This window comes from Caballeronia sp. SEWSISQ10-4 2 (assembly GCF_030464885.1).
In the GTDB taxonomy this organism is placed as follows: Bacteria; Pseudomonadota; Gammaproteobacteria; order Burkholderiales; family Burkholderiaceae; genus Caballeronia.
This window is the reverse complement of sequence record NZ_JALPRJ010000002.1, coordinates 1-115,343: the sequence shown is the minus strand read 5'-3', so window position 1 is coordinate 115,343 and position 115,343 is coordinate 1. Positions and strand designations below refer to the sequence as shown.

Sequence of the window (115,343 nt, the reverse complement as noted above, 5' to 3'; positions counted from 1 at the left end):
GCCAGCACCGGCAAGATCAGGTACAGCAATGTCAGGACGGCGAGACCGCGCAGCACAAAATACCACACGCGATCGACCATCGACATGTGTGGCGCAAACAGGGGTTTGGAAAGTTTCATCGTTTAGGCTCCGCCCAGGTTCAGCCGAGACTCAGTTGCGAGCGCGTGAAGCGCCCATACACGGCATACAGCACGAGCGTCGCGGCGAGCAGCAACGCGCCGAGTGCACACGCCATGCCCCAGTTGATCGTCACGTTGGTGAAATACGCGACGTAGTAGCTGACCATCTGGTCGTTCGGTCCTCCGAGCAGCGCCGGCGTGATGTAGTAGCCGATCGCGAGAATGAACACCAGCAATGCACCCGCCCCAATACCCGGATAGGTCTGCGGCACATAGACACGCCAGAAGGCGGCGAACGGGTGGCTGCCCAAGGAAATCGCCGCGCGCTGATAGGTCGGCGGGATCGACTTCATCACGCTGTAGAGCGGCAGGATCATGAACGGCAGCAGAATGTGCGTCATCGAGATGTACACGCCGACCCGGTTGAACAACAACGCAAGCGGATCATGGATCAGCCCGCTCGCAATCAGCGCCTTGTTGACCAGCCCTTCGCCCTGCAGAATCACGATCCAGGCGGCCACGCGCACGAGGATCGAGGTCCAGAACGGAATCAGCACGAGAATCATCACCAGGTTCGCGCGCCGGGCTGACAGCGTAGAGATCCAGTAAGCCAGCGGATAGCCGAGCAGCAGTGCGAAGATAGTCACGGCCGCGCCGATCACGAAAGTCCGGTTGAAAACGGTGAGATAGATCTGTTGATCCGGATCGGTCGCGATGACGTGGCCGAGCCCATCTTGTTTGTGATCGAGAGACGCCAGCAGGTAGAACGGCGAGTACGCGCTGCCGTTCTTCGCGATGGCTTGCCAGTACGCGATGTCATCCCAGCGCGGGTCCAGTTCGACCATTTTCCCGTGAACCTGGGCGGGCGTCAGCACGAGCGGATGGTTATCGGCATCAGCGAAAGGCATCGCGCGCGCCGTCTTCGCAACCAGCGAGCGATAACCCGGAATTTCGGTGTTTAACCGTCGCGCCAGTGCACCCATCGCGTCACCGTCCGAGATCGCGAGCAGATCGGTGGCGAGTGCGACATAAGCGGCGTCGGCGGGCGGGGCCTTGCGATCCCAGCCGTTGAGCGCTTTCAATGTGTGCGGCAAGCCCGCAACCACCTCGGGGTTCTGCACGGCACGCGCGAGCAAGGCGGCTATCGGCACGACAAAAATCAGCAGCAGGAAAATTGCCAGGGGCGCGATCAGCAGCAGCGCCATCGCGCGCTTTTTCGCCTCGGCGGCCTTCAGTTCGCGTTTAAGTCTACCCGTCGATTCGGGCGATGAATCGGCGGCGATCGTCATCGTGGTCACACCTGTCCCCTGCCTTGCATCCCGCCGCGCGCCGCAGTGGCGCGCGGATCCTGCATCGATGCGGCGCGGTTTCGTGTGTCGCGAAACCGCGCCCCCGTGTTGCCTGCTTATGCTATTTAGCTATCTCTGAGGGCTTACTTTGCAGCCCACGAAGCGAACCGCTGTTCCAGCTCGTCGCCATGGTCGGTCCAGAACGCCAGGTCTTGCAGCACTGCGTTCTTGCCGTTGGCCGGCGAGTTCGGCAGGTTGGCGAGCGTCTTCGGATCGAGCGACTTGATGGCCGCGACGTTCACCGGACCGTACGCGATGTGCTTCGCGTAGTCCTGTTGCGGCTTCGACGTGAGCGTGTACGCAATGTACTGCTCGGCCAGCGCCTTGTTCGGCGTGCCCTTCGGCATGGCCCAGTAGTCGAGGTCGTAAATGCTGCCGTTCCACACCACCTTCAGGTTCTTGCCTTCCTTCTGCGCGGCGTCAATGCGGCCGTTGTACGCGGTGGACATCACCACGTCACCGGCCACAAGGAACTGCGGCGGTTGTGCGCCCGCTTCCCACCACTGGATGTTCGGCTTCAGTTCGGCAAGCTTCTTGAACGCGCGATCCTGACCGTCCTTGGTCGCGAGCACCTTGTAGACATCCTTTGGCGCCACACCGTCGGCCATCAGTGCGAATTCGAGGTTATAGCGCGCGCCCTTGCGCATGCCGCGCTTGCCGGGGAATTTCTTCACGTCCCAGAAATCAGCCCAGCCGGCCGGCGCGGTCTTCAGCTTGTCCGCGTTGTACGCGAGTGCCGTCGACCATACGAAAATGCCCGCTCCGCACGTTTGCGGCGCTTCCGGAATCAGATCGGATTTCTTGCCGATCTTCGACCAGTCCAACTTCTCGTACAGGCCCTCGTCGCAGCCGCGGCCAAGGTCGCCCGATTCGACTTCGACGACGTCCCAGTTCACGTGCTTCGCTTCGACCATCGCCTTCACTTTGGCCTGCTCGCCGTCGTATTCGACGGCGGTGACCGCGTTGCCGGTCTGCGTTGCAAATGCCTGGTTGAATGCAACCTTCTGCGCATCGCCGTTCGCGCCGCCGAAGTTGACGACCGTCAGTTCGGCCGCGCTGACCTGTGCGGCGCCCAGCGCAAGTGCGACAGCACCGATAGCGCAACGCGTTTTGCCAATCTTCATCATGGTGTGTTCCTCCTCTTTGTGATGGTGTGCTAACCAGTGACTACTGTGTGATGTTGTTATCTTGCGCCTGAACCTCAGGCTCCGGCGAACACGCGCAGATGCTCAGGCGCAAACTCGAGCGCGACCGGAACGCCTGGCGCAAAGGTATTAAGCGCTTGAGTGCCGAGCGGCACCTTGACAAAGCACTCGTCCTGTTCCGGCAAGCCACATCGCATGCGCACGTGGTCACCGAAATAGATCAGCCCGAGCGCCTCGCCCGCCAGCGTGTTGGTACCGGCCCGCGATGCGCCGGCCGCAAGCTTCATGCGTTCGGGCCGGATGCACGCCACCGCCGGCGTACCCGCGCGCGCGCCGCCGATGTTGCGGCCCGTGAGGCGCGTGCCATCGATCAGATGAAACTCACAATAGTCTCCGTCGACGTCCGCCACCGTACCGCGCAACTTGTTGCTGTCGCCGATGAAGTTCGCGACGAACTCATTGCAGGGCGATTCGTACAGCCGGTCAACAGTGTCGAGCTGCTGCACGATGCCCTTGTCGAACACGGCAACGCGGTCCGACATGGTCAGCGCCTCGCCCTGATCGTGCGTCACGTAGACAAACGTCACGCCGAGTTTTTCGTGCAGTGATTTAAGTTCATACTGCATATGCTCGCGCAACTGCTTGTCGAGCGCGCCGAGCGGCTCATCCATCAAGACCAGCTTGGGTTCGAACACAAGCGCACGCGCCAGCGCGATCCGCTGTTGCTGGCCGCCCGACAACTGCGCCGGATAGCGCTTTGCGAAGCTCTCCATGCGCACCATCTTGAGCGCGTTATCGACGCGGTACGCACGCTCTTCAGCCGACAGCTTTCGCACGGTCAACGGATACGCAACGTTCTGCTCGACAGTCAGATGCGGAAACAGCGCGTAGTTCTGGAACACCATGCCGATGTTCCGCTTGTGCGGCGGCACCGTATTGAGCAGCGTCCCGTCGAGCCAGATCTCGCCGCCTGTCGGGAACTCGAAGCCCGCCAGCATCATCAGGCAGGTGGTCTTGCCGGAACCGGATGGCCCGAGCAGGGTAAGGAATTCCCCTTGGTAGATGTCCAGATCGAGTTGCTTGACGACGAGGGTCTCACCGTCATAGGTCTTGCGCACACCTCGAAAGCTGACGATCACGTCTTCGGTCTTCATGGTCCAAGTCTCCTTCGCCATCCCGGCTGGCTCCCTCCGAACAGGGGAAGCGCATCAAATGTGTGAACCACTATAGCCGCTTACGGTTCTACAATAGGGAACCATTTCATTATTCTGGATAGAACCACTTGGACACAGTCATCTTGTCGGACTGGCTCTCCGCGCGGCTTGACCGGGCTGCAGCCGAACCCTCCTACCGGCAGGTGCTGCGGCTGATGCAGCAGGCGATCCTGACCGGCCAGTTGCCTCCCGGCACCAAGTTGCCCAGTTCACGAACGCTCGCAGGCGACCTGCTCATTGCCCGCAACACGGTACTGCGCGTGTACGACCAGTTGACGGCCGAAGGCTACGTGATCTCGACCATGGGCAGCGGCACTTATGTCGCCGATACGCGGCCCGACAGCGTGGCGGTCAACGCACGCCGGGCATCGCCGGCTAGTGGTTCTATCGACAAAGGCGCGCCCACTCCCATCCGGCGCGAACACGGCGACCTGTCGTCGCGCGGCCGCCGCCTGATCGGTCAGGCAGGCGTGTCGCCCAAGCAGTGGGGCGCGTTCATGCCGGGCGTGCCCGATGTCGCCGAGTTTCCGGCGCGCACATGGAGCCGCCTGCAGGCAAAGCTGTGGAAAGAAGCCAATCCCGATCTGCTGACCTATGCGCCAGGCGGCGGCTATCGGCCCCTGCGGCGCGCCTTGTCGGATTACCTGCGCGTCGCGCGCTCAGTGAACTGTACGCCCGATCAGATCATCATTACCACCGGAATCCATCAGTCGATCGATCTCGCGGTGCGTCTCCTGACCGATGTCGGCGACCGCGCATGGGTCGAGGAACCGTGCTACTGGGGCGCGCGCAGCGTGCTGCAGTCCTCAGGGATCAAACTCGTGCCGGTGCCGGTCGACGACGAAGGGCTCAACCCGCGCGAACAGGATCTGCAAAACCCGCCGCGGCTCGCGCTAGTCACACCGTCCCATCAATACCCGCTCGGCATGGTGATGAGCCTCGCGCGCCGCCGCACGTTGCTCGAGTACGCGCGCCAGCACAAGGTGTGGATCATCGAGGATGACTACGACAGCGAGTTCCGCTACGGCAGTCATCCGCTTGCGTCGCTGCAGGGTCTCGACGAAGCGGGTCAGGTGATCTACGTCGGCAGTCTGGGAAAGATGCTGTTTCCGGGCCTGCGTATCGGCTACATGATCGCGCCGGAACATCTGGTCGATACGTTCCGGACCGGTGTCGCGGAGCTGTACCGTGAAGGTCAGTTGATGCAGCAGGCAGTGATGACGGATTTCATCATGGACGGCCACCTCACCTCGCATGTGCGCCGCATGCGTGCGCTGTACGGCGAGCGCCGGCAAATCCTGATCGATGCGATCACGGCACGCTTTGGCAATGAACTGCCGGTGATGGGCGACGAGGCGGGACTGCACCTCGTGCTTGGCCTGCCCGATCATGCGAACGACCGCGAGGTGGCGGCGGCCGCTTACGATGCCGGCGTGATCGTGCGGGCACTGGCGGCGTACTACAGCGGCGAGACTCCGGCCCGTCGCGGCCTGCTGCTCGGGTATGCGTGCGTTCCCAATGCCCAGATCGGCCCGGCTTTTGACACGCTGGCAAGGGTGATCGAGCAAACAGCGCTAGGAGCGTCGACGCGCACGACCGGTCAACGAAGACACGCTACATGATCATCCGGACGGGCTGCCGGCTGCTACGCAAATCAAAGCCCGCCGCACAAACAGATATCATGTGCGCTCGTTAATACTGCCGTGCACACCCGGCATTCCTGCTGGAGTTTCTATGGCCTCATCCCCTGATAGCGTCAGCATGGCGTTGTTTTGCGACTTCGAAAACGTCGCCCTCGGCGTGCGCGACGCGAAATACGACAAGTTCGACATCATGCCGGTGCTCGAACGGCTGCTGCTCAAAGGCAGCATCGTGGTGAAAAAGGCTTATTGCGACTGGGATCGCTACAAAGGTTTTAAAGCGGCCATGCACGAAGCCAGTTTCGAGCTGATCGAAATTCCGCACGTGCGTCAGTCGGGCAAGAATTCGGCGGACATCCGGCTCGTCGTCGATGCCCTCGATCTCTGCTACACGAAATCGCACGTCGATACCTTCGTGATCATCAGCGGCGATTCGGACTTCTCGCCGCTCGTGTCGAAGCTGCGCGAGAACGCGAAGAAGGTGATCGGCGTGGGCGTGAAAAACTCGACCTCCGATCTGCTCGTCGCGAACTGCGATGAATTCATTTTCTACGACGACCTCGTGCGCGAGCAGCAACGCGCGATCGCCAAACGGGAAGCACGCGAGGCACGGGATTCCCGGGATGCGAACGCGGCGGCGGCGTCGGCTTCTTCGCCCAGGCGTACGTCCGATGACGACCGGCAGCCGAAGCAGGAACTCGAAAACCGCAAGGCCAAAGCCATCGCCATCGCGGTGGAAACCTTCGACGATCTCGCCTCGGAGCGAGGCGAAAGTGGCAAGATCTGGGCATCGGTGCTCAAGAGCGCAATCAAGCGACGCAAGCCTGATTTCAACGAGTCGTACTACGGCTTCCGCGCGTTCGGCAATCTGCTCGAGGAAGCGCAATTGCGTGGTCTGCTCGAAGTGGGGCGCGACGAAAAATCGGGTGCGTTTGTGTATCGGACGCAATCGACTAGCAGTACGGAAACGGTCCGGGAAATTGAACCGCCCGTGGTGCAACGGGAAGCGCGGCCGCAGCCGAAATCGGGCGGCGAGAAGAATCGAAGGAAAGGCCGCAATGTACGGCAACCCGCGCCCGAACCGGTGCTCTTCGAAGAGACTCATGAAAGTCACGAAGTGCGTTCTGAAGTTCTGCCCGACGAACCGTATTTTGAACGAGCGCCGGTATTTGTTGAAGAACCGGCCGCAGTTGAAGAACCGGTGATCGCTGCGATGCCAGTGATTCAGGAGCTCGAGGACGAAGCGCTCGCGCGGCTGAGTGAAGTGCGCGAAGCGCCACAACCGAAGCGCGGGGCGGCGCGGCGAGGACGTCAGGTCGCCGCGAAGAAAGTTGCCGCGAAGGCGCCGCAAGAGCGGCATGAGGAGCAAGCTGCGGTTGCAGTTTCAGCCGAACCTGCTGATAGCACGGAGCAGGAAACAGCGGCGCCCGCTGCAAAGAAGGCCTCTGCAAGGGCACCGCGTAAAACGGCTCCGCGTAGCCGCCGACCGCGGAAAACTGCGGCAGCGAGCGAAGAGTAAGGTTTTAAAAACATCGCCGCCGCATAGCCGCGACGGCGATGTTCGGATCGTTCGCGCCGATGAGCTACGACGATCCCAAGCCTCAGCATCGGGCGATCCTCAAGGCTCCGGAATCTCCAGATCCATCAACGCTGAACTCAGCGATTTCCCATGTGCGTCTAGCGCGAGCGATCGCGTCACGCCACCACCCAGTGCACGCCCGAGCACAAAATTCATCGCCGATATTCCCGGTAGTTCGAAGCGTGTCACCTCACCCTTCACGACATCGCTTAGATGCGCTTTCACGCGCTCCGGCGTGACGTGCGCGAGCAGATGATCGTAGTGCCGCGCGTGGTAACAGATCACCGATACATTCAGCGTATTGCCCTTGTCGCCGGTTCGGGAATGGGCCAGTTGACGTAGTTTCATCTCAAGCCTCCACCATGTCGAACGATGGCCGCGCGAGTTCCCGCGGCAACAAAACCGACTGCACCGCGATCACTTCGCGCGCCGTCTTCGTCACCCCGCCGCCGCCTGCCGGACCATTTGTATAGAGCGTCTCGACTTCGTTGCCGATACGAACCGCCTCTGCCATTGAATTCGTTCGCCCCGCTATGCGAACGCGGACTTCGTACGGTTCCGCGTGACGCCCGCCGGGCGTCGCGCCGTGCAGTGAATCGATGCCAATCAGATCGAAGCGCAGTTCGCTCGCCGAAACGCCCGTTATCGCCAGCCGCTCACGCACGATCTCGAGCGCCAGCTTCGCCCGCGCGACCGCACCCGGACCGCCATAAGAAATCTGCCCCTCGCCGATGAACCCATCCACGTAGGCGACCGTTACCTTCAACGTCCCGGTGCGCAATGTCCCGCGCCCGCCGCTCACACGTACCCGATCCGCAGCTTCTTCCACCACGCGGACTTGCGTGAAGTCGGCAACGACATCGGGCTGGAGATATCTGCGAGGATCGTGGATCTCGTACAGGAGTTGCTCTTTGCACGTGGCCTCTGTCACGCGGCCGCCCGCATGTGCGACCTTGGTAATCGTGACGGAACCATCGGCTTCAACTTCGCCGATCGGAAAGCCGAGGCGCGCGAGCATCGGCACGTCCTTGAAGCCGGGATCGGCGAAATAACCACCCGTGATCTGTCCGGCGCATTCGAGTAGATGTCCCACCACCGTCGCTTGACCAAGCGTGTTCCAATCGTCCATCGCCCAGCCGAACGCATGGATCAGCGGTGCGGTGAAAAGCGATGGATCGGCCGCGCGGCCGGTGAGCACGACATCGGCGCCAGTCTGCAGTGCATCGACAATCGGCGCTGCGCCCAGATACGCATTCGCGGACACGAGCTTGCTGTCGTAGTCCGCCACGCTATCGCCGGATTCCTCGAATCGATACGTTCCTTGCCTGACGACATCGAGTACATCGTCGCCACTGACGGCCGCAATTTTCAGGCCGTTCAAACCCAGATCTTTAGCTATCGATGCCGTCTTGCGCGCCGCCGCCAGCGGGTTTGCCGCGCCCATGTTCGAGATGATCCGCACGCCGTTACGTACGGCCGCAGGCAGCACCGCGCGCATTCTGGCGTCGAGCAGCGGGTCATAACCCAGTTCCGGATTCCCCCGCCGCGCCTGTTGCGCAAGCGCGATGGTGCGCTCGGCCAGGCACTCGAACACGAGATAGTCGAGCGCGCCATGTTCGGCCAGTTCGACCGCGGGTTCAATGCGATCGCCCGAGTAACCCGCACCCGCGCCGATCCGGACGCGGCCTTCTTTAGTTGCAGCAATCATGCTCATTCCTTGCGTTCAAGAACGCGTACAAAACCGCGCTCAAAGAGGAAATATCCCCATCACCACAGACGCGATCGTCATCACGATCGATGCGCCGAACAACAGCGGAAACGTGAATTTCTGATGATCGGCGAGATCGATGCCGGTCAATCCGACAACGAGAAACGTCGCGGGTGTGAGCGGGCTCACCGGAAACCCCGTCGTCATCTGGCCGAGCAATGCGGCCTGCCCGACATGCACGGCGGGCACGCCAAGCTGCCCCGCCACTTCCGCAATCACGGGCAGCACGCCGAAGTAAAACGAGTCGGGATCGAAGAGCATGCTGAGCGGCATCGACAGGAAACCGAGCACGACGGGAATATGCGTAGCCATCGATGGCGGCACGAAACCGACCGCCGCCTGCGCCATCGCCTTGAGCATGCCGCTGCCTTGCATCACGCCGGTGAACACGCCCGCTGCGAGCAGAATGCCGGCCATCATCAACGCGGCGCGCGCGTGGGCATCGACACGCTGGCGCTGCATATCCACGTTCGGATAGTTGACGAGCAACGCGATGCACAACCCGACCATGAACATGATCGCCGGCGGAATCTTCTCGCCCATCACCACCATCGTGCCGAGCACCACCAGCGTCAGCACGATGTTGAACCAGAAATTCTTCGGGCGGCGCAGCGCCTTTTGTTCATCGGTGAGTTCGCGTTGCGGCATCGGGACGTCACCATCGGCGACCGAATAACCTAGCCGTTTTTCTTCGCGCCGCCCAAGCCACCAGGACACGCCGAACACGAATACGAGGCCCACGATCTGCACCGGAATCAGCGGATTAAACAGCGCGGATATCGGCAGATGCAGCGACGCCGATGCGCGGATCATCGGCCCGGTCCATGGCAAGAAGTTGATGCCCGCTGCCATCGATGCCGCCGCGGCCAGCACGCGCCGGTCCATCTTGAGGCGATCGTAAAGCGGCAGCATCGCGGGGATGGTCACGAGAAAACAGACCGCGCCCGAACCGTCGAGGTGAATCAGCAACGCGAGCAGCGTCGTGCCCATCACGATGCGCGTCGGCCGCGTGCCGACCGTACGCAGGATGCGATCGATGATCGGATCGAGCGTACCGGCATCGGTGATCGTGCCGAAGTACAGGATCGCGAACACGAACATGCCGACGACAGGCGCAAGGCTCTTCAGCCCGTCGATGACAAACTTGCTGGTCTGCAGCCCGAAGCCGCCGATCAGCGACGCCGCTATCGGCACGATGATCAGCGCGACCAGCGGCGACATTCGTTTGGAAAGGATCGCCGCAAGCAGGACGACGATAGTGGCAAGGCCGAGCAATGGCAGCACGATGTTTGTCTCCGATCTTGTTTTTTATTAGATCCAAGCGTAATTTCGAGACGTCAATAAAACAATTGAAATGATTTGATGGCAGCAATCACGTTTCGTAATAGTCGAAAACCATGGATCTGAATCTCCGCGACATCCGTGCGTTCATCGCCGTGGCGCAGGCGGGCAGTTTCACGCGCGCGGCTGTGCGCCTGCATCTGTCGCAACCTGCGTTGACGGTGCAGATCCGGCGTCTTGAAGAAACCCTCGGCGCGCGGTTATTCGACCGCAATAGCCGCAGCGTCGCGTTGACGCCTGTTGGGCGCGACCTGCTGCCGGTCCTGCAAAAGTCGCTCGGCGACATGGAGCAGGTTCTCCACGACGCCCGCGCGCTCAGCGACGGTTCCACTGGCACGGTGCGGCTCGCGTGCCTGCCGTCGTTCGCCGCGAGTTTGCTGCCCGATCTGATCCAGGAATTCAGGCGCGAGTTGCCGCACGTATCGTTTCAGATCCGCGATGTGGTCGCGAGCGTGGTCAATGCGCTGGTGCGTAACGAGGACGTGGACGTGGGCCTGACCGGCGGGGAGCTCACCGATGCATCGCTGGAAGTGCTGCACGCCGGCGAGGACCGGTTGTGCGTCGTGTGCCCGCAAGGGCATCCGCTGACGGCGGAGCGGCGGATCGGCTTGGCGGAGATCGTGCGCTATCCGCTGGTGCTGACCGCAGCGGGGACCAGCGTGCGAGCTGTCGTGGACGCCGCTCTCGAGGACGCAGGTTGCGCGCCCGTGCCCACCTGCGAGCCGACCTACATGATGACCGCGGTCGCGATGGTGCGAGCCGGGCTCGGCGTGACCATCCTGCCGCGCTCGGCGCGCGAAGTGCGAGCGGAGCCAAGTCTGGTGACGCGGGTTATCGATGAACCGGGGTTCGTGCGGTCCATCGCGCTCGTGAAAAAGCGCGGACGGACGTTGCCGCCCGTGACGGAGGCGTTTGTTGGCGTGATCGTAAAGGGACTGAGCCAGCGCGGAGAATGAAGGCGCGTGCGTTACCGCAGCTAAGCGTTCAGCGCATATAAGCGAACACCGCCAGCGCGGCCATCACCGTGATCGCCCCGCCGATACGCGTCGCGATCTGCGCAAACGGCATCAGCTCCATGCGATTGCCCGCCGTCAGGATTGCGACATCGCCCGTGCCGCCAAGGCCGCTGTGGGTTGCGTTGACCATCGCCGCTTCCACCGGATGCATGCCCATCAGCCGGCCCACGCCGAAGCCCGTCACCACCAGCGTCTGCACCGTCACCACGGCCGTCACGATATTGGCCCAGTGAAACGCCGTGACGATCTCACCCCAAGGCGTCATGGCGACGCTGATCGCGAACATCAGCGGGTAAGTGACGGCGGTGGAAAAGAACGAATACATGAACCGCGCGCCGCCGCGCACGCGGGGCGACACCGCTTGCAGCAACTGCGCGGCGACGACCAGCAGCAGCATGACCACCGGCGCGGGCCAGCCGAACCATTGATGACTCAACTGCCCGACCAGATACAGAGCGATCGCGGTGGCGCCTGCTGCGGCGACTGAGCTGACATCGAATTCAAACGATACCGGTGCCGCCGGCGATGCCTCTGCTTGCGAACGATCGCCACTGCGCGTCAGTTGGCCGTTGCCGGTCCAGGCCGGCTTCCTCGTACCGACATAGTTCAGGAAACCCGCGCAGCAAATAGCCGCAATGTTGCCGAGCATGACCGCGGACAACACCTGCGCGAATAGCGGTCCCTGCTCCACGCCGAGCGTTTGCGCGTAACCCATCGACAGCGGCAATGCGCCTTCACCCACGCCACCCGCCATGATCGGCACGACCACAAAAAACAACGTGTGTTTCGCACCTAAACCGAGCACCGCGCCCACCCCCGTGCCTACGAGCGCTGCCGCCAGCGAACCGGCGCACACCGGCACGAAGATCTTCACGAAGCCTTTGATCAGCGTCTGCCGATCCATGCTGAGCACGCTGCCCACAATGATCGCGGCGATAAAGAGGTAGAGAAAATTGGTGCTCTTCGTGAACGATGTCACCGCCTTGACAACACTTGCCGGCATCAGGTGGTAGTAGATCAGCGCCGAGGGCAGGAAGGCGGCGAAGATCGACGTCGCGCCAATGTGGCGGATCCACGGAATGCGCCGCGCAAGTTCGGCGCACGTAAAACCGCCGACGGCGACCAGCGCGATGCCAGTCGGCAGATCGGCGTCGAGTTTGCCGCGGGCGGCCATCGCGGCGAGCACCAGCAGCAGCACGATATAAACCGGCAAGGGCAACACGCCAATACGGACATCGAATATGACCCACCAGCGCTCTCTCCAGACCGCAGCGCTTGCCCGCGCCGTGGCGGGGGCATTGCGTGTTTCAGACGTCTCCATTCAAGCCTCCATGGCTTCGTTTTTATGTCGTGCGAACGCTTAGATCAGCAACAGCAAGGCCGCGCCGTACACCACGGCGCCGAGCAGGAAGGTCATGACCGTGAAGCCGAGCACACGCTGCACGCCGACGCCCGCCATCGCCACGACCGGTGCGGCCCAGAACGGCTGCAGCATGTTGGACACTTGTTCGCCCATTGCGACTGCCATCGTCGTGCCGGGCACCGATGCATGCAACGCAACCGCCGCCGGCACCACGAACGGGCCCTGCACCGCCCAGTGCCCGCCGCCCGACGGCACAAGGAAGGTCACCAGCAACGAACACACGTAGCTCCAGAACGGCAGCGTGTGCGCGTTCGAAATTGCGATGAAGAAATGCGACAGCACGTCGGGCAAACCGGTCGCATCCATGATCCCCATGATGCCGCCGTAAAGCGGGTACTGAAGCATCATCGACCCGGTCTGGCGCGCGGCGTTCTTGATGGCATCGGCGTAAGCAAGCGGGTAACCGTGCAGTATCACGCCCGCTATGAACATCACGAAGATCACCGCATTCACGCCGCTGAAGCTCGTCTTGTGGATCCACGCGATCGCGAGGAACGACACGCCCGCCGCGCCGATAAACACGCTGCCCACCCACGAATACTCAAGCCACTTTGCCGGCGTAAGTTTGCCCGCAGGACGGGTCTTGGCGGGCGGATCGGGATTCTTGTCGAGATCGAGTACGACGATGTCTTCATCGGCGGGCTTGAGGAAAGCGAGCACGATCGGCGTGGCGACCAGCATCACGATCGTCGGCACCAGATTGAACGCGGTGAACACAGTGCTGCTGAACGGCAGCACCTGCCCAGTCAGCTTTTCGACGACGTTCATCGCGCTGCCGTGCGTCGCCTGGGCCAGCGCGATCGAGCTCGAGATGCCGCTCGCCCACACCACCCAGCCGGAGAACCCGGCCGCCACGATCCAGGCGAAGTCGACGCGCATGCGCTTCGCGACTTCGCGTGCGAGCAGCGCCGCGACCACGAGCCCGAAACCCCAGTTGAAAAACGACGCAGCCGCCACCGACACAAAAGTGAGCGTCGCTGCCTGAACCGGCGTGCGAGCGATGGAAACGACCGCGCGAAAAAGCCGCTGCACAGGCGGCGCGTGCGCAAACGCGTGGCCGGTAACGAGTATCAGCGTGATCTGGAATGCAAAAGTAAGGATGTCGAAGAAACCCTTGTACCAGCCGCCGACAATCCCCATGAACGATGCGTGCGGCGCAAACAATGCGGACACCACCGCAACAAACGCAGTGATCAGGATCGCGAGGACGAACGGGTCGGGAATGACGCGCTCGAAGAGATCGATGGTCGCGTTGGTGAAACGCGTTTTACCGCCACCACCCGTTGGTGAAGCGCTCGCCGGTTTCATGTCAGTCTCCTTGTGGTTGTTGTTGGTTGTTTTAACGTGCGGCGGAGTCAGAAATCATAGAGCGTCGCGGGGTTATCGACGAGAATGGCTTGGCGTTGCGCGGGGTTTTCCACCCAGTGCGCAAGCAACTCGAACAGCGCGGCATCGTCGGGTTTGGCTGTTTCCGTCGTGTGCGGCCAGTCGCTTCCCCATACCAGCCGCTCAGGCGCTGCATTGACCCAGGCGCGCGCAGTGCGGTCCATATCGCTATAGCGTTGCGCTTCGCCCACGCGCGAATCGAGATACGGACCCGACAACTTCAGCCACGCGCGGCCACTGTCCAGCAGCGCGCGCACAATGCTGAACGCCGGATGGTCGATACCCTCCGGGACAGGCAAACGCGCGAGGTGATCGAAGACAATCCTGGACGGCAGGCGTTTCAGCAATGCCTCATGGTCGACAATCTGCGCGGCGGTCCAGTGCAACTGAACATGCCAGCCGAGTTCGTTCACCCGCTGCGAGAGCGACTCCACCATCTCGAAGCCAACCACCGCCTGCGCCGGCGTGTACAGTGTGAAACGAATCCCACGGATACCGCCCGCATGCAGCGTGACCAGTTCTGCGTCGATGACGTCGGGCCGCAACACAGCCACACCACGCGTGCGCTCGGCGCCGAGTTGCTGGATCGCGTCGAGTGTCACGCGGTTGTCGACGCCATAGATGCGCGGCGTCACGACCACCGTACGCGTCGTGCCAATGCGCGCCTGGAACTCGCGGCGATAAACCTCTGCGGTAGCATCGTTCACCATCGTGCCGCTGTGCGGAAAGCGGGCATCGAAAACGTGCATGTGGGCATCGCAGGCAAGCGGCGGCGGGGTGATCGTGGGCATGAGTTGTCTCCGCTTTTTTATTCAATCACGCGCTTCGCCCGGCGCGCTTCGATGTCCTCACGCGACACTCCTTGTTCGCTCAGCACCTGCTCCGAATCCTGGCCGAACGTGGGCGCGGCAAAAGGCTCGGGACCGGGCGTGCGGCCGAACCGGATCGCGCGCTTGAGGCCCCGATATCGCCCCACCACCGGATGCTCGTACGTCGCGATCATGTCTTCAGCCAGCACCTGCGGGTCGTCGAACATGTCTTCGATCGTACGCGCCGCCGCGCACGGCACCTCTTCGCCGAACAGTGCTTCCCATTCCCGCGCGCTCTTCGCCTGCAACGCGGCGTGGAGCTGCGGCACGATCTCATCGACGTGAAGCGCGCGTTTCCTCACGGTATCGAAACGCGGGTCGGCGGCTAGCGCATCGAGGCCCGTCTTGCGGCACAGCGCCTGCCAGAAATGCGGTGTATTGGCCGAGATGTAGAGATGACCCTCGCGGGTCGGATGAATACCGGTGATGCCGCCCGAGCGCATGTCGCGGCCGACTTCGCGGGGTTCGCTGTCGGCCCAGACGAGACGCGCCGACTGCATGGCGAGCGCGCTGCGCAACAGCGACACGCCGACGTATTGCCCTTCGCCGCTGCGCTCGCGCTCGAACAGCGCGGAAGCCACGCCGCCGGCCACCAGCGCCGCCGCATAGTAATCCACCACCGATCCATACAGCACTTCGGGCGGGCCGCCGCTCTTGCCTTGCATCGCGCACATGCCCGTCATGGTTTGCAGCACCTGGTCGTAACCGGCCTTGTCCTTGAGCGGCCCGGTTTCTCCATACCCTGTCACGGCGCAGTAAATGAGCCGGGGGTTGAGCAGCTTCAGTTGCTCATAATCGATACCCAGCCGCACCGGCACGCTCGGCCGGAAGTTGTGCACGAGCACGTCGGCGGATGCGACCAGCGCCTTCAGCGCGGCAAGTCCCTCGGGTTGTTTCAGGTCGAGCGCGAGGCCGAGCTTGCTGCGGTTCACGCCGAGAAACGCGCGGCTTTCGCTCTCGAGCGTCGATGGATATTTGCGGAGGTTGTCGCCAGCGGGCGGCTCGATCTTGATGACTTCGGCACCCTGGTCGGCGAGCAGACTACAACCATAAGGCCCGGCAATATACGCGCTCAAGTCGAGCACGCGGATGCCGCTCAACGGACCACGCGCGCCATCGGGTCTGCGGGATGATGCACTCATGGCTGCGCCCCCCGGTCTCGCTTCAAAGCCGCCTGCGCCACGATCGCCCGCGCCCGCGCGACAAACGGGCCATCGATCATCTTGCCATCGACCACATATGCGCCCCGGCCTGTTGTGTCGGCTTCGGCCGCCGCTTCGACCACCCGTTGCGCGTGAGCGATTTCATCGGGCGTCGGCTGGAATATTTCATTGGCGAGCGCGATCTGGCTCGGATGAATGCAACTCTTGCCTATAAACCCAAGACTGCGAGCCAGCCGCGCCTCAGCCTGGAACCCAGCCTGGTCGCGGATATCGGCGAACGCCGAGTCGTAGGCGAACACGCACGCCTCGCCTGCCGCCATGCTGAGCGCGAACATCGCCTGCTGGATCGCGGCGTTCTCCCGCCGCGCAATGCCAAGCGGCTCGAACAAGTCGCCCAGCCCAAGCTGCAAGCCTTTCACGCGAGGATGCGCGCTGGCCAGTTCAAACGCGCGCCGCAACGCGCCCGGCGATTCGATATTCAGCAGCAAGCCGATCGGCTCCGACACGCCATTAGCACGTTCGGCGGCATCGAGCGCAATCGCAGCTGCCCGTACATCGTCGGCATTGCGCGGTTTCGGCAAATTGATCAGGTTGACGCCCGTCTGCACGACAGCGGCAAGATCGGCTTCGAAATGAGGTGAATCGATGGCATTCACTCGCACGATCAGCGTCTTGCCACCGAACCGGTCCGAAGCATTCAGGGCGTCTGAGGACTGCAGCAGGAAGTCGCGAAGATGCGCTCGCGCTTCAGGCTTGCGCGCCTCGGATACAGCATCTTCGAGATCGAAAGAAAGGGCGTCTGCCTCGCTCGCCAAGGCTTTGGCGAACAGTTCGGGCCGCGAGGCCGGAACGAATAGTTTGCTTTTCATGCCGCCAGTCTAGTCATCGGCACAATGAAGATAAAGCGATAGAATGTGCCTTCAAAATCAACTAAAAGTATCTTCATGGAGACGTCGTTCCTGACCAGCTTCCTGCTGGTCGTCGATACCGGTTCAATGGCGGAAGCCGCCCGCCGCCTAGACCTGACGCCCGCCGCGGTGGCGCAGCAGATCCGTGCGCTCGAACGCGAGTTCGGCGCGCCGCTGCTGGCACGTGCGGGACGGACGGTGTCGGTCACGCCGGCAGGCAGTCGCATAGTGGCCCAATCGCGAGGTTTGCTGCGCGAGCTCGCCGACCTGAAAATCCTCGCCAACAACGAATACGCGACCGGTGAACTCAGGCTCGGCACGATCAATACGGCGTTGCATAGCTTGCTGCCGGACATCCTCGCGCGTTTCGTCACCGCTCATCCGCAGGTGAAGGTGTTCATCCAGTCGGGGACATCGACGGAATTGTATGAAGCATTGCAACAAGGCGACGTCGATGCCGCCGTCTGCACGCATCCCGCCTTCGCCATGCCGAAAACCTTCGTGTGGGAATTGTTGCGCGAGGAACCGCTGGTGGTGATCGCGCCGCAGCGGCTCGCGAAGCATGATGCGCATGACCTGCTCGCGCGCGAGCCATTGATCCGCTACGACCGGTCGCTGGCCGGCGGCAAGGAGGCTGAGCGGTATCTGAGGCGCGTCGGCATCGTGCCGAACGAGCGTTTCGAGCTGAGTTCGCTCGCAGCCATCGCGATGATGGTGGATTGCGGGCTGGGAGTGTCTCTTGCCCCCGATGTCGCCTCGCCGATGACGAGCGCATTGCGCATCGCCCGGCTCAGCTTGCCGATGGAATCGGAGCCGCGCCGCTTCGGCGTGCTCTGGAAACGGGCGTCGGTGCGTGACCGGCTGATCCGCGGCCTGGTGGATTGCGCGCTGCAGTGCGTGCGCGGCGAGATGTAATGTGATGTGATGAATACGCGCGGGACGAGGCGCACTTAACGTTCTGCCGCCCAAAAACAATTCGGCGGCACGCTTGCACGTGCCGCCGCATCCCGCGCACGAAGCTTGTCGCCCCGCGCGCCTTGCTGCCAGGCTGAGCCGCTTACTGCGGTGCGCCCTTATCGTTCGTGCCCATGGCCGACGCGGCTGCTGCAGCCGAGGCGCCCTTCAGGTGCGATGCCTTGTCTTGCTGATGCAACGTCGTGCCGCCCGTTTCCGATGCTGCTTTCTTATGATGTTTGAAGTGCGGCAGGTGCGGCTTCGGTTGCGTGGGGCTTACAGCAGGCTTGCTGGTGTCCGTCTTCGAACCGCCGCCACCCGACTGAGCCATTGCTGCGCCCGCGAACGCGAAAGCGAGCGCGCCAACCATTGCAATTTGCGAGAACTTCTTCATTTGCCAAATCTCCCTGGAGTGATGAATCGATTGCAGCATCGCATTGTTGTTCGAAATGCTGAGAATTTCAACGAATTCAGCACATTCCTATCGACAGCGGATTCCTATCGAAAATTGGTTTTCGCCAATTCAACGATTTCGTCGCCGCGACCGTTCAGGATCGCGCGCAGCATGTAAAGGCTGAATCCCTTCGCCTGCGCCAGTTCCACTTTTGGCGGCATGGCCAGCTCGTGCCTGGATGTCACCACGTCCACGAGCGCCGGCCCGGGGTAAGCCAAGGCCTTTTGCAGCGCCTCGGCAATATCCTCGGATTCCTCCACCCGGATGCTGAAAATGCCCGCGCCATGGGCAATGGCCGCGAAGTCGGTTTTCGCGAGATCGACGTTGGTATCCAGATAACCGGCGGCCTTCAGCTCCATCGAAACGAAGCCGAGCAGACTGTTGTTATAAACCACCACTTTGATCGGCAAATCGAGCTGGCGGGCGCTGAGCAAGTCGCCAAGCAGCATCGATAGCCCGCCGTCGCCCGACAGCGAGATCACCTGACGCCCCGGATTCGCGCCCTGCGCGCCTAGCGCTTGCGGCATCGCGTTCGCCATGGAACCGTGGTTGAACGAGCCGTGAAGCTGGCGCTTGCCGTTCATCGTGAGGTAACGGGCGGCCCAGACCGTCGGCGTGCCGACATCGGCGGTAAAAATGGCGTCTTCGGCGGCGGCTTCGTCGATCAGCCGGGTCAGATACTGCGGATGAATCGGCCTGCCCGGACCCGACGGCGTGGCGAGTTCGTCGAGCCCTTTTCTCGCCGATGCATAGTGCTTGCGGGCGGTATCGATGAAGTTGCGGCCCGCCTTGCGCGTGAGCTTCGGCAGGACCGCTGAGACCGTCTCCTTGACCGTGCCGACTAGCCCCAGCGCGAGCGGCGCGCGCGAGCCCAGCTTCGAGCCGCGCCAGTCGATCTGGATGATCCTGGCATCGGTGGGATAGAACGGCCGGTAGGGGAAATCGCAGCCGAGCAGGAGCAGCGTGTCGCACGACATCATCGCGTGATAGCCGGAACTGAAGCCGATCAGACCCGTCATGCCGACGTCATACGGATTGTCCCATTCGATGAACTGCTTGCCGCGCATCGCGTGGACGACCGGTGCGCCGAGCACGTCGGCGAGCGCCACCACTTCGTCGTGCGCGCCCGCGGTGCCGCTGCCGCACATCAGCGTCACCGCTTCCGACTCGTTCAGCATGGCCGCGAGCCGGTCGATATCGATGTCCGAGGGCAGGATGGTCGACGGCCCCGTTGCGGACCAGCTCGGCAATTCGGCAGGCGCTTCGCTCAACGCAACGTCACCGGGCAGCACGATGACCGCGACGCCGCGCTCTTCGATCGCCGTGCGCATCGCGCGGGCGAGCACGCGGGGAAACTGAGCGGCGCTCGACACCAGTTCGACGTAATGGCTGCATTCCTTGAAGAGCGCGGTCGGATGGGTCTCCTGAAAGTAGCCCAAGCCGATCTCCGACGACGGGATATGCGCCGCGATCGCCAACACCGGTTGCTGGTTCCGGTGACAGTCGTACAAACCGTTGATGAGGTGCAGGTTGCCCGGGCCGCAACTGCCGGCGCACACCGCAAGCTTTCCGGTCGATGCCGCGTCGGCGCCTGCCGCGAACGCGGCGACTTCCTCGTGGCGGGTATGCATCCACCGGATCGAGCCGACCTCGTCAAGGCTGTAGGCGAGTCCGTTCAGGCTGTCGCCGGTGACGCCCCAGATACGTTCGACGCCTGCTGCCGCCAGGGTTTTTGCCAAAAATTCCGCAACCGTGTTTCGTGCCATGTCCTGCTCCTTGGGTGAAAAGAGGAATCGGAGTGGTCGATCGGATGCCGGGTTATCGGCGCCCTTTCGTCATACGTGTGCAATGGCTTAAAGCGAAAAGCATAAACGCGATGCCGAGGGTCAATGATGAAAAAACCTTAATCGACCTGCTTTACGAATGGCCGACATCGGGGCTCCGGACCGGCAAGTACACGATGCCAAAGCGGCCGCACGAGACGGAAGCGGAGGCTCAAGCGCACCGGTTGCTAGAATGTGCGCCCGTCCTCCTCTCTGCCTGAGCCAAGAACCGCCCGATGGATCTCGAACGCATTCTCTTCACGCAGGGCTTCGGCTCACGCCGCCAATGCCGCGCGCTGGTAGCGGATGAGCGCGTGTCCATCGCCGGCTCGCCCTGCACTGATCCAGCGACGGAAATTACGCCCGATGCGCTCCCCTCGTTCGAGTTTCAAGTCGATGGCGCCACGTGGCGCTATCGGGAAAAAGCCTATCTGGTACTCAACAAGCCTCCGGGCTACGAGTGCTCACGCGATCCGCAGCATCATCTGAGCGTCTTTCACCTCTTGCCGCCGCAGTTGACCGAGCGCGGCGTGCAATGTGTAGGCCGTCTCGATCAGGACACGACCGGCCTTCTGCTCCTCTCCGATGACGGCGCGTTCGTGCATGCGTTCACGTCGCCGAAACGCAAGGTGCCGAAGGTTTATCTCGCGACCACGCGCCATCCTCTCGACGACGCCCAGCTCTCGGCACTGCGCGAGGGCGTCTTGCTGCACGGCGAAGCGCAGCCCATTACGGCCGTCGGCGCCAAGCAGCGCGATGAACATGTGCTCGAGCTTTCGGTGCTCGAAGGCAAGTATCACCAAGTGAAACGGATGGTCGCGGCGGCGGGAAACCGGGTGGAGAAGTTGCATCGGGAGCGCATCGGCGGTTTTGGTCTGCCTGAGGATCTGGACGAAGGTCAGTGGCGATGGCTCGACGATGCAGACCTGGCCATGTTGCGGCAAAGCTGACTGGCTTGCGTGGCCACACGAGCGCGCTTCCGATGTCATTCGTGCGACAGCGAGCGGAGCCACAACCGCGCAGGGTTTAACGTCGTACCAAAGCGCGCTGCATCCATCCGGGCGCTTCAAGCGTAGAACGTGGCATCCATTGCTTTTCGACACCTATGCCCGCACAACAAAAACGCCGCATCGTGACATTCGGTCTTGCCAGTCTGGGCGCAGCGGCACTCGCCGCCTGCAGCCCCGTCAAACTTTTGAACGCCACGATTCCGTCGGCCGGCTACCGAAAGACGCTGGGTATCGCGTACGGAAGCGATCCGCGTCAGGCACTCGATGTCTACGTTCCCACCGCGCCCGTTGTACGTGGTGAGACGCGGCCGGTTGTCGTGTTCTTTTACGGCGGAAGCTGGCAGAACGGGGATCGTGGCAATTATCTGTTTGTTGCGCAGGCGTTGACCTCACGTGGGTACGTGGCGGTGATGCCGGACTACCGCACCTATCCGGAAACGGCGTTCCCGGGTTTTGTCGATGACGCCGCGGCCGCCGTTCGCTGGACTCGCGATCACGCGCATGAATTCGGCGGTGATCCGGCGCGGCTCTTTGTAATGGGGCATTCGGCGGGTGCGCATCTCGCTGCGCTAATCGCCACCGATCCGCGTTATCTCGCTTCGCAATCGATGTCGAAAGCCGACTTGCGCGGCGTGATCGGTTTAGCTGGACCCTATGATTTCCTGCCGATCAAGGACCGCACGCTGCTCGATGTATTTCCGGCGAGTACGCGCGCCGAGAGCCAGCCGATCAATTTCGTCACCGGCCACGAGCCGCCTATGTTCCTTGCCGCCGGCACCGACGATCACGTAGTCGATCCAGGCAACACCGACCGGTTAGCGGCGGTTTTGCGGCAACACGGCGACCGGGTGGAAGTGAAACACTACGACGGCGTGGGCCATATCCGAATAGTGTCGGCACTCGCCGTTACGCTGCGCGGGCACTCGACGGTGCTCGCCGATGTATCGGAATTTATCGATTCGTTCGCACTGTAGAACAATTTCGCCACCGCCCGGGAAAACCCCTGTGCGATGCAGCATGTCTTTCTTACGACGTAAAACTATACTCATTACACGACTATTAAAAGAAGCAGGAGGGCCATCATGGCCACTCACATGACCATTGCAATGATTGCGTTCGTGGCGATCAGCGTGTTGTTTATCGCTGGATTGCTCGTGACAATGCATCTGCGTCACCGCTATCAACCCAACCTGATCGGTGCGCTAATCGGGGCTTTGCTGTGCTTCATCCTGCTGGAGACGCTGCCGGTATTGATGTGACGGCTGGATCAATCTGCGCCTCGCGCAAGAAGTCGTCGATGCTCGGATAGCGCAGCGTATAACGCATTTCGTTTCGCAGCCGGGTGTTCTGCAGACGTCGCGATTCACGCATGAACGAGAGCATCATCGGCTCGAGCTGCGCCTCCGCTTGCTCACGTGAAACGCGGGGGGCGCGCGGCAAACCGAACGCATCGGCGATACGGTCGAAATACTCGCCCATGCGCAATTCGCTGTCGTCCGATGCATGCACCACACGCTGCGGCCGCGCCCGCCGGATCGCGAGCACGAGAATGGCCGCAAGATCGTCGGCGTGGATATGGTTGGTGTAGACATCGTCGGCGGGCGCCAGAGCAGGCGTCCCCTTTTGCAGTCTTGCGAGCGGCAGCCGGTTGCCGGCGTAAATGCCGGGAATCCGCACAATCGATGCGTTCAACACGCCGCGTCGCGTGGCCCGGCGCAATTGCGTTTCCGCCGATACCCGCCGTTTCGCACGCGCGTTGTCCGGCCGCACCGGCCGAGTTTCATCGATCCACGCCCCGCCACAATCGCCATAAACCCCGGAGGTGCTCGCGTAAACCACGCGTATCGGCCACTTGCGCGCGGCGGCGCCCGAAACCCGGTCGGGTACAATAGGCGCTCTTTTTATGGCTTTAGCGCGCGTATTCGCGCCCGCTGGCTTGCTGCTCTTGAAGGTCGCGCGAAACCATCCGCGCCACGCTCGCTGACGGGCAACCGCGCCGGTCGCAGCGCGCGCAACAGACCGTCGCGGCGCGCTCAAAGCGGCAATCAGCGCGCGGGTCCTGGTGTCGTCGTCGCCGGCTTTCTGGGGCGGCGCCAGATGCAGCACGGTCGATGCGAGACCGGCCAGCCGTCGCAAACTGCGGCGCTCGTCCAGGTCGCCGATCAACGGTGTCGTGCCGGCTGCGCGCAGTTCGGTCATGCGCGCGGGCTGGCTTGAAAGTGCGATCACGCGAGGCGCGGCGGCACGGAGTGCGAGAAGCGGCACGCAACGCAGGCCGACATCGCCGCAACCGGCAATCAGCACACGTGCGCGGCGTAGTTTTCGAGTGGCGATCATGCTGTCGATTGTAGCCGCGACAGCTTTGGCATTTGTTTCACCCCAACTCATCCAGGATCTATGGCTTTCAACGTTACGCTCCGGCAAAGCGGCCGGCAGTTCCAAGTAGAACCCGACGAAGCGGTGCTGCTCGCCGCATTGCGCCAGGGCATCGGGCTTCCCTACGGCTGCAAGAACGGAGCCTGTGGATCATGCAAAGGCACGGTCGTCTCCGGCGAAGTCGAGCAGGCGCCGCATTCGTCGTCGGCGTTGTCCAACGACGAAAAAACCCGCGGCATGGCATTGCTCTGCTGCGCGACGGCCAAGGGCGATCTGGTCGTCGACGTGCGCGAAGTGGCAGGCGTCGGCGATATCCAGGTGAAGAAGCTGCCTTGCCGCGTGAACGCGCTGGAACGCAAGGCGGCCGACGTTGTGGAATTGAGGCTGCAATTGCCTGCCAACGAACGGCTGCAGTACCTGGCCGGACAGTACATCGAATTCATCCTGAAAGACGGCAAGCGCCGCAGCTATTCGATGGCAAGCCCGCCGCATCACGAAGGCCCGATCGAGCTGCACGTTCGCCATATGCCCGGCGGCACGTTCACGGACCACGTGTTCGGCGCCATGAAAGAGCGCGACATCCTGCGCTTCGAAGGCCCGCTCGGCACCTTCTTCCTGCGCGAAGATTCGGAGAAGCCAATCGTGCTGCTCGCGTCCGGCACCGGCTTTGCGCCGATCAAGGCGATTATCGAACATGCGGTGTTCAAGAACCTGAACCGGCCGATGACGCTCTATTGGGGCGGCCGCCGCAAACAAGATCTGTACATGATGGATCTCGCCGAACAATGGGCGAAGGACGTGCCCAACTTCTCGTTCGTGCCGGTGTTGTCGGAACCCGATGCAAGCGACGCGTGGACGGGGCGCACGGGCTTTGTTCATCGTGCTGTCATTGAAGATCTGCCAGACTTGAGCGCGTATCAGGTGTACGCGTGCGGCGCGCCAGTGATGGTGGAATCCGCCCAGCGCGATTTCACGAGCCATCACCGCTTGCCTGACGACGAGTTCTACGCCGACTCGTTCACCAGCGCGGCAGATCTCGCCAATCCGGTTTAGCCGCGATTTAGCCGATGAGTGTGGCGGCTCGACAAAAATCGGGCCGCCATGGTTTACACGCAGGAACTTCGTGTCGTATTCTTCGCGAATGCTCAAAATTTACGCCACTCTTCGACGTCGCAGCTCGTCGCTTCCCTAGGGATGCCGCTGGCTGGTCAGGGATTGGCGCTTGAGTTTTCGAATCAGCGCACACTTCGACACTATGAAGCCACGGAATTCCGTGGCTTTTTGCATTGTTGGTTCGGTTTTTTATCCCACCGCCTTTTTCCCTTGCTGTTTTCGTGGAGCCCGCCGTCATGAATTTCCAAGAGTATCCCGTTGAATCGCTGATGTTCATCACGAACCGTCCTGAGATCGTGTTCACGCACGGCAAGGGTTCCTGGCTCTACGACAACAACGAGAAGCGATACCTCGACTTCATCCAGGGCTGGGCGGTGAACAGTCTCGGTCATTGCAACGACGGCATGATCGAAGCCATGGACAAGCAGTCCCGCACGCTGATCAACCCGTCGCCGGCTTTCTACAACGCGCCGATGGCCAAGCTCGCCGGTTTGCTGACCGCGAACAGCTGCTTCGACAAAGTGTTCTTCGCCAACAGCGGCGCGGAAGCCAACGAAGGCGCGATCAAGCTCGCGCGCAAGTGGGGCAAGAAGTTCAAGGGCGGCGCGTACGAGATCATCACCTTCGATCACAGCTTCCACGGGCGCACGCTGGCCACCATGTCAGCGAGCGGCAAGCCGGGCTGGGACACCATTTATGCACCGCAAGTGCCCGGTTTTCCGAAGGCCGACCTGAACGACATTGCATCGGTGGAAAAACTCATCACCGATAAAACCGTCGGCGTGATGCTCGAGCCGATTCAAGGCGAAGGCGGCGTGATCCCGGCAACGCGCGAGTTCATGCAGGCGTTGCGCGCGCTGACGAAGAAACACAATTTGCTGATGATCGTCGATGAAGTGCAAAGCGGTTGCGGCCGTGCCGGGACCTTGTTCGCGTATGAGTTGTCAGGCGTGGAGCCGGACATCATGACGCTGGGCAAGGGGATTGGCGGCGGCGTGCCTTTGGCAGCGCTGCTGTCGACCAAAGAAGTCGCGTGCTTTGAACCCGGCGATCAGGGCGGCACGTATAACGGCAATCCGCTGACGACGGCCGTGGGCTACTCAGTGATTTCGCAACTGACCGCGCCGGGTTTTCTCGAGGGCGTGCGTGAACGCGGCGAATATCTGAAGGCTCAGCTACTGCAGCTTTCGGAAGAACGCGGTTTCAACGGCGAACGTGGCGAAGGTCTGCTGCGCGCATTGCTGCTCAATAACGACAACGGGCCGAAGATCGTTGAAATGGCGCGCGACATGGGACCGGACGGTCTGCTTCTGAATGCAGCGCGGCCGAATCTGCTGCGCTTCATGCCCGCGCTGAATGTAACGACCGACGAGATCGACCAGATGATGTCGATGCTGCGCTCCGTGCTGGACGCGCTGTGATCATCCGGGTCTTCGATGAGCGCGACACCCAGGCGGTGCTCGCGCTCTGGGTGCAAGCGTTTCCCGAATACGCCACGCCTGGCAAACCACAACGCGATCCGCGGTTATCGATTCGAAACAAGCTCGCGATGCAGCCTGAGTTGTTCTTCGTCGGCTTGTTGAACGAGCGTCTGATCGGCACCGTGATGGCGGGTTACGACGGGCATCGCGGATGGCTGTATTCGCTTGCGGTGGCTGAAGATCAGCGCGGGAAGGGTTATGGCCGCGCGCTGGTCGAACATGCGGAACGCGCGCTTGCCTCCATCGGATGTCCGAAGCTCAATCTGCAAATCATGGCGAACAAGCCCGAGGCGCAGGGGTTTTACGCGAAGCTCGGATACCAGATGGATGAAGTCGTCAGCTTCGGCAAACGGCTTTAAACAGCGGCATTAAAAAAGCCGCATGCCCCTCAAAGGCATGCGGCTTTTTCATTCATCGGCGCTGCGTCACTCGCCCACTCATTCACCCAAGTAAGCCGCCCGAACCTTCGGGTCGTCGAGCATGGTCTTGGCATCACCCGACATGGTGACCAGACCCGAATCCATCACGTATCCGCGATTCGCTGCCTGCAACGCCAGCCGCGCGTTCTGCTCCACCAGCAACACCGTCAAACCTTCGCCCGAGATCTCACGCACCACCTCGAAGATCTTCTCGACCATGATCGGCGAGAGACCCATCGATGGTTCGTCGAGGAGCAACAGCTTCGGGCGCGACAACAAAGCCCGCGCCATCGCCAGCATCTGCTGTTCGCCGCCCGACAGCGTGCCCGCATACTGCGACGCCCGCTCCTTCAGCCGCGGAAAGAAGCCGAACATGCGGTCGGTGTCTTTCTGGATCTCGTCGTTGTCACTACGCAAATACGCGCCCATCTGCATGTTTTCAAGAATCGACATGCGCGCGAAGATGCCCCGCCCTTCCGGCACCATCGCGAGGCCGCGCTTGAGCAATTCATGCGACGGCACACCCTTGATCGACTGGCCCATGTACTCAATATCGCCAGCCGAATACGCCTTCAGGCCCGTGATGGCTTTCATCGTGGTCGTCTTGCCTGCGCCGTTCGCGCCGATCAGCGTCACGAGTTCGCCCTTGCCGACTTCCAGATCCACGCCCTTGACGGCGTGAATGCCGCCATAGCTGACCTGCAGCCCCTTGATCTTCAACATTGCTGCGCCGTTCGCGCCATTGGTCGTAGCCATCAGTGAACCCCTGCCCCGAGATAAGCCTCGATCACCTTCGGATCTTTCTGCACGTCCTGCGGCAGACCCTCGGCGATCACCTTGCCGTAATCGAGCACCGTCATCCGGTTGCACAATCCCATCACCAGTTTCACATCGTGTTCGATCAACAAGATGGTGCGGCCGTCGCTGCGAATCTTGTCGAGCAGACGCGTGAGCTCGACCTTTTCCGTCGCGTTCATGCCGGCGGCGGGTTCATCGAGTGCGAGCAGCTTCGGATCGGTGGCGAGCGCCCGCGCGATTTCCAGACGGCGCTGGTGTCCGTACGACAGATTGCGCGATGTGTAGTCCGCGTATTGCAGCACGCCCACATACTCGAGCAACTCCAGCGCGCGCTCCTTGATGCCCTTCTCTTCCCGACGCTCCGACGGCGTCTGCAGCACCGCGCCGACCAAGCCGTGTTTCGTGCGCACGTGGCGTCCGACCATCACGTTCTCCAGCGCCGTCATGCCGCCGAACAGGCGAATGTTCTGGAAGGTGCGCGCAATGCCCGCCTTCGCCACCTGGTGCACGGCGGTCGGCGTGTAAGGCGTGCCGTCGAGTATGAACTCGCCCGAATCCGGGGTGTACAGGCCTGTGATCACGTTGAAGAACGTGGTCTTGCCCGCCCCGTTCGGGCCGATCAGGCCATAAATTTCGCCTTCCTTGATTTGAAGGCCGACTTCGGCCAGTGCCTGCAAGCCGCCGAAGCGCTTGTTCACGCCCTTCACGGACAGTCGAATGGGTTTATCGCTCATTGTGTTTTCTCCGCTGTGGCGATCAGGCGCGCACCGGCTTCTTGCCAGCGCGTTTCGCAATTTTTGCGATCTTGTCTTCGTGTTTCGGTGACGGCCACAGGCCTTCCGAGCGATACAGCATGATCAGCACCATCGCGAGGCCGTAGAGCAACTGGCGAATGACTTCCGTATCGACGATCTCATGACCGAAGATGAAGTTCTGCAACGGGCCCATGGTCGAGCGCAGGAACTCGGGGAACACGGCGAGCAATACCGCGCCGAGAATCACGCCTGGAATGTGGCCCATGCCGCCGAGCACCACGCACGCCAGCACCACGACCGATTCCCAGAACGTGAACGATTCCGGCGATACAAACCCCTGGAACGCACCGAACATCGCGCCCGACAAACCGCCGAACGACGCGCCCATTGCGAAGGCCAGCAGCTTCACGTTGCGAGTGTTGATACCCATCGCCTTCGCGGCGATTTCGTCTTCGCGGATCGCGGCCCACGCACGGCCAATACGCGAATGCTGCAAGCGTACGCAGACGAAGATCACGAACAACGAACACAGCACGAACAGGTAGTAATACAGGTACACGGTCGGAAACTTGAAACCGAGGAATTCGTGCGTCTGCGCGAGACTGAAGCCGCCCACATTCACCGGATCAATACCGGTAATCCCCTTCGGTCCGTTGGTGATATTGACCGGACGATCCAGGTTATTCATGAAGATCCGGACGATTTCCCCGAAGCCCAGGGTCACGATAGCGAGGTAATCGCCGCGCAGACGCAGCGTCGGCGCACCGAGCAGCACGCCGAACGTGGCCGCCAGCGCCATCGCGCAGGGCACGATGACCCAGATCGGGGTATGCAGGCCGTTGGGGAACAGCTGCGCGATCCACGCAAACTGCGTGGTCAGTTGCGGCGAAGACAGCAACGCAGCCACGTAAGCGCCCACTGCGTAGAACGCGATGTAGCCCAAGTCCAGCAGCCCGGCGAAACCCACCACCACGTTCAGGCCGAGTGCCAACATCACGTACAGCATGGCGAAGTCGAGTACGCGGACCCAGTAATTGCCACCGGCCGCGCCAATCAGCATTGGCGCGAGAACCACGAGCGCGGCAACCAGCACCGTGACGGCGTAGTTTTTCGCGGTCTTTTTTTCAGGGATGAGCGTGGTCGACGGCTCGATCGGTTGAATTGAAGTCATGCTTGGTCTCCCCTTTTTAAGCGCGATCTGCGACACGTTCGCCGAGCAGGCCGGACGGACGGAACACCAGTACGACGATCAGCACGATGAACGCGAACACGTCCTGGTAGTTACTGCCGAACACACCGCCTGTCAGATTGCCGATATACCCGGCCCCAAGCTGTTCGATCAGGCCGAGCAGCACGCCGCCCACCATCGCGCCGCCCAGGTTGCCGATACCCCCCAGCACCGCGGCCGTGAACGCTTTCAAGCCGGGGATGAAACCCATGTAGAAGTGCGCGTTGCCGTATTCGGAGGCGATCATCACGCCGGCGAGCGCGGCGAGCGCGGAGCCGATCATGAAGGTCGCGGAGATCACGAAGTTCGGGTTCACCCCCATCAGGCTCGCGACGCCCGGATTCTCGGCGATGGCGCGCATCGCGCGGCCGAGTTTCGTCTTGTGCACAAGCAGCAGCAGACCGCCCATCACGATGAACGCCACCACGATGATCACGATTTCCGTCATCGAGATGACGGCGCCCGGACGGTCGGCGGTCGCGGTGATCACGTTGATCGGATCGGTCGGAAGCAGTTGCGGGAAGGCCAGCGGATTACGGCCCCAGATCATCATGGCCAGCGTCTGGAGAAGAATCGATACGCCGATAGCCGTGATCAGCGGCGCGAGGCGCGGTGCTTTGCGCAAAGGCCGGTAAGCCACGCGTTCGATGGTGTAGCCGACCACCGAGCAAACGACTGCAGCGACCAATAGCGCGATGACCAGCATCAGCGCGTGGGGCATGCCCGGAAAGTGATTGCTCATGACACCGATGGCGGACAGCGCGACCATTGCGCCGACCATCAGCACGTCACCATGAGCGAAGTTGATGATGCCGAGAATCCCGTACACCATCGTGTAACCCAACGCGATGATGGCGTAGACGCTGCCTAGCACCAGCCCGTTGAGAATCTGCTGGATGAAGATATCCATTGAAGGCTCCTTAGCCCGTGCGACTAGATTTACGCTTTATCGCTGGCCGATAAACCGAAGGGAAGAAAAAAACGCAACCGCACCGCGCCTACTTGAAAAAAAACTCTAAAACGTCCGAAAGTGACTACGTATCGAGGGGTTGCGCAACCCGGTGTGCATTCGCCGCGCGGCGTTGCAGCACAGGGTTTACGGCGTAATGACGTCAATGACGTTCTTCTTGTTATCCTTGAAATCGATTAGCGTGATCGCACCGCCGCCTTTCAAATCACCTTTGTCATCGAATGCAATGTGACCCGTCAGGCCGTTGAAATCCGTCGACGAAATCGCGGCCAGCACCTTGGGCGCTTCTATCGAATTCGCCCGCTTCATGGCGTCAACGATCACGTACACGGCGTCATAGGTGAACGGCGCATAGCTCTGGACCGGTAAATGGAAACGAGCTTCGTAGCGCTGCGCGAAATCCCCGCCCTTGTCCAGCTTCGATGCGTCCACGCCCAGTTCCGAGCACACTACGTTCGGCGCCGCGTTGGCCGCGAGCGTGGCCAGGTCGGCGGTACACACGCCGTCGCCGCCAAGAATCTTTGCCTTCAGGCCAAGCGCCGCTGCCTGCTTCGCAAACGGTCCGCCAGTCACGTCCATGCCGCCGAACATCACCACGTCCGGCTGGACGCGCTTGATCTTGTTCAGTATCGCCTTGAAGTCCTTGGCCTTTTCGCTCGTCACTTCGTGGCCCGCGATCCGGCCGCCGCCCGCTACCACCGCCTTCGCAAACTCGTTCGCGAGACCCCGGCCGTAGAGGCTGGCGTCGTCGACGACCACGATCTTTTTCGCGCGCAGCGTCTTGAGCGCATAGGTCGCGAGCACCGGCCCCTGGCGCGCGTCCGTCGGCACCACGCGGAACGTCGTTTTGTAACCTTGCTGGGTAAACGCCGGGCTGGTCGTCGCCCCCGAGATCTGCGCCACGTTCGCGTCGCTGTAGATCTTCGATGCCGGTATCGATACGTCCGAATTCAAATGCCCGACGACGGCCACCACGTGATCCGCCACCAGTTGCTGCGCCACTGCAATACCCTTTTTGGGATCGGCGGCATCGTCCTGTGCGTCCAGTTCGAGATGGATCGCGTGACCGTCGATGGTCAACCCCTGCGCGCTGATCTCCTCGATGGCCAGCCGCGCGCCGTTTTCATTGTCCTGCCCGAGATGAGCCAGCGGTCCGCTGAGCGGCGCGACGTGGCCGATCTTGACGACCGTCGCGTTGCTGGCCGGTGCCGGCGCAGATGCCGCGGCCACTGAAGCCGCCGATGCCGGCGCAGCCGCCGCACTCCCCGCACCACTCGCCAATGCTTCCGGCACCGCCGATGCCCCCGCGGCCGGCTCGTTCTCACTCTTTTTGCCGCACGCCGTTGCCATCGCAACCGCGGCCGCGATGGTCACGGCGTAAGCAAACTTCATTCGCATTCAGTAGGTCTCCGGCGCCTCGAAAAGCTGATGTTTCCAGCCCATCCGGCTTGGAACGCGCGCATTGTAACTCGGTTTTTGAGACGTGCAATATTGTTCAGCGACAGGGGTTTTCCTCCATTGCAACCCTCTCTTTGGCCTCTGGTGAAGGCCTTGGAGCAACCCGGTTGCGCCTCGCGTCGATGCGTAAGTTGCACCATCGGTTGACATCGTGGGTAAACACCGATGCGTTGCAGCGGCTCCAGCGCTTGCTTCGAGAAAAGCACCTTCATGGTGCAATTGCAGAATCGACGGGTCAATCCGGACCTTCGCGTAGAGCCCTGTTCGCCTGGTCGCGACCACGACAAAATAAAAGGCCGCGCCAACGTGAGTTGGAACGACCTTTATTTCTACTGCGTCAGGTTCTATTTCTGCGGCGAAGGACGCTTCCCGCACATTGCATCACTCATTGCATCACTCTGCCGGCAGCGTCAGACCACGCGGCAGCGGAAACGACACCTTTTCCTCGATCCCTTCCAGCGGCCGCACGTTGCGCACGCCCAGCTCCCGCAGCCGCGCGATCACGGCCTGCGCCAGCACTTCCGGCGCCGACGCACCCGCCGTTACACCGATGCGCTTTTTCCCTTCCACCCATTTCGGATCGATCTGCGTGGGCGAATCCACCATATAGGCAGGGATGCCGCGCTTCTCGGCCACTTCGCGCAGTCGGCTTGAATTCGAGCTATTCGGGCTGCCCACCACGATCACGACGTCGCATTGGGGCGCGAGAAACTTCACCGCGTCCTGGCGATTCTGCGTGGCGTAGCAGATATCCTGCTTCTTCGGCTCTTTCACCGACGGGTATTTGGACTTCAGAGCGTTGATGATCTCGGACGCATCGTCGACTGAAAGCGTGGTTTGCGTGACGTACGCAATGCGATCGGGATCGGTGAGCGCGAGCGCTTCCACGTCCTCGATATCCTCCACCAGATGCATGCCTTCGCCGCTCTGCCCCATGGTGCCTTCCACTTCAGGATGGCCCTTGTGCCCGATCATCACGATATCGAAGCCGTCCTGGCGCATCTTCGCCACTTCCATGTGCACTTTGGTCACGAGCGGACAGGTGGCGTCGAACACCCGCAAGCCGCGGGTTTCCGCCTCCGAGCGCACCGCCTTCGACACACCGTGTGCACTGAAAATCAGCGTACTGCCTTCCGGCGCGTCCGCCAGATCTTCGATGAACACTGCGCCTTTCTTGCGCAAGTCCTCGACCACATAAGCGTTGTGCACGATCTCGTGGCGCACGTAGATGGGCGCGCCGAACAGCGCGATTGCCCGCTCCACTATTTCGATTGCACGATCGACGCCCGCGCAAAAACCACGCGGCTGGGCGAGAAGAATTTCGACATCGAGAAGGGTGTCAGTGGAGCTCATGGCTACAGAATTCCGATGATTTTCACTTCGAACGCCAGCGCCTGACCGGCAAGCGGATGGTTGAAATCGAACAGCGCGGAGGTCTCGCCAACCTCCTTGAGCACGCCTGCGTAACGGCCACCGCCCGGTGCGTTGAATTCGACGAGGTCGCCGGGAGCAAAATTCTCGCCGATCATCGCGTTCTCGCGCAACGTGGCCAGCGACACCCATTGCAGCATTTCCGGGTTGCGCGGACCAAACGCCTGACCGGGCATCAGCCGAAAGGTCGAGTGGTGGCCCACCTTCAGACCCAGCAGAATGTCTTCGAGCGGCGGCGCAAGATGACCGGCGCCTAATAACAGCGTGGCGGGTTTGTCAGCGAACGTGCTGACAATGTCCGCCCCGTCCTCGAGCGCAAGCCGGTAATGAAGCGTGACATGCGAACCGGGTTTCACCTCGGAGATATCAATGATGCTCATGTTTGATCGTGGTAGCAGTAAAAGCCTTAATTACCTTCTCAGCCGGTCCTGCCGTCCGATAAAAGGCCGGGCGTCCCGACAGGACGCAGTCATGGCGAAAGCTTGCTGGGCACCCCGGCACCGCACCGCTGGGGCCAACGGTCTCGCGAGGCAAACCGCCGGACGCTCGCTCGGGGAGGCGCGAAACCTCCATTGTAAGCCACAGTGCGATGGCCCGGCCTGCGTCCCGGCAATCCTTGGGAGCAACGGCGAACAGGCCGGCGAGCTGCCGCCTCCGGCGCGGCTCCCGCAATTCCACGCGGGCGGGAGCGTGACATGAACGCCCGTCTCGAACTGGTGCAGAACAATGCGCCCTATCCCGCCGACGCCCTGCTCGCCACGAACCCTCGCCCACGCGTCGAGCCCGCCGTCACGCGCATTCTCGACTGGCCAAAGCGTGACCGGCCGCGCGAGCGCCTGTTATAACTAGGCGCGCAGACGCTATCGGATGCCGAGCTTCTCGCGTTGTTCCTGAATAGGGGCCGCCCGGGCATGACCTCCGTCGACGCGGCGCGCGATCTGCTCGTGCGATTCGAATCAATCCGCGGCGTGCTCCGCACGACCGCGACGGAATTACGCACGTTCGGCGGTATCGGCCCGGCCAAGGCGGCGCTGCTGCTGGCTGTCTCGGAGCTGTGCCAGCGTTCGCTGGCGGAGAAAACCCGCGAGCGGCCGTTGCTCGACGCCCCGCAAGCAGTGGAAGACTATTTGAAGTGGCTGATCGGCACGCGGCCTAACGAAGTGTTCGTCACCCTGTTCCTGGATATCAAGCATTGCCTGATTACCGCCGACGAATCGGCAAAGGGATCGCTTTCACGCGTTGCCGTATATCCGCGGGAAATCGTGCGACGGGCGCTGACATTGAACGCGGCGAGCCTGATCGTCGCGCATAATCACCCTTCTGGCGGCGTCGAGCCGAGCGCAAGCGACCGCCGCCTGACGCGCGTACTACAAGACTCGCTCGCGCTGATCGATGTGCGGCTGCTCGATCATCTTGTAGTGGCATCGAACGAGATATTTTCTTTTTCGCGACAGGGATGGATGCTGGCTTAACTTTCTGCCTGGTTTCCAAATTAACGCGGGTTCCGCGGGTTTTCGCGGGTTTAATAGCCAATTGACCGCAAAACCGCGCCTGATGGTCTTGCGTAGGCAGAAAACCTCATGAAACTCGTCCCCTGCGGGATGGCCGGATACCTCGTCCCGTACCAAAAAGAGTTGATTTTGCTGGTTTTTTGCGGGTAGAATCTCGGTTTGCTTCTTTCAACCAACCTGTTCCGAGCCGAGCAAACGTGTCGGTCATTTCGGGCAAGCCTCTCCGGTAGCCCGAAGCGGTCCAAAATGCATCTAGCGTTCGAACTCAGAATTAAAGCGTATTAGGAGTGCTCTCATGGCACGTGTATGCCAAGTAACCGGGAAGGGGCCGATGAGCGGCAACAACGTTTCCCATGCGAACAACCGCACCAAGCGTCGTTTCCTGCCCAATCTGCAAAATCGCCGCTTCTTCGTTGAAAGCGAAAACCGTTGGGTCCGTCTGCGTCTCTCGAACGCCGGCCTGCGCCTGATTGACAAGAACGGCATCGACTCCGTGCTCGCAGATCTGCGCGCACGTGGCGAAGTCTAAGGAGCACGAACATGGCCAAGGGCGCACGCGACAAGATCAAGCTGGAATCGACCGCAGGCACGGGTCACTTCTACACGACCACGAAAAACAAGCGCAACATGCCGGAAAAAATGGCGATCAAGAAGTTCGATCCCGTTGTCCGCAAGCACGTTGAATACAAAGAAACCAAGATCAAATAAGGTCTTCGTTTCCTTTTGTACCGCTTCACAAAAAGCCTCGCTCACGCGAGGCTTTTTGCTTTTGTGCTACCGTTTTCGGACCTATTCCGCGCGATTCGTTCGCCCTACTGGCCGAACGGCCAAGTGGCCGTGTTGCGTGGCCACGCGTTATCCTTGCCGACCAGGCTTTCCGCATGCCACCGGCGTGAGTCCCGAAAGCCGCGGCGGACAACTATAGACGGAGACGTGGCAGGATGAATTTCGATGTAGCAATCATCGGCAGCGGACTGGCGGGCCTGAGCGTGGCGCTGAATCTGGCGGACACGCGGCGCGTCGCGATCCTCGCCAAGCGCAGCGTGAGCGAAGGCGCCAGCGACTGGGCCCAAGGCGGCATCGCGGCCGTGCTCGACTCCGCGGACAGCGTCGACAACCACGTCCGCGACACGTTGATTGCCGGCGGCGGCTTGTGCGACGAGGCGGCTACGCGATTCATCGTGGAAAACGGGCGTGCTGCGATCGAATGGCTGATCGGCGAAGGCGTGCCCTTCACCAAGGATCTCTCCGCCGAACTCGGCTTTCATCTGACGCGTGAAGGCGGCCATAGTCATCGGCGAATTATTCACGCCGCCGATGCCACCGGGCATGCCGTGGTCACCACGCTCAACGAGCGCGTGCGCAATCATCCGAACATCACGGTCCTCGAAGATCATTACGCCATCGACCTGATCACGTCGGAGCGGCTCGGCTTGCCCGGGCATCGCTGTCATGGGCTGTATGCGCTCGATCTCGCGAGCGGGCGCACCGTCACTATCGAGGCACCGCATACCGTGCTTGCGACCGGCGGTGCAGGCAAGGTGTATCTGTACACCACGAACCCTGATACCGCGACCGGCGACGGCATCGCGATGGCGTGGCGCGCCGGTTGCCGCGTGTCGAACATGGAATTCATCCAGTTCCATCCGACTTGCCTGTTCCATCCGTACGCGAAGTCATTCCTGATTTCCGAGGCCGTGCGCGGCGAAGGTGGCATCTTGCGCCTGCCCGACGGCACGCGTTTCATGCCTGCCCACGACGAACGCGCCGAACTCGCACCGCGCGATATCGTCGCGCGGGCGATCGACTTCGAGATCAAGAAGCGCGGTATTGACTGCGTGTATCTCGATATCAGTCATCAGCCGGAAGCGTTCCTTCAGGAGCACTTTCCCACCATCCTTGCGCGCTGCCGTGAGTTCGGCATCGACATCACGAAACAGCCGATTCCCGTCGTGCCCGCTGCGCATTACACCTGCGGCGGCGTGGTCACCGACCTCGCGGGCCGCACGGATCGCACAGGCCTTTATGCCGTCGGCGAAACGTCGTGCACGGGTCTGCATGGTGCAAACCGGTTGGCGAGCAATTCGCTGCTCGAGTGCCTCGTGGTCGGGCGTGCCGCAGCACAGGCCATGGAAGCGGATGGCTTCGCGGCGAGCGGTCACGCGCCGCTGCCGGCCTGGGATGAAAGCCGCGTCTCCGATCCAGACGAGGAAGTCGTGGTCGCGCACAACTGGGATGAGTTGCGGCGGCTGATGTGGAATTACGTGGGTATCGTGCGGACCGATAAACGGCTTGCGCGCGCCCAGCATCGGATTGCGATGCTGCGCGACGAGATCCACGAGTACTACGCGAACTTCAAGGTGAGCCGCGATCTGCTTGAACTTCGAAATCTGGTAGACGTGGCTTCGCTGATTGTCGAGAGCGCGTGTTCGCGGCGCGAAAGTCGTGGTTTGCATTTCAGCCGCGACTGGCCGGAGACGTTGCCGAAGGCGCTGCCGACTGTGTTGACGCCGTCGGTGGTAAGACGGCGAGAACTTTGAACGTTTCTCGCGACAAGAACAGCTTGAGTTAAAGCTAAAAAGCCATTTCAACGCACGTTGAAATGGCTTTTTAGCTATGCAGGAGTGCTCCCAAGACGGCGTTCATCATCCGAATCAGGCGTTTTCAAGCAATCACGCCGAACTCACCGACTCCAACGCACACTGCACCAGATCCCGCATTAACGGTGCGACCCGGGCGGCGCGAGCTTCGTCGTATGCGTATGGACGCGTTTCTTCCATATAGGTCACCTGCGACAATTCCAGTTGCACTGCGTGAATACCTTCCTGCGGCGCTCCGTAGTGTCGCGTGATGTAACCGCCCTTGAAGCGGCCGTTGGCGACAGCCGTGTAAGCGCCCTGCTTGACCACCATCGCTTCGAGCTTTTCCGCGAGGCCCGCAACAGCGCTCTCTCCACCGGCCGTGCCGAAGTTAAAGTCGAAAAGCCTGCCGTCGAAGAAACGTGGCACGTGCGAACGAATGGAATGGGCTTCCCACATCAACGCTTTGCCATGCACCGCTTTCAAACGCGCCAGTTCTTCGGCCAGCGCATCGTGATAAGGCCGCCAGTACTTCTCGCGACGCTCGGCGATCTGCGCCTCCGAAGGCGCACCGCCTTCCGGGTACAACGGTTCGCTGTTGAAGGTATCGACGGGACACAGGCCGGTTGTATCGCGTCCGGGATAAAGATTCGCGCCGTCGGGCGGGCGGTTCAGATCGATCACGTAGCGCGAATTCGCAGGCACGAGGATAGATGCGCCCATCGTCACGGCGAACTCGTACAGGCGTTCCAGATGCCAGTCGGTGTCATCGACTTCGCGGGCGATCGGGGTCATCGAAGAAGCTATGTCGGCGGGAATCCGGGTGCCGGCGTGCGGGATGGAAATGAGCAGCGGCGCACTGCCGCGCTTCAACGTGAAAACTTGATCAGTCACAGACGATTTCCTTTATTCGAGCAATCCGGCCAGCGTCTTTCGATACTGCCCGAATGCCTCTCCTTCATCGCGATGCCGCCGCGCCTCGACCACGATTTTGCCGCCGACGCTGACATCGAGCACCGGCGTCTCGCCATGTTCGCAAAACACCACGCCCGATAACCACGCGTCCGGTGCATGCCCCGCGATAGCCGGATGATCCGGATCGAGCACGGTGAAATCCGCCCGGCACCCCGCTTGCAACACGCCGACTGCGCGACCGCTGGCGCTGGCGCCGCCAAGCACTGCGGCATCGAAGAGACGATCAGCGACGTGCGCCTGCTCGTTCGATGCCAGCACGTTGCGCTCGCGGCGCGTCAGGCGTTGTCCGTATTCCAGCAAGCGCAGTTCGGAGCGCCAGTCGACCGCAATATGGCTGTCCGAGCCGAGGCCGAAACTCCCGCCGTCGTTCAGATACGCGTGCGTCGGAAAAATGCCATCGCCGAGATTGGCTTCGGTTGTCAGGCACAGGCCCGCGATGGCGCGGCTTGCAGCCATCGCGCGGACTTCGTTTTCATCGACGTGCGTGGCGTGTACGAGGCACCAGCGTTCGTTGACATCGAAGTTATCGAGCAGCCAGCGCACTGGCCGCGCTTTCAACGTCTCGAGACAGGCATCGACTTCAGCCGTCTGCTCGGCGATATGGATATGCACCGGCGCGCCCGGAAACTCGCGGTCGAGTCCACTGAGCATGCGCCCCAGCGTTTCCTTCGATACAGCGCGCAATGAGTGCGGCGCGACGCCGTATCGCAAGTTGCCGTTTTCCGGCTGATCCTTGCGCAACGAAACGAGCGCATCGAGCAGGCTTTCAGGCGTGTGAATGAAACGCGCCTGACCCGGCGTCGGCTCGCGCTCACCGAAGCCGCTGTATTGATAAAGCACCGGCAGCATCGTCATGCCGATGCCGGTTTGCGTAGCGGCATCGACCACGCGCGCGGCCATTTCCGCGGGATTCGCGTAATGCTGGCCGTCCGGCGCGTGATGCACGTAGTGGAATTCGCAGACCGACGTATAGCCGGCCTTCAGCATTTCGATATAAAGCCAGCGCGCGACGTCGCCAATGCTGTCCGGAGAAATGCGCGCGGCAAACCGGTACATCAGGTCGCGCCAGCTCCAGAAACTATCCGTCGGATTTGCACGATATTCGGTGAGGCCCGCCATCGCGCGCTGGAACGCGTGCGAGTGAAGATTCGGCATGCCGGCCAGCACCGGACCCTTGGCTTTGTTCACGCCAGCCGGTTGCATGCTGTCCGGCGTGACGGCGAGCAGCGTGCCTTGGTCGTCCCATTCGAGCAGCACGTCACGACGCCAGCCGTCCTGCAAACGCGCGTGTTCGGCAAACAAGCTGTTTCGAGTCATGGGGTATTCCGCTTATTTTCGTTTATCCACGGTCACGGCGCCGTGCCGCACGACCAGCGCGCAGCGATCCAGGCCGCTCCAGTACGCCAGTTCCGCCAGCGTTTCGATATCCCACGCGACGAAATCCGCCTTCGCGCCGATGGCGATCTCGCCGCTGACATCGGCGTGACCGAGCGCTTTGGCGCCGTGACGCGTGACGCCCGCAAGCACTTCGGCCACGGACAAGCGGAACAGCGTGCAGCCCATGTTGAGCATCAGCAGCAGCGATGTGGTGGGTGATGTCCCCGGATTGCTGTCGGTGGCGAGCGCGATCGGCACGCCGTGGCGACGCAGCAGGTCTATCGGCGGCAACTGCTTTTCGCGGATGAAGTAGAACGCGCCGGGCAACAACACGGCGACGGTGCCGGCTTCGCGCATCGCGATAACGCCGGCTTCGTCGAGGAATTCGAGGTGATCGGCGGATAGCGCGTGATGCTTCGCGGCGAGCGCCGCGCCGCCCATCAGCGACAACTGCTCGGCATGCATTTTCACGGGCAGACTCAGCTTCGATGCCGCGTCGAACACGCGCTCCGCCTGTTCCAGCGTGAACGCAATGCGCTCGCAGAACACATCGACGGCATCGACCAGAGCTTCTCCTGCGAGCGTCGGCAGCATCTCGTTGCAGACGTAGGCGATGTAATCATCCGCGCGACCTGCGTATTCCGGGGGCAACGCGTGTGCGCCGAGGAACGTCGTGGCTATTGTCACTGGCCGCGCCGCCGCCAGCCGCCGTGCGACGCGCAGCATCTTGCGTTCGGTTGCGAGATCGAGCCCGTAACCTGATTTGATTTCCAGCGCCGTCACGCCTTCGGCGAGCAACGCATCCAGCCGGCGCAACGATTGCGCGAACAGTTCGTCTTCGCTAGCCGCACGTGTATTACGCACCGTCGAGACGATGCCGCCACCGCGTTTCGCGATGTCTTCGTAACTCACGCCTTCGAGCCGCATGGCGAATTCTTCCGCGCGGTTTCCCGCATAGACGAGGTGCGTATGGCAATCGACGAGACCCGGCGTGACGATCCGTCCTTCGAGGTCGTGGCCTACAGCCTCGGCAAACTTCGCAGGCATGTCACCTTGCGCGCCGAACCATTCAATACGCCCATCGCGCACGACAATCGCCGCGTTTTCCAGTACGTCAGCCGGATCCGCACGAGGCGCGAGACGCGCGTTGCGCCAGATGTGCAGGCTGTTATCGGTCATGTCCGCGTTCCCTTTGAAACGATACGGGCGTCGATAAGAACCGCGCCTTTTGAAAGCGGTTCGATGTTCAAGACTTGGCCCCCATGCCCGGCGTCTAAAACAAGCGCATCGCCCTGGAACAAACGCTCGTCATTCACCGCGAACTCCCCAAGCGCGCTGACCAGCACGACACTGCCCTGCTCCACTTTCAACGGTTCAGCCTCACGCCGCACCACTACGCTCCCCGACACCCGATCCCGCCTCAACATCAGGTTGAAATCACGCGTTGGACCGCGCGGCAATTCTGCCGTTATCTTTTCTTCACCCGCGAACGCGAGCGAATCCCAGCGTGCGAGGACATGTCGCGGGCCGGCCGAATCGATGAGCACCATCTCCGCGCCCTCGATCAACGTCAGCACGCGGTCAATTCCCTCGAACACCGAAAACGCCCCCGCCTCCGATACATCCGCGACGCTCACGCGCCAGTCGAAGGCATCGAATGCCGCACCTTTCGGCGACGCGGCGATCTCGCGCGTCGCGCCGCCGCCGTTCTTCCACGGCACGGCCTTCAAATCGGCCGCGCGAATAATGCTGAAGGCAGAAGACATGGTCAGGTCGTGATGAACGGCAGATCGAGGCCGAAGTTCTTCGCGCATTCGATGGCTTGCTCGTAGCCGGCGTCGCCGTGGCGCATCACGCCCGACGCGCAGTCGTTCACGAGCACGCGCGCGAGGCGCTTCTGGGCTGCATCGGTGCCGTCGGCAACGATCACCATGCCCGCGTGTTGCGAGTACCCCATGCCGACGCCGCCGCCATGATGCAGGCTGACCCACGTCGCGCCGCCCGCGGTGTTCAGCAGCGCGTTGAGCAGCGGCCAGTCCGACACGGCGTCGGTGCCATCTTTCATGCTTTCAGTCTCCCGATTCGGGCTCGCGACGGAACCGGTATCGAGGTGATCGCGACCGATCACGATCGGCGCTTTCAGCTCGCCGCTCTTCACCATCTCATTGAACGCGAGACCGGCAACATGACGTTCGCCCAGACCCAGCCAGCAAATCCGCGCCGGCAGACCCTGGAACGCGATGCGGTCGCGCGCCATATCGAGCCAGCGGTTCATGCCTGCGTTGTGCGGGAAGAGTTCCTTGAGCTTGGCGTCGGTCTTGTAGATATCTTCCGGATCGCCGGACAGCGCAACCCAGCGGAACGGGCCCTTGCCTTCGCAAAACAGCGGGCGGATGTACGCAGGAACGAAGCCGGGGAAATCGAAGGCGTTCTTCACACCGTCGTCGAAAGCGACCTGGCGCAGGTTGTTGCCGTAGTCCACGGCCGGGATGCCCATGGCGTGGAAATCGAGCATCGCCTGGACGTGCTGGGCGCAGGAACGTTGCGCAGCCGCTTTCAATTCAGCGTGTTGCGACGCGTCGAGCGACGCCGCGCGCCACTTTTCCAGGCTCCAGCCGGCGGGCAGATAACCGTTGATCAGATCGTGCGACGAGGTTTGATCGGTGACGAGATCCGGCTTGATATCGCCGGTCTTGGCGCGGCGCACGAGCTCCGGCAGCACTTCGGCGGCGTTGCCCAAGAGTGCAATCGACACAGCGTCGCCAGCGGCGGTGTGCTGCTTGATCAGTTCAAGCGCGTGATCGATGTCCTTCGCTTGTTTATCGACGTAACGCGTACGCAGACGGAAGTCGATACGCGTCTGGTCGCACTCGATATTCAGCGAAACCGCCCCCGCCAGCGTCGCCGCGAGCGGCTGCGCGCCGCCCATGCCGCCCAGGCCAGCGGTCAGGATCCAGCGGCCTTTCCAGCTGCCGTTGAAGTGCTGCCGCGCGGCTTCGACGAAAGTCTCGTACGTCCCCTGCACAATCCCCTGGCTGCCAATGTAGATCCAGCTTCCGGCCGTCATCTGGCCGTACATGAAGAGGCCCTTGCGGTCGAGTTCGTTGAAATGCTCCCACGTCGCCCATTTCGGCACGAGGTTCGAATTTGCGATCAACACGCGCGGCGCGTCAGCATGCGTTTTGAACACGCCGACCGGCTTGCCGGACTGGACCAGCAGCGATTCATCGTTTTCTAGGCGCTGCAGCGTTTCGAGGATTTTGTCGAGACATTCCCAGTTGCGGGCCGCGCGGCCTATACCGCCATAGACCACGAGCTGGTCGGGGTTCTCGGCGACCTCCGGATCGAGGTTGTTCAGCAGCATCCGATACGGCGCTTCGGTGAGCCAGCTCTTGCACGTAAGCTCAGTGCCGCGCGGTGCGCGCAGGGGACGCGGGTTGTGGTTTTTCATCGAAACACTCCTCGGACGGGGATAGTGAACATTCGGTATCTTGCAGCCAATTCCGCGGGCGTTTTGGGCAGCGATGGAACTTGGTCGGCAAGTTGTATATACAAGTCTGAATTAAAACAAATCGAAGCGCAAGCAGTGGCAGATCGATTCGAAGTAGGGGTTTACTTGAACGGGATGAAAAGCCCGCCAGACATGGGGCGAAAGCCGCCAATTCCGCGTAAAACGGCGGAATTGGCGGCTATGGGAAGCGGAGAATCTGTCTATACAAGACTCACGCGATCAATACTCCGGGCTTGCCTCGTGGACGAACGCCCAGGCCGCGGCAATATCGCCGGCCAACGGCCGGTCATCTCTGTATTGAGAGATAACGGCCCGGACGCTCCGGTAGACCGCGTCGGTTTTTGGTGCGCGCGACACGTCAGCAGGTTGCAGGTCATACGCCTGAGTCGCGGCCAGCAACTCGATGGCAAATATGCGCTCAGCATTGGCGATGATTTCCAGCGCCTTCAACGCAGCCGGCGTCGCGTGACACAGATGGTCCTCCTGCAAGCCGGAGGTAATTCCCCCGTCCAGGCTCGCGGGCATGGCGAGCCGGCGGTTGTGAGCAACCAGCGAAGCCGCCGTGTACTGCGCGATCATGAAACCGGAACACGTGCCGCCGCCATCGGCGAGAAAAGCCGGCAAGCCGCTGACCAGCGGGTTCACCAGCCGGTCGATGCGCCGTTCCGCCATCGCGGCGACTTCGGCCACGGCAGTACTCAGGCTATCCATCGCCAGACCGATGGACGCCCCCACCGCGTGCGCCTGGGAAAACACTCGCGGCGAGGCGAGCGTGCCGGCGACGACGGGGTTATCGGTGACCGAAGCCAGTTCGCGATTCACCACGTCAGCGGTCGTCGCGAACACGTCTCGCGCCGCGCCATGCACGTGGGGAATCGTCCGCAAGCTCAAGGGGTCCTGCGTCCTGCGCCCGAACGACGCCGCGATGATGCCGCTATCGGCGAGAAGGGACCGCAGATGCGCGCCCACCACCGACAATCCCGGCGATATCCGCAGCGCAAGCGAGTCGGCATCGAAGGCCGCGGCTTGTCCGCGCAGGTTCTCGAAGGACATCGCCGAGATCGTGTCGGCCCATTCCAGCAGCCGCTCGGTGCGCGCCAGCGCCAACGAGGCAAGCCCGGTTACACAAGGCGTGCCGTTGACCACGCTCAAGCCCTCCTTCGCCTCGAGCACGAGCGGTTCACGCGCCAGCCGCTGCAGCGCGCTGGCGGCGCTCACGCGGCCGGTGTCGTCGCGGACAAAACCCTCGCCGATCAGCACCAGCGCGATATGCGCCATATGGCTCAGATAACCGACCGATCCGAACGCCGGGACCTCGGGTATTGCGCCGCTGTCGAGCAACGTGACCAGCAGCTCCACCAGTTCGAGCCGCACGCCGGAATGCCCGTGCGCGAAGTTATTCACGGCAGCCGCGATGATCGCCCGCGTCTCCTCGCGCCGCAGCGGTTCTCCCACGCCGACTGAATGACTCATCAGGATATTGCGCGACAACGTGCGCTGTTCCGACGGCGACACGATCACGTCGCACAGCGCGCCCACGCCTGTATTCACGCCATAAGCGCGAATCCGGCGCTCGACGATCTGCTCGACGAGCGCGCGTGCATGGTCGATCCGCGAGCGCGCTCCGGGCGACAAAACCAGCGTCGCGCCATTCGCGATCTGCGCGACGCCTCGCCAGTCGAGCGGCTTGTCGATAGACACCGCAGCCGGCGAGCGCGCGTCTGCGGAACTGTCATTAAAGCGCGCGCCGATGACAATAGGATCAATCGATGGCGTCGGTAAAAGGGGGCTGGCCAGCACGTTGACCTCGCTTAGTTAGCAGTACGGGAATGATGACTCGACACGAACTGCTGGAAACGCTCCGAGCAGCGGCCGTTGAACAGGTCGTCGGGCGGGCCTTCGGCATCGACTTGCCCCTGATGCAGGAACATCACGCGATTCGACACGTGCCGGGCGAAACCCATCTCGTGCGTGACGACCAGCATGGTCCGGCCTTCCTCGGCGAGCGCGCGCATCACGCGCAGCACTTCACCGACGAGTTCAGGGTCGAGTGCGGACGTGGGTTCATCGAAGAGCATGACTTTGGGGTGCATGGCCAACGCGCGCGCGATTGCTACACGCTGCTGCTGGCCGCCCGACAGATGCGCGGGATACGCGTCGCGCTTCTCGTAAAGACCGACCTTCGTGAGTAACTGCTCGGCCTCTTCAACGCACTCCGCACGCGTGCGTTTCTGCACCCGCAACGGTCCTTCAATCACGTTCTGCATCACGGTCATGTGCGACCAGAGGTTGAAACTCTGGAACACCATGCCGAGCTGCGAGCGAATCCGGTCGACCTGCTTGCGGTTGCCCGGCTGCAAGCGGCCATCGCGGCCACGCTTCATTTCGATGGCTTCGCCTGCGAGTTTCACTTCGCCGTCGTCGGGCGTTTCGAGCATGTTGATACAGCGCAGGAAGGTGCTTTTGCCGGAGCCGCTTGCGCCGAGAATCGAGATCACGTCGCCTTCGTGCGCATCGAGGGAAATGCCCTTGAGCACGTGTGCATCGCCGAAAGACTTGTGGATGTTGGTCGCGGACAGCGCAATGGAGTTGCTTACGTTCATGAGATTTTCTCCCTTTGAATCAGGAATCGATGTGCTGGCTGTCGGGGACGGTCGCGGCTTTAAGCGCGCCACTTGCAGGCTTTTTCGGCGCGGTATCGTTACGATCGCGCAGGTGCGGCGAGAGCTTCTTTTCGAGCATGCCAAGCGCACGCACGATGATGAAATTCAGTACGAGGTAGATGGCGGCGGCGCAGATGAAAACTTCCATCGTCCGGTAGGTCCGCTGGATGATTTGCTGCGCCACGCCCGTCACGTCCCAGACCGTGACAAGACTTGCCAGCGCCGTCGATTTGACGAGCAGCACGGCTTCGGTCGAGTACGCGGGCAGCGCGTAACGCAGCGTGATCGGCGCGATGATCCGGCGCAACACGGTCCATCGCGACATGCCGACCGCGAGTGCCGCTTCAATCTGCCCGTGCGGCACCGATTGCAAGCCGCCGCGAATGATTTCGGCGGTATATCCGGCCGTGCACAGCGCAAGGGAGACGATCGCGCAAACATACGGCACACGCAGCAGCGGCCAAAGGAAGCTCTCGCGCACGGCTGGGAACTGGCCCAAGCCGTAGTAAACGAGAAACATCTGGATCAGCAGCGGCGAGCCGCGAAACACCAGGATGTAGCCGCGCGCAAAGCGGTTCAGCGCCCAATTCGGACTCACCCGCATCGCAACGATGACCAGCGAAAGCATGCCGCCCACGATCAGCGAGGCGAAAAACAGCCCGAGCGTGGTGGGGACGGCGGCTAATAGTTTCGACAACGTATCGCCGAGAAATTCGAAATCGATGTTCATGGTCGGATTCGTTTGAAGCGTCTTAGTGGCGCGCAAGCGTGCCGCGGAACGAGCGGCCGATACGCGCTTCGGCACGGTCGAAGACGCGGTTCGACAGGCTCGTGAGGATCAGATAAAGCGCTCCGCCGACCATATAAAACGTGAAGTATTGATGAGTCGATCCGGCGGCAACCTGGCTTGTGCGCATCAGTTCGGCGAGCCCGGTCACCGCGATCAGCGCCGAGTCCTTGAGGCTCAGTTGCCAGACATTGCCGATACCCGGCAGCGCAAAACGTATGACTTGCGGAATCAGCACGCGCCGCCATAACGTTGGCGTCGACATGCCGATGGCCCGCGCCGCCTCGATCTCTCCACGCGACACCGCCAGCACGGCCGAGCGGTACACCTCGGCTTGATACGACCCGGAGATCAGGCCGATGGCGAGTGCGCCGACCACGAAAGGCGGCACGCCGATGAAACCATCGGCACCGAAAAACCGGCCGATGGCGGTCACTACCGACGAACCTCCGAAGTAAAAGAGATAGATGATCAGCAGTTCGGGGATACCGCGAAAAAGCGTGGTGTAGGCATCGCCGATAATTCTTAGCGTGCGGCTGCGCGACAGTTTCGCGGCGGCGACCATCGCACCGAAAACTGCGCCTACAGCCAGCGCGGCGATAGTCAGCACCACGGTCATGAGCAGCGCGAGCAGCAGCGTGCTGCCCCACCCTTGCTCGCCGAAGCCGAGTAGTTGAACCAGACTCATCTTTTATCTCCAACGGTGATGCATCGTCGAGCGCGCCGTTTTCTACGAGCGCGCTCGCCAGACCTTCGTAAAACAGCTACGCCTCAAGGCGTGGCGTCGACCTTCAGCCATTTCAGCGAGAGGCGCTTGACCGTTCCGTCGGCGAGCGCCGCGGCAATACCCTGGTCAAATTTGGCCTTCAGGTCCTTGTCGGACAGACGGAACGCCAGCGCTTCGCCCGGGCCCCAGACTGGTCCGGCGATCTTCGGGCCGGTGAACGCGAGGCCCTTGTTTTCCGGCTTGGTGAAAGCGGATGCCCAGTAAGTGCTGTCGTCGAATGCCACGTCGATACGGCCTGCTACCAGATCGAGGTCATGCTCCGGCGCGGTCTTGTATTCGCGGATAGTTGCGACGTCCTTGAAGTTCGTATCGATGAACTTCGTGTAGACCGTACCCGACTGGATGCCGATGGTCTTGCCTTTCAGCGCGACGCGCAGCGCGTCGACCGTGGTCTTGTCATGGGCTGCGTCGCCTGTCAGCTTGACGGTCTGGCCGGCGCCGGGCTGCTTTGCGAGTGCGGCGGAGCTTTGACCGGCCGAGACGAAGGCGGCTGGCGTCGACGCATACGGCATCGAGAAAGCGATGATTTTTTCGCGATCCGGCGTGACCGAGATGGCGTCCATGAGCACGTCGAACTTGCCGGCCTGCAGGCCGGCGATCATGCCGTCCCAGTCTTGCGTGACCAGATTGCACTGGATCTTGATGCGGGCGCAGACGTTCTCGATCAGCTCCGGCTCGAAGCCGCCGAGCTTGCCGCCGGGGAGCGTCAGGTTCCACGGTTCGTACGCGCCTTCGGTGGCGATCGTGACGGTTTTCCAATCTTTAGCCTGGGCGCTGGCCGCGCCGAAAGCGATAACACCAACGGCCACCGATGCAGCCAGCCGGGCGAGCAATTTCATTTTGCCTGTCATTGTTGAGCCACTCTTCCACGAAGGTTGTTGGACCAAGTGGCGAACGCCAACTTGTATATACAAGCATGGAGTGAACAAAAAGGACTGGCAACGTTTTTTTCGCCTAAGCAGGGGAAGTTAGGGAAAATACTGACTGGCTTGGTGGATAAGGCTTACGGAGGCTTTACTATGGTGCGCGAGGGAGATTTGACGAGCGATCGTTCTATTTTTTATAACATTTACTGAAGTTGTCTAGACACGACGGCGAGGATGGATGGATGCTGCCCGGTCGGTGGTGGTCTGAGTCAATGCCAGGTGACCGGTGGTTTTGCGCATGACGGCCGGAGTCGGGTTGGTGCCTTCAGTGTCCGTGGTCTGCCGGTTTTCACTAAAACGAGAAAGCCGGCTCGGCCAGACCACCAAGTTTGAAAGCACCGACACGCCCCCCGACCCCTAGTCCAGCCGCATCGAATAATCGGTCGCCCGCACATCCTTCGTCAGCGCGCCGATAGAAATCCGATCAACCCCAGTCTCGGCAATCGTCTGCACGGAATCGAAATTCACCCCGCCCGACACTTCCAGCACCGCGCGTCCACCGGTCAGGCGCACGGCATCGCGCATGGCATCGAAGGTGAAGTTATCGAGCAGGATCGATTCCGCCCGATGCGCCAACGCCGTTTCGAGTTGCTCGAGCGTCTCCACTTCAATCTGAATCGGCACGCCGGCATCCAGCGCAAGCGCCGCATCCATCGCCGCACCCACGCCACCCGCCGCGGCAATGTGGTTTTCCTTGATCAGAATGCCGTCGTAAAGCGCCAGCCGCTGGTTCGCGCCGCCCCCCACGCGCACCGCGTACTTCTGGGCCAGACGCAAACCTGGCAAGGTCTTGCGCGTGTCAAGAATCCGGGCCCGCGTCCCTTCAATCGCATCAACGTAACGCCGAGTCGCGCTCGCCACGCCCGACAGCATCTGCAGAAAATTCAGCGCATTGCGCTCGGCGCTCAGCAACGCGCGCGCCGGACCGTGCACCAAGACCACCGGCGTATTGGCGATCATCCGCGCACCTTCGCGATACAGCCATTCAACGCGAATCGATTCATCCACCCGGCGCATCACCGCCTCGAACCACGGCACGCCGCATAACACCGCTTCCTCGCGGACCGTGACGCGCGCCGTGCGCCTCGCGCCCGCGGGTACTAGAAGCCCCGTCCGGTCGCCATCGCCGATGTCTTCCGCCAGCGCATCGGTGACGTTGCGCCGGAGCGCCTGATCGAAAACCTCGCCGTACAACGCGCGAATTTCTTCGAGCAAGGGGGAAACCACCTGACTTGCCGCCATCACGCCGCTCCTACATTTGAAAACAATGAAACGTCCTTCGCCAGATCGCCGCTCGCCTGCACGCGCTTCTTGTGACGCGCGGCGAAGTCGAGCATGCGGTCGATCGGCAGGCGCGCACGCGCCGCGATAGCCGCGTCGACGAAAATTTCGTTGTGCCCGCGTTCCAGCACAGCGGCCAGATTCGCCAGCCCGTTCATTGCCATCCATGGGCAATGCGCGCAGCTCTTGCAGGTAGCGCTGTTCCCGGCCGTCGGCGCTTCGATGAATTCCTTGTCCGGCGCGGCGAGCCGCATCTTGTGCAGGATCCCGAGATCCGTCGCGACGATAAACCGCTTCGCTTCAAGCCGCACGGCGGCATCGATGAGTTGCGTAGTCGATCCCACCACGTCGGCCAGCGCGACAACCGCTTCCGGCGACTCCGGATGAACGAGAATCTTTGCGTCCGGATATTCCGTGCGCAGCAGATCGAGTTCAATGCCCTTGAACTCGTCGTGAACGAGACACGAGCCTTGCCACGACAGCATGTCGGCGCCCGTTTTCTTCTGGATATAACCGCCCAGATGCCGGTCAGGCGCCCACAGGATTTTCTCACCGCGAGCGTGCAGATCGGCCACGATCTCCAACCCGATCGACGATGTCACCATCCAGTCCGCCCGCGCCTTCACGGCCGCGCTGGTATTCGCGTACACAACGACGGTTCGATCGGGATGGGCGTCACAGAAAGCGGAGAACTCGTCGGCGGGACAACCGAGATCGAGGGAACACGTGGCGTCGAGATCGGGCATCAGCACGCGCTTCTCGGGGCTGAGAATCTTCGCCGTCTCGCCCATGAAACGAACGCCAGCCACGATCAGCGTCTGCGCCGCATGGTCACGCCCGAAGCGCGCCATCTCCAGCGAATCCGCTACGCAACCACCGGTTTCATCGGCGAGTTCCTGCAACTCGGCATCGACATAATAGTGCGCGACCAGCACCGCTTTCTCGCGCACGAGCAACGCTCGAATGCGCTCCTTCAACTCGCGCTTTTCCTCGCGCGACGGGGCGTCCGGCACTTTCGCCCACGCCTGGCCGATGCCGCACGTCAGTCCTTGCGGCCGGTCGTACTCGACGCTTTTAATGACCTGCTCCATCGCTTCCTCGTCTCCGATCCGTGATTACGCCGTCCAAAACGAAAAAACCCCGCCAGAGCGGGGTCTTGTGACGTCATTAAATTTTAACGGATATCGATGACGAAGGTCGGGTGCTGTCAGGCGTAGCGTCGCAGGCGTGAAGCGAAGTCCTGCAGCGCCTTGATACCGCTTTGCTCCGCACGGTGACACCAGTCCTGCAATTGCGCGAGCAGTTGTTCGCGCGACGCGTTGGAGCGGTCCCACATGGCGGCCAGATCCTGACGCAATTCAATATAGGTGCGCAGCTTGTGGTTGTCGGAGAAAAGCGCCGGCAACTGCTGGCGTTGCGGCTCGTCGAGACCCGCCTCTTCCTTGTACGCCCACTTGCGGGCACCACGCATCAGCTGATACTTGTCAGCGGAACCGCCTTCTTTCAGCTTCGACAATTCCTGGCGATACGCACGCTTGAGCGCCTTGCCATAACGCGCCATCACTTCATAGCGGTTCGACAGCACGGCTTGCAGCGTGTCGTGATCGAGCACCCGCTTGGCGGTCAACAAACGCGGCGTGGGCGCAATCTTCTTGACCTTGGCCAGCTTGAACGCCGACATGATGCGGATATACATCCAGCCGATATCGAACTCGTACCACTTGTTCGACAGCTTCGCCGACGTTGCATACGTGTGGTGATTGTTATGCAGCTCTTCGCCGCCGATCAGGATGCCGAGCGGGAAGATGTTCGTGCTGGCGTCAGCGGAATTGAAGTTCCTGTAACCCCACCAGTGTGCGAGCCCGTTGACCACGCCCGCTGCCCAGAACGGAATCCAGATCATCTGCACGGCCCAGACCGACAGCCCGACAAAGCCGAACAGCGCAACGTCGACGACCATCATGATGCTGATGCCGAGAATGGGGTAACGCGTGTAGACGTTGCGCTCCATCCAGTCGTTCGGCGTGCCGTGACTGAACTTGCGCATGGTTTCTTCGTTCTTGGCTTCCGAACGGTACAGTTCAGCGCCTTCGAGCAAGACTTTCCAGATGCCACGCGTTTGCGGGCTGTGCGGATCTTCTTCGGTCTCGCACTTGGCGTGATGCTTACGGTGGATCGCGGCCCATTGACCGGTCAGCATGCCGGTGGTCATCCAGAGCCAGAAACGGAAAAAGTGGCTGACGGCCGGATGCAACTCCAGCGCGCGGTGCGCCTGGCAGCGATGCAAATAGACGGTCACGCCGATGATCGTGATGTGCGTCATCACGAGAGTGAACAGCAAGATCTGCCACCACGAAAGGTCGAGCAATCCGTTGGCGAGAAATTCAAGCGATGAATTCAGCAAGGCAATTTACCTGAAAGGCGGAAAAAATTAGCCGAACGAAAACAGGATCGACGGCTGTTGGGCACATGAAAGGAATATGCACGTGGTTCGACGGCATTTTACTTCATGCGTTCCAAGTCTTTGTGTCGATTAGGGAAAATTTTGATTTCGCGCAGGGTCAACTGGAAATTTGACCGCTAATTTGCGTTGCTGTTTAGTGAGGTAAACACGAATTTCCCGCTTTTGAAAGCTTTGGCCGGGGTTCGCTTCCGAATCCGCCAGCCAAAGCGAGCAAATATTACTTATTCGCCGACTGCTTCCTCAACCACGGCTTCTTTTGCTGCAACCGGCAACCGTTCGAGCACGGCGGCAAAAAAACCGTCCGTGCCGTGCTTGTGCGGCCACAGTTGCAGATAGTCGCCTGTGTCCAGATCAATGCGCTGTTCGGCCAGCACCTCCCGCGCCGGAACCAGCTTGAACCCCGGATGAGTCGCCAGGAACTGGTTCACCACACCCTCGTTTTCCGCTTCCAGCATGCTGCACGTTGCGTAGACGAGACGGCCGCCCACTTTCACCAGCCGCGCCGCGCTGGTCAGAATGGACAACTGCTTTGGCGTGAGTTCCGTCACCGATTCCGGCGACTGACGCCATTTCAGGTCCGGATTACGACGCAGCGTGCCGAGGCCGGAACAAGGGGCATCGACGAGAACACGATCGATCTTGCCCGCCAGGCGCTTGATCTTGGCGTCGTGTTCGCTGTCGATCAGCACCGGATTCACATTCGACAAACCGCTGCGAGCCAGGCGCGGCTTGAGTTTGGCGAGCCGGCGGTCAGACACGTCGAAAGCGTAGAGACGGCCCGATGAGCGCATCATCGCGCCCAGCGCCAGCGTCTTGCCGCCCGCGCCCGCGCAGAAATCCACGATCATTTCGCCGCGCCGGGGCGCAACCAGCGAGCACAGCAGTTGGCTGCCTTCGTCCTGGACCTCGATCCAGCCGTCCTGGAACGGCTGCAGGCGCGTGAGCGCCGGCTTGCCGTCCACCCGTACGCCATAAGGCGCGAACGGCATTTCGCCTGCATCGATACCCGCTTCAGTCAGCGTCTTGATCACCAGTTCACGCGTGGCCTTGATCGGGTTCGCGCGCAGATCGAGCGGCGCCGGATAGTTCAGCGCGGCGGCGAGCAAGGCGAGCTCTTCGGTATCGAAGCGCTTCGTCATGGCGTCGTAGATCCATTGCGGCAAATTGGTCCGCACTCGCACCGGCAAACTGCCCGGATCGATCTTCGACACCTGGTTGAGCCATTGGTATTCATCGGCGGAAATAAACGGCTTGACCGCCGATAACCCCGCGGTCTGCATCAAGCCCAGCAGCGCAAGGCGCCGCGCCAGGTTGCCGCTGCCGCTTTCGGCGAGATGCGAAAATTCCATCTTGCGGCGCAGCACCGCGAACACGGCCTCGGCGATCACGCCGCGTTCGTTGTGGCCGAGCTTCGGATGCGCACGGAAAAAACGGCTGGTGGCGGCATCAGCGGGACCGCTGAAACGCAGTACGTCCGCCAGCAACGTCTCGGTTTGTCCTATCAAAAATCCATGAAGCCTCATACGCCCTCCCCGGCAATGTCGGCAAAGAGCCATTGCGGCTCTGGTGGCGTGAGCACGACACGCTCGCCGTCGATGGCAAGACGCCCTTCGACGAACCAGCGCACCGCGCGTGGGTAAATAATGTGTTCTACGGCCAGCACCCGGGTAGCGAGTGCTGCCGCGTCGTCGCCGGCCATGACTGGCACCGCCGCCTGCGCGACGATGGGGCCATGATCCAGTGTCGGCGTGACAAAATGGACGCTTGCGCCGTGCACGCGCACGCCTGCATCAAGTGCTTGCTGGTGCGTTTTAAGCCCCGGAAAACACGGCAGGAGCGACGGATGAATGTTGATCATGCGGCCGGCGTAGCGTTCGACGAAGGCGTCCGTCAGCACGCGCATGAAGCCCGCGAGCATCACGAGATCCGGTTCGAAGCCGTCGATAGTGCGTGCAAGCGCCTGATCGAAGGCTTCGCGCGTGGTGAATTCACGGTGATCTATGACAGTTGCCGGAATGCCGTTTGCCGCCGCAAACGCAAGCCCGGTGGCATCTGGGCGATTCGAAATGACGGCTGCCACCCGAGCCGGCCAGCCATCGCGCGCGCAAGCGCGCACGATGGCTTCCATATTGGTTCCCCGCCCGGAAATCAGGATGACGATTTTTTTCATCCGCGGATTTTATCATTCGATGCTGTCAAAACCCGGCGAATCCGCCCGACCCGCAGCGGGCCCGGCCTCCGTCCAATGCTGTGAGCGTTTATAATCGAACGCTTTGCGGCTTTGCCAGCCTCGCGCTGCATTTGCCCAGGTATTCGCCCATTTAACCGCCAACCGCCGACCCAACCGATATCGTGAGAGTCTTTCGCGGCCTACCCAATGCCGAAAGCCGCGCGCCCTGTGCGCTGACCATCGGCAATTTCGACGGTGTCCATCGTGGCCATCAGGCGCTGCTCGCCCACGTGCGCGCCGCCGCGGACGCCCGCGGCCTGCCGGTCTGCGTGATGACCTTCGAGCCGCATCCCCGCGAATTCTTCAATCCCGCCGGCGCGCCGCCGCGTATCGCCATGCTGCGCGACAAGCTCGAAGCGCTGCGCACGAACGGCGTGGATCGCGTCGTGGTCGAGCATTTCAATCACACCTTCGCCAGCCAGCCGCCCGATACGTTCGTGGAGAATGTGATCGTGAACGGGCTGCACGCGCGCTGGGTGATGATCGGCGACGACTTCCGCTACGGTGCAAAACGCGCCGGCGACTTCGAGTCGCTCAAGGCAGCCGGACACAAGCACGGCTTCGAAGTCGAACAAATGGCGACCGTCGCCGCCCCGAATGGCGCGCGCATCTCGAGTTCGGGCGTGCGGGCCTCGCTGGTAGCTGGCGATCTCGACGCCGCGCGCCTCGCGCTAGGCCGTCCCTATGTCATTAGCGGCCACGTGGTGCACGGGCAAAAGCTCGGCCGCGATCTCGGCTTCCCCACGCTCAACATGCCGATCGCCCACAAGCGGCCGGCGCTCGCGGGCATCTTCGTCGTGCGCGTCCATGGGCTTGGACCCGAGCCGCTGCCGGGCGTGGCAAGCCTCGGACTGCGTCCGACCGTCGACGACTCCGGCCGCGTGCTGCTCGAAACCTTCGTGCTCGACTGGCATGGCGACGCCTACGGCAAGCTCGTGCGCATCGAGTTCCTGCAAAAGCTGCGCGACGAGGAAAAGTACGTGGACCTCGAAACACTGACGGCGGCAATAGCGCGCGACGTGACCAACGCCCGTGCCTATTTTGCATCGGACGTGAACTCAAGTGGCCGCGACAGCGGTTTCGCCACCTCGGCCACCGATCGAATTAGGTGAGCGCGTGGCGCCGGGTGCTTGAAGTTTCCGATGAAGCACCCGACGCGCTGCCCGCTGCCTCGCAAAACACGCACCTTCGAGCCCGTTCCCGAGCTTGCCCGCTTGGAACCGGCGCCTCACCGCCGCTTCACCGAACAAATATCGAGTCATCCATGAGCAACAAGAAAGAAGCCAAGCCCCAGTCGAAGTATCCGGTCAATCTGCTGGATACGCCGTTCCCCATGCGCGGCGACTTGCCCAAGCGCGAGCCCCAATGGGTGAAGGAATGGCAGGACAACAAGATCTACGAGAAGATCCGCGCCGCCAGCAAGGGGCGCAAGAAGTTCATCCTGCACGACGGCCCGCCGTATGCGAACGGCGACATCCACCTCGGCCACGCGGTGAACAAGATCCTGAAGGACATGATCGTGAAGGCGCGCAATCTGGCGGGCTTCGACGCGGTCTATGTCCCCGGCTGGGATTGCCATGGCATGCCGATCGAGATCCAGATCGAAAAGCAGTTCGGCAAGTCGCTGCCGGCGCGCGAAGTGATGGAAAAAGCGCGCACCTACGCGAGCGCGCAGATCGAAAAGCAGAAGCTCGGCTTCCGTCGCCTCGGTGTGCTCGGCGACTGGGACAACCCGTACAAGACGATGAACTTCGCCAACGAAGCCGGCGAAATCCGTGCGTTGGGCAAGATTCTCGAGAAGGGTTATGTGTATCGCGGGCTGAAGCCGGTGAACTGGTGTTTCGACTGTGGTTCGGCGCTCGCTGAAGCGGAGGTCGAATATCAGGACAAGGTCGACCCGACCATCGACGTGCTGTTCGCTTTTGCCGAGCCGGAAAAAACCGCGCAGGCGTTCGGCCTCGCCGCGTTGCCGAAGCAGGAAGGCGGCGTGGTGATCTGGACGACTACTCCGTGGACCATTCCCGCCAACCAGGCGCTGAACTTGCATCCGGAGATCGTCTATAGCCTCGTCGATACCGAAAAGGGTCTGCTGATCCTTGCCGAAGACCGCGTGGAAGAATGTCTCAAGCAATACGGCGTGACCGGTTCAACCATCGCTACCGCGCCCGGCGCCAAGCTGAGCGGCCTGCGCTTTCATCATCCGCTGAGCGCTGCCCACCCCGGCTATAAACGCACCGCGCCCGTGTATCTCGGCGACTACGTGACGACCGAAAGCGGCACGGGAATCGTGCATTCGTCACCGGCGTATGGCGTGGAAGACTTCGTGTCCTGCAAAGCGCACGGCATGACGGACTCCGACATCATCAACCCCGTCATGGGCGATGGCCGTTATATCGAATCGCTGCCGCTGTTCGGCGGACTCTCGATCTGGGAAGCCAACGACCAGATCGTGGAGGCGTTGCGCAGCGCGCATTCGCTGCTGAAGACCGAGAAGTACACGCACAGCTACATGCACTGCTGGCGTCACAAGACGCCGATCATCTATCGCGCGACATCGCAGTGGTTCGCCGGCATGGACGTGAAGCCCAACGACACGTCCCGCACGCTGCGCGAAACCGCGCTGGAAGGTATCGAAAACACGGCGTTCTTCCCGGCATGGGGCAAGCAGCGGCTGTACAGCATGATCGCGAACCGGCCGGACTGGACGCTCTCGCGGCAACGCCAGTGGGGTGTGCCGATGGCGTTTTTCGTTCATAAGGAAACCGGCGAGCTGCATCCGCGTACGCTGGAATTGCTCGAGGAAGTGGCGAAGCGCGTGGAAGTGAGCGGGATCGAAGCGTGGCAAACGCTCGATCCGCAGGAAATGCTTGGCGACGAAGCCAACATGTACGAGAAGAATCGCGACACGCTCGACGTCTGGTTCGATTCCGGCACGACGCACTGGCACGTACTGCGCGGCTCGCACAAGGACTCGCTGCAGTTTCCGGCAGACTTGTATCTGGAAGGTTCGGACCAGCATCGCGGATGGTTCCATTCGTCGTTGCTGACCGCTTCCATGCTCGACGGACGTCCGCCGTACAACGCGCTGCTGACGCATGGCTTCACGGTCGATGGCGAAGGCCGCAAGATGTCGAAGTCACTCGGCAACGGCATCGATCCGCATGAAGTGTCGAACCGGCTGGGCGCGGAAATCATCCGTTTGTGGATTGCATCGACGGATTATTCGGGCGAGCTCGCCATCTCCGAAGAGATCCTGAAGCGCGTGACGGAGACGTATCGGCGGATTCGCAATACGTTGCGCTTCCTCTTGTCCAATCTCTCCGATTTCGACTTCGAGAAAGACGCCCGTCCGGTGGAAGACTGGCTCGAAATCGATAAATACGCCGTCGCCCTCGCGCAAAACCTGCAAGACGACGTGCTCGCGCACTACGAGAAGTTCGAGTTCCACCCGGTTGTATCGAAACTTGCGACGTTCTGCTCGGAAGATCTCGGCGGGTTTTATCTCGACGTGCTGAAGGATCGGCTGTACACCATGCAGCCCGATTCGCACGAACGCCGCGCGGCGCAGACGGTGCTGCATCACATCGCGCACGGTTTGCTGCGGCTGGTCGCGCCGTATCTGTCGTTCACGGCGGAAGAGGCGTACAAGGTGCTGCAACCCGGCCGCGATACCATCTTCACCGAGGTATATCACGCGTATCCGCAGGTGCCTGACGCCGGCGAACTGCTCGACAAGTGGACCCTGATTCGCTCCGCGCGCAGCGACGTCACCAAGGCGATGGAAGAAGCGCGGACAGCGAACATGATCGGTTCGTCGCTGCAGGCCGAAGTCGACGTGCGGGCGAGCGGCGCGCGATATAACGCGCTGACCAGTCTCGGCGACGACCTGCGCTTCGTGCTGATCACATCGGCGGCGCGGGTCGTGAAGGTGGCGAACGAAGCGGATGAAGGCGTCGACGTGATTGCATCGACGTATCTGAAATGCGAGCGCTGCTGGCATTACCGTGACGACGTGGGCGCATCGGCGGAACATCCTGGATTGTGCGGCCGCTGCATCACCAACCTCTTCGGCAACGGCGAAACGCGGAGCGCAGCATAATGGCGAGAACGATGTCGAAACAAAGCAGTGGTTCACTCGCGCCGTGGCTGGGCGTGGCGTTAATCGTGATTCTCTTCGACCAGTTGTCGAAGATCGCCGTGGCGCGCGTGTTCACTTATGGCGAACCGCACGCGCTTACGCCGTTCTTCAACCTGTTCCTGATCTACAACCGCGGCGCGGCGTTCAGCTTTCTCGCTACCGCCGGCGGCTGGCAGCGTTGGGGGTTCACGGCACTCGGCGTGGTCGCGGCAATCGTGATCTGCTATTTGTTGAAACGCCACGGCACGCAGCGGATGTTCTGCACGGCATTGGCGTTGATCATGGGCGGCGCGATCGGCAACGTGATCGACCGGATTGCTTATGGCCACGTGATCGACTTTCTGGACTTCCACGTCAACACGTGGCACTGGCCGGCATTCAATCTCGCCGACAGCGCGATCACCATCGGCGCGGTACTGCTCGTTTTCGATGAGTTGCGCCGCGTGCGTGGAGCAAAGTAGTTGTTGAAGAGCGGCTGAGCCGTGACGAGTACGGAGGCAGGTTTGGATAACGCAGAACTCGCAGGAAAACACCTCGTACTGGGCCTGTCGGGGGGTATCGCGTGCTACAAGATCGCCGAACTCACACGTTTGCTGGTGAAAGCCGGCGCGACGGTGCAGATCGTCATGACCGACGCCGCCACGCAATTCATCACGCCCGTCACCATGCAGGCGCTGTCCGGCCGTCCCGTGTACACATCGCAATGGGACGCGCGGATCGCCAACAACATGGCGCACATCGATCTGTCGCGTGAAGCCGATGCGATCGTGATCGCGCCCGCCTCCACCGACTTCATCGCCAAGCTCGCGCATGGCAATTGCGACGACCTGCTCTCCACGCTCTGCGTGGCGCGCGATTGCCCGTTGCTCGTCGTGCCCGCGATGAACCGCCAGATGTGGCAGAACCCGGCGACGCAACGCAACGTCGCGCAACTGCGTGGCGATGGCGTGCAAGTGCTGGGACCCGATTCGGGCGCACAAGCGTGCGGTGAAGTAGGCGATGGCCGGATGCTGGAAGCATCGGCAACATTCGAAGCGATCTGCGCGTTCTTCCAGCCGAAGATCCTGCAAGGACATCGCGTATTGATTACGGCCGGCCCGACCTTCGAACCGCTCGATCCCGTGCGTGGAATTACGAATCGTTCGTCCGGCAAGATGGGCTTCGCGCTGGCGCGGGCGGCGGCTCAGGCCGGCGCGGACGTGCATCTTGTGGCCGGCCCGGTCGCGCTGGAAACGCCTTGGGGCGTGTATCGCGAAGATGTGCAGACCGCACAGCAGATGCATGACGCCGTGCTGCACGCCACGCCCGATGCGGACATCTTCATCGCAGTGGCGGCGGTCGCCGACTGGCGCGTCGATCACTTGAGCGAGCACAAGATCAAGAAGACGGCCAACCAGCCGATGCCGACCTTCACGTTCGTCGAAAACCCCGACATTCTCGCGACCGTCGCACATTTGCCGAACCCGCCGTATTGCGTCGGCTTCGCGGCGGAAAGCGGCGATCTCGAAGTACATGGCGAGGAAAAACGCGCGCGCAAGAACGTGCCGCTGCTGATCGGCAATCTCGGGCCGCTTACGTTCGGCCTCGACGACAACGAGGTCGTGCTGTTTGAGGCATCGGGTATCACGCGCCTGCCTCGCGCCGATAAAAAGCTGCTGGCGAAGTTGCTGATCGGCGAGATTGCAAAGCGGGCGCCGCGCGGCGGTTCGCTGCTGTCTTAGCCTCCTGGCTTAGCCTAGCTCATTGCCGAGACCATGACGACGAAACTCTCCGTACTCGATCAAACGCCAGTCATTCACGGCCATAGCACCGCGGATGCCATCGCGGCCACGCTTGATCTCGCGCGCCTCGCGGATGACCTCGGCTACACGCGGTACTGGTGCGCCGAGCATCACGGTTTGCGCGGCGTATCGAATCCTTGTCCGGAAGTGTTGCTCGCGCGAATCGGCAGTATTACGAAGCAGATCCGGATCGGTTCGGGCGGCGTCATGCTGCCCTACTACAGCTCGTTCAAGGTGGCCGAGCAATTCCTGATGCTCGAAGCGCTGTTCCCGAATCGCGTGGATCTGGGCGTTGGTCGTGCGCCCGGCGGCGATATGCGTACCGCACAAGCGGTGGCCGCAGGCGACTACAATCGCGGCGATATTTTCCCGCAGCAAGTCGGTGAACTCGTCGGTCTGTTCGACGGCACGCTCCCCAAAGATCACCTCGCGCACGGCGTGTTGCTGCAGCCGGAAATTGCCACGCGTCCCGAGTTGTGGATGCTCGGTTCCAGCGATTTCGGCGGTTTGCTCGCGGCGCAACTCGGCATTCGTTTCGCGTTCGCGCATTTTATTAACGCGCAGTATGGACACACGGTGGCAGAGGCTTATCGCGAGCGGTTTGTGTCGCGCAATGGCTCGAAGCCTTATCTTGCAGCAGCCGTGTTCGTGATTTGCGCCGATACCGAAACGGAAGCCGCGGCTCTGGAACGCGCTGTCGATTTACGTCGTGTGCAGATGGCATATGGGCTCAATATGCCGATTCCGTCGATTGCCCAGGGAGCGAATCAGGCGTTCGGAGAACGCGAACTGAATGTGATTGCGCGGGAAAAAAGCCGCAGCATTATTGGCACGCCGGAACGCGTGACTGAACAATTGCATGAACTCCAACAACGCTTCGACGCCGACGAACTGATCGTGCTGACCGTTGCGGGAAGTTACCCGGCGCGCATGCGCTCGTATGAACTGCTGGCTAAAGCCTTCGAACTCAACAAACAGAACCCATGAAACTCGACATCAAGATCCTCGATGCGCGCATGCGCGACTACCTGCCCGCCTACGCTACCACCGGCAGCGCCGGGCTCGACTTGCGTGCGTGCCTGGACGAAGCCATCACGCTCGAACCCGGCCAGACGACGCTGGTACCTACGGGCCTGGCGATTCATCTCGAAGATCCGGGTTATGCGGCGTTGATCCTGCCGCGCTCGGGGCTCGGTCATAAGCACGGCGTGGTGCTGGGAAATCTGGTCGGATTGATCGACTCGGATTATCAAGGCCAGTTGATGATCTCGACGTGGAATCGCGGAGCGACCGCGTTCACGCTGAATCCGCTTGAACGCCTCGCACAACTGGTGATCGTGCCGGTGGTGCAAGCGACGTTTAATATCGTCGATGACTTCGCTCAAAGCGAGCGCGGCGACGGTGGTTTCGGCAGCACGGGCAAACACTGAGCTTCAGCCTCAAGCGTTATGCGCGGCACGCCGCCGCGTACGTTCGAATAACCTGCCGCACGCGATCCTGCACCAGCGCGAGCGGCTCGTTCGCTAACTGGCCGCGTCGTACTGCCCAATATTGATCGGGTAGGAACTGACTCAGCAGGTTCTCGGGGATCTTAAGCGCGGCGAGGTTGTCGAGCAGCTTCTGAGCCGTCGCGCCGATCTCCGCATCGGCCCAGTAATAGCGCACGCGGTCGCTATAGCTGTAGGTGCGTAGCACGCGTTGCTGTTCGGCATCGCCGTGATAGTACTTTTCCCAATGCCCTGGCTTCGCAAGCATCACGCGCTCAACCACGTCGCGCAGATTGGAACGCGTATCGGCATCGAGCAACTCTGTCTCCATGTCGGCCAATGCGTACAGCGCCTCGCGCAACGCGAACGTCACGCCCGGACCCACTTTGAGAATGCGAAAGCCATCGCGGACCAACGCGCTCAGCGCTTCGGGCGTCTGGTAATCGGTGGAATGCGCCTCAAAGACCATGCCGTGCAGATTGTCCAAAGCGCTCTTCAACGACTCGGCGCGTGCCGGCACATAGTCGATCACCTTCGTGTGATCGAACTCCACACCGGGCTGCACGACAAGCGCAATCACTCGCGGCCATGCGGCTTGAACCCCGTGTTCTTGCCACGCCTTTTTGTGGACTAAAGCCGTTTCAATCGCCGCTTCACGCGAGGTCGGTTCCACCATGTCCAGCGCTTCCGCAGCGCCACCCGGCACGGGTACTTCGGTGCCGATCACATATACAGGGCTAACGCCAAGGCCAGCCCGCTTCACCGCCGCCTCGGCGACTGCGCACAAGCGCGCGGCGCGTGCAGCAACAACCGCATCAGATAACCCATCAGGATCATCGGCGCAGGACATGCTGGTATCGAGGTGAATCTTCGCGAATCCCGCCGATGCGTATGCGTCGATCAATGCATCGGCGCGTTGCATGGCTTCGTCAGCGGGAAGGTGACGCCAGGCATTCGGACCAAGATGATCGCCGCCGAGAATCAGATGCTCATGCGGGAATCCGACGCGCGCGGCAATCGAACGAACGAAGTCCACGAAATCCGCCGGCTTCATGCCCGTATAACCGCCGTGCTGATCGACCTGATTCGATGTCGATTCGATCAGCAACGGCGTCTCGTCTTCCAGCGCCTGTCGCATGGCCGCTTCCAGCACCCACGGATGCGCCGAGCAAATCGAATAGATGCCGGTCATCCATGCCGACGCCGGATGCGCATTGCTCAAACGCGAGACGATCGAGTTCATGAGTTCACTCCGTGGCTGATTGCAGGAACGTATCGAGTTGGGCGAACGTCGCCGTGCCTTCCATCGGGCCTTTTACGCCAACTGCACGCGCGCCGCTTGCGCATGCGTATTTAAGCGACGTATCCACGTCCATGCCCTGCGCGCGGCAACTGATGTATGTCGCGCCGAAGCAATCGCCCGCGCCGGTCGGATCGAGTTCCTGCACCTTGAACGCGGACCGATGCGTCTCGCCGTTGGCATCGAAGAAACTGCAGCCTTGCGCGCCGCGCTTCACGACCACTTCTTTTACGCCGCGCTTGAGCAGTTCATCGATCGCCCCGCGCTCCGACGTCGCACTGGCGAGCAAGGTCACTTCATGACCGCTTGGCAGGAAGATATCGGTGTAGTCGAGGATGAAATCGAGCGCATCGCGCATCTCCGGAATCCGCAGCATTTCCTTGCGGATATTCGGATCGAAACTCACCGTGCCGCCATTCGTTTTCACCGTTTCGATAGCCCGCTTCATCGCCTCAATAATACGAAACGAGAACAGCGACGACCCCATCACGTGGAAAGTGCCGCACTTCGAGAGCAAGTCGTCCCGCAGATTCGCCACCGATAACTGCGCCGACGCGCTGTTCGTAATGTTGTAGATGAAATCGCGATCGCCGTCCTCGCGATACGTGACGAACGCGCTGCCTGTAGTCGCATCTTTCAGCACCGCGATGCCGGACACATCCACACCGTCGCCGCGCAACCGCTCGACGTTGAGCACGCCGAAATCGTCATCGCCAACGCATCCGATCATCGCGCACGGGCTGCCGAGTTTCGCGACCTGATCGATGAAAATCGCCGGCGCACCGCTCGCGAAAGGGCCAATGAGCGTGCCCGGTTCGCTAAAGCGCTGGCCTACACGCGTTGCCATGATTTCGACGAGGATCTCGCCCATCGCGACGATAGTGCCGGGCCTGGAGGGAACAGCGTTTGAGTTAGGCATGATGTTTCTTCGTTTGATAGAAATACGAAATGAAGATCACTGACTACGAAATTCGAGAATCCCTTCTTCCCGCCGATGCACATCCAGTCCGGCCTTGAGAATCAGATCGAGTGTGGGCGGATCGATGGCGTCATCTAGCACCAGTCCACCCAAGCGGCTTACGTGGCAGAAGACCTCGCCTTCGCCTTGCAGCGCCGGCTGGTAAGCCACCACGACGCTGCGTTTGGCGTTCTTCAGCGCGGCTTTGAACACTTCCGCCAGACGCGGATCGGTGCACAGCAAATTGCCGTCGCGATCAATGCCGCTTGCTTCCAGCATCGCCAGATCCAGTGACAACGCCGAAAGCGAGCGCTCGGCGTCCGGCCCGAGCAGCACAGTGGAATCGTCGTCGAGCGAACCGCCGGTGAGACGCAATTCGCAGCGCATGAAACGCTGAACGGTCGGCACCATCGCAATGTCGTTAAGCGTCAGTGCGAGGTTCGCGCGATCGGCGAGCAGCGGCGCCAGCTTGTGCGTGATCAGACCCGCGCCGATAAACACAGACGCGTGGTCATCGATGAAATCCGCCGCCATCCGGGCGATGGCCATATCCGCAGCCTGCCGCGTCGCGCTCGGCGGAACTGCGGTGAGCAAATTTTCGCCCGGCCGCTGCGCCACATATCGCGCTTTCCCAAACGCACGAATGAGGTAGCGCTGCTGCTCCAGATAGTTCAGATCCGAGCGGATCGTCACGCTGGAGACGTCGAACACCGAGGCGAGTTCGTCGACCGATACTTCACCGCGCTTGCGGACAAGTTCGACGATACGCAGACGCCGATGAAGCGAATTCTTGTTAGCCAACACGAGCAACACCGCCTTGGAATTTTCGTTTAGAAAAATTTTAGTTTCGAAACGAAAGACAAGCAAAGAACTTCGTGCTCGGTGTTTACCCGCGTTTCCGATACCAGACCAGGTAGGTCGCGACGAGAGCGACCATGAACGCCAGGCCGTAGACGAGCGTCATGCGGAACTCGTTCGTGAAGGCGGTGGTGATCATGATCGCCGCCATCAAACCCGCGCCAAGTAAGCTTCCGAACGGGTGCAGCACCATCCGGAACGACAACGCTGGTCCGTCGTAGCGAGCGCGGAAAAAGAGGTGCGTGACGAAGATCATCAGCCAGGCGAACATCGCGCCGAAAATGGCCAGCGACATCATCAAACCGAACGCCATCGCCGGTCAGAACGCGGTGAGGATGGTTGCAAGCGCAATGCCGATAGTGGACAGCGACAGCGCGACCGTCGGCACGCCATTCGCGCTCAAACGCCCGAAACGCGCCAGCGCGTAGCCCGCTCGTGAGAGGCTGAACATCATGCGCGTGGTGATGTAGAGCTGGCTGTTCATCGCGGAAAGCGCCGCGACAAGCACCACGAAATTGATCACGCCCGCAGCGAACGGGACATGCGTGGCTGCCATGACTTTGACGAATGGGCTTTCGTCGGTGCTCGCCTGCGTCCACGGGACAATTGCGAGCATCAGCGCCAGTGTGAGCAGATAGAAAAGCACGAGCCGGAATACGGTCGAGCGAAAGGCCTTGGCCACGGCGCGTTGAGGATCGCGCGCTTCACCAGCCGCAACGGCAATCGTCTCGATGTTCAGGTAGCTGAAAATGGAGACGATCACCGCGAACCACATGCCCTTCACACCGTGCGGAAAGAACCCGCCGTGCGCCGTGAAGTTATTCAGCCCGACGCCCGACGATACCGGCGCGCCGTACACGAACACCGCACCGAGCAGAATGAACGCGACGATCGCCACGATCTTCAGCATCGAAAACGCGTATTCGATCACGCCGTACACCTTGACGCTCGCGGCGTTCACGGCAATCAGCGCAGCGGAAAACCCGACGATCCAGTACCAGCCCGGCACGTTCGCGAACCAGTACTTCATGAACACGGCGACCGCGCTGGCCTCGGTGCCGACCGCGAACACGACAGCGGACCAGTACGCGTATCGCACGAGAAATCCGGCGAGCGGCCCGATATAAAACTCGGCGTACGCACCGAACGTTCCGGAAGTGGGATGCGCGACGGTCATCTCAGCCAGCGCACCCATCAGCAACAACGCAATCAGCGCGCCGATCGCATAGCTCACCAACACACTCGGCCCGGCAAACCCGATCGCAAAACCGCTGCCTAAAAATAGCCCCGTTCCAATCGCCCCGCCAATAGCGATCATCGACATCTGTCCGGCGGTCAAACTCCGGTGAAGCCCCTTCTCCCGTTCGACAATGGTCTCGAACGAACCCGGTTTAAAGCTCAAATCCACTTCTTGAAGTCATTATCCGCAACGAACGCAGACGCAAAAAAGCGAGGCGGCGCGGGAAACTTCCCCGCGCCGCCTCGCCGATGATGACACACCTCAAGCGTGTGTCATCTGACTTCAGTCATCGCTAAGCCTGACCGGTTACTCCACCTCGACCGCTTCCGGATTCGGATTGCGCGGCACCGGACTTTCGTCGAACGTGAGCGCGACCTTGTCGTTCTCGTCCACGTCCACCGTTACGCGACCGCCTGACATCAGCTTGCCGAACAACAGCTCGTCCGCCAACGCACGACGGATCGTGTCCTGAATCAGGCGCTGCATTGGACGCGCACCCATCAGCGGGTCGAAACCGTGCTTCGCCAGATGCGCGCGCAAGCCGTCGGTAAAGACCGCGTCGACCTTCTTCTCATGCAACTGATCTTCCAGTTGCATCAGGAACTTGTCGACCACACGCATGATGATTTCCTCATCGAGCGAACGGAAACTGATGATCTGGTCCAGACGGTTCCGGAACTCAGGCGTGAACATCCGCTTGATATCGGCCATTTCGTCGCCGGTTTCCCGACGATTCGTGAAACCGATCACCGACTTCTGCATCGCTTCGGCGCCCGCGTTCGTCGTCATGATGATGATGACGTTGCGGAAATCCGCCTTGCGACCGTTGTTGTCGGTCAGCGTGCCGTGGTCCATGACCTGCAGCAGCACGTTGTAGATATCCGGATGCGCTTTTTCGATTTCGTCGAGCAACAGCACGCAATGCGGCTTCTTCGTGACGGCTTCGGTCAGCAAACCACCTTGATCGAAACCGACATATCCCGGCGGCGCACCGATCAGCCGGCTCACCGCATGACGTTCCATGTACTCGGACATGTCGAAGCGCAGCAATTCGATACCCAGCGTGAACGCCAGTTGCTTCGCGACTTCCGTCTTGCCGACACCTGTCGGACCCGAGAACAGGAACGCGCCGATCGGCTTGTCCGTCTTGCCGAGACCCGCCCGCGCCATCTTGATGGAGGCGGCGAGCGCATCAATAGCCTGATCCTGACCGAACACCACGCTCTTCAGGTCGCGATCGAGCGTCTGCAACTTGCTGCGATCGTCTTGCGACACGCTTTGCGCCGGCACACGCGCGATCTTCGAAATGATTTCTTCGATCTCGTTCTTGCCGATGGTCTTCTTCTGCTTCGACTTCGGCAGGATGCGTTGCGCCGCGCCCGCTTCGTCGATGACGTCGATGGCCTTGTCCGGCAGATGACGATCCGTGATAAAGCGTGCCGACAATTCAGCCGCCGCGGAAAGCGCACCCGAAGAGTACTTCACGCCGTGATGTTCTTCGAAACGCGACTTGAGACCGCGCAGGATCGCGATGGTCTGCTCGACGGTCGGCTCGGCCACATCGACCTTCTGGAAACGACGCGACAACGCCGCGTCCTTCTCGAAGATGCCGCGATATTCCGTGAACGTGGTCGCACCGATGCACTTCAACTGACCCGACGATAACGCCGGCTTCAGCAGATTCGATGCATCCAGCGTGCCGCCTGAAGCCGCACCCGCGCCAATCAGCGTATGAATTTCATCGATGAACAGCACCGCATGCGGGCGTTCCTTCAATTCTTTCAGCACCGTCTTGAGGCGTTGCTCGAAATCACCACGGTATTTAGTACCGGCCAGCAACGCGCCCATGTCCAGCGAATAAACCTGTGCGTCGGCAAGAATATCCGGCACTTCGCCGCGCGTAATGCGCCAGGCGAGCCCTTCGGCAATGGCGGTTTTACCCACGCCAGCCTCACCGACCAGCAGCGGATTGTTCTTTCTGCGGCGGCACAGCACCTGCACCACACGCTCGACTTCCAGTTCGCGGCCAATCAACGGATCGATCTTGCCGTCCTTTGCGAGCTGGTTCAGGTTCTGCGTGAATTGCGCGAGCGGGGTTTCCTTTTGCGCAGCCGCGTCTTCCGCTTCGGGATTCGCGTCGCTGCTGGCCTTCGCTGCGTCGCCCGAATTCGTCTTCGCAATGCCATGCGAGATGAAATTGACAACGTCGAGCCGCGTCACACCCTGCTGTTGCAGGTAGTAGACCGCATGTGAATCCTTTTCACCGAAGATCGCGACAAGCACGTTCGCGCCGGTCACTTCCTTCTTACCATTCGATGTCGATTGCACGTGCATGATCGCGCGCTGAATCACGCGCTGAAAACCAAGCGTCGGCTGGGTATCGACGTCGTCCGTGCCGGGCACGGTCGGCGTGTTGTCATGAATGAAATTGCGCAGGTTTTGACGCAAATCTTCGATGTTTGCTGCGCATGCGCGCAACACTTCAGCCGCGGTCGGGTTGTCCAACAAGGCCAGTAAAAGATGCTCGACCGTAATGAACTCGTGCCGCGCCTGACGTGCTTCCATAAACGCCATGTGCAGACTGACTTCCAGTTCCTGGGCAATCATGCTTCCTCCATCACACACTGCAGCGGATGACCCGCCTGCCTCGCGTGGCTAACAACTTGCTCAACTTTGGTCGACGCGATGTCCCGCGTATAGACCCCACAAACTCCCCTGCCTTCGCGATGAACCTTCAGCATGATTTGCGTCGCAGTCTCACGATCTTTATTGAAATGTTCCTGCACGACGAACACGACGAATTCCATCGGCGTGAAGTCGTCATTCAGCAGCACCACTTTGTACATGGACGGCTGTTTCAGCTTTTGTTCCTGCCGCTCCAGTACGGTGCCATCCTGCTTGTTGGGATTGATCGCCATACGCCCATTCTAAACAACTCGGACAGGCTCGCCATCTCGCCAAAACTCCGTTCGCTATGAGAGCCGAATCAGTGTCGCCGCACACTTCGCGTAACCTGTCGCTTGCTGAATTCCGCCGGCCCTCGTCACGCAAGCCAGCCCTCTTGAAACATCGTTGAATCCAGTATCGCACAGCTCTTAAAAAAACGAATTGTCCACTTGGATGCGGCCTGCCCTGGGCACTTTCCCCGCTGCGACTGACTATGTGACTCGTTCCTGCAACCTGCACTTGCAACCTGCTGCGACTGCTGTTTGCAGCCGCGTGCTGGCTGTACTGGTCATGTGCGTCGATTATGCGACTTTTCAAGATGGCGTGCTTGTGCGGCGGGATACGCGCAAAGCGGGAAAAACCCTTGAAATGAGGTCTTTACAACGTCTTTACGACCATCTCAAAATTTTCTTGACACTTGATTTAAGAGATTAAACAATCAAATTGGCACTTTTTTCCGAAAGCGTTTCAGGTGAAGAAAGGCCGCGGTGAGCTAGTGAGGAGGGGGCGGTTCACATTGTGGGTCGTCGAGCTTTTCGAGCGTGCTCGTGGTAGCGACGAGAGTAAGAGGGGAAGTGATGTCAACTGGTACGGTCAAATGGTTCAACGACGCGAAAGGCTATGGATTCATCACGCCCGATGAAGGCGGCGAGGATCTGTTTGCACATTTCTCGGCGATACAGATGAATGGTTTCAAGACGCTCAAGGAAGGCCAGAAGGTCAGCTTCGAGATCGTCCAGGGACCCAAGGGCAAACAGGCATCGAACATCCAGGAATCTGCCTGACCGTTCGATCGCGCACTGTCCTTGAAACCCGGCATCACGCTGGGTTTTTTTATTTTCGCGTGCAATGAGCGAAAAAAAATCCCGGATGCGTTCAGGCGGTTTTTGCCTATTTCTATCTGCCAATTCCGACATTCTTCAATCGGCACTCCATGGCGGGATGGGAAACGCGAAATTTGGCCGCCATCACGTCGATAAAACGCGTCAATGGCATTTTTTCGGCGTTGTGCTCGGCCTTATAAGCATCGATTACGCGCCTTCCCAGCGATTCAATAAGCTGTTGCGGCATCAATAGTTCGGCGGCAAACCGGTTGGCCTCGGATTCATCAGGGTCTCCGTGAAACCCCGGACTTCAGGCCCGGGGAGGTAAGGAGACGGTTTTAACTGCGTCTCGTTAAATAGGTGACGGGCTTTCCACCCATCAGGGTCTTGCGACTCTGCCCGTAAGGGCCTAGTAACGCAGTCTTGCGACTCGCTCCCCTCGACAATGTTGTGCACCGGCATTTCGTCCCGATCCGTTTCGTACTTACCCTGTCGCTTGTCTGCAACCGGGACTTCCAGAGCCGGGGACTGAGGAAGCATCCCAGGGTGGGTCTTGAACCAATGCACAACGTAGCGCCCGCTCTACTCGGCAATGAAGTCCGGATTAAGGCATCCGGAGCGCTTAGTCTGGTCAACCTGAGCTCGCGGTATTCTGCAAGCTCCGCCCTTCAGGGCGGGGTAGTTGACAACTGTTCCAGTAGGATTCGCTGCGATTCATAGTGCTCCTGGTGTCGATAAATTCGTGGCGATCGGTGGATCTGTGCATGCAAGAGTGCGCTATTTCATGCGCCAGGGTGAATCGGCGTCTTGGACCATAGGCATTTTCCGCCGGGTTGATCCAAACCTCTGCCGGCCCTTCGTGCCTCAGCGCTATCTTGCCGATCGTGCTTCCTGCATCAGGATCTGCATGCTCGGTCACCTTGATCCGAAGTAGCTGCGCTATTTCGTCGACGTCAACAGGTGGCGCGTACTCAACCATGTCGTAATGGTGCTCGGCCATCAAAAACGCCGACAGCGCTGTAGTGGTTCGCAAGACAGGTATTGCGGAAACGATTGTCATACTTTCCCTCCCGATCGGTCTAGGCACTCTCTAAATCGCTGGCGATGCGGGACAGTGCGTCACGTTCGCTGCGCGCCCGTGCTCGCAGCTGGTCCGCGATATCCAGCTGCGCACGCATGACCTCCCGAAGCTTTTCCTTTACCTGATCGTCGAAATGCTGGACCACTTCGGCGTTCTTCATGACTTCTTTCACCACTTCGACAGCGCACCCGTTGGTGCGAGCCATTTCGCCCACCAACGCCGTAAAGGCGTCCGCGGCGTGGCGCTCCTTCTCCATGGCGAAATGCTGCGTGAATATCAAACCCGCCACGGTCAGGAACACAGCTACCGCCGCGATCATGAAAGTCGAATAGACGATGTACGTGTTCGCGATGGAAATTGCGTCGGCACCACTCGTGAGGCTTGTTGAACTGAAACGGTTTATCAGCGTGAACGCCACAACGCCTCCGATCACGCCACCCGCGAGTGCGCCGAGCAAACCGCGAGTTTCTTTCGCGAGCTAGCGGGCGAACAACGCATTCAGGTGCGAGCTTGGGTGAGGCATTGGTGTGTCCGGCGAAAACGAACTGTATAAAAACACATGTATTAATCAGCAAATCGAGGGTATCACTCCGCCGCAGCGAAACAGTCGCTTGCGACAAGTTTTGACACAAGCGTGCGCCGCGGCCCAATCGGTTCGCACCGCCCATGAAAAAGCCCCGATGCGAACCAGTCGCATCGGGGCTTTTCTAGAAGCCTGGCCGAAATTACATGTTTTCGATCAGCACCTGGCCGAAGCCCGAGCAGGAAACCTGCGTTGCGCCTTCCATCAAACGCGCGAAGTCATATGTGACGCGCTTTTGCAGGATCGACTTTTCCATCGACTTGATGATGACATCCGCCGCTTCCGTCCAGCCGAGGTGGCGCAGCATCATTTCCGCCGACAGGATCTCTGAACCCGGATTCACATAATCCTTGCCCGCGTACTTCGGCGCGGTACCGTGCGTGGCTTCGAACATGGCCACCGAATCCGACATGTTCGCGCCCGGCGCAATACCGATACCGCCAACCTGAGCCGCCAACGCGTCCGAAACGTAATCGCCGTTCAGGTTCAGCGTGGCGATCACGTCGTACTCGGCCGGACGCAGCAGGATCTGCTGCAAGAACGCGTCCGCGATCACATCCTTCAGCACGATGTCACCACCCTTCGGGCTCTTGATCTTCATCCACGGGCCGCCGTCGATGAGCTCAGCGCCGAACTCCTTCTGCGCCAGCGCATAGCCGAAATCACGGAACGCACCTTCCGTGAACTTCATGATGTTGCCCTTGTGCACGAGCGTGACGGTGTTGCGATTGTGATCGATGGCGTACTGGATCGCCTTGCGAACCAGGCGCTCCGTGCCTTCACGCGACACTGGCTTGATGCCGATACCCGACGTTTCCGGGAAGCGGATCTTCTTCACGCCCATTTCTTCGCGCAAGAATTTGATGACCTTCTTCGCTTCTTCCGACTCGGCCGCCCATTCGATGCCGGCGTAGATGTCTTCCGAGTTCTCGCGGAAGATGACCATGTTGACCTTTTCCGGCTCGCGCACCGGCGAGGGCACGCCCTTGAAATACTGCACGGGGCGCAGGCAGACATACAAGTCGAGTTGCTGGCGCAGCGCGACGTTCAGCGAACGGATGCCGCCGCCGACCGGCGTGGTGAGCGGTCCCTTGATCGAGACGACATATTCCTTCAGCACGTCCAGCGTTTCATCCGGCAGCCACACGTCCGGGCCATAGACCTTGGTGGCCTTCTCGCCCGCGAAGATTTCCATCCAGTGGATCTTCTTCTTGCCTGCGTAGGCTTTCTCCACCGCTGCGTCGACGACCTTGATCATCACCGGCGTGATGTCCAACCCCGTTCCGTCGCCTTCAATGAAAGGGATGATCGGCTGGTCGGAGACGTTGAGCGAGTAATCCGCGTTAACGGTGATCTTGTCACCGCCCGTCGGAACCTTGATGTGCTGATACGGCATGGTCGACTCCAAAGATGGCTGGGCTAGCTAACTACAGAAATGCACAGAATGCGTTCGGAAATTCGGCGAAAAAAGCGCATGAGCGGACGGTGGCTGGGGCCGCAGACGGCAATGCCGGCGCGCGCCCGAGGCGACCAGAACACTATTCTAGCCCACGGTGCGAAGCGGCTGCCCGGGCCCCGCTTCGCCGCATTGCAGCAAAACGGTGCGTGTTAAAACGATCCTCCGGCGCGGTGGCTACGATCGCTTATTGCTTGATTCGTTTCTTATGTCTTATATAAGACATAAGAGTCGGTGTTTCGGATTATGCATTAATATTCCGCCATCCGCCATAGCCGTATTCCCGCGACAAAGCCGCGCAGCAAGCTCGCGCGCACCGCTTACACCCTTCGTTTCCTTATTGATTTCCCGCCATGCCGCTGCTCGCTCTTAACAAACCGTTCGGCACGATCTGTCAATTCTCGCCGCACGAGAAGCACCCTTCGCTCGGCGAATGGGTGACAACGCGCGGGGTATATCCGGCTGGCCGCCTCGATACAGACAGTGAAGGCCTGCTACTCCTCACCGACGACGGTGCACTTCAGGCGCGTATCGCCGAGCCGCGTCACAAATTGGTCAAACGGTATTGGGCGCAAGTGGAAGGCGCGCCGGACACGGCCGCTCTTGAGCGTCTTGCCGCGGGTGTCGATCTCGGCGATTTCATTACGCGGCCGTGCGGCGTGAAACGAGTGGCATCGGTGGAACTGCTTTGGGCGCGTAACCCGCCGATCCGATATCGCGCCGCGATCCCGACCACGTGGATCGAACTGTCGATCATCGAGGGACGCAATCGCCAGGTGCGTCGAATGACGGCGGCGGTCGGATATCCCACACTTCGGCTGGTGCGCGTGGGTATCGGCGCGCTCGATATATTCAGTCTCGGACTAGCGCCGGGCGCGTCGATGACGCTGCCGCCGCGCGCGCCATGGAACGGCAGTATCTAGACAAACCACGTGTTCCTTAATCTCGCTTAATTCCAAACATTACAAATTCATTTCGTCTTCCAAACAATTATTGCAGCACAATCCTGAAAAAACACGTCAACGAACTTCCCACGTGCGGCGTTATTCGCAGCAGATGCCTTAAAACGCCATCCGGCATTAGCGAAGGACCGAAACGAATAGCCCGTATTTGAAGGCATTACGTAAGGTTCAAGCGCTCGCAGCGGGATCGAAGTTTTTGTTCGAATCCCCTGTCAACCAAAAGGTGGATGGCTCGTTTACCGACATGACTCCAACGACCGGGTCACAAGGTTAAATCAAACTAAAGCTGAGGATTCACAACATGAACAAACTGATCGCTGCTCTCGTCGCTGGCCTGTTCGCAACGGCTGCATTCGCACAAGCTTCGGCCCCGGAAGCATCGGCTCCTGCAGCTGCTTCGACCGCTCACAAGTCGGCACACAAGAAGTCGACCCACAAGAAGGCCACGCACAAGAAGGCAGCTACGGCTGCTGCTGCTTCGGCCGCGTCGGAGTAAGTTGCAACTGGTAATAGATCGCGGTAACGCGACGCTAAAACCAAGTAGTGCTGCCGCGCAAGCGGCATTGAAAGGCAGACGCCCGCAAAGGTTTCTGCCTTTTTCTTTGGGCGGATTGGGTTACGGGTTGGGCTATATGCGCATGCGCTTTTTGTCGGCGCTCGCGCGCTCAAGTAACATGCGCCAGTCTTTCCCGATTCTTCAGCCTTCCGGCTTCATCCCATCAGGAGTTTCGCCGTGCGTCTTTCATGGCTCTCGCCCCATTCGGTTTCATCGTTTGATCTTGGCCGTCTGATGCGCCGCGCACTCGTTGCGCTCGCCGTTCCGCTCGTCTCGTTCATTGCAGCGGCGCCGCTTGCCGCGCACGCTCAACAAATGCCGCCGGGCGCCAAGCAGCCCGCCGACTTCCCGCACACAAAGCTCACCGCGGGCATGTTCGTGATCGACGCTGCTGTCGCCGCGAACGATCCCGATCGCGAACAAGGCCTGATGTATCGCACGAAGCTCGCGCCCAACGAAGGCATGCTGTTCGTCTTCAATGAAACGGCCGTGCACTGCTTCTGGATGAAAAACACCTTGATCCCGCTGTCGATCGCGTTCATGCGTGCAGACGGCACGGTGACGGATATCGACGAAATGCAGGCCGAGACGGAGAACAATCACTGCCCGCGTAACAATGGCGTGTTTGCACTGGAAATGAGCAAAGGCTGGTTCGCATCGAAAGGAATTCAGCCGGGCATGAAGATCCAGGGTCTGCCTGCATTGCGATAAACGTCGCCAGCATTACGCCTGAACAGGTCTGGCGAGTTGTAGTCGTCCGATAGTCGTCCTCAAGTCACCGCGCCCAGTCGCGCCTGAAGCCGGCCGCCCGCTTTTTAGCGCGCGCCGGCTTTTTGCATGTGCGCAGCACAGGACGCCGCCTTACGTCATCAAAGATTCATCTTTTTCGCCAACCTGGCAAGAATCCTGCAAAGAGCTTGTCGACGCGCTATTCTAATAAACCAGCGAAGCGACCACGAAGCAGGACAAAGCTTCGCTCCGGAGCCGCCGTCCGGGTCATCGAGCCCGGTTCGGGTTTCAAAGCTCCAACCAATCAACAGGAGGTTCAAGTGCCCCGCAAGACTCCCATCGACCGCTATCGGAATATTGGTATCAGCGCTCATATCGATGCCGGCAAGACCACCACCACCGAACGCATTCTTTTCTATACCGGTGTGAATCACAAAATCGGTGAGGTTCACAACGGCGCGGCCACGATGGACTGGATGGAGCAGGAACAGGAGCGCGGCATCACGATCACCTCCGCTGCCACCACAGCCTTCTGGAAGGGCATGGCAGGGAATTATCCGGAACATCGGATCAACATCATCGACACCCCGGGACACGTCGACTTCACCATTGAAGTCGAACGCTCCATGCGTGTGCTCGACGGCGCCTGCATGGTGTATGACTCGGTCGGCGGCGTGCAGCCGCAATCCGAAACGGTCTGGCGCCAGGCCAACAAATACAAGGTGCCGCGCATTGCGTTCGTCAACAAGATGGACCGCGTGGGCGCCGACTTTTTCCGCGTGCAACGGCAGATCGGCGAGCGTCTGAAGGGCGTCGCCGTGCCGATGCAAATCCCCGTGGGCGCGGAAGAGCACTTCCAGGGCGTGGTCGACCTGGTCAAGATGAAAGCAATCATCTGGGACGAGGCCAGCCAGGGCGTGCTGTTCGAATATCAGGAAATCCCCGGTAATCTGCTCGCAACGGCCGAAGAATGGCGCGAGAAGATGATCGAGGCAGCAGCGGACGCGAATGAAGCGCTGATGGACAAATACATTGGTGGCGAACCGATCAGCGAAGACGAAATCAAGGCAGCTATCCGCGCGCGCACGCTCAGGAGCGAGATCGTCCCCATGTTCTGCGGCAGCGCGTTCAAGAACAAGGGCGTGCAGGCCATGCTCGATGCGGTGATCGACTATCTGCCGTCGCCGGCGGACGTGCCCGCGATCATGGGCGTCGACGAATACGACAAACATGCGGAGCGTCATCCGACCGACGAAGATCCGTTCTCCGCGCTCGCCTTCAAGATCATGACGGACCCGTTTGTCGGCCAGTTGATCTTCTTCCGGGTGTATTCGGGCGTGGTGAATTCCGGCGATACGGTCTACAACGCGATCAAGGAGAAGAAAGAGCGGCTCGGCCGGATTCTCCAGATGCACGCGAACGAGCGTCAGGAAATCAAGGAAGTGCGCGCCGGCGATATCGCTGCGGCCGTCGGCCTGAAGGAAGCGACCACCGGCGATACGCTCTGCGATCCCGCTCATCCGATCATTCTGGAACGCATGATTTTCCCGGAACCGGTGATCTCGCAGGCGGTCGAGCCGAAGACGAAACCCGACCAGGAAAAGATGGGTATCGCGTTGAACCGGCTGGCTCAGGAAGATCCGTCGTTCCGCGTGCAGACCGACGAGGAATCCGGCCAGACCATCATTTCGGGCATGGGCGAATTGCACCTGGAAATTCTCGTCGACCGGATGCGGCGTGAGTTCGGCGTCGAAGCGACGGTCGGCAAACCACAGGTGGCGTATCGGGAGACGATCCGTATCCCGGTCGAAGATATTGAAGGCAAGTTCGTCAAGCAGTCAGGCGGACGCGGTCAATACGGTCACGTGGTCCTGAAGCTGGAACCGCAAAAGCCGGGTGGCGGCTATGAATTCGTCGATGCCATCAAGGGCGGCGTCGTGCCGCGCGAGTACATTCCGGCGGTCGACAAGGGTATTCAGGAAACGCTGAAAGCCGGCGTGCTGGCGGGATATCCGGTCGTCGACGTGAAGGTGACGCTGACCTTCGGCTCGTACCACGACGTGGACTCGAACGAAAACGCGTTCCGCATGGCTGGATCGATGGCGTTCAAGGACGGCATGAGAAAAGCCAAGCCGGTGCTGCTCGAACCGATGATGGCCGTGGAAGTGGAAACGCCCGAAGATTTCATGGGCAACGTGATGGGCGATTTGTCGTCACGCCGCGGGATCGTGCAGGGCATGGAAGACATCGCGGGCGGCGGCGGCAAGATCGTGCGCGCCGAGGTGCCGCTCGCCGAGATGTTCGGCTACTCGACCACGTTGCGCTCGCTCACCCAGGGCCGCGCCACGTATACGATGGAGTTCAAGCACTACGCCGAGACGCCGAACAACGTCGCGGAAGCCATCGTGAATTCGAAGGGCAAGTAGTCGTTGTACGTTCGAACGTCGGGTTCGACGATTGAACGAAGTCCGTTGTTGCCTTCCGGCGGCAGCGGACTTTTGTTTACTGGCGTTTATCGGCAAATTGGCGGATCGGCAGCGTTATCTACAGATCGGCGGAGATGAAGAGAATGAGCGACGAACATCAGCACGAGCACACCGACTGGCGCGAGAACGGCGTCAAGGTGATCAAAGGCGATCAACTCGATACCAACACCGCGCAGACGCCCGGCATGAATCGCGCGGCGGCGATCAACGCGGCTCGCGTGGGCGCGCAGAAAATCTGGGCGGGCACGGTCACGATTCACCCGAACGCAAAAACCGGCGCGCATCATCACGGCGCGCTGGAAAGCGTGATCTACGTCGTACGCGGACAGGCTCGCATGAAGTGGGGCAATCATCTGGAATTTACTGCTGAGGCCGGACCGGGCGATTTCATCTTCGTGCCGCCGTATGTGCCGCATCAGGAGATCAATGCGCTCAGCGATGAACCGCTGGAATGCGTACTCGTGCGCAGTGACAATGAAGCGGTGGTGGTGAATCTGAATATTGACGCGGTGGAGGAGCCCGAGGAAGTGTTCTGGGTCGATCCAATTCATAAACATCCGCATCAGCATTGAAAGCAATCATGGAGCGGATTTTTTACCGCCTTCCTGACGCTTGGGGCACGCAAGCCTTTCCGCACCGTCGCGCCGGTCCCACAGCGTACGCAATTAATTGGACCATGATCACCCGCAGCGAAACGGAACACGATTTGCTCCGCTAAACTAAAAGCGCATCCGATTCCGTCCTTGCCCCGCCCTCACCTGGCGGGCGCAGGGCCGTCGAGTCAAAACAACAACCGAACCCCGAACCGGACAGCCCGATGAAGAAAACCGCCACCTCGCTTTTCCCCTTCGATGCAGCGCTCGAGCAATCCAGGAGTGCGGCGGGAGAACTGGGCAATCATGCCATCGACGAATTCAAGGCCGGCCGGCTGTCGCGACGCGAGTTGTTGCGGCATGCGAGCTTGCTGGGCTTGTCGATGGCCGCCGGCGGCTTGATCGGCATGCCGCGGGCACGCGCGCAGGCGCCTGCGGGCAAACCCGGAGGCACGATCCGCGTCGCGCATCTGACGCCTGTGGGCGCCGTCGATCCGCTCACCGTTAACGACGCCGCAGGCCTCGCGCTGATCAATCAGACAGGCGAATTTCTCATCGACGACGACGGTCAGGAGCTCAAGCTCCGCCCTTCCCTCGCGCTTTCATGGACACCGAACGCGAAGGGCGATGTGTGGACGTTCAAGCTGCGCCCGAACGTCAAGTTCCACGACGGCCAGTCGATGAGCGCCAAGGACGTCGCCGCCACGTTCAACCGGCTCGCCGATCCGGCCAGCGGTTCGGCAGCACTTTCAGTGCTGAAGGGAGTGTTGTCGAAGGGCTCGGTGAAGGTTATCGACGACATGACGGTCGAGTTTCATCTCGACGCGCCGAACGGCAACTTCCCGTATTACGTTTCATCGGATACCTACAACGCCGTGATCCTGCCGGCGAATTTCAGCGGCACGTACGAGAAATCGTTTCCGGGCACGGGACCGTTCAGGTTCGAGTCGTACACGCCGAAAGTGGGCGCGGCGTTCGTACGCAATCCCGATTACTGGGGCGAAAAGGCTCTGCCGGAGCGCGTCACGTTCGCGTTCTACGCCGACCTGCAGTCGCAACTACTCGCGCTGCAAGGCCGGCAAGCCGACGTGATGAGCGACTTCACCGTGCAGGGCGGCGTCAGCATGATGACGAATCCCGAGTTCAAGGTGCTGGGCGTGAAGTCGAGTGCGCATCGGCAGATGCATATGCGCACCGACATCGGCCCGTTCAAGGACAAGCGCGTGCGCCAGGCGCTGGCGCTGGCGTTGAATCGCGACGTGATGGTGAAGGGGCTGTTCAAGGGCCACGCCGCGCTGGGTAACGACAGTCCGTTCTCGCCCGTGTTTCCGTCCAGCGATCTGAGCGTGCCGCAGCGCAAGCTCGATGTCGCGAAGGCGAAACAATTGCTCGCGGCAGCGGGCGTGCCGAACGGTTTCGACGTCACGCTCACGACCGAGAAGTACATGGAGATTCCCGATCTCGCGGTCGTGATCCAGAACGCGGCGAAGGCGGTTGGTATCCGGATCACCTTGAAGGTGGAAAGCCAGGATCTGTATTACGGCGCAGGCACGTACGGCAAGTCGGACTGGCTCGATTCGCCGCTGGGCATCACGGACTTTGGGCATCGCGGCGTGCCGAACGTATTTCTTAACGCGCCGCTTACCAGTGAAGGCACCTGGAACGCCGCGCATTTCAAGAATGCGCAGTACGACAAGCTCGTGGCGGATTTTGTGGCGGCGCTCGACGTGGCATCGCAGAAAAAACTCTCGGGACAAATCCAGAACCTGTTGCTCGACGAAACCCCCGTCGTGATCCCGTATTTCTACGATCAGCTGATCGTCACGCGAGCGAACGTGAAAGGCGTGCGCTTCAACGCTATCTCGCAGTTGTATTTCGAACGCGCGACTATCGGCGCGTAGCCGGTTCTTTTTGAGTCTCGCGCTCGATGAAGCCTGACCCGAGGACGCTCCGATCATGAACACGGTCTCTCCTCACGCAGCGCCAGGTGCGCCGAAAGTAAGCTCGCGCAGCGACAGCGGGAGTGCTGCGCGCATCGCGCGGTTTATCGGTGTGCGGCTGCTGCTGGCGATCATCACGTTGTGGCTGTTGTCGGTGATCGTCTTCGTGGGCGGACAGTTGCTTCCCGGCGATGTCGGCCGCGCGATCCTCGGTCCGCTCGCCGACGCCCGCGCGGTCGCCGCGCTCAATCATCAACTCGGCGTCGACCGTCCTTTGCTCACGCAATATGCCGGCTGGATCGAGCACTTCCTGCGCGGCGACATGGGCGAGTCGTATTCGTATCGCGCGCCGGTGGCGCCGTTTATAGGCAACGCGTTGTTGAATTCGGCCAAGCTCGGTGCGCTGGCGTTTATCGTCGTGGTGCCGCTTGGAATTGCCGGCGGTGTTTATGCCGCGCTGCACGAGGGGCGATGGATAGACAGGACCATCAGCATTGCGGGGTTATCGGCGACGGTCGTGCCGGAGTTCGTCTCGTCGATCGTGCTGATTCTCGTGTTCGGTATCTGGCTGCAATGGCTGCCTATCGAAGCCACGTTTCCTCCCGGATCGAATGTGTTCGTTCAGTTGAAGCACCTGATCCTGCCCGTGTTGCCGCTGGTGCTGGTGTTCTTCGGATACATCGCACGAATGGCGCGGGCCGGTACGGTTGAAGCACTCGATGCCGACTACACACGCACCGCGATCCTCAAAGGCCTGCCGCGCCGCGTGGTGATCATGCGGCACGTGCTGCGCAACGCGCTGCTGCCGACCGTCACCGTCGCCGCGACGCAACTCGGTTACATGATCGGCGGGCTGGTGGTCGTGGAGACGCTGTTCCACTATCAGGGCATCGGGTCGCTGATTTATAACGCCGCCAAGGGCAAGGACTTTCCGATGCTCGAAGCGGGCGTGCTGACCGTCGGCGTGATTTATACGGCGGCGAACCTGATCGCCGATGCGTTGTATGTCGTGCTGAATCCGCGCTTGCGGGTGAGGAACGCGCAATGAGCACAGCGACCGCTACTCCCATGCCGTACAAGGGACCGCGTTTCGAGCGCACCAAGGCGCTGCTAAGCTCGCCTACGTTCGTGGTCGGCGCGCTGATCCTGCTGTTCTGGGTCGCGTGCGCGCTGATCGGTCATTGGGTTGTACCGCAGGACCCCTACGCCTCTGACCCATTGAATTCCCTCACGCCGCCCGATGCCACGCACTGGTTCGGCACGGATCAACTCGGCCGCGATGTGTTCGCGCGCGTGATCGTGGGTGCTCGCGACATTCTCACCATCGCGCCATTGGCGACATTGCTCGGTACCGTGGCAGGGACGGCGGTGGGTCTGATCGTCGGCTACTTCGACGGCTGGGTGGACAACGTGATCGGCCGGCTGATCGATGCGTTGCTGGCGTTGCCGCTGGTGATCGTCGCGCTGCTCGCGCTGGCAGCCGTGGGCGCGAGCAACGTGACGGTGATCCTTGTGATCGGCATCACCTTCACACCGATCACCGCGCGCACCGTGCGTGCCGCCGTCTTCGCCGAACGCAATCTCGACTATGTGCTGGCCGCGCAATTGCGCGGTGAAAACGCGTTCTACATCATGTTCGCGGAGATCCTGCCAAACGTGCTGCAGCCGATCATCGTGGAAGCTACCGTGCGGCTCGGTTATGCCATCTTTGCGGTCGCCACGCTGTCGTTTCTCGGCTTCGGAATCCAGCCGCCGTCCGCGGATTGGGGTCTCGCACTCTCAGAGTCCTACACCTTGATGGCGGGCGGCGCATGGTGGACCGTCGTATTTGACGCCGCCGCGATAGCCACGCTGGTGGTGGGCGTCAATCTTGTCGCCGATGGCATCCAAGGAGTGCTCGAACGATGAATGGCCCGCCTCCGTCCGCCTTCCCCATCTTCGATGGATCGAAGAGCGCCGAAACCGATGCGCTGACCATTGTCGGCCTGACGGTTGCATACCGCATGCGCGGCCGCGATCGCGAGGTATTGCAGGACATCTCGCTGCGGGTGAAACGCGGCGAGACGTATGGGCTTGTCGGCGAATCCGGTTGCGGCAAGTCCACTGCTGCGCTCGCGATCCTGCGATATCTTCCACGCAACGGCCGCGTGAAGGCGGGCAAGATATCGATCGCCGGCCGCGACATCGCTTCGATGAACGCCGACGCCTTGCGGCACATGCGTGCCAATGCGGTATCAATGGTTTATCAGGATCCGGGCCGCGCGCTGAATCCTTCGCTGACGATCGCCCGGCAAGTGTCCGAAGCGTTCGAGCTCGCCGGCGCGTCGGTGAACGAGGCGCTGGAACACACCATCGAGATCTTGCGGCGCGTGCGTATCTCGTCGCCCGAACGTGTGATGGATAGTTATCCACATCAATTGTCGGGCGGCATGCAGCAGCGCGTGGTGATCGCGATGGCGCTTGCATGCAATCCCGAGTTGCTGATCCTCGACGAACCCACGACCGGCCTCGACGCAACAGTCGAAGCCGAGGTGCTCGACCTGATCGCTCAGTTGCGCGAGGAGCTCGGCACGGCGGTGCTTTTCATCAGCCATAACCTCGCGGTGATCGGGCGAATGTGCGACCGCGTCGGTGTGTTGTATGCAGGGAAACTCGTCGAGGAAGGCACGACACGCGATGTGTTCGCGAAGCCGCGGCATCCGTACACAGTAGGGTTGCTGCGCTGCCTGCCAACCACCGGACGCAGCAAGGACACGGGCCGGCTCGACACCATTCCCGGTTCGCTGCCGCTGCCGGGCACGGTGACGCAAGGGTGTATCTATGCGCAGCGCTGCAAGCTCGCCGATGAGCGTTGTCATCATGACGCGCCGCCGCCGTATCGCGTATCCGCTGCGCATGGCGACCAGATGTCGCGCTGCCATTATCACGAGCGCGCGACCGAATTACCGCGCGCAACGCCCGAGGTTTTGAGCGCGGCGATCGACCGGACCGACGCACCCGTTGCGTTGCGCGCGGAAAATTTATCGAAGACGTTTCATGTCGGCGGGGAATCGCTGCGGGCGGTGCACGATGTATCGCTTGAACTGGCGCTGGGCGAGACGCTTGGACTCGTCGGCGAGTCGGGCAGCGGCAAGACGACGCTCGCGAAGCTGTTGCTGGGCTTGTTGTCGCCGGATGCGGGCGGCTCCATTGAACTCGATGGCGCCACGCTGCCCGCCCGCGTGACAAGCCGTAACGACGAACAGGTCAAGTCGCTGCAGATTGTCTTCCAGAACCCGGATTCGGCGTTGAACCGGGCGCATTCGGTGCGCCGGCTGATCGCGCGGTCCTTGTCGAAACTCGGCGCGTTGCGCGGGGCGGCGAAGGAAGCGCGGCTGCAATCGCTGACCGCCGCCGTGCGTTTGCCCGAACGTTATCTGAGTTCGCGCACGCGGCAACTATCGGGCGGGTTGAAACAGCGCGTGGCGATTGCGCGAGCCTTTGCGGGCGATCCACGCGTAGTGGTCTGCGACGAGCCGACCTCTGCCCTCGATGTCTCCGTGCAGGCCGCCATCCTGAATCTGCTCGCTGACCTGCAGCGCGAACGTGGCGTGAGTTACGTGTTCATCTCGCACGACCTGCACGTGGTGCGCTATTTGTCAGATCGTATCGCGGTGTTGTATCTCGGGCGGCTGATGGAGATCGGCCGGGCGACGGATGTCTTCGACGGCCCGCATCATCCTTATACCGAAGCGCTGTTGTCGTCGGTTCCTGCAATCGATGACAAACCGCAAGCGCGCGAACGCATCCGCCTCTCGGGCGAGTTGCCGAGCGCTGCCAACCCGCCGTCGGGATGCGTGTTTCACACGCGCTGTCCGCGCAAGATCGGTGCGATCTGCGAGCAGCAGGAACCGCCGTACGCGCACGCAGCCGACGGCCACCGGATTCGATGTCACATTCCGGTGGAAGAATTGAGGCGCTTGCAAAAGCCTGAATGACACGAAGCGCCAAAGTAGAAGGAACCAATCGGCGCTCGTTCCCTCATATCGAGTTCAACGTTCGACATGAGGGACTACAACATGAAGCGAAACTTCTCCGCGGCATTCGCGTTTGCAGCTGTCACTGCGCTGGGCTGCGCCCCGGTAGCGAACGCACAGCAAATCACTCAGCAACCTGCGGTCGATCCGAGTTTTTCCGCCTACGCACTCGCACAGGAATGTTCGAACAAATCCGATAACGCCGCGCAAGGACAATGCGTGGGAGCCGTGCGCGGCATTGTGCGCGGGTACCAATATGGCGTGCTGTTCCTGGGGCAGCGTTCGCAACTGAGGGCGAATGAAACACAGCGCGTTTCGCTGTGCCTCAGCAATACGCCCGTCTCTACCTTGGTCGATGAATTCCTCGCCGACGCCAAACAAGTCGATGAAGCATCGCTCAAGCGCACGCCGGCCGAAGTCGCCGTGCTCGGGTCCGTGCATTCGCATCACGCTTGCATGTAGAACGCATCAAGCCCTAAAGCATCTCTAGCGAGCGCTTTGATTTCGGCGGCTTGAACTGGGTGTCGATGAGATTCAGTTCTTCCGTCGACAGAATCACGTCTCTTGCCGCAGCGTTTTCAGTCACGTGAGCCACCGTCGAGGCTTTAGGGATAGCCATGACCTGCGGTTGTTGCAAGACCCATGCGAGTGCGATTTGCATGGTGGACAGGCCGCGGGCCTGGGCTATGTCGTTCAGTACGCTGTGCTTCGGCAAACGCGCATGATCGACGGGGCTGTATGCCATCGCCGGCATATTGCGTTCGCGCAACCACGGCAGGAGATCGAATTCAGGACCGCGGCGCGCGACGTTGTACAAGATCTGGTTGGTCGCGCACTGGTTGCCGTTTTCCAGTGAAAAAAGTTCGACCATATCTTCTGTGTCGAAATTGCTCACGCCCCAGTGGCGGATCTTGCCTTGCGCTTTCAGCATCTCGAAGCCGCCGACGACCCCTTCCAGATCCTCGCCGCCGCGCCAGTGCAACAGGTATAAATCGATGCGATCAGTCTGCAGACGCTTAAGGCTTCGTTCGCACGCGGCCTTTACGCCGGCTTCACTGCCGTTGTGCGGATAGACCTTGCTGACGATGAAAATTTCTTCGCGACGATCCTTCAACGCCTCGGCTATCAGCTTTTCACTCTCGCCTTCACCGTACATTTCCGCCGTATCGATCACGGTCATGCCCAGGTCTACGCCAGTTTTCAAGGCTGCTATTTCTGCGTAGCGGGTTTTGGCGCGATCGCCCATTTCCCAGGTGCCTTGGCCCAGAGCCGGGATCTGCTCTCCCGTCGGGAGGCGAACGGTTTTTTGCTGCGAAGTCATTGGCGGTCCCCTTTCGTTCTGAATTTCATTGGGCCCGGGGCCACGGCCTCAGTTCAAAATTTTTTGTCAGGCCCCACAACGCCGCCGATCAGTGCACGCCGCAACGTGCACGAATCCCTTCATTACACCAAGCCCACCACCAGCGGTCCCAGCAGCGTCAACAACACATTCGCCAATGCATAGGTGATCGCAAACGGAACGGTCGGCACTGCGCTCTCCGCCTTATCCAGCACGCCGCCAAATGCGGGATTTGCGCTGCGCGAGCCGGTCAGGGCGCCCGCCAGAAGCGCTGCGTTTGTATATCGCAACACGTATCGGCCGAACAGCATCGTGAGAACGAGCGGCAATATTGTGACGATCGCACCCAGCAAGAAGATCGTGAGGCCGCTCTGCTTCACCGTCACCACGGCCTGTAATCCGGAGTTCAAACCGACAGCCGCCACAAATGCCGCGAGCCCGAAATCCTTCATCAACTGCGACGCCGCCGGTGGCATCACCCCATACATCGGATGTTTGCCACGCATCCAGCCAAATACCAGCCCAGCCAGCAAACAGCCCCCGCCCGATCCCAGGGTCAACGGCACGCCGCCCACATTCACCACGATCAACCCAATCAACAAACCAATCACGATTCCCACACCCATGTAGATGAAATCGGTCTTGTTGGTGACGGGCAACTCATAACCCGCTGCGTCCACGGCGCGCTTCGTATCCTGCGGCGAACCGTAGAACGTAATCACATCGCCATGTTCGAGCTGGGTCTCGGGAAGTATCGGCAACGGCTGGTCCGCCCGGCGAATCTCCTGCACGAATACGCCGTGCCGCAAGTCGCGATCCACAGTCGCACGCATCGCGGCAATTGTCATGTGATTCATGCCCTTGCGCGTGAACACGCCCTGCCGGTTCTGCATCACGACGCTGATGCCGTCGGTATCGGCCACCTCTTCGCCAATATTCGGAGCCGCCGCCACCATCATCTCGCGCCGGCCGACGACCAGCACGATATCGTCGGCTTGCAGCATCACGTCTGGTCGCGGCTCCACCGCTTTGCCCGCGCGGCGAATCCGCTCGATCGTGATCATGTCGGATTCAGCCAGCTCGATCTCGGCAACAGTCCGGCCCGCCGCACCGCTCACCCCGCCCGGACCGGCCTTGAATGCCAGCCCTCTGCCATCGGTGCTGCCCGCGCGTGTCGCTGCACCGGCCCCCGTTATGCGATAAGCCCGCCCGACCAGCTCCGGCATCGCCGCCGTCTGCCCGGCGCCATGTGCGACCGAGCCGCCTGATAAACTCGTCTCCGCTTCCGCCGCCGCCTCCTTCAAACCCTGCCCCATGAATTTAGGCAAGATGTTCACGCATACGATGATCGCGCCCAGCGATCCGAATACATACGTCACCGCATAAGCGACCGCCACATCGCCCTGCAGCGCTTTGGTTTCGGCAGCTGGCAGCCCGAGCCGCGCGATGGCGTCACCCGCCGTGCCGATGATCGCGGACTGCGTCAACGCCCCGCCGGCCAGCCCCGCCGCAATGCCCTTGTTCAAGCCGAAGAGCTTCGCGCACACCAGCACCGTCACCAGCGCCGTTACCGCGAGAAACACCGCCATCGCGATCTCGCGCAGCGTCTTGCGCGACAGCGAGTTGAAGAACTGCGGCCCCGAGTCGTAGCCAACCGCGTAGATGAAGATCGCGAACATGACCGACTTGACGCCGTTATCGATCTGCACGCCAAACTGGCTGATGACCACCGCCGCCAGCAACGATCCGCCCACACCGCCAAGCTGGAACTTGCCGAAGTTGATCTGACCGATGAAGTACCCCGCCGCGAGCGACAGGAATAGTGCGATTTCCGGTGATTTCGTAAAGACCTGGTGTATCCATTCCATAACGCCCTCGCTAGTTTCGTGTACCTGCGGACCCGCTGATGCTGACGCTTCTGTTCAAGCGCTCATCCCGCTTGCTACGACGGAAACCTGTTCATCCCACCTTGCCTGCAAGCCCGACGATCACAGGCCCCATCAGTGGCAAGAGCACGTTGGACAACGCGTAGGTGATCGTGTAGCCGATCACCGGCGTCGCGTTGCCCGTCACGCCGACCAGCGCGCTGATCGCGGGCGTGCTGCACTGTTGCCCGGCGATCGCACCGAGCAGCATCGGCACTTCGAGTTTCAGCAGCCAGCGCCCGACCGCGAGCGACACCAGCGCGGGCCCGAGCGTGATGACCACGCCCGCCAGCGGCAACGCAAAACCGTATTCGCGGATCAGGCGGATGGCGTCCGCTCCCGCCCCCAGCCCGACCGCGGCGATAAACGTGCACAGCCCGAAATCCTTGAGCACTTGCGCGGCGGCGGAAGGCAACGAACCGATCACCGGAAAGCGCGAACGAATCCAGCCGAATAGCAGCCCTGCCAGCAAACAGCCGCCGCCCGTGCCCAGCGTGATCTGCGCGCCGCCGATACCCACGCTCAAGTGCCCCACGACAATCCCTGCAATCACGCCGAGACCGAGAAACACGAAGTCGGTTTTCAACGTCCTGCTCACCACGTAGCCCAGCTTCGCCGCGCCGCGCCGCACGTCCTCGGTCGCGCCGATCAGCGTCAGTACGTCGCCGCGATGCAGTTGCGTGCCCGGCAGCGCCGGGATCGTGCTGTCCAGGCGCGTGACGGCCAAGATATAGACGCCGTGGCCATCGGCGGGCGTCGCGCGGGCGCGCACTTGCGCCACTGTCAGGCCGTGTACTTCGCGCCGCGCGAGCATGACGTCAAGGGTGTCGGCGTAGATATCGGCGACGTCGCTGCCGGCGACTTCCTCACCGATGGAAGGCAGCGCCTGCACGAGCGCCGCGCGACGTCCGCCGATCACGATCCGGTCATCTTTCTTCAACACGAGATTCGGCTGCGCTTTCACGAGCGAGCGGCCGCGCATCACACGTCCGACGGTAAGTTCGTTGCCATAGCGTTTTTCGAGGGTATCGACGGTTAAATCCGCTGCAGCCGTGACGCGGACTTCACGGGCCACGAGCGAAGGAGCCGCGAGCCTCTGCCCCTCGGTCAACGCGCTGTCGCCGCCGAGCGCACGCCACAGGCGCTCGGCTTCATCGCGCAGGTTCACGCGCAGCAATAGCGGCGCGATCTGGCTGGTGAACAACACGATGGTGACGAGCCCGAACAGGTAACTCACGCTGTAGGCGGTAACGATGTTGGCCTGCAGCCGGGCGATCTCTGCAGCAGGCAGCGCAAGCTTGCCGATTGCCTCGGACGCGGTGCCGACCACGGCTGATTCCGTCGCGGCGCCGGCGAGCAAACCGGCTGCGGTGCCGCGGTCGAGCTTGAAAAGCGCGACGGCACCGAGCACCAGCCCGAGTACGACGACCAGTTCGACGACGGAAAGGAGCCCATAGCGCCAGCCCCGGCCGATATTCGCAAAGAATTGCGGTCCGCCGGTAAAGCCCAGCGCGAAGATGAACAGGGCGAATGCGATGTTCTTCAGGTCCGGTGAAAGGCGTGCCCCGCTTTGCCCGAGAATCAGCGCAACGATCAACGTGCCGCATACCCCGCCGAGTTGTATGGGGCCCAACTTGAAAGAGCCGACGAAAAAGCCGATTGCGAGACTTGCGAATAACGCAATTTCGGGTTGACCTGCCAACAAATTCCATATCATGAAATTATGGGCCCCATTGATTATTTAAGCGTAGTGATCGAGCGGCTTGAATTGGTAAAAATTAAAGACTCGATTAATTATCATAGCAATTCCGCAGTCGATGAATACCGGACCTTTTGCGTGTCAGTTTGCCAGTCGTCGAGTCGGGACGACATGAATTCAACGACCATTTTTCATGTTTGACAGTCAGCCCGGGCGCTGATCTTCAATAAAACCACTCTTATTGCAAAAAGCCCTGCAACTCGACATTGCAAACTATGCATCGAGGCTGTATAGCCATGTCCGCAAGTTCGACCGCCCGATTGCATGCAATAAGACAAGCGCTTTAACGGCTGCACTAAAAATTGAATCACGTAACACAAGTCGCGAAACAAATATCTGCATAAATCAGACGATCCATTCCAAAATCAGGAGAATTGTAATTTTTCATTGCAATGACTTACCAAATGTGAAAGTCTTGCGGTTAATACGGAATGCAAACAAGAAATAGAGTAGATATTGTAATTCCGCACGGGTGTCAATACGCTTTTCGGCATCGATCAAAAAATGCTGCATGCACCGAGAAGTGCAATGCAGTCCACGCTGTTTTGGACACTGAGAGGTAAGAGACGATGAATCAAATTCATGCCATGCGTGTGTTCGTACGGGTATCGGAAACCGAAAGTTTTCGACGTGCGGCGCAACAACTCGATGTATCAAACGCGCTCGTTACTCGCGCTATTGCAATGCTGGAAGCGCATTTGCGCACCCGGTTAATCAATCGCACCACTCGCAATCTCTCACTAACAGAAGCCGGTACGCGTTATCTCGAAGGTTGCCGCGCACTGCTCGAAGAACTGGATCATCTCGAATCGACGGTGGCGCATACGGAAGGGGACCCCAGCGGCACCTTGCGTGTGGTGGCGTCTGGATCGCTTTCGTTGATGGCGCTGACACCGCTTATCGACGGCTTCCGGCAGGTATATCCAAAGGTGAACGTCCGGCTGACGTTATCCGAGCGCCGTGTGGATCTGGTGGAGGACGGATTCGACGTCGGTATCGTGACGGCGTTCATGGTGTCGAGCACGGCGCTGGTCGAACGCCCGGTCGCCACCAACACGCTGATTCCCGTCGCCACGCCCGCTTATCTTGAAGAGCACGGCTCGCCCAGCTCACCGGCCGACTTGCTGCACCACGCGTTCGTGGCGCTGCCCAGCGAAATGCGCAGCGCAACCTGGCACTTCCGGCATCGCACCAACGGCAGCGCCGACCAGGTTACGCTTGCACCGGTCTATACAGTCAACAGCGCATTGATGGTGCGGCTCGGCACGCTCGCGCACATGGGCATTTCGATCATCCCGGAAGGCATTGTCGCGGCGGATCTGGAAGACGGCTCACTGGTGCGCGTGCTGGGCGATTATGCTATCGACGATCCTGATGTGAAGGTGTCTATTGTCTATCCGGGACGCCAGTACCTGCCCGCCAAGACGCGCGCGTTCATTGACTACACGCTCGAGCATATGGGCCCGGGTGGAGAAGTCGGGTTGCCGCAACCGGAAAGCATTCTCGCGCGACTTTCCATGGTGCCGCCGGCCAGCGCAATAGCTAGCTGACAGGCTTTTCCAGGCTGGCAGGGAGATCGTTCGATGCCGATTCACATGATCGTCTTCAGTAGCCGGCAATATGATCGCGACGCCTTCACTGAGGCAAACGCGGCGTTTGGTTACTCCCTGCAGTTCCAGGAATCGCAGCTCGACGCGCAGACGGCCATTCTCGCCCACGGTTGCATGGCGGTATGCCCGTTCGTGAACGACCTCCTCAACGAAGCCGTCCTGGAGACGCTTTGCGAGGGCGGCACGAAGCTCGTGGCGCTGCGCTCGGCAGGCTTCAATCACGTCGATCTGGCCGCGGCAGAGCGGCTCGGGATCGGCGTGGTGCGCGTGCCGGCGTACTCGCCGCATGCGATGGCCGAGCACGCCGCCGGCCTGATCCTGACGCTGAACCGCAAGCTTCATCGCGCGTATGCCCGGACCCGCGACGGTGATTTCTCGCTAAACGGGCTGCTGGGCTTCGACCTGCACGGCAAGACGCTTGGCATTGTCGGAGCGGGGGTGATCGGGCGGGTGTTAGGGCGAATCATGGCGGGTTTCGGCATGACGCTGCTGGCGTTCGATCCAGGACCGCCAGCGGCCGATCTGTTGCAAGCCGGGGCTCGTTATATTCCCCTGGACACGCTGTTGGCGGAGTCGGACATCGTCAGCCTGCATTGCCCGCTTTTACCCTCCACCTATCACCTCATTGATGCCGCCGCGCTCGCCTGCATGAAACGCGGCGCGATGCTGATTAATACGGGCCGTGGTGGTTTAATCGACAGTCAGGCACTGGTCGGCGCGTTGAAAAGCGGTCAACTGGGTCATCTCGGCCTCGACGTCTATGAGGAAGAAGCCGGATTGTTTTTCGAAGACCATTCGAATCACCTGCTCCAGGACGACGTGCTCGCGCGGCTATTGTCGTTTCCCAATGTTATCGTTACCTCGCATCAGGCTTTCTTTACACGCGAAGCCCTCAGCGAGATCGCCAATACCACGCTCGGGAATGTAAAAGCGTGGTTCGACGGTTCTCCGCGCCATCAAGTATTTCCCTGAGCAGTTCAGTCAAGCGGTTCGAATGCCGGCGTTTGTCGGCGGCATCTTTTTATACTTCCCAGGCTATAAATCAGCTACGCTGGTAATTAATTTATTCTTCATACAATTAATCCTGAAACGGTATTATGGTTTCGTTGCTGCAGGATGGCATGGCATTTTCTGTGATGAGCGAATGACGCCCGTTCGAACTCAGTGATATATCATCTTCGATGACACCAGTTTCGTCAGTGTCCCCCGTTGGAACCTGAACCAGCCATCGGCGCTTTTAAGCACGACTTCATTACCTTGCCAGAACACGCCGGTCAGCTTCATCCGCCTTCCTATACGTTCGACCGCCGGTGGCCGCTTGCTGAAATCGTAGAGCACGAGTTCCGGCGCCCCGCTATCGAAGGCTTCGACAATCATTCGCGTGCCCGACGGCTCGTCGAAATGCGCGATACGACCCGCATTCAGCCGGTCGAACGGCTTGCCATCGATTTGCGCTTCGAAACCATTCCCTTGCTGAACGAATAAAACGCTGCCGCCAATGGTTCGGATCGGGCCGGTACTGGAGTCGGCCTCCTGGGCGAACACCCTTGGGACGGTCGTAAATAGCAGCAGGGTTGCAACGATCAACGGGCGAATACGCCGAAGTGCAGTCATGAACATCCTTGTTGAAGAGCAAGAACCCGCAACCTAGTTCGCCCGGTGGCGAAAAGCAACAGATCGGCTCGCAGAAGCGCCGAAAAATCCAACTCGTTGAATCAACTGCGCAAATCTCAGGGTTTTCACCAAGCAAACCGAAAAACGTTCGGTACAATTTGATCCCTACAGCTCGCCCGAGCCTGCGTTCTTCACCCCGATAACGCGCGACCGGCAAGCATCAGTCACCGCTTACCCCATGCCTCTGCCCCTTCTCGCCCTCGCCATTGCCGCGTTCGGCATCGGCACGACCGAATTCGTCATCATGGGCTTGCTGCCCAACGTCGCGCGGGATCTCGGGGTATCGATACCCGCCGCCGGCATGCTCGTGTCCGGTTATGCGCTCGGCGTGACTATCGGTGCGCCGATTCTCGCGATCGTCACCGCGAACATGCCGCGCAAGAAAGCGTTGATGAGCCTGATGGGCGTGTTTATCGTCGGTAATATGCTGTGTGCAATTGCACCGGGATATTGGGTTTTGATGGGCGCGCGCATTGTGACCGCGTTCTGTCATGGCGCGTTCTTCGGCATCGGCTCGGTCGTTGCGGCGGATCTGGTCGCGCCCAACCGCCGCGCGCAAGCCATTGCGTTGATGTTCACCGGACTCACGCTCGCGAACGTGCTCGGCGTTCCGCTTGGCACCGCGCTCGGTCAGGCAGCGGGATGGCGCGCCACGTTCTGGGTGGTGACACTGATCGGTTTGGCCGCCGCCGGCGCGCTGACCGTGTGCTTGCCGAAGCACATCGAGATGCGGGAATCGAGCATATTGCGCGAGTTCAACGTGCTTAAGAGTCCGCAAGTGCTGATGGTGCTGGGCATTAGCGTGCTGGCATCGGCGAGTCTTTTTTCCGTGTTCACCTACATCACGCCGATTCTCGAAGACGTCACCGGCTTTTCGCCGCACGCGGTCACGCTCGTACTGCTGCTGTTCGGCCTCGGGCTGACGGTGGGCAGCACGCTTGGAGGCAAGCTCGCGGACTGGAAGCTGTTGCGCTCGCTGCTGACGTTCCTTGTGTCGATCATCGTGGTCCAGACCCTCTTCGCCGCGACCATGCATTCCCCCATTCCCGCGATGATCACGATCTTCATCTGGGGCGTGCTCGCGTTCGCAATCGTGCCGCCATTGCAAATGTTGATCGTGAACCGCGCAAGCGATGCGCCGAACCTCGCGTCCACGCTGAATCAGGGCGCATTCAATCTCGGCAACGCGACGGGCGCGTGGCTTGGCGGCATGGCGATCGGCGCGGGTGCGTCGCTTGGTGCGTTGCCGTGGGTTGGCGTGGTGATGGCGTGCGGCGCGTTCGGGTTGACGTTGCTGTCGGCGTCGATGGATCGGCGGGCACGGCGGGCAAGTATCGGGCAGGCGGCTTAGCAAGAGCCTGCAGCGTCCTGCTCTATCCCGTCACGCCACGCGCAGGCAAAATCACGCCCTTGCACTCACCGAATCCCACGCGATACCCCTCGCCCTGACACCATCCGGTGAGCGTCAATTCATCCCCGTCCTCAATAAACCTGCGCTCACCGCCGCCTTTTAGCGCGATCGGGCGCTGTCCGTTCCACGTCATTTCAAGCAGGCTGCCGCATGAATCCGGCGTTGCGCCACTGATCGTGCCGGAGCCCATCAGATCGCCCACGCGTGTATTGCAACCCGCCACCGTGTGATGCGCGAGTTGCTGCGCCATCGACCAGTACATCAGCTTGAAGTTAGTCCGCGCGAGCTTCGTCGCCGACTCAGCCAGCGCGGGCCGAAGATGCACTTCGAGCTCAATATCGAATGCATGATTGCCGGCGTGGCGCAAATACGAAAGCGGTTCCGGGTCCTGCTTCGGCGTGGCCGTACGGAACGGTTCGAGCGCATCGAGCGTGACGATCCACGGTGAGATGGTCGTCGCGAAACCCTTCGCGTTGAACGGCCCGAGCGGCACGTATTCCCATTGCTGGATATCGCGGGCGCTCCAGTCGTTGAGCAGCACCATGCCGAAGATATGCGACTCGGCGTTCTCGCAGCCGATAGGTTCCCCCAGCGCATTCCCCACGCCAACGATGAACCCCGTCTCCAGTTCAATATCCAGCTTCCGGCAAGCACTGAACACCGGCCGTTCAGCATCAGACAACTTGATCTGACCACTCGGCCGGCGCACCGGCGTGCCGCTCACGATCACCGATGAAGCCCGCCCGTTGTACCCAATCGGCATCTCGGACCAGTTCGGCAGCAGCGCGTTCTTGGGATCGCGGAACATGGAACCGACGTTCGTCGCGTGTTCCTTCGATGAGTAAAAGTCCGTGTAACCGGGGATATCGATAGGCAGATGCAGCGTCGCGCTAGCCCTTGGCACCAACGCACGCGAGCGCAGCGCGGTATCGTTTTTCAGCGTGTCGCAATCGGCTGCAAGCAGTGCACTCAACTGAATGCGCACATGCCGCCAGACATCACGCCCCAACGCGATAAACGCGTTCAGTGTCGGTTGGGCGAACACGGGCTCGCATTCAATCAGCCGTGCGCGATGTACGACTGCGAGGTCGAGAATCCAGTCGCCGATCGCCACGCCCGCGCGTGGCTGCGGGTTGGTTTCATCGGTGAAAATACCGAACGGCAGGTTCTGGATCGGGAAGTCGCTGGCGGGATCGTTAGCAGATTCGATCCAGCTTTTCAGCTTTGGATCACGCGTCGCTTCGAGCGCTGGATTAGCTTCGCTGTTCGGACCGGCTGAAAAACTCATCGTTGCTCCGGATTGAAATGTTTGGTCAGCCCCTGCCAGCACTCGTAGTAATGCGCCTGCAACTGCACGGTTTCCAGGGCGAAGCGGGTCGGCTTGATCAGCGTGCGGGTTTCGAACATGAACGCCATGGTGTCGGCTATTTTCACGGGCTTCGATGTATCTGCATTCGATGCCTTCTCGAAGGTCTCCGCGTCCGGCCCATGTCCCGACATGCAGTTATGCAGGCTCGAGCCTCCCGGCATGAAACCTTCGGACTTCGCGTCGTACACGCCATGCACAAGACCCATGAATTCGCTCGCGACGTTGCGATGAAACCAGGGCGGCCGGAACGTATCCTCGTTCGCGAGCCATCGCGGCGGAAAAATCACGAAGTCGATGGCGTCCACACCCGGCGTATCCGTCTGCGATTGCAGCACGAGAAAGATCGATGGATCGGGATGATCGAAGCTGATTGAACCGATGGTGTTAAAGAGCCGCAGATCATATTTGTACGGCGCGTAGTTACCGTGCCACGCGACCACGTCGAGCGGCGAATGGCCGATATCCGCGCGCCACAGCACGCCGTTCATCTTCGCGACGAGTTCGAACGCGCCCTCGCGATCTTCATAGGCCGCGTGAGGCGTGAGGAAATCGCGCGGGTTCGCGAGACCGTTTGAACCGATAGGTCCAAGGTCCGGCAGCCTTAGCAAAGCGCCGAAGTTCTCGCAAATGTAGCCGCGTGCGGTGTTGTCCGGGAGCGTGACGGAGAAGCGCACGCCGCGAGGAATGACGGCGATTTCGAGCGGTTCTATATCAAGCCGGCCGAGTTCTGTGGCAATCGACAAGCGCCCTTCCTGCGGCACGATCAGCAGTTCACCATCGGCGCTGTAGAAAAAGCGGTCCTGCATCGAGCGGTTAGCGGCGTATAGATGGATCGCGCAACCCTGCATGGATTCAGCCGCGCCGTTGCCGGCCATCGTCACCCAGCTGTCGATGAAATCCGTTGGTGCGTCGGGCATCGGCAGCGGGTCCCAGCGCAGTTGGTTGGGCGGTGTGGGCGGCACCTCGGCAAAGTTCGCGACGAGCTTTGCGCGCAGGTCATTGTCTTCGATCTGCGTGAACGGTTGATGCACCGCCGCCGGCCGTATCCGATACAACCACGAGCGCCGGTTATGTCCGCGCGGCGCGGTGAAGGCAGTGCCCGAAAGCTGCTCGGCATAGAGCCCGTAGTTCACGCGCTGCGGTGAATTGCGGCCGAGTGGCAGCGCACCGGGCAACGCCTCGGTGGCGAAGTCGGCAGCAAAGCCCGATTGATAGTGGCGGCTCGTGTCGGTGTGACTCGTGAATGCGCCGGGCGATTCTGGTTTCATGGCTCGTCCTTTTCTACAGTTTCCGCGTCCCCGGCGGTGGTCGCGACACCGCTGCGGGCCAGCGACATCGCTTCGCGCAGCACGTTCATGTCGCCGATCTGGTTCGACAGCAGCAAGATCAGCTTCGCGTTCACCAGTTGGCTTTCAGCGTTGCCGAGATCGCGATGCATATCGATCAGTGCTTCATAGAAGGCATCGGGATCGGTGAGGCGCAAGGTGGTATCGAGCATGGCGGACCTCGTCAGGCGGGCTGGGTTTCGTTGAGCGTGCACGTCGCGCGGGCGAGCGCCTCGCGGACCGCGTGCGGATCGAGGGCACGGGCACGCATGGCGATGTGCTGATCGGGGCGCAAGAGATAGAACGTGCCGGGACGTGCATCGAAGCGTTCGGCCAGCAGGCCCTTCACGTCCTCTATGACATCGATTCCATCGCGCGTTTTAATGTTGGAACCGGCAGGCACAACCAACACGAGCTTCGTCTGCAGATGCAGATGCTGCAGCGTGGTGAGCGCATCGAACGATTCACCAAACAGCACGCCCGCAAACAACGACCCCACCTGCTGCAAGAACCACCCATCACGTCCATTAGCCAGTACAGGCGCATCCGCAGCTACCGCGCCAGGCACAAGCGCGCATTCAAAGACATCGCGATCCGGCGTACTCAGCGGCGAATCATGCAACACCGAAGCCGTCGATAACCTTCCGCTATTCACAATCCGCCGCGCGAACGCGCAATCCTTCGCGAGCCGCAAAGTGGCATCGCGGAACACGCGCGATGCGTCGCTCTTCGGCGTGATGAAATCGGTTGAGCGTGTGGAATGGCGGATGTTTTCATCGGCGGCGGCTTCGCGTTCGCTCGCGTAGGTGTCGAGCAAGGCATCGGGCGCGATGCCGTCAATGACCAGCTTCAATTTCCAGCCAAGATTATCCGCGTCCTGCACGCCGCTGTTCGCGCCGCGCGCGCCGAACGGCGACACACCATGCGCCGAATCGCCCGCGAACAGCACGCGAGCGTGACGAAACTTATCCATGCGCTGGCATCGAAATGTGTAGACGCTCACCCATTCCAGTTCGAACTCCACATCCGGTCCGAGCAACGCCCGTACGCGCGGAATCACGCGCTCGGGGGTCTTCTCGGCAACAGGATCGGCGTCCCATCCCAACTGGAAATCGATACGCCACACGTTGTCCGGTTGTCGATGCAACAACACCGATTGATTCGGATGAAACGGCGGATCGAACCAGAACCAGCGCTCGGTGGGAAAGTCGGCTTTCATACGCACATCGGCGATTAGAAAGCGATCCTTGAACGTGCGGCCGTGGGTATCGAGATGCATCAACGCGCGCACGGAACTACGCGCGCCGTCGGCCGCGACTACGTAACGGGCGCGCAGGGCGTACGGACCGTCAGGCGTCTCGATCTGCAGCGACACGCATTCATCCGACTGCGTAATCCCCGTGACCCTGTTGTACCAGCGGGCATCGAGCAAAGGTAACTCGCGCGCCCGCTCAGCCAGATACCCTTCGACGTAATACTGCTGCAGATTGATGAACGCGGGCCTTGCATGATCGGCTTCCGGCAACAGATCGAAGGCGTAGAGCAGTTCGTTCTGCAGGAACACCTTGCCTACGTTCCAGCTCGCGCCTTTCGCGACCATAGGGTCGCCGCAGCCGAGCCGATCAAAAATCTCCAGCGTGCGTTTCGCAAAACAAATAGCGCGCGATCCCGACGACAACGTGTGGTCATCGTCGAGCAGCACGACCGGCGTGCCCTGCTGCGCGAGGTCGATCGCGGTTGCAAGACCTACCGGCCCCGCGCCGATCACCACGACCGGATGAACCTGCCCGTCGCCGCTTTGATCCGGCGAGCGCCGATAGTCGAACGTGAGCGTCTGAAAGTCGATAGCCATGATCGTTTCCGTGCCCATTCAACTTTCGAGCGTTTCCCACATTTCCTTGTCGCGCTGGGCGGTCCAGATGCGTGGATCGCGATATTGCGTAGCTTCGTCGAAGGCGCGAGTGACGTCGAACGGCATGCAGTGATCGAAGATGACCCAGTCGCCGAACTTCGGCTTGAGCGCTGCATACGTGAGCTTGTAGATCTCGTTCAGATCCTTGCCGGCGGCTGCGCCCAGTTTCACCTGATTGAATAGCTCGCTCACAAAGGCCCGGGTTCCCGCGATACCCTCCGCCACTTGGTGCGGTGTTTTCAGCGCCGCCCCGCGGCCCGGCACTAGCTTCTCGGGATTGAAGGCCGCGAGCGCGTCGAGCGTTGCCGGCCAGTCCTGGTAATAGGCATCGCCGCAATAAGGCGTCGCGCCGTATTCAACCAGATCGCCGGACAGCATCACCTTGTCTTGCGGCAACCAGAGCACCGTGTCGCCCTTGGTATGGCCCCGGCCGAGCTGCATGATCTTTACTTCGAGCTTGCCGAGCCAGAGCGTCATCTCACCTTTGAAGGTGAGTGTCGGCCACGTCAGCCCCGGCACCGATTCGACCGCATTGAACAGCCGCGGAAAGCGCTCGATCTCGCTCTTCATATCCTGCTCGCCGCGCTCGACGATCAGGTCGTACGTGTCCTGGCTCGCGATGATCTGCTGCGCGCCATACGCCGACGCGCCGAGCACGCGCACTGCGTGATAGTGCGTCAGCAGGACGTACTTGATGGGTTTGTCGGTGACTTCGCGGATCCGGCGAATCACGTCCTGTGCCATGACGGGCGTGGCTTGCGTATCGGCGACGAGCACCGCGTCATCCCCTATCACGATGCCCGTATTCGGATCGCCCTCCGCTGTGTACGCGTATGCGTGCTCGGAGAGACGCTCGAATGTCACCTTCTTTTCCGCCAGATCAGCCTGCGACGCGAATTTCTTCTCACCAGCCATAAAAGTCTCCTGGAAGATCATCATATTAATTACGTATAGTAAAACGAATTACGATAAGTGAAATTACCGTTAACCCTATGCATAAGCGGTGGATGGCTTTCGGCGCATATCAATATGTGTATTTTGTGCAAGGCATCAGGCGCGGCGCTGCTACCATCGACGCTACACCGCTCACAAACCTCCCTTCATGATTGCGCCAACCGTCCAGCAACTCGTCTCGCGCGCCTCCGACTACCCCTTTCCCGGCGCGCGCATCGTCATGGGCGAAGGAGCGAGCTCGGGCGCGGCCGTCGCGTTTTACGAGGGGTTTTGCCTTGCCAGCGCCTACGAACCCATCTTCGATGTCACTACGCGCGGCTTGCCGCAGTCGCTGACGGCATCGGTGGAAAGTGCGGAGCGATTCGGCGATGAACTCGGTTTTCAGGCGCTGACGCTTACCGGCGACGGCGCGTCGTTCGATCCGTTCGCACAATTGGACGACGACCCGCGGCTGGTCGAACTCGACCGTCTCTCGCGCGCGTTGCATGCGTTCAATTTTTTCGGCGCGCAGCGGCCGGGTTTGTTGTTCCTGCGAGTGCATGAGCGTTTGCTCAAGAGCGTGAAGTACGACCACGGCAAGCATTTCTCTTCGGTGCTGATCGAGTTTGGGTTGAATCCGTCTCGGATCGTGATTGAATTGCCGGCGGCGGCGGTCGCGCATCGGACTTTCCTGGGTTATCTCGTGAAGAGTTACCAGCGGTACGGGTTCAAGGTCGCGGGGAATTTGCCGAACGCCGGGCAGATCATGTCGGTGTCGGATATGGCGCGGCTCGACTTCATCAAGATGGATGCAGGCGCGGCGTTGCGGGATTCAGTGGTGAAACCGCTGGTGGGTTATGCGCATCGGTTGAAGATTCCGCTGATCTTTAGTCATGTAGCCGATGAAGCGCAGTTCGAAGCGCTTCAGCAATTCGATGTGAGTTTTGTGCAAGGGCCCGCGTTTGAAGCGCATGCGATTGGGCCAGGGCAGTAAGGGTCGTTCGCACTAAGGGGTTGGTTTGGGTCTGCTGGTGCGGGTGGTCGGGGGTGATGGCGGGTTGGTGCTTTCGGCGTTAGTGGTCTGCGTGAGTTAGCTGATTTTTTATCACTATTAGATACTATGTAAGGGGCCAGCGAAAGTAAGCTCTCGGGAGTAAAACGAGGATTTAGACACTCGTTTTTCGAGAGGAGCTCGCAAATGGACGCGCCTGACACGGCCCTTCGAGGGCAAGATACAACGATCGTCGGCCGACTGTATGTCGCCTTCGAATTGGGTGATAGGAGCTGGAAGCTGTCGCGGGTGATGGGGTGCGCGCGCCGAGCCGGTGTACGGTGGTGGCGGGCGATACGGCGGCGGTCCTGACCGCGATCGCGAAAGCCAAAGCCCGCTGCCATCTGGCCACTGATGCTCCCGTGCGCAGTTGCTATGAGGCCGGGCGGGACGGCTTCTGGTTGCACCGCTGGCTGAGCGGGCAAGGGATCGCCAACTTCGTGGTGGATCCGGCCAGTATCGAAGTGAACCGGCGGGCGCGCCGGGCGAAGACGGATCGGCTCGACAGCGACAAGCTGCTGTCAATGCTGATGCGCTACTACGGAGGTGAGCGGCGGGTGTGGGCGATCGCACGCATCCCGACAGCCGAGCAGGAAGATGAGCGGCGCGTGCATCGGGAACTCGGGCGTCTGCGGCAGGAGCGTACCGCCCACAGTAACCGGATCCGCTCGCTGCTGGTGTTGCACAACCTGCGGGTCGAGCGCATCGGTGGGCGCGCATGGGCGCGCTGGTGGGCCCAGCAGGGCGGGCAACTGTTGCCAGCTTTGCGCGCCGAGATTGAACGCGAGTTCGAGCGCCTGTCGCTTGTCGCCGGGCAGATCAGGACGCTTGAGGTGCTGCAGGACCATCAGGTCCGCAGTGGCGCGCAACCCGCGATCGCCGTGCTGGCGCGGCTTGTGCGGGTATCGGCACCGGAAGTGCGTGGACTCTGGTCAAGGAACTGTTCGGCTGGCGGCAGTTTCACAACCGCCGTGAAGTCGCCGGCTGCCTGGGCCTGGCACCGACGCCTTACGCGAGCGGCACCAGTGAGGTCGAGCAGGGCATCAGCAAGGCCGGCAACAAACGGGCTCGATGGCTGATGGTGGAACTTGCGTGGAGTTGGCTACGCTTCCAGCCAGCCGGCCAGCCGGCCAGCCAACTGAGCCAGTGGTTCAATGAGCGTTTCGCGCGCGGCGGCAAGCGTTTGCGACGCGTCGGCATAGAGGCGCTCGCGCGCCGTCTGTCGATCGCCTTGTGGCGCTATCTGGAACAGGGTGAGATTCCGCTCGGGGCAACACTCAAGCCACCCGGCAGCAACACGGTTGCAACCTGAGTGGCGAATGTCGATCGGCGACAGGGCCTGAAGGTCAGCGCGCCCGGACAGTAAGAGGGTTACCCAGCGGGTAATCGTAGTTTTAGATGGGGCGCGTCGGTAACGGAGTGGTTCCAGCGCTGTGCGCATGCGGTATGAGGTGACCGGCCTGGTGCCGGCACGGATAGAAGTTAGTCCCGGCAGCCGTCCGGGCATCAGACACTCCGACCTAAAGTGTATTGAATTCACTTTATAAGCAGGACTCCGAACATGAATCAGGCATCTTTGCCGTGCGGGTCGTCCACCGCCGGCCAGCGTCGTGGTCGTAGCAGGCGACCCGCCGGCCAGCGGTGGACGACCCGCAGTACCCTCACATGGAGGTAACTGACCCACGGAAAACAGATCACCAAAGGGCTTGACTTCCAATTCCCCATAGAAGCTCACTGTGCGTGGCGGCACGTCATTTCTTTTTCCACCGGCGAAAAAGAAACAGAAGCAAAGAAAACGCCTCTCAACAATCAGCAAGTTAGTGTCCCTAGCGTGCAGGCTAAAAGTTTCTGGCACCTGATAGATGAAGTGCCGCCACGCACAGTGGCTAACAGTGATAAAAACACAGCTAACTCCCGCAGACCACTAAGGCCGAAAGCAGCAACCCGGCATCGACCCACCCCCACGACCGCAAGAACCCCAAACCAAACCCCGAGTGCGAACGAAACCCCTAGAACAACCATCACCGCGCGGTGAACCCGCCATCAACCGGCAGCACGATGCCCGAGATCATCGCGGCAGCATCGCTTAGCAGGAACAAGATCGGCGCGGCCACTTCGTCAGGTTCGACGAACCGACCCAGTGGAATAGCCTTCAACGCAGGATCGCGTTTGGCGGGCTCGCTCCATGCCTTGACCGCCATCGGCGTGAGCGTGACCGTTGGATTGACGCTGTTCACACGAATCCCATGCGGCCCGAGTTCGAGACACAACACGCGCGTGATCGCATCGAGCGCGGACTTGGACGCGCAATACGCCAAATGATCTTCAATGCCGACCAGCGCCGCCTGACTCGATACATTCACAATACTGCCCTTCTTCCCCGCCGCGATCATCGCGCGTGCGATCTGCTGCGCAACCAGCGCTGCACCGCGTGCATTCACGGCCATGAGTTGGTCGAAATCGGCAGCGGTGAAATCGATAGCTTTATCCAGCGCCGTCGTGCCCGAGCAGTTGACAAGGCCATCGAAGGCGTCGAGATTTTTTAAGGCGTCCGCTATTTGCGCCGGGTCCGATACATCGAGAACCAAAGGCTCACAGCCGGTTTCATCGGCGAGGGTTTGCAGAGCATGTACATTGCGCGCCGCCGCGACGACACGCGCGCCCGCCGCACGCAGATGAATAACCGTCGTCCGCCCGATACCGCTCGATGCACCCGTGACCAGCACCGACTGTCCACTGAAATCGAAGTGTGTTTGCATGATTCACGATGCCTGCAAACGACGCATGATCGGCTTCAATGCCGGATAGAGATCGACATACACACCGAAGCGCTCGGCATATAACTTCTGACGCTCTGCGTCAGGCTTCGCACGCTCCACCAGCGTGACCCAGCCGCCCTCCGCGGTCTCGCGTGTAATCAGGTTCGTGCCCAGCGCCGCGAGCAGTGCTGCGCCCATCGCCGCTTCAACCTCTTCTTCAATCGACCAGACCGGATACCCCGTGACATCCGCGATAATCTGCATCCACAAGTCGGAATGCGCCGCACCGCCGACAACAATAAGTTTGTCGTCCAGCGATTGTGCGCCGCGCCGGCCGGCTTCCATGTTGTGCTTAAGCGCGAAGGCGACGCCCTCCAGTACCGCGCGATACAGCGTGGCACGCGTGTGATACAGGCTCAAGCCAACAAACGTACCGCTGGCTTTTGCATCCCATACGGGGCTGCGTTCACCCATCAAGTAAGGCAGAAAGACGACACCATCGGAGCCCGTTGCTATTTTCGCCGCCGCCTCATCCAGAAGTCTATGCGGATCGCCATGAGACGTGGCTTTCGCGGCCTCCGTCTCCGCATGACAAAACTGGTCGCGATACCACGCGACCGACGCGCCCGCAGTGATCGCGCCGCCGAAGATGTATATGTCCTGCTGCGAGTTGTAAACGTGCGGCATGCTGATCAAGCCATGACTCGCATCGACAGTCTGATTGATGTAACCCCAGCACATGCTCGTGCCGATCATCGCGACGTGATGGCCCGCGCGAGTTACGCCTGCTGCGAAGGTCGCGACGGCCGCATCGACGCCGCCTGCGATTATCGGTGTGTTGTCTTCTAACCCGAGTTCCGCAGCGCATTCGGGCAGCAAGCCGCCCACTATCTCCGATGAATCCACTAGTCGTGAAGGCATCATCGTTTGTGGAATGCCAAGCAGGGTTAGCGCTTCATGCGACCACGTGCGTCTCTCAATGTCATACACACCACCGATGTTTCCCGCCGAACTATGGTCCACCGCCAACTCTCCCGTCAGCTCGTGAATGATGTACGCGTTAGGCGGCAAGAAATAACGAGTCCTGTTCCAGACGTCCGGCTGATTGTTCTTCAGCCAAAGCATTTTTGTGTAGCCGTAGTAACTGTCTATGCCATTGCCCGTGATCTGCTTCAGGCGTTTGGTATCGATGTTCCTTTCAACCCACTCCACTTCCTGAGTTGCTCTGCGATCCATCCAGATCAGGCAGGGATATAGCGGACGCATTTCCTTATCGACAGGGATGCCCGAGCCACCGTACAAGCTGCTGATACAGACGGCTTTGATGTCTGCCTTGGAGACGCCCTTGGCAAGCGCGTTCTCCGCACAAGCCTTGATGGTCGCCTTGACAGCGTCCAGCCAGACCGATGGCCATTGCTCCGCCCATAGCGGCCTTGGCGTATCGGGATGGTAAGCACTCGCGTGCTGCGCGACGATCTTCCCCTCCAGGTCGACCAGCAACGCCTTGGTACTCTGAGTACCTATATCAACGCCTATTACGTACGCCATTGCCTAGCTCCATGTCCCGGTATTTTCCGCTCGCGCTTAAGGCGGTGTTTCTTTCGCTCGCCTATATTATCGCGGCTTTAGCAACACCTTGATCGAGTCCAGCGAATCCGCAATCTTGATGGCTTCGTCCCACTCCTCAAGCGAGAAACCATGCGTCACGATGCCCTTCGATGTAACCAGGCCACGAGCTAATAGATCGATTGCTATCGGATAGCAATACGGTCCCAGATGCGCCCCCCGCACGTCGAGTTCCTTCCGGTCTCCGATGATCGACCAATCCACCGTCGTATCGCTTCCGAACACTGAGAACTCAACAAAACGCCCCAGCTTGCGGATCATCTCCAGGCCTTGCGATACGCCTATCGGCACACCGGTCGTCTCTATATAGACGTCGCATCCATACTGGTCCGTGATCGACTTGATGATCTCCAGCGCATCGTCATTCTTCGGATTGATCGTGATGTCCGCACCGTATTCGCGCGCCAGCGCCAGGCGCTCCTCCACCAGATCTATCACAACCAGTTTCTTCGGCGTCTTCAGATGCGCTACTTGCGTCATCATCAGACCCAACGGTCCCGCACCGGCAATCACGACTACATCGTCAAGCTGAATGTCCCCGCGATTCACCGTGTGAATCGCGCACGCCAACGGCTCGATGATCGCGGCGTCCTCAAGCGATATGCCGTCCGGGATTTTATGAACGATTGCCGTCGGCGGGATTCGCATGTATTCCGCCATGCCGCCATCCGCCACCTCGCGCTGGAAACCAAAGATGTTGTGCACCTCGCACATCCAGTATTGCCCCGACTTGCAATAGCGGCATTTTCCGCAGGGCACAATCTGCTCGGCGATCACGCGATCGCCTAACTCAACGCCAAAATGTTCCGCCGCGCCTTCGCCCAGTTCTTCGACGTACCCAAAGAACTCGTGACCCGGAATGACCGGCGCTTTCACCCACGGGCTAGGGCCGCCCCAGAACATCTTGGCGCCCGAGTGGCACTTGCAATCGCTTGCGCATATCCCGCACGCGGCAATGCTAATTACCAGTTCATTACGCCCCGCCGTCGGTCGCCGCACCTTCTCGACCCGGTAATCCTTGGGTGCGTGGCAAACAATCGCGGTCATCCTCGTTGCTTCATTTGATGTGCTCATGGTGCGCTCGTCATGGTCTTCATGGTTTCGTGGTTCCGCCGGAAAATACCTTTAGACACGGTGCTTTCTGGCCTTCTCGTGGCCTGGTCCTATTCTTTACTCACTTACGGCGGCGGTCGCGGCTGATGTAAATCGCTAACAAGATGATTCCACCCTTGATCACGTTCTGCACATACGGGTTCACACCAACCATGTTCAACCCGTTGTTCAGCACGCCCAGCAATAGCGCGCCAATCAAGGTGCCGACAATCGATCCGCGTCCACCCGAGATGGATGTTCCGCCCATCACCACCGCCGCGATTGCATCGAGTTCAAACCCAACGCCGGCGTTTGGCTGACCGCTCATCAAACGCGCAGTCAACACGATGGCTGCAAGCGACGATGTCAATCCGGCAAGCCCGTACACAATCAGCTTCACGCGGGCCACTCGCACGCCAGACAATCGCGTGGCGTCTTCGTTGCCGCCTATTGCGTAGACGTATCGCCCGAATGGCATACGTTCGAGCAACACCCAGGCAAGCAGATAGACCACGAGCATGATGACCACCGGCATCTGAACGCCGAGCACCTTGCCATTGCCAAAGAACGCGACCCAGTCGGGCAAGCCGTCGATCGGATAACCGCCCGTGTAGATCAGTGCAAGTCCGCGCGCGATGCCCATCGTTGCAAGCGTGACGATGATCGGCGGCATGCCGGCAAACGCCACAAAGATGCCGTTCGCCACACCAAAGCCGAGTCCGACGGCAATGCCGACCACGAGCGCTGCAACCGCGTTCATGCCCGATACCATTAAGCCCGCCGCCAGCGTGCCGGACAGCGCCATCACCGATCCCACCGATAAATCGATGCCGCCCGTCAATATCACGCACGTCATGCCGACGGCGATGATCGCGTTGATCGACACCTGCCGCGCGATGTTCTCGATGTTCGCCGCCGACAGGAAACTATTGCTGGCGAACACCATGACGAAACACACGACGATCAATCCGACGAACGGATAGAAAATAGTCGATCGTTTAAGACCTGCCCAGGTGAATTGCACGGGCGCACCGGGTGATGCGGAATCCACGGTGGCGGTTTTAGGTTCCATCGATAATTTACTCATGGCTGACTCCCTGCTCGATCGACCCGGCGCTTGCCGTCGTCGCGTGCGTCATGACCGCATTCGAGGTGATCTGCTCGCCTGCGAGAATGGCTTCTATGCGGCCTTGCCGGAACACCGCCACGCGATCGCTCATGCCTACAATTTCCGGCAGCTCCGAGGAGATCATGATGATTGCGTAGCCCCGCTCGGTGAGCTCGCGCATCAGCAGATAGATCTCCGCTTTCGCACCCACGTCGATGCCGCGCGTGGGTTCATCGAAGATAAGGATGTTCGCGTGGTGGTTCAGCCAGCGCGCGATCACCACCTTCTGCTGATTGCCGCCGGACAGCGTTGAAACCTGCGTGTTCATGGTCGGCGCCTTCACGCCTACCCGCTTCATGATCGCGGCAGTCGTTCTTGCTTCGTTGCGTTGATCGATGAAAAAGCGCGCCTGACGGTACTTGCCGAAGTTGTTGATCGAGATGTTCTGCTTGATCGAGAAATCACTGATCAGGCCTTCGGTCTTGCGACTTTCCGGAAGGATGCCGATGCCCGCATCGAGCGACGCAGCCGGGTCCGCGAGCTTCATCTCACGCCCGTTGATCTTCACCTTCTTCACATGCGCCGGATCGGCGCCGATCACCGCGAGCGCCGTCTCCGTGCGTCCCGACCCGACCAGTCCCGCGAAGCCGAGAATCTCTCCTTCGCGCAGCACGAACGCGTTGACGGGTCCGTCCTTGTCAATCTGCAGCGCCTCGACTTCGAGCACGGCTTTTGCATCGGCACGGGCAGCGGGCTTTGGCGGAAAACTGTTCTCGATCTTGCGGCCGACCATCATCTCCACGAGGCGACCGACGTCGGTATCGGCGACAGCTGTATCGCCTACGTATTGGCCGTCGCGCAGCACCGTGATGCGATCGCAGACTTCGAAAATCTCATCGAGGTGATGCGAGATGAAGATCATCGCGACGCCTTGCGTCTTCAGCTCGCGCATGATGTCGAAGAGATGTTCCGCTTCTGATGGTGTGAGCGTGGCGGTGGGTTCATCGAGGATCAGGATGCGCGCTTCAAGAGACAGCGCCTTGCCGATTTCAATGAACTGCTGCTGCGCCACCGATAGTTCCCGAATCGGCACCGACAAGTCGATGTCGACTTTCAGCCGCGCGAAAATTGCCGCCGCCGAACGCCGCATGGCCGCGCGATCCAGCAGGAAACCTTTCTTCAACTCACGCCCGAGAAAGATATTCTCGACCGCGTTGAGAAACGGAATCAGGCTGAATTCCTGGAACACGATGCCGATGCCCGCCGCCACTGCATCGTGATAATCCGCGAACGCACGGATCTCGCCGTTGAGCGTGATCGTGCCCTCGTCCGGCCGATAAATGCCGCTGAGAATTTTCATCAGCGTGGATTTCCCCGCGCCGTTTTCGCCGAGCAATGCATGCACTTCGCCGGCCGCGACGTCGAGATGAATGCCCTGCAACGCCTTCACGCCGGGGAAGCTCTTCGTGATGTTGTCGAGTCTGAGAATGGAGTTCATCGTGGTCACCTGCCGGACCGTGCATTGGGTACAAGCCGCTTACCAGCTAAAGCCCTTGGCGTTGCTCTTGTCGATCATCTTCACGTCGATAGGAATCGCCTTCGGCACATTGGCACCCCACTTCTTCGCGAGCGCAATCCCGATTGCAATGCGCACCTGATCGCGCGGAAACTGCGCAGACGTCTCGATGAACTTCGAGTCCGGCTTTTGCATTGCCGTGATGGCTTCGGGCGCACCGTCGACGCTCGTCAGCTTGATGTCCTTACCAGATGCCTCGATAGCCGCAAGCGCGCCCATCGAACCGCCGTCGTTCACGCTGAACACGCCCTTGAGATTTGGATGCGCCTGGATCATGTTCTCGGTGACGGTCAGCGCAGTCGCACGTTCCTGCCTGCCGTTCTGTGTATCGACGAGCTTGATGTTCGGGAACTTGGCCAACGCTGCCTTGCAACCGCGCACGCGTTCGAGAATTGGCACGACGGGAATGCCGTCGAGGATCGCCACTTCACCGGTACTGCCGAGCGCCTTGCCCAAGTACTCGCACGACATTACGCCCGCGTCGTAATTCTTCGATCCGACAAACGAGTCCACCGGTCCATTAGCGTTTGCATCGACGGCAACAACCACCACGCCCACCTTCTTCGCCGAGTTCACCGCCGAGACAATGCCGGTGGAATCGGTCGGATTCACGAGCAGAATGTCGATCTTCTTCTGCAACATGTCTTCGACGTCGCTGACCTGCTTGCTGACGTCGTGATGTGCGTCGGTCACGAACACTTGCGCACCGATCGATGCCGCCGCTTCGTTCAATGCCTTCTGCATGGAAACGAAATACGGGTTGTTCAGCTCCTGAAACGTCATGCCTATCTTCAGTGGCTCGGCGGCTTGAGCGGCGGTCATGGCGAGCGCCGCGGCAAAACCCAACGTGGCTAAGGCGAGTTTTTTCGGTAAAAGGAAAGCGTGCATGGCTGTCTCCATCTGTTGTTGATTCGACTTGATTCGACTTGGTTTGACTCGGGGCACTGCGTGGCAAAACTAAAACCGCATGGACGAGTTCGCCCCGCGCGGTGCTTTCTCAAGCACCGCGTTTTGCGGTTTCCTAGAAAAAAGAGACGCTAGACGATGACTTCCAGAACCCGCGCAGCGTCGGGCGGTTCGGTCGCGCTGGCAGCATTGAGCTGCTGATACGCGCGCCATCGTGACGGCGACATGTCCTTCAGCAACAGGAATTGCCGGTTGAAATTCGAGAGGTTATTAAAGCCGACCTGATAGCAAATATCGGTGATATTCAGTTCACCGGACATCAGTAACTGACACGCGAGATTGATACGCAGCCGGTTCACGTACTGCACGAAAGGCAACCCGGTATGGCGGCGAAAATATCGCGAGAACGCACTGACGCTTTGCCCCGCGAGTTCTGCGAGTTCGGTTTCGCGCAGCTCCTGCGAAAGGTTCTTGCCGATATAAGACAGCACGTGATTGATGCGTGTCTCGGCATAACGCACAGGGTCCGCACGATACGCCGCGCTCGCCAGCTTGAACGGGTCAGCACTCTGCACGAGCAAGTCGAGCAGCGCCAGGAACAAGGTGATGCGCCGCATGCCCTGCGCATTTAGCATCTCGCGCATGATCGGCTCGGCGGCCACGCCCGTTTCCGGCGTGAACAAAAGACCCCAGCACGACGCATCGAGCAAAGGTTCGACGCGCTTCAGTTCCGGGAATACGTCGATGGCGCGCGCGACAAATTCAGCATCGAATTGCAGGATCAGACAGCGTTCGTCGACATGTTCGCCCTGCGGTACATCGCTCACCCAGTTGTGCGGCAGGTTCGGTCCCATCATCACGAGATTGCCGGGCGCGAAGTTACCAATATGGTCACCGACAAAGTATTTGCCGCTCGTCGTGGTGATGAGCTGGATCTCGTACTCAGGATGAAAATGCCAGCGCACGGTGCGGTACGGATAACCGTGCGACCAGACCTTGAACGATTCATCGGGCGGCACGGCAACCAGTTCGAGATCCGGCTGGACGATGTTGGCGCGGCGGGCGTCGGTGCGCGCCGCGCGGCAATAACCGCACGTTCCGCATCGGCACGACGTGGCGCTCAGTATGGTGGGCATCTGTCTTCCTCCTGACCCGCTTTTGTTTTTCGGCGCGCTGGATCAATCACATCGCGCCTGCCATGACTGGAAATTATCCCTGTCACGAATTATTCACCACTGAAAATGAGACCGCCCACCGATACTTTTTTGCACTGGGGTTAGTCCGTAGCCGTTACAGAGTCAAATTTTGTGCAACGCAATAGCTTTTTGAGTGACTGCAGAGTTTCCGCATTCGCCGCAAAAACCTGCGCAAAAACACAAAGCCAAAATGCTGCGCAGTGCCTTGACTTTCATCGATTCGAATACGATCATTCGCTCACAGAACGAGCAAATGATCGTAGCAACGCGAATTGGCGCCACCCAAACCCGCGCGCTGCGACACGAGACACAGCACAGCGCCCGGCATCTTATGCGGCGCATCCAGATCAGAGGAAGGACGACATGACTACCGAAAGCCACGCAGCCGCCGACGTGATCCTGCACATCGGCGCGGGTTCTTTTCATCGTGCGCATCAGGCGTGGTATCTGCACAAGCTGATCGAGTCAGGAGACACCCGCTGGTCGCTGACGGTCGGCAATATTCGCGGCGACATGAATGCGGTTCTTGAGGCACTGGCCGCGCAAAACGGTATCTACACGCTGGAAACCGTCACGCCGCAGGGCGTGCGCAAGTATGAAACCATTCGCTCGATCAAGAAGATCGTGCCTTGGGCCGCGGACCTGAACGCGCTGGTCGCGGCGGGTGCGGCGCCCGAGTGCAAAATCGTATCGTTCACGGTGACCGAGGGCGGTTATTACCTCGATGAACACCATCGGCTGGATACGGCAAATCCTGATCTCGCCGCCGATCTGAAAGGCGCCCGCACGACGATTTATGGCGCGATCGCGGCCATTCTCGATGCCCGCATGAAGCAGAACGCGGGCAAGGTGACGCTGCAGAACTGCGACAACCTGCGCAGCAACGGCGATCGCTTCAAGGCCGGCATGCTCGAATTCCTGCAACTGCGCGGCGAAACAGCCTTGCGCGAATGGATGATCGCCAACACGTTGTGCCCGAACGCGATGGTCGATCGCATCACGCCACGTCCCACGCCCGATGTCCGCGAACGCGTGCTGGCCGCGACCGGTTTCGACGATAAAGCCCCCATCATGGGCGAAGCGTTTATCCAGTGGGTGATCGAGGACGAATTCATCGCGGGACGGCCGGCGTGGGAAAAAGTCGGCGCGGAAATGGTCCACTCGGTGCTGCCGTACGAGGAAGCCAAGATCCGCATTCTCAACGCGACGCATAGCTGTATTGCGTGGGCGGGGACGCTGGTCGGGCATCAATACATTCACGAAGGCACGCAAGACGCCGATATCCGCGCGCTCGCCGATGCCTACGTCACCGAAGACGTGATTCCGTGCCTCTCGCCGAGTCCTATCGATCTCGGGAAATATCGCGATGTGGTGCTCGATCGCTTCGTCAATCCGTATATCCAGGACACGAACCAGCGCGTCGCCGCCGATGGCTTCTCGAAGATCCCCGGTTTTATCGCGCCTACTTTGCGCGAATGTTTCGCGCGCCAGGTGGATCCGAACGCCACCGCCATGTTGCCCGCGCTGTTCTTCCGCTTCCTCGGGCGCTGGCACGACGGCAAACTGCCGTACGCGTATCAGGACGGCGTGATGGACCCGGCCACGGCGCATGCTTTCTTTGAATCCGCCGATCCCGTGAAGGCTTTCGTCGCGGACAAACTGCTCTGGGGCAGCCTCGCCCAAAGCGCCGATCTCGAACGTGTGCTGCGCGCGGCGCTTGGCCGTGTCGACGCATGGCTCGCGAAGCGCGCCTGAGCGGTTCAAATCAAATTTCTTCACGACCGTCCGGTGTTATTGCCAATGGCGCAACACCGGCAGCGGCGCTACATTAGCGCCTCCGGTTTTCTCCGCTTCAAGCCTTCATCAAGGGTTCGTCCATGTATTTAGGCATCGATCTCGGCACCTCCGAAGTAAAGGTCCTGCTGCTGGCGAGCGACGGCAGCGTCGTCGGCACGGCGGGTACGCCGTTCACCGTATCGCGTCCGAAACCGCGCTGGTCCGAGCAAAATCCGCTCGACTGGTGGGATGGCACGCGCGCCGCCCTCTTCGCTTTACGCGATAAATTCCCGCAAGAGTTCGCGCAGGTTCGCGGTATCGGTTTGTCGGGACAGATGCACGGCGCGGTGCTGCTCGATTCAGAAGACCGCGTGTTGCGTCCGGCGATCCTCTGGAACGACATGCGCAGCGACAAGGAATGCGACGAGCTCACGGATCGTGCGTCGGAGTTGCATCGGATAGCCGGCAATCTCGCGATGCCCGGTTTCACTGCGCCGAAACTCCTGTGGGTCAAGCACAACGAACCCGATATTTTCCGGCGAACCGCATGCGTGCTGCTGCCGAAAGATTATTTGCGGCTGCATCTCACGGGCACCAAGGTGTCCGATCCATCGGATGCTGCCGGTACGTTATGGCTCGACGTCGCGCGCCGCGACTGGTCGGATGAACTGCTCGCCGCCTGCGACATGACGCGCGCTCAAATGCCGGCGCTGGCCGAAGGCAGCGAGCCGTCGGGCACGCTGCTGCCCGCACTTGCCCGCGAACTCGGATTACGCGACGGCGTGATCGTCGCGGCCGGTGGCGGCGATAACGCGGCAAGCGCGGTGGGCATCGGTGCAACGGAACCGGGCGATGGTTTCCTCTCGCTGGGAACGTCGGGCGTGCTGTGTGTGGTCGGCGACCGCTTCCGGCCGAATCCGTCGTCGGCGGTGCATGCGTTCTGTCACGCTATTCCTGATCGCTGGCATCAAATGAGCGTGGTGTTATCGGCGGCGAGTTGTTTGCGCTGGGTCTGCAAACTCACCTCCACCGATGAACCCACGCTGCTCGCCGAAATCGCCGCACTCGATCCCGCTGCGCTCGACATCGCGCCGCTGTTCCTGCCCTACCTCAGCGGCGAACGCACGCCGCATAACGACCCGTACGCACAAGGCGTGTTCTTCGGCATGACGCACGCGACCGATCGCGCGCTGCTCGGTTATGCGGTGCTCGAAGGCGTGACGCTGGCGTTGACCGATGGCCTCGACGCATTGCAAGCCGCCGGCACGGAAGTGCATGCGCTGTCGCTGCTGGGCGGCGGAGCGCGCAGCAAATACTGGGGCCAGTTATTGGCCGATGCCCTCAACACCCGCACCCGCACGCATGGCGGCGGTGAAACTGGCGCGGCGCTCGGTGCGGCACGGCTCGGCTGGCTGGCAGCGGGCGGCGATCCGGCGGTGGTGCTCGCGAAGCCGCCGGTACGCGACGAGTTCATCCCGAACGCGGAACGCCACGCGGTGCTGCGGCAACGGCTGAAGGGATTCCGCGAGTTGTATCAGCACGTGCGGCCTTTGTTCGATCCGGCACGGCCGCGGCTCGCGTGATGGTTTAGAAGGCGCCCGGGGTGTTTTTGCCCTCAGGCGCCGAGCGTGCACAATGTCGATCTTCGCGTGCCCTTGCGGCGCGCGATTTTCTTTGTATTCGACACGAACGACCCAGATATCGAGCCACCGTGCCCAAGTCCAACGAAAAACTCGATCTCGCCACCCGCGCGGCGTGGCTGTATTACGTCGCGGGCAATACGCAGAACGAAATCGCTGAGAAGCTGCAGATCTCGCGGCCCGTCGCGCAGCGGCTGGTCGCGTTCGCGGTGGAGAAGAACCTGATCCGCGTGCGGGTCGATCATCGGATAGCCGATTGCCTCGCGCTGGCCGCGAAGTTATCGAAGCGATACGGCTTGTCCCTGTGCGAAGTCGTGCCCATCGACGGCGACACGCCCGAGCAAGTGGACCGCAAGCTGGCGGTTGCGGGCGCGCAAGTGATGGAACGTTTTCTCACCGATGAAAAACCGCTGGTGATCTCCATCAGCACCGGGCGGACGCTGAAAGCCGTGGTCGCGCAAATCGGGCAACTGGAGCGGCCGCAGCATCGGCTGGTGTCGATGGTCGGGGCGATCGCCCAGGACGGCTCCTCGAACCGCTACGACGTCGCACAGCACCTCTCCGAGAAGACCGGCGGCAAGCATTTCATGCTGCCCGCGCCGTTGATGGCCGACAGCCGTGCCGAGCGCGCTCAATGGTGCAATCACCGGCTGTATCGGATTGTCGATGCGTTGTCCGGGAGCGCTGATGTCGCGTTTATCGGGATCGGCAACATGGGGATCAATTGTCCGCTGCATGAGGACGGGTTTATCACCACGGCCGAAGTGGAGGAAATGATGCAAGCCGGTGCCGTGGCTGAACTGCTCGGTTTGCCGATCGACGCACAAGGCTTGCCGGTGAAATCGACGACCGGAGAGCGCGTGACAAGCCTGCGGCTCGACGCACCGCCGAAGAGGCCGACTATTGGGTTTGCAGGCGGGCTAAGGAAGCGTGAGGCCGTGATTGCAGCGTTGCAGGGTCAATGGCTGTCGGGGTTGGTGACGGATGAGTTGTGCGCGCAGGCGGCGCTGGAGGCTTGATTTCAGGCGCGCCATAAAAAACGCCCGGCTGCTTTTGGCAACCGGGCATTTTCATGACTTCGCGTCTTCAAGCCGCCGACAACACCTCAACAATCTTCCGTTGATACGCGATCCCTTCGGCG

Annotated in this window: 99 protein-coding genes and 3 pseudogenes (1 of these 102 running past the window's edge); 40 read left to right on the top strand and 62 right to left on the bottom strand. The window is 60.8% G+C overall.

Translation table 11 applies throughout. From position 1 onward, the window contains the following. From M0D69_RS02155 to M0D69_RS02140, 4 genes are all read right to left on the bottom strand, one after another. A protein-coding gene (locus M0D69_RS02155; protein WP_301780442.1) for an ABC transporter permease crosses the window boundary here: on the bottom strand, nt 1–119 show its 5' end (the start). Its footprint begins 718 nt before the window's first position; only the first 119 of its 837 coding nucleotides appear in the window; the start codon lies at nt 117–119; its stop codon lies beyond the left edge, outside the window. Between the two features lie 20 nt (nt 120–139). After that, nucleotides 140–1,417, bottom strand: coding sequence for an ABC transporter permease (locus tag M0D69_RS02150; protein ID WP_301780441.1), 1,278 nt, complete (start codon nt 1,415–1,417; stop codon nt 140–142). 134 nt (nt 1,418–1,551) lie between these two features. Beyond that, on the bottom strand, nt 1,552–2,595 hold the full coding sequence (locus M0D69_RS02145; protein WP_301780440.1) for an ABC transporter substrate-binding protein: 1,044 nt from the start codon (nt 2,593–2,595) through the stop codon (nt 1,552–1,554). A 74-nt stretch (nt 2,596–2,669) separates the two neighbouring features. Further along, complete coding sequence (locus M0D69_RS02140; RefSeq protein WP_301780439.1) at nt 2,670–3,767, bottom strand: ABC transporter ATP-binding protein; 1,098 nt, start codon at nt 3,765–3,767, stop codon at nt 2,670–2,672. Nucleotides 3,768–3,895: 128 nt separating this feature from the next. On the opposite strand from M0D69_RS02140, the gene M0D69_RS02135 reads away from it, so the two are divergent. Continuing rightward, entirely contained in the window at nt 3,896–5,449 is a 1,554-nt protein-coding gene (locus tag M0D69_RS02135; protein WP_301780438.1) for a PLP-dependent aminotransferase family protein, read from the top strand. Between the two features lie 112 nt (nt 5,450–5,561). Beyond that, a complete protein-coding gene (locus M0D69_RS02130; protein WP_301780437.1) occupies nt 5,562–6,986 on the top strand; it encodes an NYN domain-containing protein in 1,425 nt (474 codons plus the stop codon). A gap of 99 nt (nt 6,987–7,085) precedes the next feature. Here M0D69_RS02130 and M0D69_RS02125 read toward each other — a convergent pair whose 3' ends face one another. Genes M0D69_RS02125 through M0D69_RS02115 form a run of 3 tightly spaced genes read right to left on the bottom strand, consistent with a single transcriptional unit; the run spans nt 7,086 to nt 10,098 of the window. After that, a complete protein-coding gene (locus tag M0D69_RS02125; RefSeq protein WP_301780436.1) occupies nt 7,086–7,394 on the bottom strand; it encodes a hypothetical protein in 309 nt (102 codons plus the stop codon). Nucleotide 7,395: 1 nt separating this feature from the next. Continuing rightward, nucleotides 7,396–8,760, bottom strand: a complete 1,365-nt coding sequence (locus tag M0D69_RS02120) for an acyclic terpene utilization AtuA family protein (RefSeq protein ID WP_301780435.1) — start codon at nt 8,758–8,760, stop codon at nt 7,396–7,398. Nucleotides 8,761–8,793: 33 nt separating this feature from the next. Further along, nucleotides 8,794–10,098, bottom strand: a complete 1,305-nt coding sequence (locus tag M0D69_RS02115) for a CitMHS family transporter (RefSeq protein ID WP_301780434.1) — start codon at nt 10,096–10,098, stop codon at nt 8,794–8,796. Nucleotides 10,099–10,211: 113 nt separating this feature from the next. Here M0D69_RS02115 and M0D69_RS02110 point away from each other — a divergent pair, with 113 nt between their 5' ends. Then, nucleotides 10,212–11,111, top strand: a complete 900-nt coding sequence (locus tag M0D69_RS02110) for a LysR family transcriptional regulator (protein WP_301780433.1) — start codon at nt 10,212–10,214, stop codon at nt 11,109–11,111. 28 nt (nt 11,112–11,139) lie between these two features. Here M0D69_RS02110 and M0D69_RS02105 read toward each other — a convergent pair whose 3' ends face one another. From M0D69_RS02105 to M0D69_RS02085, 5 genes are read right to left on the bottom strand one after another with little or no spacing between them, the layout of a single operon-like run. Further along, nucleotides 11,140–12,492 carry a 2-hydroxycarboxylate transporter family protein gene (locus M0D69_RS02105; RefSeq protein ID WP_301780432.1) on the bottom strand — a complete coding sequence of 451 codons (1,353 nt, stop codon included), beginning with the start codon at nt 12,490–12,492 and terminating at the stop codon, nt 11,140–11,142. Between the two features lie 39 nt (nt 12,493–12,531). After that, entirely contained in the window at nt 12,532–13,902 is a 1,371-nt protein-coding gene (locus M0D69_RS02100) for a short-chain fatty acid transporter (protein ID WP_301780431.1), read from the bottom strand. A 47-nt stretch (nt 13,903–13,949) separates the two neighbouring features. Then, complete coding sequence (locus M0D69_RS02095; protein ID WP_301780430.1) at nt 13,950–14,771, bottom strand: amidohydrolase; 822 nt, start codon at nt 14,769–14,771, stop codon at nt 13,950–13,952. A gap of 17 nt (nt 14,772–14,788) precedes the next feature. Continuing rightward, nucleotides 14,789–15,991 (bottom strand): CaiB/BaiF CoA-transferase family protein, encoded by a 1,203-nt coding sequence (locus M0D69_RS02090; protein WP_301780429.1) that lies wholly within the window; start codon nt 15,989–15,991, stop codon nt 14,789–14,791. Further along, nucleotides 15,988–16,881 carry a CoA ester lyase gene (locus M0D69_RS02085; protein WP_301780428.1) on the bottom strand — a complete coding sequence of 298 codons (894 nt, stop codon included), beginning with the start codon at nt 16,879–16,881 and terminating at the stop codon, nt 15,988–15,990. The genes M0D69_RS02090 and M0D69_RS02085 overlap by 4 nt, the downstream gene beginning before the upstream one ends. A gap of 75 nt (nt 16,882–16,956) precedes the next feature. Here M0D69_RS02085 and M0D69_RS02080 point away from each other — a divergent pair, with 75 nt between their 5' ends. Beyond that, nucleotides 16,957–17,835, top strand: coding sequence for a LysR family transcriptional regulator (locus tag M0D69_RS02080; RefSeq protein ID WP_301780427.1), 879 nt, complete (start codon nt 16,957–16,959; stop codon nt 17,833–17,835). A gap of 142 nt (nt 17,836–17,977) precedes the next feature. On the opposite strand, the gene M0D69_RS02075 is transcribed toward M0D69_RS02080, so the two are convergent. Together M0D69_RS02075 and poxB are read right to left on the bottom strand one after the other, a co-directional pair. After that, nucleotides 17,978–18,268: a hypothetical protein gene (locus tag M0D69_RS02075; protein WP_301780426.1), complete on the bottom strand. Its 291-nt coding sequence runs from the start codon at nt 18,266–18,268 to the stop codon at nt 17,978–17,980. A 104-nt stretch (nt 18,269–18,372) separates the two neighbouring features. Beyond that, nucleotides 18,373–20,094, bottom strand: a complete 1,722-nt coding sequence (gene poxB / locus M0D69_RS02070) for a ubiquinone-dependent pyruvate dehydrogenase (protein WP_301780425.1) — start codon at nt 20,092–20,094, stop codon at nt 18,373–18,375. A gap of 293 nt (nt 20,095–20,387) precedes the next feature. On the opposite strand from poxB, the gene M0D69_RS02065 reads away from it, so the two are divergent. The 3 genes from M0D69_RS02065 (at nt 20,388) to M0D69_RS02055 (ending at nt 22,420) form a co-directional block, all read left to right on the top strand. Further along, on the top strand, nt 20,388–21,101 hold the full coding sequence (locus tag M0D69_RS02065; protein ID WP_301780424.1) for a pseudouridine synthase: 714 nt from the start codon (nt 20,388–20,390) through the stop codon (nt 21,099–21,101). A gap of 155 nt (nt 21,102–21,256) precedes the next feature. Beyond that, nucleotides 21,257–22,135, top strand: coding sequence for an alpha/beta hydrolase (locus M0D69_RS02060; protein WP_301780423.1), 879 nt, complete (start codon nt 21,257–21,259; stop codon nt 22,133–22,135). Between the two features lie 108 nt (nt 22,136–22,243). Next, complete coding sequence (locus M0D69_RS02055; RefSeq protein ID WP_301780422.1) at nt 22,244–22,420, top strand: hypothetical protein; 177 nt, start codon at nt 22,244–22,246, stop codon at nt 22,418–22,420. On the opposite strand, the gene M0D69_RS02050 is transcribed toward M0D69_RS02055, so the two are convergent. After that, nucleotides 22,386–23,498 (bottom strand): NAD-dependent epimerase/dehydratase family protein, encoded by a 1,113-nt coding sequence (locus tag M0D69_RS02050; RefSeq protein ID WP_301780421.1) that lies wholly within the window; start codon nt 23,496–23,498, stop codon nt 22,386–22,388. The two genes, M0D69_RS02055 and M0D69_RS02050, sit on opposite strands and share 35 nt — an antisense overlap. 60 nt (nt 23,499–23,558) lie before the next feature. Here M0D69_RS02050 and M0D69_RS02045 point away from each other — a divergent pair, with 60 nt between their 5' ends. The 3 genes from M0D69_RS02045 to M0D69_RS02035 all read left to right on the top strand — a co-directional run bounded on the left by M0D69_RS02045 (nt 23,559) and on the right by M0D69_RS02035 (nt 26,490). Further along, nucleotides 23,559–24,590, top strand: coding sequence for a CDP-6-deoxy-delta-3,4-glucoseen reductase (locus M0D69_RS02045; protein WP_301780420.1), 1,032 nt, complete (start codon nt 23,559–23,561; stop codon nt 24,588–24,590). A 296-nt stretch (nt 24,591–24,886) separates the two neighbouring features. Then, the gene (locus M0D69_RS02040; protein WP_301780419.1) at nt 24,887–26,071 is read left to right on the top strand and encodes an acetylornithine transaminase; all 1,185 of its coding nucleotides are present in this window, start codon (nt 24,887–24,889) and stop codon (nt 26,069–26,071) included. Beyond that, nucleotides 26,068–26,490: a GNAT family acetyltransferase gene (locus M0D69_RS02035; RefSeq protein WP_301780418.1), complete on the top strand. Its 423-nt coding sequence runs from the start codon at nt 26,068–26,070 to the stop codon at nt 26,488–26,490. Before M0D69_RS02040 ends, M0D69_RS02035 begins: the two co-directional genes overlap by 4 nt. Before the next feature lie 78 nt (nt 26,491–26,568). Here M0D69_RS02035 and M0D69_RS02030 read toward each other — a convergent pair whose 3' ends face one another. The 7 genes from M0D69_RS02030 to M0D69_RS02000 form a co-directional block, all read right to left on the bottom strand. After that, nucleotides 26,569–27,273: an ABC transporter ATP-binding protein gene (locus tag M0D69_RS02030; protein WP_122176774.1), complete on the bottom strand. Its 705-nt coding sequence runs from the start codon at nt 27,271–27,273 to the stop codon at nt 26,569–26,571. A gap of 32 nt (nt 27,274–27,305) precedes the next feature. After that, nucleotides 27,306–28,082 (bottom strand): ABC transporter ATP-binding protein, encoded by a 777-nt coding sequence (locus M0D69_RS02025; RefSeq protein WP_301780417.1) that lies wholly within the window; start codon nt 28,080–28,082, stop codon nt 27,306–27,308. A 22-nt stretch (nt 28,083–28,104) separates the two neighbouring features. Next, nucleotides 28,105–29,274: an ABC transporter ATP-binding protein gene (locus tag M0D69_RS02020; RefSeq protein WP_122176262.1), complete on the bottom strand. Its 1,170-nt coding sequence runs from the start codon at nt 29,272–29,274 to the stop codon at nt 28,105–28,107. 16 nt (nt 29,275–29,290) lie between these two features. Further along, complete coding sequence (locus M0D69_RS02015) at nt 29,291–30,241, bottom strand: branched-chain amino acid ABC transporter permease (RefSeq protein WP_047895946.1); 951 nt, start codon at nt 30,239–30,241, stop codon at nt 29,291–29,293. A gap of 186 nt (nt 30,242–30,427) precedes the next feature. Continuing rightward, nucleotides 30,428–31,699, bottom strand: coding sequence for a branched-chain amino acid ABC transporter substrate-binding protein (locus tag M0D69_RS02010; protein ID WP_301780416.1), 1,272 nt, complete (start codon nt 31,697–31,699; stop codon nt 30,428–30,430). Between the two features lie 453 nt (nt 31,700–32,152). After that, the gene (gene ispH, locus M0D69_RS02005) at nt 32,153–33,112 is read right to left on the bottom strand and encodes a 4-hydroxy-3-methylbut-2-enyl diphosphate reductase (RefSeq protein ID WP_301780415.1); all 960 of its coding nucleotides are present in this window, start codon (nt 33,110–33,112) and stop codon (nt 32,153–32,155) included. A 2-nt stretch (nt 33,113–33,114) separates the two neighbouring features. After that, nucleotides 33,115–33,570, bottom strand: coding sequence for a peptidylprolyl isomerase (locus tag M0D69_RS02000; protein WP_301780414.1), 456 nt, complete (start codon nt 33,568–33,570; stop codon nt 33,115–33,117). Between the two features lie 315 nt (nt 33,571–33,885). Between M0D69_RS02000 and radC the strand changes: the two are divergent. The 4 genes and pseudogenes from radC (at nt 33,886) to nadB (ending at nt 37,241) form a co-directional block, all read left to right on the top strand. Beyond that, nucleotides 33,886–34,662 (top strand): annotated as a pseudogene (gene radC, locus M0D69_RS01995) (DNA repair protein RadC). 334 nt (nt 34,663–34,996) lie between these two features. Next, on the top strand, nt 34,997–35,230 hold the full coding sequence (gene rpmB, locus M0D69_RS01990; RefSeq protein WP_031359861.1) for a 50S ribosomal protein L28: 234 nt from the start codon (nt 34,997–34,999) through the stop codon (nt 35,228–35,230). A gap of 11 nt (nt 35,231–35,241) precedes the next feature. Next, nucleotides 35,242–35,409, top strand: coding sequence for a 50S ribosomal protein L33 (gene rpmG, locus M0D69_RS01985; protein WP_006478046.1), 168 nt, complete (start codon nt 35,242–35,244; stop codon nt 35,407–35,409). 233 nt (nt 35,410–35,642) lie between these two features. Next, nucleotides 35,643–37,241 (top strand): L-aspartate oxidase, encoded by a 1,599-nt coding sequence (gene nadB / locus M0D69_RS01980; RefSeq protein WP_301780413.1) that lies wholly within the window; start codon nt 35,643–35,645, stop codon nt 37,239–37,241. A gap of 132 nt (nt 37,242–37,373) precedes the next feature. Here the strand turns inward: nadB and hutG are convergent, their stop codons facing one another. The 15 genes from hutG to purN all read right to left on the bottom strand — a co-directional run bounded on the left by hutG (nt 37,374) and on the right by purN (nt 54,221). Beyond that, nucleotides 37,374–38,174 (bottom strand): N-formylglutamate deformylase, encoded by an 801-nt coding sequence (hutG, locus tag M0D69_RS01975; RefSeq protein ID WP_301780412.1) that lies wholly within the window; start codon nt 38,172–38,174, stop codon nt 37,374–37,376. Between the two features lie 12 nt (nt 38,175–38,186). Next, complete coding sequence (locus tag M0D69_RS01970) at nt 38,187–39,572, bottom strand: formimidoylglutamate deiminase (RefSeq protein WP_301780411.1); 1,386 nt, start codon at nt 39,570–39,572, stop codon at nt 38,187–38,189. A 12-nt stretch (nt 39,573–39,584) separates the two neighbouring features. Further along, a complete protein-coding gene (gene hutI, locus M0D69_RS01965; protein ID WP_301780410.1) occupies nt 39,585–40,811 on the bottom strand; it encodes an imidazolonepropionase in 1,227 nt (408 codons plus the stop codon). Next, nucleotides 40,808–41,398: a HutD family protein gene (locus M0D69_RS01960; RefSeq protein ID WP_301780409.1), complete on the bottom strand. Its 591-nt coding sequence runs from the start codon at nt 41,396–41,398 to the stop codon at nt 40,808–40,810. The genes hutI and M0D69_RS01960 overlap by 4 nt, the downstream gene beginning before the upstream one ends. A 2-nt stretch (nt 41,399–41,400) precedes the next feature. After that, the gene (hutU, locus tag M0D69_RS01955) at nt 41,401–43,083 is read right to left on the bottom strand and encodes a urocanate hydratase (protein ID WP_301780408.1); all 1,683 of its coding nucleotides are present in this window, start codon (nt 43,081–43,083) and stop codon (nt 41,401–41,403) included. A gap of 279 nt (nt 43,084–43,362) precedes the next feature. Beyond that, entirely contained in the window at nt 43,363–44,844 is a 1,482-nt protein-coding gene (locus tag M0D69_RS01950) for an aromatic amino acid ammonia-lyase (RefSeq protein ID WP_301780541.1), read from the bottom strand. A 110-nt stretch (nt 44,845–44,954) separates the two neighbouring features. After that, complete coding sequence (locus M0D69_RS01945) at nt 44,955–45,746, bottom strand: ABC transporter ATP-binding protein (RefSeq protein WP_301780407.1); 792 nt, start codon at nt 45,744–45,746, stop codon at nt 44,955–44,957. A 19-nt stretch (nt 45,747–45,765) separates the two neighbouring features. Then, nucleotides 45,766–46,536, bottom strand: coding sequence for an ABC transporter permease (locus tag M0D69_RS01940; protein ID WP_301780406.1), 771 nt, complete (start codon nt 46,534–46,536; stop codon nt 45,766–45,768). 22 nt (nt 46,537–46,558) lie between these two features. After that, nucleotides 46,559–47,281, bottom strand: a complete 723-nt coding sequence (locus M0D69_RS01935) for an ABC transporter permease (RefSeq protein ID WP_301780405.1) — start codon at nt 47,279–47,281, stop codon at nt 46,559–46,561. A gap of 83 nt (nt 47,282–47,364) precedes the next feature. Next, nucleotides 47,365–48,219 carry a transporter substrate-binding domain-containing protein gene (locus M0D69_RS01930; RefSeq protein ID WP_367619674.1) on the bottom strand — a complete coding sequence of 285 codons (855 nt, stop codon included), beginning with the start codon at nt 48,217–48,219 and terminating at the stop codon, nt 47,365–47,367. A gap of 444 nt (nt 48,220–48,663) precedes the next feature. Next, on the bottom strand, nt 48,664–49,548 hold the full coding sequence (gene nadC / locus M0D69_RS01925; protein ID WP_301780403.1) for a carboxylating nicotinate-nucleotide diphosphorylase: 885 nt from the start codon (nt 49,546–49,548) through the stop codon (nt 48,664–48,666). Then, entirely contained in the window at nt 49,548–50,678 is a 1,131-nt protein-coding gene (nadA, locus tag M0D69_RS01920; RefSeq protein ID WP_301780402.1) for a quinolinate synthase NadA, read from the bottom strand. Before nadA ends, nadC begins: the two co-directional genes overlap by 1 nt. Nucleotides 50,679–50,794: 116 nt before the next feature. Beyond that, nucleotides 50,795–51,991: an acyl-CoA desaturase gene (locus M0D69_RS01915; protein WP_301780401.1), complete on the bottom strand. Its 1,197-nt coding sequence runs from the start codon at nt 51,989–51,991 to the stop codon at nt 50,795–50,797. A gap of 281 nt (nt 51,992–52,272) precedes the next feature. Beyond that, entirely contained in the window at nt 52,273–53,574 is a 1,302-nt protein-coding gene (locus M0D69_RS01910) for an RsmB/NOP family class I SAM-dependent RNA methyltransferase (protein WP_301780400.1), read from the bottom strand. Further along, nucleotides 53,571–54,221 carry a phosphoribosylglycinamide formyltransferase gene (gene purN / locus M0D69_RS01905; RefSeq protein ID WP_301780399.1) on the bottom strand — a complete coding sequence of 217 codons (651 nt, stop codon included), beginning with the start codon at nt 54,219–54,221 and terminating at the stop codon, nt 53,571–53,573. Before purN ends, M0D69_RS01910 begins: the two co-directional genes overlap by 4 nt. Nucleotides 54,222–54,403: 182 nt before the next feature. Here purN and M0D69_RS01900 point away from each other — a divergent pair, with 182 nt between their 5' ends. From M0D69_RS01900 to dut, 6 genes are all read left to right on the top strand, one after another. Further along, complete coding sequence (locus M0D69_RS01900) at nt 54,404–55,393, top strand: bifunctional riboflavin kinase/FAD synthetase (RefSeq protein WP_301780398.1); 990 nt, start codon at nt 54,404–54,406, stop codon at nt 55,391–55,393. A 152-nt stretch (nt 55,394–55,545) separates the two neighbouring features. Then, nucleotides 55,546–58,380 carry an isoleucine--tRNA ligase gene (gene ileS, locus M0D69_RS01895; RefSeq protein WP_301780397.1) on the top strand — a complete coding sequence of 945 codons (2,835 nt, stop codon included), beginning with the start codon at nt 55,546–55,548 and terminating at the stop codon, nt 58,378–58,380. Beyond that, the gene (lspA, locus tag M0D69_RS01890) at nt 58,380–58,880 is read left to right on the top strand and encodes a signal peptidase II (protein WP_047895925.1); all 501 of its coding nucleotides are present in this window, start codon (nt 58,380–58,382) and stop codon (nt 58,878–58,880) included. The genes ileS and lspA overlap by 1 nt, the downstream gene beginning before the upstream one ends. A gap of 42 nt (nt 58,881–58,922) precedes the next feature. After that, a complete protein-coding gene (gene coaBC, locus M0D69_RS01885) occupies nt 58,923–60,140 on the top strand; it encodes a bifunctional phosphopantothenoylcysteine decarboxylase/phosphopantothenate--cysteine ligase CoaBC (protein ID WP_301780396.1) in 1,218 nt (405 codons plus the stop codon). A gap of 33 nt (nt 60,141–60,173) precedes the next feature. Next, nucleotides 60,174–61,187 carry an LLM class flavin-dependent oxidoreductase gene (locus M0D69_RS01880; RefSeq protein WP_301780395.1) on the top strand — a complete coding sequence of 338 codons (1,014 nt, stop codon included), beginning with the start codon at nt 60,174–60,176 and terminating at the stop codon, nt 61,185–61,187. Further along, on the top strand, nt 61,184–61,630 hold the full coding sequence (gene dut / locus M0D69_RS01875; protein ID WP_301780394.1) for a dUTP diphosphatase: 447 nt from the start codon (nt 61,184–61,186) through the stop codon (nt 61,628–61,630). The genes M0D69_RS01880 and dut overlap by 4 nt, the downstream gene beginning before the upstream one ends. Before the next feature lie 16 nt (nt 61,631–61,646). Here the strand turns inward: dut and M0D69_RS01870 are convergent, their stop codons facing one another. The 6 genes and pseudogenes from M0D69_RS01870 to clpS all read right to left on the bottom strand — a co-directional run bounded on the left by M0D69_RS01870 (nt 61,647) and on the right by clpS (nt 68,961). Continuing rightward, nucleotides 61,647–62,930: a D-tagatose-bisphosphate aldolase, class II, non-catalytic subunit gene (locus M0D69_RS01870; protein ID WP_301780393.1), complete on the bottom strand. Its 1,284-nt coding sequence runs from the start codon at nt 62,928–62,930 to the stop codon at nt 61,647–61,649. A gap of 4 nt (nt 62,931–62,934) precedes the next feature. Further along, nucleotides 62,935–63,906: a sugar kinase gene (locus M0D69_RS01865; RefSeq protein ID WP_301780392.1), complete on the bottom strand. Its 972-nt coding sequence runs from the start codon at nt 63,904–63,906 to the stop codon at nt 62,935–62,937. Between the two features lie 36 nt (nt 63,907–63,942). Then, nucleotides 63,943–64,749: a DeoR/GlpR family DNA-binding transcription regulator gene (locus M0D69_RS01860; protein ID WP_301780391.1), complete on the bottom strand. Its 807-nt coding sequence runs from the start codon at nt 64,747–64,749 to the stop codon at nt 63,943–63,945. 82 nt (nt 64,750–64,831) lie between these two features. Further along, nucleotides 64,832–66,205 (bottom strand): annotated as a pseudogene (locus M0D69_RS01855) (amino acid permease). Nucleotides 66,206–66,349: 144 nt separating this feature from the next. After that, a complete protein-coding gene (gene clpA, locus M0D69_RS01850) occupies nt 66,350–68,650 on the bottom strand; it encodes an ATP-dependent Clp protease ATP-binding subunit ClpA (protein ID WP_301780390.1) in 2,301 nt (766 codons plus the stop codon). After that, nucleotides 68,647–68,961 carry an ATP-dependent Clp protease adapter ClpS gene (gene clpS / locus M0D69_RS01845; protein WP_031359828.1) on the bottom strand — a complete coding sequence of 105 codons (315 nt, stop codon included), beginning with the start codon at nt 68,959–68,961 and terminating at the stop codon, nt 68,647–68,649. The genes clpA and clpS overlap by 4 nt, the downstream gene beginning before the upstream one ends. A 606-nt stretch (nt 68,962–69,567) precedes the next feature. Between clpS and M0D69_RS01840 the strand changes: the two genes are divergently transcribed. Then, nucleotides 69,568–69,774: a cold-shock protein gene (locus M0D69_RS01840; RefSeq protein ID WP_035497884.1), complete on the top strand. Its 207-nt coding sequence runs from the start codon at nt 69,568–69,570 to the stop codon at nt 69,772–69,774. Between the two features lie 670 nt (nt 69,775–70,444). Here the strand turns inward: M0D69_RS01840 and M0D69_RS01835 are convergent. From M0D69_RS01835 to icd, 3 genes are all read right to left on the bottom strand, one after another. Then, entirely contained in the window at nt 70,445–70,873 is a 429-nt protein-coding gene (locus M0D69_RS01835; protein WP_301780388.1) for an ImmA/IrrE family metallo-endopeptidase, read from the bottom strand. A gap of 19 nt (nt 70,874–70,892) precedes the next feature. After that, the gene (locus M0D69_RS01830; RefSeq protein WP_301780387.1) at nt 70,893–71,312 is read right to left on the bottom strand and encodes a hypothetical protein; all 420 of its coding nucleotides are present in this window, start codon (nt 71,310–71,312) and stop codon (nt 70,893–70,895) included. A 307-nt stretch (nt 71,313–71,619) separates the two neighbouring features. Beyond that, nucleotides 71,620–72,873 carry an NADP-dependent isocitrate dehydrogenase gene (gene icd, locus M0D69_RS01825; RefSeq protein WP_301780386.1) on the bottom strand — a complete coding sequence of 418 codons (1,254 nt, stop codon included), beginning with the start codon at nt 72,871–72,873 and terminating at the stop codon, nt 71,620–71,622. A gap of 413 nt (nt 72,874–73,286) precedes the next feature. On the opposite strand from icd, the gene M0D69_RS01820 reads away from it, so the two are divergent. The 10 genes from M0D69_RS01820 (at nt 73,287) to M0D69_RS01775 (ending at nt 84,677) form a co-directional block, all read left to right on the top strand. Continuing rightward, on the top strand, nt 73,287–73,856 hold the full coding sequence (locus tag M0D69_RS01820) for a pseudouridine synthase (RefSeq protein ID WP_301780385.1): 570 nt from the start codon (nt 73,287–73,289) through the stop codon (nt 73,854–73,856). A gap of 340 nt (nt 73,857–74,196) precedes the next feature. Next, a complete protein-coding gene (locus M0D69_RS01815; RefSeq protein ID WP_047895912.1) occupies nt 74,197–74,391 on the top strand; it encodes a hypothetical protein in 195 nt (64 codons plus the stop codon). 294 nt (nt 74,392–74,685) lie between these two features. Continuing rightward, nucleotides 74,686–75,162, top strand: a complete 477-nt coding sequence (locus M0D69_RS01810; RefSeq protein WP_301780540.1) for a DUF192 domain-containing protein — start codon at nt 74,686–74,688, stop codon at nt 75,160–75,162. A gap of 338 nt (nt 75,163–75,500) precedes the next feature. After that, entirely contained in the window at nt 75,501–77,606 is a 2,106-nt protein-coding gene (gene fusA / locus M0D69_RS01805; protein WP_047895911.1) for an elongation factor G, read from the top strand. Between the two features lie 143 nt (nt 77,607–77,749). Next, nucleotides 77,750–78,238: a cupin domain-containing protein gene (locus tag M0D69_RS01800; RefSeq protein WP_301780384.1), complete on the top strand. Its 489-nt coding sequence runs from the start codon at nt 77,750–77,752 to the stop codon at nt 78,236–78,238. A 245-nt stretch (nt 78,239–78,483) separates the two neighbouring features. Further along, nucleotides 78,484–80,160: an ABC transporter substrate-binding protein gene (locus M0D69_RS01795; RefSeq protein WP_301780383.1), complete on the top strand. Its 1,677-nt coding sequence runs from the start codon at nt 78,484–78,486 to the stop codon at nt 80,158–80,160. Between the two features lie 55 nt (nt 80,161–80,215). Continuing rightward, complete coding sequence (locus M0D69_RS01790) at nt 80,216–81,247, top strand: ABC transporter permease (protein WP_301780382.1); 1,032 nt, start codon at nt 80,216–80,218, stop codon at nt 81,245–81,247. Beyond that, nucleotides 81,244–82,107 (top strand): ABC transporter permease, encoded by an 864-nt coding sequence (locus M0D69_RS01785; RefSeq protein ID WP_301780381.1) that lies wholly within the window; start codon nt 81,244–81,246, stop codon nt 82,105–82,107. Before M0D69_RS01790 ends, M0D69_RS01785 begins: the two co-directional genes overlap by 4 nt. Further along, nucleotides 82,104–84,176, top strand: coding sequence for an ABC transporter ATP-binding protein (locus tag M0D69_RS01780; RefSeq protein ID WP_301780380.1), 2,073 nt, complete (start codon nt 82,104–82,106; stop codon nt 84,174–84,176). The genes M0D69_RS01785 and M0D69_RS01780 overlap by 4 nt, the downstream gene beginning before the upstream one ends. A gap of 81 nt (nt 84,177–84,257) precedes the next feature. Continuing rightward, nucleotides 84,258–84,677: a hypothetical protein gene (locus tag M0D69_RS01775; RefSeq protein WP_301780379.1), complete on the top strand. Its 420-nt coding sequence runs from the start codon at nt 84,258–84,260 to the stop codon at nt 84,675–84,677. Between the two features lie 13 nt (nt 84,678–84,690). On the opposite strand, the gene M0D69_RS01770 is transcribed toward M0D69_RS01775, so the two are convergent. From M0D69_RS01770 to aspT, 3 genes are all read right to left on the bottom strand, one after another. Further along, a complete protein-coding gene (locus M0D69_RS01770; protein WP_301780378.1) occupies nt 84,691–85,536 on the bottom strand; it encodes an aldo/keto reductase in 846 nt (281 codons plus the stop codon). A gap of 122 nt (nt 85,537–85,658) precedes the next feature. Continuing rightward, nucleotides 85,659–87,422 (bottom strand): aspartate-alanine antiporter family protein, encoded by a 1,764-nt coding sequence (locus M0D69_RS01765; RefSeq protein ID WP_301780377.1) that lies wholly within the window; start codon nt 87,420–87,422, stop codon nt 85,659–85,661. A 91-nt stretch (nt 87,423–87,513) separates the two neighbouring features. Beyond that, nucleotides 87,514–89,196 carry an aspartate-alanine antiporter gene (aspT, locus tag M0D69_RS01760; protein ID WP_301780376.1) on the bottom strand — a complete coding sequence of 561 codons (1,683 nt, stop codon included), beginning with the start codon at nt 89,194–89,196 and terminating at the stop codon, nt 87,514–87,516. Between the two features lie 611 nt (nt 89,197–89,807). Here aspT and M0D69_RS01755 point away from each other — a divergent pair. Next, entirely contained in the window at nt 89,808–90,788 is a 981-nt protein-coding gene (locus tag M0D69_RS01755) for a LysR family transcriptional regulator (protein ID WP_301780375.1), read from the top strand. 39 nt (nt 90,789–90,827) lie between these two features. After that, nucleotides 90,828–91,820: a 2-hydroxyacid dehydrogenase gene (locus tag M0D69_RS01750; protein ID WP_301780539.1), complete on the top strand. Its 993-nt coding sequence runs from the start codon at nt 90,828–90,830 to the stop codon at nt 91,818–91,820. A gap of 189 nt (nt 91,821–92,009) precedes the next feature. On the opposite strand, the gene M0D69_RS01745 is transcribed toward M0D69_RS01750, so the two are convergent. Beyond that, nucleotides 92,010–92,462: a hypothetical protein gene (locus tag M0D69_RS01745; protein WP_301780374.1), complete on the bottom strand. Its 453-nt coding sequence runs from the start codon at nt 92,460–92,462 to the stop codon at nt 92,010–92,012. 238 nt (nt 92,463–92,700) lie between these two features. Between M0D69_RS01745 and M0D69_RS01740 the strand changes: the two genes are divergently transcribed. Then, the gene (locus tag M0D69_RS01740) at nt 92,701–93,873 is read left to right on the top strand and encodes an MFS transporter (protein ID WP_301780373.1); all 1,173 of its coding nucleotides are present in this window, start codon (nt 92,701–92,703) and stop codon (nt 93,871–93,873) included. A 22-nt stretch (nt 93,874–93,895) separates the two neighbouring features. Here M0D69_RS01740 and fahA read toward each other — a convergent pair whose 3' ends face one another. Genes fahA through M0D69_RS01715 form a run of 5 tightly spaced genes read right to left on the bottom strand, consistent with a single transcriptional unit; the run spans nt 93,896 to nt 99,454 of the window. Continuing rightward, a complete protein-coding gene (gene fahA / locus M0D69_RS01735; RefSeq protein WP_301780372.1) occupies nt 93,896–95,221 on the bottom strand; it encodes a fumarylacetoacetase in 1,326 nt (441 codons plus the stop codon). Continuing rightward, a complete protein-coding gene (hmgA, locus tag M0D69_RS01730) occupies nt 95,218–96,570 on the bottom strand; it encodes a homogentisate 1,2-dioxygenase (protein WP_301780371.1) in 1,353 nt (450 codons plus the stop codon). The genes fahA and hmgA overlap by 4 nt, the downstream gene beginning before the upstream one ends. Beyond that, the gene (locus M0D69_RS01725) at nt 96,567–96,800 is read right to left on the bottom strand and encodes a DUF2783 domain-containing protein (RefSeq protein WP_301780370.1); all 234 of its coding nucleotides are present in this window, start codon (nt 96,798–96,800) and stop codon (nt 96,567–96,569) included. The genes hmgA and M0D69_RS01725 overlap by 4 nt, the downstream gene beginning before the upstream one ends. Before the next feature lie 11 nt (nt 96,801–96,811). Next, nucleotides 96,812–98,479 (bottom strand): FAD-dependent oxidoreductase, encoded by a 1,668-nt coding sequence (locus tag M0D69_RS01720; RefSeq protein ID WP_301780369.1) that lies wholly within the window; start codon nt 98,477–98,479, stop codon nt 96,812–96,814. A gap of 18 nt (nt 98,480–98,497) precedes the next feature. Then, nucleotides 98,498–99,454 (bottom strand): MBL fold metallo-hydrolase, encoded by a 957-nt coding sequence (locus M0D69_RS01715; RefSeq protein ID WP_301780368.1) that lies wholly within the window; start codon nt 99,452–99,454, stop codon nt 98,498–98,500. A 187-nt stretch (nt 99,455–99,641) separates the two neighbouring features. Here M0D69_RS01715 and M0D69_RS01710 point away from each other — a divergent pair, with 187 nt between their 5' ends. The 3 genes and pseudogenes from M0D69_RS01710 to M0D69_RS01700 all read left to right on the top strand — a co-directional run bounded on the left by M0D69_RS01710 (nt 99,642) and on the right by M0D69_RS01700 (nt 101,835). Next, nucleotides 99,642–100,466, top strand: coding sequence for an EAL domain-containing protein (locus M0D69_RS01710; protein ID WP_301780367.1), 825 nt, complete (start codon nt 99,642–99,644; stop codon nt 100,464–100,466). A gap of 961 nt (nt 100,467–101,427) precedes the next feature. After that, nucleotides 101,428–101,586, top strand: a pseudogene (locus M0D69_RS01705) (transposase); the annotation flags it as partial. Nucleotides 101,587–101,601: 15 nt separating this feature from the next. Continuing rightward, complete coding sequence (locus M0D69_RS01700) at nt 101,602–101,835, top strand: hypothetical protein (protein WP_301780366.1); 234 nt, start codon at nt 101,602–101,604, stop codon at nt 101,833–101,835. 709 nt (nt 101,836–102,544) lie between these two features. Here the strand turns inward: M0D69_RS01700 and M0D69_RS01695 are convergent. The 7 genes from M0D69_RS01695 to M0D69_RS01665 all read right to left on the bottom strand — a co-directional run bounded on the left by M0D69_RS01695 (nt 102,545) and on the right by M0D69_RS01665 (nt 110,726). Continuing rightward, the gene (locus tag M0D69_RS01695) at nt 102,545–103,282 is read right to left on the bottom strand and encodes an SDR family oxidoreductase (RefSeq protein ID WP_301780365.1); all 738 of its coding nucleotides are present in this window, start codon (nt 103,280–103,282) and stop codon (nt 102,545–102,547) included. Nucleotides 103,283–103,285: 3 nt separating this feature from the next. Then, the gene (locus M0D69_RS01690) at nt 103,286–104,830 is read right to left on the bottom strand and encodes an FGGY-family carbohydrate kinase (protein ID WP_301780364.1); all 1,545 of its coding nucleotides are present in this window, start codon (nt 104,828–104,830) and stop codon (nt 103,286–103,288) included. A gap of 66 nt (nt 104,831–104,896) precedes the next feature. After that, entirely contained in the window at nt 104,897–105,982 is a 1,086-nt protein-coding gene (locus M0D69_RS01685) for an alcohol dehydrogenase catalytic domain-containing protein (RefSeq protein ID WP_301780363.1), read from the bottom strand. 100 nt (nt 105,983–106,082) lie between these two features. After that, nucleotides 106,083–107,072 carry an ABC transporter permease gene (locus tag M0D69_RS01680; RefSeq protein WP_301780538.1) on the bottom strand — a complete coding sequence of 330 codons (990 nt, stop codon included), beginning with the start codon at nt 107,070–107,072 and terminating at the stop codon, nt 106,083–106,085. 7 nt (nt 107,073–107,079) lie between these two features. Further along, nucleotides 107,080–108,606: a sugar ABC transporter ATP-binding protein gene (locus M0D69_RS01675; protein WP_301780362.1), complete on the bottom strand. Its 1,527-nt coding sequence runs from the start codon at nt 108,604–108,606 to the stop codon at nt 107,080–107,082. A gap of 39 nt (nt 108,607–108,645) precedes the next feature. Further along, nucleotides 108,646–109,572 (bottom strand): ABC transporter substrate-binding protein, encoded by a 927-nt coding sequence (locus tag M0D69_RS01670; RefSeq protein WP_301780361.1) that lies wholly within the window; start codon nt 109,570–109,572, stop codon nt 108,646–108,648. A gap of 149 nt (nt 109,573–109,721) precedes the next feature. After that, a complete protein-coding gene (locus tag M0D69_RS01665; protein ID WP_367619673.1) occupies nt 109,722–110,726 on the bottom strand; it encodes a helix-turn-helix domain-containing protein in 1,005 nt (334 codons plus the stop codon). 423 nt (nt 110,727–111,149) lie between these two features. Between M0D69_RS01665 and dalD the strand changes: the two genes are divergently transcribed. The 3 genes from dalD to M0D69_RS01650 all read left to right on the top strand — a co-directional run bounded on the left by dalD (nt 111,150) and on the right by M0D69_RS01650 (nt 115,221). Beyond that, nucleotides 111,150–112,541, top strand: coding sequence for a D-arabinitol 4-dehydrogenase (gene dalD, locus M0D69_RS01660; RefSeq protein ID WP_301780360.1), 1,392 nt, complete (start codon nt 111,150–111,152; stop codon nt 112,539–112,541). 122 nt (nt 112,542–112,663) lie between these two features. Continuing rightward, complete coding sequence (xylB, locus tag M0D69_RS01655; protein ID WP_301780359.1) at nt 112,664–114,145, top strand: xylulokinase; 1,482 nt, start codon at nt 112,664–112,666, stop codon at nt 114,143–114,145. A 128-nt stretch (nt 114,146–114,273) separates the two neighbouring features. Beyond that, on the top strand, nt 114,274–115,221 hold the full coding sequence (locus M0D69_RS01650) for a sugar-binding transcriptional regulator (protein WP_301780358.1): 948 nt from the start codon (nt 114,274–114,276) through the stop codon (nt 115,219–115,221). Nucleotides 115,222–115,343: the final 122 nt, after the last annotated feature.

Coding starts and splice junctions, on each gene's coding strand:
- rpmB (WP_031359861.1), top strand. CDS start 34,997: ATGGCACGTGTATGCCAAGTAACCGGGAAGGGGCCGATGAGCGGCAAC.
- M0D69_RS02100 (WP_301780431.1), bottom strand. CDS start 13,902: ATGAAACCGGCGAGCGCTTCACCAACGGGTGGTGGCGGTAAAACGCGT.
- M0D69_RS01740 (WP_301780373.1), top strand. CDS start 92,701: ATGCCTCTGCCCCTTCTCGCCCTCGCCATTGCCGCGTTCGGCATCGGC.
- M0D69_RS02130 (WP_301780437.1), top strand. CDS start 5,562: ATGGCCTCATCCCCTGATAGCGTCAGCATGGCGTTGTTTTGCGACTTC.
- M0D69_RS01820 (WP_301780385.1), top strand. CDS start 73,287: ATGCCGCTGCTCGCTCTTAACAAACCGTTCGGCACGATCTGTCAATTC.
- M0D69_RS01670 (WP_301780361.1), bottom strand. CDS start 109,572: ATGCACGCTTTCCTTTTACCGAAAAAACTCGCCTTAGCCACGTTGGGT.
- poxB (WP_301780425.1), bottom strand. CDS start 20,094: ATGGCACGAAACACGGTTGCGGAATTTTTGGCAAAAACCCTGGCGGCA.
- M0D69_RS01835 (WP_301780388.1), bottom strand. CDS start 70,873: ATGACAATCGTTTCCGCAATACCTGTCTTGCGAACCACTACAGCGCTG.
- icd (WP_301780386.1), bottom strand. CDS start 72,873: ATGCCGTATCAGCACATCAAGGTTCCGACGGGCGGTGACAAGATCACC.
- M0D69_RS01935 (WP_301780405.1), bottom strand. CDS start 47,281: ATGAGTCTGGTTCAACTACTCGGCTTCGGCGAGCAAGGGTGGGGCAGC.
- M0D69_RS01840 (WP_035497884.1), top strand. CDS start 69,568: ATGTCAACTGGTACGGTCAAATGGTTCAACGACGCGAAAGGCTATGGA.
- M0D69_RS01710 (WP_301780367.1), top strand. CDS start 99,642: ATGATTGCGCCAACCGTCCAGCAACTCGTCTCGCGCGCCTCCGACTAC.
- M0D69_RS01865 (WP_301780392.1), bottom strand. CDS start 63,906: ATGCCTAACTCAAACGCTGTTCCCTCCAGGCCCGGCACTATCGTCGCG.
- hutU (WP_301780408.1), bottom strand. CDS start 43,083: ATGAAAAACCACAACCCGCGTCCCCTGCGCGCACCGCGCGGCACTGAG.
- M0D69_RS02010 (WP_301780416.1), bottom strand. CDS start 31,699: ATGCGAATGAAGTTTGCTTACGCCGTGACCATCGCGGCCGCGGTTGCG.
- M0D69_RS02045 (WP_301780420.1), top strand. CDS start 23,559: ATGGCTTTCAACGTTACGCTCCGGCAAAGCGGCCGGCAGTTCCAAGTA.
- M0D69_RS01680 (WP_301780538.1), bottom strand. CDS start 107,072: ATGGAACCTAAAACCGCCACCGTGGATTCCGCATCACCCGGTGCGCCC.
- M0D69_RS02060 (WP_301780423.1), top strand. CDS start 21,257: ATGCCCGCACAACAAAAACGCCGCATCGTGACATTCGGTCTTGCCAGT.
- M0D69_RS01685 (WP_301780363.1), bottom strand. CDS start 105,982: ATGAGCACATCAAATGAAGCAACGAGGATGACCGCGATTGTTTGCCAC.
- M0D69_RS01880 (WP_301780395.1), top strand. CDS start 60,174: ATGACGACGAAACTCTCCGTACTCGATCAAACGCCAGTCATTCACGGC.
- nadC (WP_301780403.1), bottom strand. CDS start 49,548: ATGGCGGCAAGTCAGGTGGTTTCCCCCTTGCTCGAAGAAATTCGCGCG.
- clpS (WP_031359828.1), bottom strand. CDS start 68,961: ATGGCGATCAATCCCAACAAGCAGGATGGCACCGTACTGGAGCGGCAG.
- M0D69_RS02085 (WP_301780428.1), bottom strand. CDS start 16,881: ATGAAAAGCAAACTATTCGTTCCGGCCTCGCGGCCCGAACTGTTCGCC.
- M0D69_RS01745 (WP_301780374.1), bottom strand. CDS start 92,462: ATGACTGCACTTCGGCGTATTCGCCCGTTGATCGTTGCAACCCTGCTG.
- M0D69_RS01700 (WP_301780366.1), top strand. CDS start 101,602: ATGGTGGAACTTGCGTGGAGTTGGCTACGCTTCCAGCCAGCCGGCCAG.
- dut (WP_301780394.1), top strand. CDS start 61,184: ATGAAACTCGACATCAAGATCCTCGATGCGCGCATGCGCGACTACCTG.
- M0D69_RS02105 (WP_301780432.1), bottom strand. CDS start 12,492: ATGGAGACGTCTGAAACACGCAATGCCCCCGCCACGGCGCGGGCAAGC.
- M0D69_RS01810 (WP_301780540.1), top strand. CDS start 74,686: ATGCGCCGCGCACTCGTTGCGCTCGCCGTTCCGCTCGTCTCGTTCATT.
- clpA (WP_301780390.1), bottom strand. CDS start 68,650: ATGATTGCCCAGGAACTGGAAGTCAGTCTGCACATGGCGTTTATGGAA.
- nadB (WP_301780413.1), top strand. CDS start 35,643: ATGAATTTCGATGTAGCAATCATCGGCAGCGGACTGGCGGGCCTGAGC.
- M0D69_RS02040 (WP_301780419.1), top strand. CDS start 24,887: ATGAATTTCCAAGAGTATCCCGTTGAATCGCTGATGTTCATCACGAAC.
- M0D69_RS02125 (WP_301780436.1), bottom strand. CDS start 7,394: ATGAAACTACGTCAACTGGCCCATTCCCGAACCGGCGACAAGGGCAAT.
- rpmG (WP_006478046.1), top strand. CDS start 35,242: ATGGCCAAGGGCGCACGCGACAAGATCAAGCTGGAATCGACCGCAGGC.
- lspA (WP_047895925.1), top strand. CDS start 58,380: ATGGCGAGAACGATGTCGAAACAAAGCAGTGGTTCACTCGCGCCGTGG.
- hutI (WP_301780410.1), bottom strand. CDS start 40,811: ATGACCGATAACAGCCTGCACATCTGGCGCAACGCGCGTCTCGCGCCT.
- nadA (WP_301780402.1), bottom strand. CDS start 50,678: ATGGAGCAGGTCATTAAAAGCGTCGAGTACGACCGGCCGCAAGGACTG.
- M0D69_RS02050 (WP_301780421.1), bottom strand. CDS start 23,498: ATGATCGCCACTCGAAAACTACGCCGCGCACGTGTGCTGATTGCCGGT.
- xylB (WP_301780359.1), top strand. CDS start 112,664: ATGTATTTAGGCATCGATCTCGGCACCTCCGAAGTAAAGGTCCTGCTG.
- M0D69_RS01715 (WP_301780368.1), bottom strand. CDS start 99,454: ATGGCTGGTGAGAAGAAATTCGCGTCGCAGGCTGATCTGGCGGAAAAG.
- M0D69_RS01970 (WP_301780411.1), bottom strand. CDS start 39,572: ATGACTCGAAACAGCTTGTTTGCCGAACACGCGCGTTTGCAGGACGGC.
- M0D69_RS02065 (WP_301780424.1), top strand. CDS start 20,388: ATGGATCTCGAACGCATTCTCTTCACGCAGGGCTTCGGCTCACGCCGC.
- M0D69_RS02055 (WP_301780422.1), top strand. CDS start 22,244: ATGGCCACTCACATGACCATTGCAATGATTGCGTTCGTGGCGATCAGC.
- M0D69_RS02030 (WP_122176774.1), bottom strand. CDS start 27,273: ATGTTGAAGATCAAGGGGCTGCAGGTCAGCTATGGCGGCATTCACGCC.
- M0D69_RS02090 (WP_301780429.1), bottom strand. CDS start 15,991: ATGAGTGCATCATCCCGCAGACCCGATGGCGCGCGTGGTCCGTTGAGC.
- M0D69_RS01910 (WP_301780400.1), bottom strand. CDS start 53,574: ATGAGGCTTCATGGATTTTTGATAGGACAAACCGAGACGTTGCTGGCG.
- M0D69_RS02095 (WP_301780430.1), bottom strand. CDS start 14,771: ATGCCCACGATCACCCCGCCGCCGCTTGCCTGCGATGCCCACATGCAC.
- aspT (WP_301780376.1), bottom strand. CDS start 89,196: ATGATATGGAATTTGTTGGCAGGTCAACCCGAAATTGCGTTATTCGCA.
- M0D69_RS01675 (WP_301780362.1), bottom strand. CDS start 108,606: ATGAACTCCATTCTCAGACTCGACAACATCACGAAGAGCTTCCCCGGC.
- M0D69_RS01665 (WP_367619673.1), bottom strand. CDS start 110,726: ATGCCCACCATACTGAGCGCCACGTCGTGCCGATGCGGAACGTGCGGT.
- M0D69_RS02080 (WP_301780427.1), top strand. CDS start 16,957: ATGGAGACGTCGTTCCTGACCAGCTTCCTGCTGGTCGTCGATACCGGT.
- M0D69_RS01770 (WP_301780378.1), bottom strand. CDS start 85,536: ATGACTTCGCAGCAAAAAACCGTTCGCCTCCCGACGGGAGAGCAGATC.
- purN (WP_301780399.1), bottom strand. CDS start 54,221: ATGAAAAAAATCGTCATCCTGATTTCCGGGCGGGGAACCAATATGGAA.
- M0D69_RS01780 (WP_301780380.1), top strand. CDS start 82,104: ATGAATGGCCCGCCTCCGTCCGCCTTCCCCATCTTCGATGGATCGAAG.
- M0D69_RS01960 (WP_301780409.1), bottom strand. CDS start 41,398: ATGTCTTCTGCCTTCAGCATTATTCGCGCGGCCGATTTGAAGGCCGTG.
- M0D69_RS01785 (WP_301780381.1), top strand. CDS start 81,244: ATGAGCACAGCGACCGCTACTCCCATGCCGTACAAGGGACCGCGTTTC.
- M0D69_RS02145 (WP_301780440.1), bottom strand. CDS start 2,595: ATGATGAAGATTGGCAAAACGCGTTGCGCTATCGGTGCTGTCGCACTT.
- M0D69_RS02025 (WP_301780417.1), bottom strand. CDS start 28,082: ATGAGCGATAAACCCATTCGACTGTCCGTGAAGGGCGTGAACAAGCGC.
- dalD (WP_301780360.1), top strand. CDS start 111,150: ATGACTACCGAAAGCCACGCAGCCGCCGACGTGATCCTGCACATCGGC.
- M0D69_RS01790 (WP_301780382.1), top strand. CDS start 80,216: ATGAACACGGTCTCTCCTCACGCAGCGCCAGGTGCGCCGAAAGTAAGC.
- M0D69_RS01720 (WP_301780369.1), bottom strand. CDS start 98,479: ATGGCTATCGACTTTCAGACGCTCACGTTCGACTATCGGCGCTCGCCG.
- ispH (WP_301780415.1), bottom strand. CDS start 33,112: ATGAGCTCCACTGACACCCTTCTCGATGTCGAAATTCTTCTCGCCCAG.
- M0D69_RS01775 (WP_301780379.1), top strand. CDS start 84,258: ATGAAGCGAAACTTCTCCGCGGCATTCGCGTTTGCAGCTGTCACTGCG.
- M0D69_RS01940 (WP_301780406.1), bottom strand. CDS start 46,536: ATGAACATCGATTTCGAATTTCTCGGCGATACGTTGTCGAAACTATTA.
- M0D69_RS01945 (WP_301780407.1), bottom strand. CDS start 45,746: ATGAACGTAAGCAACTCCATTGCGCTGTCCGCGACCAACATCCACAAG.
- M0D69_RS01870 (WP_301780393.1), bottom strand. CDS start 62,930: ATGAACTCGATCGTCTCGCGTTTGAGCAATGCGCATCCGGCGTCGGCA.
- M0D69_RS01815 (WP_047895912.1), top strand. CDS start 74,197: ATGAACAAACTGATCGCTGCTCTCGTCGCTGGCCTGTTCGCAACGGCT.
- fahA (WP_301780372.1), bottom strand. CDS start 95,221: ATGAGTTTTTCAGCCGGTCCGAACAGCGAAGCTAATCCAGCGCTCGAA.
- M0D69_RS02120 (WP_301780435.1), bottom strand. CDS start 8,760: ATGAGCATGATTGCTGCAACTAAAGAAGGCCGCGTCCGGATCGGCGCG.
- M0D69_RS02075 (WP_301780426.1), bottom strand. CDS start 18,268: ATGAAGAAGTTCTCGCAAATTGCAATGGTTGGCGCGCTCGCTTTCGCG.
- M0D69_RS02110 (WP_301780433.1), top strand. CDS start 10,212: ATGGATCTGAATCTCCGCGACATCCGTGCGTTCATCGCCGTGGCGCAG.
- M0D69_RS01800 (WP_301780384.1), top strand. CDS start 77,750: ATGAGCGACGAACATCAGCACGAGCACACCGACTGGCGCGAGAACGGC.
- M0D69_RS01725 (WP_301780370.1), bottom strand. CDS start 96,800: ATGCTCGATACCACCTTGCGCCTCACCGATCCCGATGCCTTCTATGAA.
- M0D69_RS02140 (WP_301780439.1), bottom strand. CDS start 3,767: ATGAAGACCGAAGACGTGATCGTCAGCTTTCGAGGTGTGCGCAAGACC.
- M0D69_RS01695 (WP_301780365.1), bottom strand. CDS start 103,282: ATGCAAACACACTTCGATTTCAGTGGACAGTCGGTGCTGGTCACGGGT.
- hmgA (WP_301780371.1), bottom strand. CDS start 96,570: ATGAAACCAGAATCGCCCGGCGCATTCACGAGTCACACCGACACGAGC.
- M0D69_RS01755 (WP_301780375.1), top strand. CDS start 89,808: ATGAATCAAATTCATGCCATGCGTGTGTTCGTACGGGTATCGGAAACC.
- M0D69_RS02015 (WP_047895946.1), bottom strand. CDS start 30,241: ATGGATATCTTCATCCAGCAGATTCTCAACGGGCTGGTGCTAGGCAGC.
- M0D69_RS01795 (WP_301780383.1), top strand. CDS start 78,484: ATGAAGAAAACCGCCACCTCGCTTTTCCCCTTCGATGCAGCGCTCGAG.
- M0D69_RS02020 (WP_122176262.1), bottom strand. CDS start 29,274: ATGACTTCAATTCAACCGATCGAGCCGTCGACCACGCTCATCCCTGAA.
- M0D69_RS01765 (WP_301780377.1), bottom strand. CDS start 87,422: ATGGAATGGATACACCAGGTCTTTACGAAATCACCGGAAATCGCACTA.
- M0D69_RS01690 (WP_301780364.1), bottom strand. CDS start 104,830: ATGGCGTACGTAATAGGCGTTGATATAGGTACTCAGAGTACCAAGGCG.
- ileS (WP_301780397.1), top strand. CDS start 55,546: ATGAGCAACAAGAAAGAAGCCAAGCCCCAGTCGAAGTATCCGGTCAAT.
- M0D69_RS01930 (WP_367619674.1), bottom strand. CDS start 48,219: ATGAAATTGCTCGCCCGGCTGGCTGCATCGGTGGCCGTTGGTGTTATC.
- M0D69_RS02000 (WP_301780414.1), bottom strand. CDS start 33,570: ATGAGCATCATTGATATCTCCGAGGTGAAACCCGGTTCGCATGTCACG.